Origin of the sequence: Mesorhizobium sp. M0478, assembly GCF_040321305.1 — a bacterium.
Classification (GTDB): domain Bacteria; phylum Pseudomonadota; class Alphaproteobacteria; order Rhizobiales; family Rhizobiaceae; genus Mesorhizobium.
The window spans coordinates 224,968-340,310 of sequence record NZ_JAMYRH010000002.1 but is presented as its reverse complement, the minus strand read 5'-3'; the positions used below and the strand labels follow the sequence as shown (position 1 = coordinate 340,310).

Here is a 115,343-nt window from a genome sequence, read left to right as displayed (position 1 = left end):
TTTTGTTCGACACTATGTGCCCTTTTTTGGCAGGGCTTTGATCGATCGCGCCGTGCAAAAAATCAGGCGGGGACGACGCCCCTTCTATTGGCAGGTTGCCTATCGGGTGATCGACGGACCAGGCATCGCCGAAACCGGGCAACTCGACGGCAAACCGTTCACAGTCCTGCCGGACGATGGCCAACGCTTCTATGCCGACCCGTTCGTCTTCGAGGCCGACCGCCGCCATCATCTGTTTGTCGAGGAATTCCCCTACGCGACGAGTCGCGGCGTGATTTCCGTCGCCGAGCTCGGTGACGATGGCACTTTCGGTGTTCCAAGGGTTGTATTGGAGGAAGCGCACCACCTGTCGTATCCGCAGGTGTTCGCACACGATGGCGAGATTTTCATGATCCCCGAAAGTGGTTCGGCTCGCGAACTTGTGCTCTATCGCGCCGCGCAGTTTCCCGACCGCTGGGTCCGCGACACGGTGCTGATGGCGGACAGGGATTTCAACGACGCGACGCTGCTCGAATCCGACGGTCGCTTCTGGCTGGTTGGAACGGAGCGGTTCGGCTACGGCAGCGCATCGGACACGATGGCGGTCTATTGCGCACCCTCGCTGCGCGGGCCATGGGTCGCCCATCCGCTCAATCCCATTGCCGTCGATCATTCGGCCACCCGGCCGGGCGGCGCCTTTATCCGCCACGACGATGCCCTGGTGCTGCCGGTGCAGAACGGATCGAGGGCCTATGGCGGTGGTCTGGGGCTGATGCGGCTTGAGCGACTCGACGCGTCCGATGTCCGTTTTGCCTCGCCCCGGCCGATCGGCGCGGGTCCGGCATGGGCACGCACGGGCATTCATACGCTTAACCGCGCCGGCAATGTCGAGGTCGTGGACAGCGCGGGCTGACTGAAGCGCTGAAAGCCGTGAGCGTCCCGTTGCGTGGCCTGCTTATTTGTTCTCCGTGGCAATATGAGGAAGCGGTGTGTTTCTCGTCTTCCTTCTGCCGTTCAGGGTCTGAAGAATCGGTTTCTCGATCATCTCGTAAATCACCAGACTGACGAGGCAGGCTGCCACGATGCTGACCACCGACACCAACAATACCGTTGTCGGATGCTCGAATCCGACGGTGCGTCTGGCCAGGTACGCCACAGCGCCGATCACGAAGATATGCGACAGATAAAGCGCGTAGGAAGCGTCGCCCAACTGCTCGAGAAGGCTCCAGTGCTTGAGTTTCGGCTCCAGAATGAGGCTGAGATGAAGCAGGCCCGCCGCCCACATTGCTTGTCCCGCGAAGCTGATCTGACCCAAGAGCGGCGTACCGTCATCGACGAATGAAAGCACCACGCCTGCAGCGGTCATTACGCCGAATATCCAGGCATGGCGTATGTCGGAAGTGAAATCACCGTCCAAATAGCGCCGCCCTATCCACATGCCGATTACGAATGCCACCGGAGAAGGGTTGAGATAGAACTGGATAACAGGGTTGGTGGGAGCCAGCCACAGCCCGGCTATCCACATCGCAATGAAAAAGACCGTCAGCACAAATACGCGCGAGGTCACGGACAGGAATGCGAACACCGCAAAAGCGATATAGAAAAATACCTCGTAATTGAGCGTCCAGCCGAGTGAGAGGATTGGACTGGCGCTATCCCGTCCAGGCGCTTCGTGAACAATGAAGAGGAGCGACTGGAGATAGTGGGGCCATGTAAAGACGGTCTTCTGGAAGAGACTTGGCGCGAGCGCCGCCAGAACCGCGGCGAGGCTGGTGAAAAGCCAGTAAAGGGGGATGATCCGGATTGCTCGGCGTTTCAGGAAGGTGGCAGCGGAAAACGGACCATCTCCCGTAATATGGACCATTATGAAACCGCTGATGACAAAGAACAGAACGACGCCCAGGCGGCCCGCCGTCACAATAATCAGATTGTCCACGCCAATCTGATAGGAAAAGGCGTGTGCGAACAGAACCAGCAAGGCGGCGCAGGCGCGAAGATACTGAATCGAATAGAATTTCTTCACCTTGATCTCCTGCGCTTTGCCGGCGCCTGATGCCATTGTGCCGTCCACAGGCAGCGCGTCGGGCGCCGTGCAAAGCATCGCCATCAATACGACCGGCCAATTAAGTGTGGGTTACCGAGTTCACGAAATAGCGTAAATCCGGCTGCCGATGCATGTCGCGCAAGTGCATTGCGTGCATTCGTTCCCACGCGGCGCACTTTGGTGAGATTTCAATGAGCGGTGTCCGGCTTTTCGGCAAAGCTGACATGTGGCGGCCCATGCCCGGCATCGCCACTGTTAAGATCGGGTTATCCATATTCCTTTACGTTCGTGCAGGAAAATGTACCCGGGGTGCGTTCGTCCCCTGCCATCTCAATCGCAAGCCGCAACGCTGGTCAGATAATCGTGAGTGTCACCCCCACAGAGCAACAGTTCGTGACCGCGCAGGCCAGCCGCCAAGACGCCCTCACACTCCTGTTCTTTCTCCTCGCGGCCTTCGCTTTCCTGCTCCGCTCGACCATCTCTCCGCAGTTGATGAATATGGTGATGTCCTATTCGACGGAGGGGGGGTCGTTTCCCGAAAAGCTGCATATCGGGACCTATGCGATCTTTCTGCTGCTTGTCGTCATCGCCACGACCCGGCCAATTCGGCTCGAAGGCGATGAAGTCAGGCTGTTCAAGGCGACATTGTTATATTCGCTGCTGCTGTTGTGGCTGGTGCCTTATCTCTTCGTGATAGGCCGTGCCGGCTCGGCCGGCTTCATAATCGATTCCTATCTGGTCTCTTGTGCCGCGGCGATGATCATGCTTGCCCTGGGTGACCATGTGCGCAGGGCGCTTGGCAATGTCATCGTCGGCATGATCGTCCTCAGCGCCATCATCGGAACGATCGAGGCCGTCACCCAGCATCGATTCCTGCCCTATCCCCTCGTTGAGCTGGACTTTCGGCCGATCGGACTGTCGGCCCATCCGCTGGCGCTGGGCGCGCTTTGCACCACCGCCATAGGTTTCGTTGCATTGACGCGGTGGCGTATCTGGGTGTGCGCGCTTTGCATCTTCATTCTCTTCATCGGCACGGCCGCTTCGGGCGCGCGCACCGCCCTGCTGCTCGCTTGCGGCGAGATCCTGTTCCTGCTCGTGTTCCTGCCTTGGCCGGACTTGTCACCCAGACATCAACGCCAGGCCAAACTCCTGGTGCTGATGCTGACGCTGGCCGGTGGCGCCATAATGATTGCGATACTCTTTTCGGCGGGGCTGCTGAACCGCTTCAGCAACACGCTCTTTGATCAAAATTACGACGCGCGCGTCAAGATCTACGATGTATTCAAGTTTGTTGAATGGAGGGACATCCTGCTTGGCATGAATCCCAACGAGTTGTTGAAGATCGTCAACGAAAAGCTCAACCTCCCCTTCATCGAAAGCACGCCGGTCGTTCTTACGCTTTTGTTCGGCCTGCCGATCGCCCTGCTCTTCGCCTTTGCTTTCTTCCGGTTCCTTTTCAAGCTCCTGCGCAATACGCCTCGGGCCGCCCATATCGCAGCGGCCGCGTCCATTCTCGCGGCATTGTCAAACAATGCCCTTTCTTCGAAGGCGCCGGATATCATGCTGCTCGTCATCTTGTTGCTCGCTTATCGAAAGCCGGATGGGCGCCAAACCGGCACGCCCCTTCAAGGCCAACCAGCATCAACAGCGACATGACGCCAAGCCCGCTCCTTGCGGGTGCCCTCGCGACGACCTCTTGTATTTCCATTTGAAACGCCTGCACGCTTTGCCAGGCTACGACGGGCGTGGCAGAATACCGACCAAGGGTGGATAGATCGCTGTTCCGGAACGCGCCTGACACGCCTGGAAAATGAAATGTTAACGATGTTTCCGTAAAGCAGGCTGTGCGTATTGAATATTAAAGGGTTAGCATGATGTCCGCCGCTTCCGGTCCTCCTCCAGCCGCGGCCGCCGCCGGCATTAGCCCCTATGAACGGATCGAAAATGCGCGGCGCGCCAGCAGGCCACAGCCGCAACAAACCGCGCCGATCATGGCACATGCGGCGGCACCCGCTGTAACGTCGGCCCCTGTAACGTCGGCCCCTGTGTCGCCTGCACCCGTGGCGCCGCCTGTAGCCGAGACCGTCACGACGGTGACGCTCAACAAGATCGGAACCTTTCTCGAACTCGATTTCGGGCGTCTGTTTGTCTGGCTGCGCGCCGGCCTCGCTCTGGTATGCCTGCTGGCAATAGCCGGCGGGATCATCGGCGGTGCCTACGCTCTGCTGAGCAAGCAGCGCTACACCGTGACCACGGACATCCTCATCAATCCCGCCAATCTTCAGGTTGTTCCGAATGATCTTTACCCGCAATCGGCCCAGGTCGATGGACAGCTGCTCAGCGCGCGCAGCAAAGAGCGCATCTTGACCTCGGGCAGCGTGCTTTCACGTGTTGTAGACGATCTTGACCTGGCCAGTGACCCGGAGTTCTTCGACGCGGACCGAAGCCGCACAGGGACGGACGGCGCCAAACCCGACCCAAAGCTTACCGCCCTGAAGAACCTGGCGGAACGGGTTAGCAGCATCGCGGATGAAAAGTCGTTTGTCACGACCTTGATGGTATCGGCGGAAACCCCCGCTAAGGCGATCCTGATTTCGCAGGATATCGTCAAGACTTTCCAGGAAGAGCTGGCCAGCGCCGAGGCTTCCGGCGCCAGCCGTGCCGCGGCCGCGCTGGACGGGCGGCTGGGCCAGCTCAAGAGCGATGTGCAGGCGGCCGAAGAGAAGGTCGAGGCCTATAGGCGCAGCCACAATCTGGCCACCAGCAATGGGCAGCTTGTTTCCTCGCAAACCATGACCCAGCTCAACGGCCAGATCGTGGAGACGCAATCGCGCGTCATCGCCGCGCAGGCAAGTTACGACGCCCTGCTTGCCGCCGGCGCAAACGGCACCAATTCCGGTCCCGCCACGTCGGAGGCGCTTGTGGCGCTGCGCGCAACGGCCAACGGCCTGCGCCAGCAGATCGATTCGCAGTCGATGACCTTTGGCCCCCGTCATCCGTCGATCGTCAGGCTTAAGACGGAGTACAACACGGTCAGCGCGCAACTCAGCGCCGAATACGCGCGCACCCTGCGCTTGGCGAAGGTCAATCTCGATGCCGCCAAAACCTCGTCGGCCTCCCTCAATGCCAAGATGAATGACTTGAAGGGCAACGTGTTCTCGGATAGCGATTCCGAGGTCGCCTTGCGTGAGCTTGAACGTGACGCCGCGTCGAAGACGGCTATCTATGAGAGCTTCCTGTCGCGGGCACGCCAGATAACCGAGCGCGAACAGATCGACAGCACCAATGTGCAGGTGATTTCCACCGCAGTGCCGCCAAAGGGCCGTTCATGGCCCCCGCGCACCGTCGTGATGATCGGCCTGGGGGCCATTGGCGGCATGATCCTCGGCATGTTGCTCGCCATTACCCTGGGTATCGTGCGCGACATGCGGCTTCCGCCGAACCGCCCGGATGTCATTGCCAGCCGCGCCTGAAATGGCGAAGCGGATTGTCTTTCACATTGCCAGCCTCAGGGGCGGCGGCGCCGAGCGTGTGTTCGTCCTGATAGCGAACGAGCTGGCATCGCGCGGCCACAACGTCACGCTTTTTACCTGGAACGCGCAGGGGCCCAATGCCGCCCTGCTTTCGCCTGCCGTGCATCTGGTCGATTTCGGCCTCCCCATTCGCGGCGAGGGTTATGGCAAGTGGGCGACATTGAAAGGCATCGTGCGAAGCGCGGGCCTGCTTGGCCGCCTTTCTCCCGACGCGATCTACAGCGCCCCGGAATTCGCCAATCTGGTCGTGGCGCTGGCGCTTTCCCTCGCGCGAAGCAGGGCGCGGTTCTTCCCGAGTTTCCACGCCGCCGCCTCATTGCCTTCCGGCAGCCTTGGCGCGAAAATGGCGGTCTGGCTTTCGGCCCTGGTTGCGGCCCGCGCCACCAGGGCCATCGCGGTTTCTGAGGGTGTCGGCGGCGATCTTGTGGCCCGAGGCTTCCCGAAATCCAAGGTCGTGGTCATCAACAACCCGCTGCCGCCGGCTGCGGCATCCCAGCAACGCTCCTACGCCTGGCAGGCAGAGCTCGCGGCGATGGGCGACGGCCCCGTCATCATCACCGCCGGACGCCTGGTGCCGGTTAAGGATCATTGGACGTTGCTGCGGGCCTTCGCTGTGCTGCGCGCCGGCCGCCGGGCCCGGCTTGTCATCTTCGGCGAGGGTCCGCTGGCCGACGAGCTGCGCGCCTATGCCGAAGAATCCGGTATCGGCGCAGACGTTCTGTTTGCGGGCTATGTCAATGATCCGGCGGCCTGCTACGCCGTAGCTGACTTGTTCGTCCTATCATCGACCAGCGAGGGCTTCGGCAATGTTCTGGTCGAGGCCATGGCAGCGGGGATTCCGGTGGTCTCCACGGACGCGCCGCACGGCCCGCGCGAAATACTTGATGACGGCCGCTTCGGCGCCCTGGTGCCGGTCGGCGATGCCGCGGCCCTGGCAGTGGCGATGGCCGGAATGCTCGACCAGCCGACAACCGCCGCGATCCTGAAAAGCAGGGCGGCGGATTTCGAAATTGAAAAGATCGGAGACCGGTACGAGGCGTTGCTCTGAATTAGCGCATGGATCGGCTTGCGGCGGCACAGGAATCCGCCATTGATGGGACAGGACGCCGCCAACATAGGCCGGTTACTCCCAATCCAATCATGATCTTTAACATCAATTTACCCGGAGTTGGTAACAACAGGGAACCCGCGTTTTATCCTCAGGATAGGGATTTTCCTTGCCGCAGCATCACAGCCTTCCTGCCGGCCGTGCAAACGATCGCAATTGGCCGCGATTGCACCGCTTCATGCGGGTTGAGCTGGAACTCGCGCCTGACGTCCTGGTGCCGCGAGCCGAAACGGAACTGCTTGGCCGGACGGCCGCGGCCATTCTTGGCGAACAGGCGCACGAAACGATCCCGATCGACATGTGCTGCGGCAGCGGCAATCTTGCCGTGGGCATCGTCAGCGAATGTCCTCGGGCTCGGGCATGGGCGGCGGACCTGACCGACAGCACGGTTTCGCTTGCCCGCCGCAATGTTGTGCGCCTCGCCCTGCAGGACAGGATCAAGGTCCGGCAAGGCGACCTATTTGCCGCGATCGAGGGTGACGGCCTCCACGGCGCTGCCGACATGGTTTTGTGCAACCCGCCCTATATTTCGTCGTCCCGTCTCGATAGCGAAAGCGCGCATCTGTTGGAGAACGAACCTCGGGAAGCTTTCGACGGCGGCCCTTACGGTATTTCGATCCTCCAAAGGCTGGTCCGGGATGCCGCAGCTTTCCTCAAGCCAGGCGGATGGCTGCTGTTTGAGTTCGGCGAAGGTCAAGATCGGCAGATAGCAACCCTTTTATCGAGAACGAAATCCTACGAAACCCCAACCTTTGCCGTGACGGCCGACGGCCAGCCCCGTGTCGCCATGGCGCGCAAACATGGTGGCCGGGTTCCCGGAACCGGGAGCCCGGCGTGAGCGTCGTCCGCGCCCTCGATCAGGCCGACCTTGCGGCCGTCGCGGGCATGTTTCAACGCATGCTGCGCAAGAAGCGGGGGCCAGCGCCGGCCTCCCTCGTCGATTACATGAGGCGGTTTTATCTGGACGCACCCGACTGGGGCAGCGGGCTCCGTTCGCTTGTCCATGTCAATGACGCCGGCCAGGTTTCCGGGTTCGTCGGCGTTCATGCGCTGCCAATGAAATTCAACGGCCGGCAGCTCTACGCTGCCATCTGCAGCTCGCTGATGGTCGAGGATCACGAGACCGATCCGATGGCCGGTGCCCGCCTGTTGAAGGCCTTCCTCGATGGTCCGCAGGACATCTCCTTCAGCGAAACCGCCAATGATACGTCCGTGAAACTGTGGACGCGGCTTCGCGGCGTTGTGCTGCCGCAATACAGCCTTGACTGGGTTCGCGTGATGCGGCCGGCGACCTTCATGCTCAGCCTTTTTGCCAATCACATGAAGCTTGCCTGGATGTTCAACCCGCTCGCCCGGATCGTCGACCGGCTCTACCTTCGCAAAATGAAGGGCAGTCAACGACGCTGGACCGGCGTCGTCGCCAACGCATCGAGCCGGGGGGCATTTCGGGCCTCCGAGATCGACAGCGGCAGCTTTGCGGGGCTGCTGGAGCCGCTTTGCGCCCAATTTCCGCTACGTCCGCAGTGGGCGGAAGGTCAGCTCAACCATATTCTGGGCGATGCGGCGCAAAAGCCGGATTTCGGAGAGCTTGTCTACGTGTCGGTGGCATCGCCGAACGGCGCCAATGTCGGCGCTTTCGCCTATTACGCGCGACCGGACGGGATCGGCCGCGTGCTGCAGGTCCTCGCTCTTCCCGGCCAGGCCGGGCCGGTGATCGATTGCCTGGTCGAGCATGCCGCCCGGCGCGGTGTCTCCGGCTTGCGCGGCCGCGTCCAGCCCGCGCTTCTGGACGCCATGCTTGTAAGACGCATAGCCTTCATACCGGTCGCCTCGACCGTCGTGCATTCACGCGATCCCGAGCTTCTCGATGCCATGAAGAACGCGCAGGTCTTTCTGAACGGGCTTGCGGGCGAGCAGTGGAGCCAGTTGATCGGCGGCCGCTTCACCTGAAGCGTTCCGCCTACAGCAATTCCAGGAAAGGGTGCGCGGCTTTCCGTCCGGAATTGCGTAAAGACAAGAGCTTAGTATTTCTTTCATGCATGTCGTATCGCAAGACCGGATCACTTTTGCTCGATATGCATAGGTCAGGAGCCGACTTCGTCCACGCCGTCAACGAGCTGCGGGCGCAGGTGCAGATAGCGCGTTGCCTTTCGCTTGGCGGCGATGTCGGCCCAGACGCGTTCGATCTGTGAGGCGGTCAATCCCGCCGCTTGCCCTACCACCTCGGCGGACACGCCGTTGTTGAGGCCGTAGAGACACAGATCCATCCGATCGTAAGGCAGGGAGAAGTAGAATTCTTCCTGCGTCTGCGCCAGCGAGTAGGTGTCGGTGGTCGGCGGCCGGTTGCGGACCTCTTCCGGAATGCCGAGATAGGCGGCTAGCGCATAGACCTGCGTCTTGTAGAGATGCGCGATCGGCTTGACGTCGGCGGCGCCGTCGCCGTTCTTGACGAAGAACCCCTGATCGTATTCCAGCCGGTTCGGTGTGCCGAGCACGGCGAAGTTCAGCCGGTCGGCATGATAATATTCGATCTGCTTGCGGGTGCGCTGCTTCATGTTGGTGGCGGCAACGATGCCGAGATAGACCGTCACCGGCATCCGCAGTTTCGTCTGCTTGCCTTGCGGGTCCTGCACCACCAGCGAGGAGATGTTGTAGCCCTCGCCTTCGAGCACGTTCGCGATCACGATCTTTGAGGCCCAGCCCTTGCCATAGTCCGGGACCATTTCGCGGATGAAGGCGTCGCGGCGTTCATAGCAGCCCATTGCCCGCAGGGTCGGCCCGATATCCTCCACAACGGCCTCGACGCCGAAAGTGTCGGCGACCAGATGGCCGAGTCGCAGGCTTTCGGGGTCGGAATCGCTTTCCGGCATGAGCACGCACAGCACATTCTGGTGGCCGACGGCACGCGCGGCCAATGCAGCCGAAACGCTGGAATCTATACCGCCCGAAAGACCGAGCACGAGGCCGCGCTTGCGAATGCCGCGCAACTGCTCGCGCAGGGCCGCCACGATCCTGTCCGTTTCGGCGGCGGGATCGATGACCAGGGCTTGCGTGAAGGCCGGCGCATCCTGGGTTGAGCCGATGTTCATTGCTCGGCCTCCATCATCTCAGCCGCGAGCCGGCGGCTGACCTTGCCCGACTCCGTCTTCGGTAATTCGCTGCGGAACTCTATGATTTTGGGGACCATGAAATCCTCCAGGTGCCGCGCGCAGTGACGAATGATGTCCTTTCCGCCAAGCGCCGGATCGGACCGCACGACGAGCGCGCCAATCGCATGCCCCAGCACCGGATCCGGCACGCCGACGACCACCGCTTCCGCGATACCTGGATGGGCGTGGAGCACTGCCTCCACTTCCTTGGGGGCGACCTTCTCGCCACGCGTCTTGATGATATCGTCCTTACGCCCGACAAAATAGAGAAAGCCGTCCTCGTCGGTCTGGAACAGGTCGCCCGTATAGAGCACCTTTTCCCAAGGGTTAGGCCCCGGCCGGAGCGCTCGTTCCGTCGCGGCCTGGTTGCGCCAATAGCCCTGCATGACGTGCGGACCGCGGATAACGAGCTCACCTGCCACGCCCGCCGGCACGCGTTGTCCAAGGTCGTCGACGACAAAGGCTTCCGTGTTGGGGATGGCTATGCCGACCGACCCTGGCCGGCGGTCAAGTTCCTCGGGTGGCAAATAGGTGCAGCGCTTGCATTCGGTCAGCCCATACATCGAATAGATCCGGACGCCGGGCAGCAGCGAGCGCAGGCGTTCTATGTGGGCTGGCGGCAAGGCGGCCGCGGTGTTGGAAATATAGCGGAGGCTGGGCAGGAAACCCGGCGCCAGATCACGCATCTGCAGGATCATCGCCGCCATGGTAGGCACCAGCGGAAGGCCGGTGACGCCCTCTTTGCGGATGCGTTCGAAGATCTCGTGCGGGAAGGCGAAGGACTTCTCGAGCACCAGCGTGGCCCCGAGCCTGACTGCCATCAGCAACTGATAGAGGCCATAGTCGAAGGCAAGCGGGAGGACGTTCAGGATGATGTCGTCCGGCGCGTTGCGCAGATAGGTGGCGATCGACCCCGCGGCAGCGTCGCAATTGCGATGCGTCATCATCACACCCTTGGGCCGGCCGGTCGAACCTGACGTGTAGATCAGCATCGCAAGGTCGACGTCGATGCCGCGATGGTTCACCTCCGCGCCATCGAACGTCAGGCAGTCAGTCAGGGACGCGGCCCCTGCCGGGCATTGCCCATCGGCCCCAGGGGTGGAAGCCACGAAGATGCCGGTCTTGCCTTGCGATGCGCAGGCTTCGGTGACCACGGGCACCAGCTTCGCCTGCGTCAGGACCGCCCTGGCGTCGCAATCGGCGATGACGTAACCGAGCTTGTCGGCCTTTGTGGAGGGGTTGATCGGACTGAAGGTCGCACCTGCCTTGAGTGCGGCAAAGATCGATACGGCGGCCTCCCAGCAATTGTCCATGAAGATCAGAACGCGGTCGTCGCGCCTGATCCCATTCATGAAGAGAGCGGTGGCCAGCCGGCTCGAAAGGTCGTCGAGTTCTTCGTAGCTCAGCCTTTTGCCCCTGGTGACCAATGCCGTCTTGGCCGGGTGGGCAGCAGCCTTCGCCACCAGAAAATGCTCGATCCGCACGGGACGTTCCTCGCCGTTGGCGCTTACGCTGCCAGCGTTTGTGCTCTCGCCTCGATGAAGGACGAGATGCGGTCAAGCGAGTCCAGGTTGGTCGGAACGATGTCGGCATCCACCATCGCGATGCCGAAATTGTCCTCGATGAAGGCCACCAGCTCAAGCACCGCAGTCGAGTCGATAATGTCGTTCTCGATCAGCGAGGCTGAATCCGACAGTTTGTAGGAGGTGTCGCCGAACAGGAAGTTGTCGACGATAAAGCTTCTGACCCTGTCCTTGATTGCCGTCATCGTGTCTTTCCTTTTCCTCGCCGTCTCAGGCCGCTCTTGCCGCGCCGACCGCTTGGCCGGCGAAATTCTTCTGCCACAGCTGCGTCGACAGAATGCCGACGAAGGCGGCGTTGTCGCGAAATCCGGTCGCGGTCTCCATGCGGCATTTCTCGTGGAGCTTGGCCACCGCCTTGGCGTTGAACAGGCCGCCGGCGGTAATGCTCGCCTCGCCCAGGCAGTCACGAACATAGTCTAGTTCCTCCGCCCCGACGAAGGAGCGGGCCTCCGGGGCGCGGTAAGGTTGCTTGGTGCGTTTACCGATCGCCGCCGGAAGGTGGTGCCTGGCCACCTTGCGCAATATGTGCTTCTCCATCAAGCCTTTCAGTTTCATCTCCGGCGGAAGTCTTGCCGCGAACTCTACCACGCGATGATCCAGGAAAGGAAACCGCCCTTCGATGCCGTGCGCCATGGCCATCCGATCGCCTTGGCTGGAGAGGATGTAGCCGGGCAGGAGGAAGCGGGTTTCGAGATATTGCGCCTGATGCAGCGGATGCCATAGGGAAAACGCCTCGGGTAGGCGGCTGGTCAGCTCTTCAGCTGCGTCATAACCCTTCAACGTCGCGCGCAGGTCGCCGGAAAAGAAGATTTTCGCCGCCGCCGTGGTCTTGAAGCGTGGCCGATGCGAGAACAGCGGATCGTCGAGGGCAGCGTTGCTGGTGCCGAAGAAGGCAGCCAGATACTCCACCGATTGCTGTTGCAGGCCCGGCAGATACGGGTAAAGCCGGCGGAACAGCTGCGGCCTCATGCGCGATGTGGGCTGCCGCCCGCAGAACCGGCGGACACGCGCCTCCTTGAAGACGTCGTAACCGGCGAAGACCTCGTCGGCGCCTTCACCCGTCAGCACCACCTTCAGGCCGGCCTGGCGAACCAGGGCGGACAATTTGTAGAGTGGCGCTGGCGCCGTGCGGATGATCGGCCGCTCGGTAAAGCGGATGACCTCAGGAAAGACGCTGGCGATATCGCGGGCGCCGCATTCTATGGCGTGGTGGCGCGTGCCGAGCGCCGAGGCCATTTCGGTCTGAAAGGCGCTTTCGTCATGCTCGGCGCTGTCGAAGGTTACGGAAAATGTCTCCAGTCTCCGAGGAGTCATGCCGGCGGCAAGCGCCGAAACAAGCGACGAATCGAGCCCTCCGGAAAGATAGGAACCGACCGGCACGTCGGCCCGCATGCGAAGCCTCACCGCATCGGTCAGAAGGGCTTGCAATTCCTCTGCCGCGTGGTCCTCGTTCGTGATCTTCGACGGCTCATCACGATGCGGATAGTCCAGGTGCCAGTACCGTTTGACCGTGACCTGCCCCTGCGTCGCGATCATCACACTTGCCGGTTCCAACTCGTGGATATTGCGGAACGCCGTGCGCGGAGCGATCGGCGCCCACAGCGTAAAGATCTGATCCAGCGCAACCGGATCAATTTCAGCGGAGACGCCCGGGACCTTCAGCAGGGCTTTGATCTCCGAGGCAAAGTAAAGCACCCCGTCCTTGCTTGTGTAGAACAGCGGCCGGACACCCATGCGGTCTCGTGCAAGCACCATTCGTCGCTGCCGATTGTCCCATATCGCCAAGGCGAAATCACCGTTCAGGAGAGACAAGCAGTCTTCGCCCATCTCCTCATAGAGCTGAAGGATGACCTCTGTGTCGCTCGACGTCCGAAAGTGCCGGCCCTTGGCGATCAGCCCTTCGCGCAGTTCTATGTAGTTGAAAATCTCGCCGTTGAACGCAATCGTCAAATTGCCGGCCTCGTCGGACATCGGTTGCTGGCCATCGCCGATGCCGATCACCGACAGCCGCGCATGCCCGAGCCCGGCATCGGGTGCTACGAATTTCCCTTGCTCATCCGGCCCACGATGGGCAATTGCGGCTACCATGTGCGTGAGCAAAGCTTCCGCATCCCGGATTGACCCGAAATAACCCCCGAATCCACACATCCCTTGAACTCATATTGAACGCTAAGGTACGGAACATAACCTCGATAGTGGCATCTGGGGTTAATCCGATAATTTCACCGAGCATGTGGTTAACAAGAAGTTTGCCACGATGTGGTCTTCGTGGCTAGGACGCGATGGCTCTCCATCACCTCGCGCTTGCGGCCGTAATAGCCGGAACGATAGCCCAGGCGCTCCGACGTGGCGAACCGCCTGGATACAAACGGACCGCGCGCAACGTGCTGGCGATCTTAAGGCAAATTCAACCGCAGGCTGCCGGGCTGACTATTATTGCGGTAGGTTTTTCAACGGTTGCAATGGCTTAGCGTTTTCCGACACGCCCTAGGCGCGAACGGACCAGAGCGTTTCCAAAAAAGTGTGACACGGTTTTCTCTGCAGAAGCGCGCGGCGCTTCTCAAGCAATTTGCCTCGAAATCAAGAGATGACGGGGGTTTCAACGTGTCTGTAGAACGGTTGATCGCTCTAGGCCTTTTGTCCGGGTTGGCATGGCCTGACACGGGCGGCTAAGGCTGGAAATGTGATTGCACGTCTTCGCTGCCGGGGGGCTGGCCGGAGGACGAGGAGGATGGCGCTGAATTTCGAATATATTGCCGGCCATCCGGCGCTGCACCGTCATGTCGAGGCGCAGTCGAAGGCGTTGCTGCATATCTATGAAACGAGCCCACGCCTGGCCGCCGTGTTCGCCACGCAACAGCGCTGGTTGCTGGCTCACACCGGCCTAGCCCTGCATTTCGCCCGCGACCCGCGCGATCCCCGCACGGAACTGACACTGGCCCGCTTCATCGATGCCGTGCTTCACTATTCCGTCGCTAGCCGCAACACGGCCGAAGCCTTCATCAAGGAGATGCTATACTATCACATCATCGAATACCTGCCGCACACCGGTGATGGACGAGCCCATCCCTTTCAGGTGACGGCAGCGACGCTGAAGGAATTCGACGGCTGGGTGGTTGCGCATCTGCGCACGCTCGACGGTCTCGACAGCGGCAGCCGCCTCGCCGCCTTTCTCGAGCAGCACGGCATGATTTCCAGGCTGCAGCCGCTGGTGGCGGAAGGCCTGCTCTCCTCCAACCCAGTGCGTGAGCCCAAGCAGACGTTTTCGCTGTTCATCTGGCTCAACAATGGCGGCATCGTCATGGATTGGCTGATGTCCGGCATCGATCCCGACAATGCCGCCCTCGACCGGATCCCGACCAGCGTGGTTTCGATCGGCGAATTCGCCAGTTGGCTAAAACTCTCGCGCACCCATCTTGCGCGCAAATTGCGCGACGCCGAAAAGCTCGGCAGCGTCGGCTGGCTGGGCCGGCGCGGGCATTCGGTGATGTGGGTGTCCAACAGCTTCTACCAGGAATACATGACCGTGCAGGCCGCCAAGCTTGCCGTCATCGATGCCGCGTTCGAGGCCTGCCGACCGGCGTCGCCGCACGCTGGCTGAACGTTCGGCGCAGACGCTGTTGCGCAGCCGATCGTGCCGACCGCGAGGACCCGTCCGGGCGCATGGCCGAGGTGGCCTTTCCGCCGTCGGGATACGGACATCTGGACAGCGGGGGCGAAGCCTGAAAGCGGAACGATCCGCGCGAGCGGCAGCGATCCGCCCGACGGGTTCGGGTGGATCAACTGGTCAAAAGCCGGGCGCAGCATCTCAATCGATGTCGAATGACACGCCCTGCGCCAGCGGCAGCGCCTTGGAATAGTTCACCGTGTTGGTGGCGCGGCGCATATAGGCCTTCCAGGCATCGGAGCCGCTCTCGCGCCCGCCGCCGGTTTCCTTCTCGCCGCCGAAGGCGCCGCCGATCTCGGCGCCCGACGTGCCGATGTTGACGTTGGCGATGCCGCAATCCGAACCATCGACGCCGAGGAAGCGCTCGGATTCCTGCAGGTCGCGGGTGAAGATCGACGACGACAGTCCGGCGCCGACCGCATTGTGCTCGTCGAGCACGGCATCGAAATCGGAATATTTCATCACGTAGAGGATCGGCGCGAAGGTTTCTTCGGTGACAGGAGCCACCTGCTTCGGCATTTCGACCAGCGCCGGATGCACGTAATAGGCATCGGGATGGCCATTCTCGACCCGCGAACCGCCGGTCAGCTTGCCGCCGTGAGCGGTGGCTTCCTTGAGCGCCTTCTGCATGGCGTCGAAGGCCGCCTTGTCGATCAGCGGCCCGACGAGCGAAGACGTCTCCAGCGGATTGCCGACCGAGACGCTCTCATAGGCCTTCTTCAGCCGCGGCAGCAGCGCGTCATAGACGCTGTCATGCACGAACAGGCGCCGCAGCGTCGTGCAGCGCTGGCCGGCGGTGCCCATGGCGCCAAAGGCGATGGCGCGCAGCGCCATGTCGAGATCGGCGGTCGGGCAGACGATGCCGGCATTGTTGCCGCCGAGTTCGAGCACGGCGCGGGCAAAGCGCTTGGCCAGACGCGGGCCGACATCCCGGCCCATGCGGGTCGAGCCGGTGGCCGAAACCAGCGCCACCTTCGGGTGGTCGACCAGGATCTCGCCGACGGAGCGGTCGCCAATCAGCACCGGTGCCAGGCCCTGCGGCGCATCTGCGCCGAAGCGCTTGACCGCGCCGGCAAAAATCGCCTCGCAGGCGAGCGCCGTCAGCGGCGTCTTTTCCGAGGGCTTCCACACCACGGCGTCGCCGCAGACCAGCGCGAGCGCCGCGTTCCACGACCACACCGCGACCGGGAAGTTGAAGGCCGAAATGACGCCGACGACGCCGAGCGGATGCCAGGTCTCCATCATGCGATGTCCCGGACGCTCGGTGGCGATGGTCAGACCGTAGAGCTGGCGGGAAAGGCCGACGGCGAAATCGCAGATGTCGATCATTTCCTGGACTTCGCCGAGGCCTTCCGACGGGATCTTGCCAACCTCGATCGACACCAGCCGGCCAAGCTCGGTTTTGTGCGCGCGCAACTCCTCGCCGAGCAGCCGCACCAGTTCGCCGCGCCGGGGACCCGGCACCATCCGCCAGGCCTGGAACGCCGTGTGCGCGGCATCGATGGTCTTGGCCGCATCGGCCGGCGAAATCGTCTTCAGCGCCGCGATCTGTTCACCCGTCACCGGACTGCGCACGACGAGGTCGCCGCCGGTCAGCGCGTCCTTGGCCACACCCAGTTTCGCCAGAAGTTCGGCCGTTTCCTTCGCTATCGTCATTTTTGTCCCTTTCAGATCCGCTCGCCATCATAGGGCGGCGGTCGAGCCTTGGCGCCATTATCGCCCGCATGCCGCAAGCGCTGTCATGGCGTGCCATTACTCGTTTCAGGGGAAAATCGCCACCCCGGCATGGTCCAAGCCGAGATTGCACGATTGAGCCAGAGGAGGAACAGGCTTAGTGCGCTGTCTTCGCCGGCGCCTTCACGGCTCCGTCTCGCATCAGCCGGTCGATATGCATGCGGATATGGGCGGCTTCCGCTGCCGTGTTGGCCAACGCAATGGCGCGATCGAAGGCGACACGCGCCTCTTCGCCACGGCCGAGCTGCATCAACAGACCGCCCTTGAGGCCGAAGAAGTGGAAATAGCCGGACAGCCTCTCGCCAAGCGGCTCGATCATGGCAAGGGCAGCTTCCGGCCCGCGCACCTTGGCGACCGCAACCGCGCGGTTCAGCGTCACCACCGGCGAAGGTTGCATCGCCTCCAGCAGGCTGTAGAGCAGGTCGATCTCTGTCCAGTCGGTCTCCTCGGGGGTTGCCGCCCGCGCATGAAGGGCGGCGATCGCCGCCTGCACCTGGTAGGGTCCGGGCTTCTGGTGGCGCAGGGCCTTGTCGACCAGCGCCAGGCCTTCGTCGATCATCTTGCGGCTCCACAGCGAGCGGTCCTGGTCGTCGAGCAGCACGATCTCGCCGTTCTCGTCGAAGCGGGCCGGCGCGCGCGCATGCTGCAGCAAAAGCAATGCCGTCAGACCCATGATCTCCGGCTCGGTCTGGAACAGCCGCAGCAACAGGCGCGCCAGCCGGATCGCTTCCTCGCAAAGCGGCGCACGCGCCGGCGCCTCGCCGCTGTTGGTGGAATAACCTTCGTTGAAGATCAGATAGACCATGGCGGCAACGGCGGCGAGCCGCTCCGAGCGCTCGACCGCGCCGGGCGTCTCGAACGGCACGCCGGCATCGGCAATGCGCGCCTTGGCGCGCGTGATACGCTGTTCCATGGCGCTTTCGCCGACCAGGAACGCACGCGCGATCTGCTTGACGGTGAGACCGGAGACGATGCGCAGCGCCACCGCGATCTGCTGCGTAGGCGGCAGATCCGGATGGCAGCAGATGAACAAGAGCCGCAATATGTCGTCGCGGTAGTGCGCGCCGTCCAGCCGTTCGGCGATATCGCTCTCGGCATCTTCCAAGTCCGAGATCTGGTCCTCTTCCGGCATCGGCGCCTGCTTGGCGCGCTTGCGCACCGCGTCGATGCCGGTGTTGCGGCCGACAAAGATCAGCCAGGCCGCAGGATCGCGCGGCGGCCCGTTCTGCGGCCAGTTCTTGAGTGCCCTCAGGCACGCGTCCTGGAAAGCTTCCTCCGCCGTATCGAGATTGCGGAAATAGCGCAGCAGCGCACCCATAGCCTGCGGGCGGGCAGCGCTGATCGCCGAGCTTATCCAGGCGAGGTCTGTCATGTGGCTACTCTGGTTGGGTTGAAGACGGAAACCGGTCGGATCTCATAGGATCCGCCGCTGGGATTGACCTCGGAAAGCTCGCGCGCGAAGTCGACGGCTTCGTCGAGATCGGCGCATTCCAGCGTGTAGAAGCCGAGGAACTGTTCCTTGGTCTCGGCAAACGGGCCGTCGATGACGACCGATTCGCCCTTGACCTTGCGCAGCGTCGTCGCGGCGGTGGTGGGCAAAAGCCGCGCCACCGGCCCAAGCCGGCCGGCTTGAGCGTATTTTTCCTGCACATGCATGAGCTTTGCCATGACCTCGTCATCCTGTGCCTTGCTCCAGGAGGAGACGACATCTTCGGAGGCATAGCAGAGGATAGCGTAGAGCATGGGACGTCCTTTTCTGTCTCAAAGGACGAAACAGTAGGGCCTATGCCGACATGGCGTCGACAAAAAAGTTACGCCATTTTTGTCAGCCTTCGCTTGCCTTCAACCATCTCAGCACAAGAGCCTCTTCATCATCGAGACCGTCTATCGATCGCTTGCGCTTGTTGGCCTCGGTCATTTCGCTAAGCAGCCGCCCTTCCACCCAGGCTTCGAAAACCTGTGGATGGATGTAGCATTTGCGGCAGACGGCGCGTGTGTTGCCGAGCCGCTCGGCCACCTTGTCGATGACGGCGTTCATTACACGCTTGGTCTGCGCCTGGCTTTCGGGAAGATCCGTCCGCGCAAACAGCGACGCGGCATGGATGGTACCGCCCCAGGTGCGGAAATGCTTGGAGCTGAAATTGGCGCCGATCGCGTCGCGGATATAGCGGTTGACATCGTCGGAACGCACCCCATGCCTCTCGCCGTCCTCGTCGAGATATTGGAACAGTTGCTGCCCCGGAATATCCTGCGCGCCGCGCACGACCCGGGCGATGCGGCGGTCGACCAGCTTCAATTTCCATTCCTTGCCGGACTTGCCCTTGAAGGCAAAGCGCAGGCTAGATCCCTTGATGTCGACGTGGCGGTCGCGCAGCGTCGTCAGCCCAAAGCTCTTGTTGTCACGGGCATAGGCGGCATTGCCGACCCGGATCATCGTGTTGTCGAGCAGCCAGACAATTGCCGCCACGACGCGCTCGGCCGGCAGGCCGCGGCGGCGCAGATCGGCATCGATCCGGCGGCGCAACTCCGGCAGGCTTTCGGCAAAGGCGACAAGGCTGGAGTATTTGGCGCCGTCGCGCTCGGCGGCCCACAGCGGATGGTAGCGGTACTGTTTGCGCCCGCGCTGGTCGCGGCCGGTCGCCTGGATGTGGCCGGCGGGATCGGGCGAGATCCACACATCCGTCCATGCCGGCGGAATGGCCAGCGCCTTGATGCGGGCAATGGCTGCCGCGCCGACGGCCTGTCCTTTCGCGCCCTTGTAGGAAAAGCCTTCGCCCGCCTTCAGGCGCCGGATCCCCGGCTCGCTGTCGCTGATATAGGTGAGCGAGGCCTGTTCGGCAGCGGTCTGCGCGCCGTTCTTCGGCGCCCCATCGTCCCCCTGTCCGGCCGCCGACCGGCCGGATGGCGTCCCAGATTTGTCCAGCATGCCCGCTCCACGAGATTTTTCTCGTAGATAAGCGCCAGGCCGACTGCTGGTTCCACCGCGTTGCTATGGAATGTGGTCGGGTCCACCAATGGTGGCACCAGCCGGCACGGCCATCCAGAGGCCGCCATCGTCGACGTGAGGCGGATGGTAGTCGCGCCCGGGCGGAATCTGTTCGAACACGGCCCCTGCCTCATCGGCAAGGTAGTCATAGCCCACATCCTGCAGGAGCCCCTTTGGATCCAGGTGGTGGTAGAGATTGCGGCGGGCGATCCGCCGCTTCGGCTCCATCATCTTTAAATGATAGAGGTTGAGCCCGCTGTTGCGGGCCTTGAAACCAAGATCGGGAGGATACCAGAGCCCGTGCAGGTCCTCTGGTCGGTACTTCGCCGGATCGTAGGCTCTGAACAGACGATACTGGAACTTTTCGGCCCACAGCCCGTCGACCCGGTACTCGGTCGGCGAATACAATTCGCGGAGCCGGAACCCCCAAGCCATGCGCCTGTAATCCCCCGTCAGCTGTCCGATCCGCTCCGCGGTACCGCGTTCCAGCCGCTCATCGGGATCAATAGCCAGGATCCAGTCGGCGGCAGCTTCATGCGCTGCGTCGAGTAAGATCCGCCGCCGCTGCGGCTCGCTGCTGAACACGCCGGTCGCCCCGCGATCGTCATAGGCAATCCAGCCGTCAACGACCGGATCGATATTGGTGATCAGATCGGCAACCAGATGCGCGTCATAACGATAGCTGAAAACTGCGACCGTTCTCTGGCGCGTCCAGAACAGTCGGCTCCGTCGCCAGCGTCGAGGCTTGATTTGGCTCGTTATCATTTTCTTGTTGCCGCTTTCACGCGATTTCGCACGCCAATATAGACACCCACGGATTTGACCAGCAGGGCAAGCCAGACAATTGGCATCGACATCATCGCGAAAGTTCGATCCCGCTCGGAAAGCCCGATCTTCGCCAGCTTGCGGGCATTCCGCCGATCGCGAAACGTGTCGCGAAAACACCGAAACGGAGTGTTCAGGGCGAACGCTGCGAGGTAATCGCCGCGGCGACAGCCGCGCCTGTACTGATCGGCAAGCAATCTGGACAGCCGGGTTTCGTTGCGATGAACGGTTTGTACCTTAGGCTCCCAGACCGGCTGCAGTTCCTGCGGCAGGCGCCCCAGGAATTCGGTGTCTTCGGCAGCAGGCATGGTTTCATCGAACAAGCCATATTCATCGAACAGCCGCCGATCGAACGACACGCCGTAACGCAGCGCACGATCCGACGGCAGACCGGGAAGCCGTCGCATGAACATGATCAGATGAGCCGCACAGGCGATCAGATTGCGCGGATGGCTATTCACCATCGCGCTCGCCACGGCGCGGTCGCCAGCCAGATGCCGCTGCATCCGTGCCTCGGCCCAGCCCGAACAGGCGAGGCAATCATCGGCAAGAAAGGCAACGAAAGGCGCTTTGGTGGCCGCAATGCCGAGATTGCGGGCTGCGCCTACAAACAGCCTTCGACCGACCTCGATCACTGGCACCTTGACCCCGGCGCCGGTCAGCAGCGCCATGACCTCGCCTCCGCCCGAGTTGACCACCATGATCTCGAGCGGCTCATCCTGATCCAGCAGGGATGTCACCGCCTCGACGATTTGAGCCGGCGCGCGATAGCCGATGACAATGACGGCAAGCTGCGGCGGGGCTGATTCAGGCACGTTGCAACTGGACGCGCGGAGAGGAAAACCAGCGCCGCAGCGCCAGCTTCAGCTGGTAGCGCCTGCAGCGCCAGGTGTTCGACCGCACCTTCGGCGCCGCCGCCGCGATCCTCAGGAACCGCGCCGCCGTCTCCAGATCACCGCGCGCATAGTGAACCCGGGCGATCTTGAGGGCGACCAGCCCCTCCCTGGTCTTTAGCGACGACAGTGGGATGCCACAGTCAGTCAGCTCGCGCAGCGCCAGCCGCCAGTCGAGAAAGCGGCGCACCGGCCTGGTGATGAAGCGATCATCAGAACGCACTGCCGAAACGTGGTAGATCATGACGGGATGCACGATCAGGGCAAGCGACGCCCTGCCCATCAGCCTGGACCAGAACAGCGTGTCCTCGTCATAGGCAAGCCCGGTCGGGAAGCGCGTGTCGCCGACGACCCGCCGGGAAACCAGCGCACTGCCCACGGCGATCGAGCGAATGTGACCTTCCAGATAGGCCGAGGCATTGGCTATACCGTCTTCTATGTAGCCGGCTGGAAGCTTGAGGTTCCGGTTCTCGCCATCGGTGCGCCGACGGTAGGCGCCGATCACCATGTCGGCGGCCGGTTGCTCCCCCGCCCGGACCAGCATCGACCGCAGCCCGCCCTCCAGATGCAAGTCGTCGGCGTCGATCAGGTAGATCCAGGAGCATTGCGCCTGCGCCAGCGCCACATTGCGGGAGCCGCCCGCGTCCCGGCAGCTGCTCTTGAGCACGCGCAACGACAACGAGAATTGCGTGGCGGCATTCAGCGCGGCTTCTGCCGTCCCGTCCGAGGAGGAATCGTCGACCAGCAGCACCTCGCCGATAACCTCGGCTTCGGAACGAAGCGAGGCCAGCGTGGCCGCAATGGTTGCCGCCGCATTGTGCGCCGGGATGATGACACTGATTGCCGTCAATACCGAACTCCGCATCAGCATGCCTGCCGACCGATCCTCCCCGAAGTTTCGACCGAGCATAGCGGGCATGGCCGTTGTTGAGAAGCTGTGCTTCGAGGCTGTCAGGCCTTCTCGAGCGCGACCGGGATGACGTCGACGGCCTGGTCGCCGACCTGGCCGCCGGTGGTTTTCAGCACGCCGACGATCGGAGCCACGTCGGAATAGTCGCGGCCATAGCCAACGGTGATGTGGTCGTTGCTGGCCCGCATGCCATTGGTCGGGTCGAATTCCTGCCAGCCGGCATCGCGCCCACACCACACCTTGACCCAGGCATGCATGGCATCGGCGCCTTCGAGCCGCGGCTTCCCTTTCGGTGGAATGGTGCGCAGGAAGCCGCTGACATAACCCGCAGGAATACCTAGACCGCGCAGGCCGGCGATCATGATGTGGGAGAAGTCCTGGCACACGCCCCGCTTCAAACGGAAGGCATCGCTGGCCCCGGTACGCACCGTGGTCGCTTCCCCGTCATAGGTGAAGTCGCGGTGGATGCGGTTGCACAGATCGATGGCCATGCCGACCGTCGAGCCGCCGGCGCTGTCGCGAGCATAGGCGGTGATCGCCGCATCGATGCCGGCATGATCGCTGGCGGCGAGAAAGTGATGCGGTGCATCCGGCGCCAGTGACCGTACGGCGCCGAGTTCTTCCCGCAGGCGCTGCAGATCGGGCGACACGTCGAGCCCAGGCTCCGGCCGTGACACCGACACGCGCGCGCTCATTCTGATGTCGAGCCCGTCATGGACGTCGCGAAAGGCGATCGCGGTGACATTGTTGCCGAAGAAATCGGCAAAATCCGTGCGCTCCGATGGGGTCGGCACAAACGAAAGCGAGGCCGCGATCACGCGCTGCACGCCGGCAATGGTCGGCGGCAATACACGCACCTGATGCCGGCTGCCGCCGGCCGCGGCGTCATAATCGTAGCTGAGATGAAGCCTGATATCGTACAGCATGTTAACCGAAATACGCTTTAGCCAGGCTGCTGTAGAGGTTGCCGATCTCAGTTGCGAGATCGTCCAGCACCTCCGCCGACATCTCCGATGGCTCCATGACGGCAATTGCCGTGTTGAGCTGCAGGATTTCCTTGGCCGCGACCGACATATGCCCCTCCGGCCCAACCGATGGCAACAGGCCGATCTCCGCCTTCAGCCGTTCGAGCTGGAACAGGATCGAGCGCGGGTTGAGTGGGTCGAGCGCCAAGAGGTCGATCACCGTGCGCCGTCCGGCCCGCACCGGATATTGCCGGCGGTGGGTCATGACGCTGTCACCGATCTCCAGCATCATGTCGAGCGAGCCGTCCGGCGCACCGGACCTTGTCAGTCGGGCTAGCGTACGGGCGATCTGGATGCCGCGCTCGATCCGCCGGCCGATCTCGAGGAAACGCCAGCCGGTGAAACGGTACATATTCTCGTGCAACAGGCCGGAAAAGCCGGCCAACTTGCGCAGCATGACCGTCATCGCCCGTGTCGCGTCGTCACCCGGCGCCACCGTGGTGGCGAACTGATGAATGGTCTTCGACAGGTCCTTCAGCGCCAGCCAGCCATCGGGTGAAAAGCGGTCGCGGATCTGTCCGGCGCTGTAGACGGCGCTGTCCAGCGTGCCGATCAATCCGGGCGGAATGGCCGCTTCGAGATCGATGCCGAAGGGTTCGAGATAGTCCCTTATATCGGCGAGCAGCAGCATGTCAGGATCGGACGTCTCGGCCAGCCGCACATGATAGGCGCGCAGGATACGCACCGTATCTTCCGAACGCTCGATATAGCGGCCGAGCCAGGTCAGGTTTTCCGCCGCGCGGCTGGGCAGGCTGCCCGGCATGGTGCGGACGAAGCTGTCATGCTCCTGCGGCAGCAGCGTCTCGCGCTCGACCGACCGGTCGCTGACCACCCAGACGTCGGCCGCCTGGCCGCCGCGCTGCATGGCGATGGCCGTCGGGTCGAGCGATAGGCCGACACGGGCGAAACCGCCCGGCATTACCGTCCAGCCATCGGGCGTGCGCGCCAGATAAACGCGCAGGCTTGCCGGTCGCGGTTCCAGCCAGCCGCCGACATAGACCGGCGTCGTTGACAGCGTCACCGCTTCCTGGCCGACGAAACCGCTGCCATCGCTCTCGATGCGCGCGATCAGCGCGATGCGTTCCTCCGGCGTCAGTGCCGAACCGAGCCTGGTCTGGCCGTCATCCTCGAAGGCCAGCCGCGTCGACAGCGCCGGACCGATCACCATGCGATCGATATTGGCAAGCACATGGGCCCGTTCGGTTGCTTGCCCGCACCACCAGGTGGCGACGCTTGGCAACAGAAGTTCTTCGCCGCGCAATGCGCGCGAAATCTTCGGCAGGAAAGCGAGCAGCGCCCGGGTTTCCATCAAGCCCGAACCCAGCGCATTGACCGTCGAAACCGTGCCGCGGCGGATCGCCTCGACCAGCCCCGGGGTGCCGATATGCGAGTCTGGCCGCAGTTCCAGCGGATCGGCGAAGGCGGCATCGAGCCGCCGCCACAGCACGCTGATCGGCATCAGCCCCGAAACCGTGCGCACCATCAGCTTGCCGCCGGCGACGGTCAGATCCTCGCCCTCGAGCAGCATGATGCCGAGATAGCGGGCGATATAGGCGTGCTCATAATAGGTCTCGTTGAGCGGCCCCGGCGTCAGAATGGCGACGCGGCCGTCATTCTCCTTCGCCATGCCGATCAGAGCATCGCGAAAGCGACGGAAGAAACCGGCCAGGCGATGCACATGCATCTCGCCATAGATGTCGGACAAAGCCCGCGTCGTGGCGACGCGGTTTTCCAGCGCAAAGCCGGCGCCCGACGGTGCCTGCGTGCGGTCGCCCAGCACCCACCAGCTTCCATCCGGTCCACGGCCGAGCTCGAAGGCGCAAAAATGCAGGAAATGACCGCTGGCCGGCATGGTGCCGACGACGGGGCGCAAATATTCGGGGCTCGCCGCAATCAGGCCTGCCGGCAGGATTCCCTTCTCGATCAGCCGGTTCGGCCCGTAAATATCAGCGACTATCTCCTCGAAAAGCTCGGCGCGCTGGACGAGACCGGCGCTGATCCCGGCCCATTCCTTGTCTTCGATCAGCAGCGGGATATGCGCCAGTGGCCATTCGCGCTCGTTGGCGCCGGCCTTGTCGTAGACGCGATAATAAACGCCGGCGTCGCGCAGATACTGGTCGGCGCGGGCAAAGCGCTGGCCCAGCTTTTCGGGACCCAGCTCCTCCAGCGCCTCGATGAAGGGCGCCCAGGCCGGACGCGGATGGCCCGAAGCATCGACCATCTCGTCGACGACGCCGTCAATCGGCTGGTAGTGCTCCAGCAGACTGTGCCTCAGCGGCTTGCCGCGGACCTTTTTCTGATTCCCCTTTGCCATCGCTGATCAGAGTCTTGCTGGCCGCCTGAGGTCAAGGGTCATGGGGAAGTCTTCAGAGGCTTCTTCATTGCGCAGCACATAGGCCGACGGCGTATGGCCGCGCGGCTCGAAGCGGGCGAGACGCCTCGCCTCGGCCTCATTGCCGTTGACCGGGAACGTGTCGTAGCTGCGCCCACCTGGATGCGCGACATGGTAGACGCAGCCGCCCACCGCCCGCCCCGTCCAACGGTCGTAAATGTCGAAGACCAAAGGCGTGTTGACCGGCAGCGCCGGATGCAGGCCCGACGAAGGCTGCCAGGCCTTGAAGCGCACACCGGCCACCGCGACCTCGCGATTGTCGGTGACCTTCATCGGCACGATTCGGCCATTGCAGACAATGGCATGACGTTCCGGGTTGAGGCCTTCGGTCCTGACCTGCAGCCGTTCGACCGAGGAATCGACGAAGCGCACGGTGCCGCCGATGGCCCCTTGCTCACCCATCACATGCCACGGCTCCAGCGCCTGCCGCAGTTCCAGCTTGATGCCGGCATGCTGGACTTCGCCGCAGAACGGAAAGCGGAACTCCAGCTGGGCATCGAACCATTCCGGCCGGAATTCGAAACCGTTGAGCTTGAGGTCGTCGAGCACGTCGAGGAAATCCGCCCAGACATAATGCGGCAGCATGAAACGGTCATGGAGCGAGGTGCCCCAGCGCACGAAGCGGCCATCAAGCGGGTTCTTCCACGCACGGGCGATGATGGCGCGCACCAGCAATTGCTGCGCTAGCGACATGCGCGCATTGGGCGGCATCTCGAAACCGCGGAACTCGACAAGCCCAAGCCGGCCGGTCGGGCCATCGGGCGAAAACAGCTTGTCGATGCAGATTTCCGAGCGGTGCGTATTGCCGGTGACGTCAGTCAACAGATTTCGGAACAGTCGGTCCACCAGCCAAGGCAGCGGTGCGTTGCCCTGGTCGGGATGCGGCACCTGCGCCATCGCGATCTCGAGTTCGTAAAGCGAGTCATGCCGCGCCTCGTCGAAGCGCGGCGCCTGGCTGGTCGGGCCGATGAACAGGCCGGAGAATAGATAAGACAGCGACGGGCGCCGCTGCCATTGTAGCACCAGGCTCTTCAACAAATCGGGCCGGCGCAGGAACGGGCTGTCATTGGGCGTTGCGCCGCCGACCACAACATGGTTGCCGCCGCCGGTACCGGTGTGGCGGCCATCGATCATGAACTTGTCGGCGCCAAGCCGTGTCTGCCGTGCTTCCTCGTAAATCGCCGTCGTCGTCGCCACGCAGTCCTGCCAGTTGGCAGCCGGATGGATGTTGACCTCGATGACGCCGGGATCGGGTGCCACCCTGATGACGTTGAGGCGCGGATCGTGCGGCGGTCCATAGCCTTCGATATGCACGGGAAGGCGGATCGCCTTGGCCGCGTTTTCTGCGGCTGCGACCAGTTCGAGATAATCTTCCAGCGCCTCGACCGGCGGCATGAACACGCAAAGCCGCCCGTCGCGCGGCTCGACCGAAAGTGCTGTACGCACCGCGCCGCCGATCTCGGTGATCTCCTGCTCCACCCGGTCTTGCTGGCCGGTCGTCGCAGTGAACGATACCGCCTGCTGGCGCCGCGCCATCTCGTCGGCGCCTTCCAGTTCGGCCGGAGCCGGTTCTGGCAGTATGGCTTCCCGCGCCGGCAGCGGTCCACGCGGCAGCGACGGATCGACCGGCACAATATAGGGGAACTGCGCCGGCGGCACATAGGGCAGCGTGCCCAGCGGCAGGCGGTAACCGACTGGGGAATCGCCCGGCACCAGGAACAGCCGCCCGCGCCGTGTCTTCCACTTCTCCGAGCGCCAGCGCGGGTCCGAAGCCTGGCTGTTCCAGCGCTGCACCGGCAGCACGTAGCCCGACGGCTTGGTCAGCCCGCGCTCGAACACTTTCGCCATGCGGCTGCGCTCTTCCGGGTCTTCCAGCTTGGAGTTGGACGGATCGACATTGTCGGGCAGCTTGCCTTCCTTCAGCAGCCATTCGGCCGGGTCCTCATAGGCCTCGCTGACCATCGCCTTGTCGATGCCGAGTTCGCCGGCGATTGCCGTCAGCAAGCTCTCGGCCTGCTGCGGCCCCACCTTTGCATCGCTCTTTTCGCGTGCGATCAGCGACGGATCGCTCCACACCGGCTGGCCGTCGGTGCGCCAATAGAGCGAAAAGGTCCAGCGCGGCAGGCTTTCGCCCGGATACCATTTGCCCTGGCCGTAGTGGAGGAAGCCGCCCGGCGCGAAGCGTTCGCGCAATTTACGGATCAGCGCATCGGCCTTTTCGCGCTTGGTCGGGCCGACGGCGGCGGTGTTCCACTCGGCGGACTCGAAATCGTCGATCGACACAAAGGTCGGCTCGCCGCCCATGGTCAGCCTGACATCACCCGCTTGAAGTGCGGCGTCGACCTTGTTGCCCAGCGCATCCAGCGCCTGCCAGCTTTCGTCCGAGAATGGCTTGGTGATGCGCGGATGTTCGGCAATGCGGTCGACACGCATGTCGAAGCCGAACTCGACATTGGCAAAGCTCGCCATGCCGGAAATGGGCGCGGCGTTGCGGAAATGCGGCGTGGCCGCCAGCGGCACATGGCTTTCGCCGGTGAGCAGGCCGGACGTCGGATCGAAGCCGATCCAGCCGGCGCCCGGCAGATAGACCTCGCACCAGGCGTGCAGGTCGGTGAAGTCGACGGCGGTTCCGGCTGGGCCATCGAGCGCGACCAGATCGGGCTTCAGCTGGATCAGATAGCCTGAGACGAAACGCGCGGCGAGGCCGAGATTCCTGAGAATTTGCACCAGCAGCCAGCTCGAATCCCGGCACGATCCCTTTTTCGCGGCCAGCGTTTCCTCCGGCGAGAACACGCCGGTTTCCATCCGCAGGATATAGGCGATCTCCCGCTGCAGCCGCGCATTGAGGTCGACGACGAAATTGACGGTGTTGGTGGCGCTACGGTCGATGGTTGCGAGGAAAGCCGACAGCAGCGGCCCCGCCGGCTCCGGCGTGCGGTAGATGGCGAGATCGTCCCTGATGTCTTCGGGGTACTCGAACGGGAAGGTCTCGGCCGATGGCTCGACGAAGAAATCAAACGGATTGTAGACCGTCATGTCGGCGACGAGATCGACCTCGATCTTCAATTCCGTCACTGGTTCCGGGAAGACGAAGCGGGCCAGGAAATTGCCGTAGGGGTCCTGCTGCAGATTGACGAAGTGGTTCGCCGGCCCGACCTTCAGCGAATGGCTGAGCACCTTGGTGCGGGAATGCGGTGCCGGCTGCAGCCTGATGACCTGGGGCCCGAGAACCACCGGCCGGTCATATTTGTAATGGGTCAGGTGGTAGACGGCTGCCAGTATTGCCATGGGGCCCCGGAGATCGGCGTTTCTTCAGCCGAACCCTGACACATCTATTGGCCATTCTCCAAGCAGAGATGTTGCGCTGCACCTAAATTAAGCAGCCGAAGCCGGCTACGCTGTGTCGAGATTCAGGTCAGGCCGAATCGAAAATGGCTGATACCGAGAACCGGAGCAGAGCGTACTTTTGGCACGCGAGCACCGGAAGCGCAGGTATCGGCCATTTGCAGGCCGGCCTCACTTGAATTCGGCACAGCTTAGAAAAACGCCTGTATCCCCGTCTGCGCCCGTCCCAAAATCAGCGCATGCACGTCATGCGTGCCTTCATAGGTGTTGACCGTCTCCAAATTCTGCGCATGGCGCATGACGTGGTAGCCGATCTGGATGCCGTTGCCGCCATGCATGTCGCGGGCCTGGCGCGCGATGTCGAGCGCCTTGCCGCAATTGTTGCGCTTGACGATCGAGATCATTTCCGGGGCCATCTTGCCTTCATCCATCAGCCGCCCGACGCGCAGCGAGCCCTGCAGGCCCAGCGCGATCTCGGTCTGCATGTCGGCGAGCTTTTTCTGGAACAGCTGCGTGCCGGCGAGCGGCTTGCCGAACTGCTTGCGGTCGAGTCCATACTGCCGGGCCCGGTGCCAGCAATCCTCGGCGGCGCCCATCGCGCCCCAGGAAATGCCGTAGCGGGCCCGGTTGAGGCAGCCGAATGGGCCGCCGAGGCCCCTGGCGTTGGGCAGCAGCGCGTCTTCGCCAAGCTCGACGCCTTCCATCACCACCTCGCCGGTGATCGAGGCCCTAAGGCTGAGCTTGCCGCCGATCTTCGGCGCCGACAGCCCCTTCATGCCCTTCTCCAGCACGAAACCGCGGATTTCGTCCTTGCCGTTGTCGCCCTTCAGCTTCGCCCAGACCACGAACACGTCGGCGATCGGCGCGTTGGATATCCACATTTTCGAGCCGGAAATCTTGTAGCCGTTCGCAGTCTTCTCGGCCCGCGTCTTCATGCCGCCCGGATCGGAACCGGCATCCGGCTCGGTCAGGCCAAAACAGCCGATCCATTCGCCCGAAGCCAGCTTCGGCAGGTATCTCTTGCGCTGCTCTTCCGTGCCATAGGCATGGATGGGGTACATCACCAGCGACGATTGCACCGACATCATCGAGCGGTAGCCGGAATCGACCCGCTCGACCTCGCGCGCCACCAACCCGTAGGTGACGTAATTGGCGCCGAGCCCGCCATATTCCTCAGGGATGGTGATGCCGAGCAGGCCGGCCTCGCCCATCTCGCGAAAGATGCCGGCATCGGTCTTTTCCTCGAGATAGGCCTCCTCGATGCGCGGCGCGAGCTTGTCGGCGGCAAAGGCGGCCGCGCCATCGCGCACCATGCGCTCATCCTCGGAAAGCTGGTTCTCGATCAGGAAGGGGTCTTCCCAAACGAACGCGTTCTTGTCGGCGGCCATGGCTTCGCTCTCTCCCAAAATCTTGAAGTGCTCGGGCTTATCCGCCTTCGCTTCGGAAAAATCAAACAAAATTGCATCACCGATCAATGAGGTTTAGTAATGGATCATGAACGTCCAACGCCGGCTTTTGCCCAGCACCAGCGCCCTTGCCGCCTTCGAGGCCGTGGCCCGCCTTGGCTCCTTCACCGCTGCCGCCCAGGAACTCGATTTGACCCAAGGGGCCGTCAGCCGCCAGATAGCCCTTCTGGAGGAACAGTTCGGCCGCCGGCTGTTCGAGCGCGACAGCCGCAATGTTCGGCTGTCCACGGCGGGCGAAATCTATGCCGAAGCCGTGCGGGCGGCACTCGGGCAATTGCGCGACGCCGCGCTCGGATTGATGAGCAATCGGCATAGCGGCATGCTGAACCTCGCCATACTGCCGACCTTCGGCACGCGCTGGCTGATGCCGCTGATCCCGGATTTCGTCGCAGAAAACCCTGACATCACCATCAACTTTGTCACCCGCATCGGCCGCTTCGACTTCGCCCGCGAGCGGCTCGACGCCGCCATCCATCATGGCCAGCCCGACTGGCCGGACGCCGATTCCACATTGTTGATGCGCGAAACCGTGATGCCGGTGGTTTCGCCCGACTTCCTTGCCAGCCGCGATATCACCACGGCGGCCGACATCAGCCGCCTGCCGCTGCTGCACATGGCGACGCGCCCTGGCGCCTGGGGCGAATGGTTCGAGGAACAGGGCTTGAGCGCACCGATCGGACCCGGCATGCAGTTCGAGCAATTCGGCACCGTTGCCCAAGCCTGCATGGCGGGGCTTGGCGTCGCGCTCCTGCCGCAAGTTCTTATCGCCGGCGAATTGCAGCGCGGTCAGCTCGTGCAGGCGCCGGGACAGCCGATGCAAAGCCGCAGCGCCTACTACCTCGTCGTCCCGAACGACAAGCGCGGCCACCCGCCCGTCGTCAGCTTTCGCGACTGGCTGCTGGGCCAGGTTGAGAAGGAACCGGCCGTTCTGGCCTGGTAGCTACTGCCGCTTCATCGACTCGGTTTCCGGCTGGAAGCGCAGCGTTTTTGCGACTTGCGTTCGGCAACTTTCGCATCGAGCTTGCTTTTGATCCGGGCGAAAGCCTGGTCTCCATCGACCGAACTGCCACTCGCCATGCCCTCGTCCCAAAGACGCCCCAACTCTTGGACACTCACTTTCTCGAAACTTGCCATATCGCGCGTATCTCCACACAAGGATGGGATTGCAAGGAACCATTCGAGGCTACTTCCGCTTCAAGGCATCGGCCAGTGCTGCGCCAAACGCGCCTTGCTGTGCCGGTCCTTCCGGCTGACGCTGCGGCATCGGCGAAGGTTGCGCCGGCTTGCCGCCGCCATTGTCGCGCGGCCCCTTCGGCGTCCCGCCCTCGCCGCCGTCCTTGCGCATGGACAGCGCGATGCGCTTGCGCTTGATGTCGACATCGACGACCCGCACCTTCACCACATCGCCCGCCTTCACCACCTCATGCGCGTCCTTGATGAAACGATCGGCCAGTTGCGAGACATGCACCAGCCCGTCCTGGTGCACGCCGATATCGACGAAGGCGCCGAAGGCCGCGACATTGGTGACGGTGCCTTCGAGAAGCATGCCGGGCTTCAGATCCTTGATATCGTCGACGCCCTCGGCAAAGGTCGCCGTCTTGAAGCCGGGGCGCGGGTCGCGGCCGGGCTTTTCCAGCTCCGCAATGATGTCGCGCACCGTCGGCAGGCCGAACCGTTCGTCGACGAAGACGCGCGGATCGAGCGCCTTGAGCGCGGCACTGTCTCCCATCAGCGAGCGCACATCGCGACCGCAGACGGCTACGATCTTCTTGGCCACGCCGTAGGCTTCCGGATGGACCGACGAGGCGTCGAGCGGCTCGCTGCCATTGGCAATGCGCAGGAAGCCTGCGGACTGTTCGAACGCGCGCGGTCCGAGCCGCGCTACCTTGAGCAGCTCCTTGCGGCTGGCGAACGGCCCGGTCGCATCGCGATGCGCGACAATGGCATCGGCAAGCGACGCGCCCAGGCCTGACACGCGGGCCAAAAGCGGCGCCGAGGCAGTGTTGAGATCGACGCCGACGGCATTGACCGCGTCCTCCACCACCGCCTCCAGCGAGCGGCCAAGCCGGTACTGGTCGACATCATGCTGGTACTGGCCAACGCCGATCGATTTTGGCTCGATCTTGACCAGTTCGGCGAGCGGGTCCTGCAGGCGCCTGGCGATCGACACCGCACCGCGCAGCGACACGTCGAGCCCGGGGAACTCAGCCGCCGCTGTCGCCGAGGCCGAATAGACCGAGGCGCCGGCTTCGCTGACGATCACCTTGAGCGGCTTCGGCCCGCCATCCGAAGGCATATCGGACAGCATGTCGGCGACCAGCTTTTCAGTCTCGCGGCTGCCGGTGCCGTTGCCGATCGAGATCAGCTCGACCTTGTGCAGGCGGATGAGCTTGGCGAGCTCCGCCTGTGTGCCGCGCACATCGTTCCGCGGCGGAAATGGATAGACCGTCGTCGTCGCCAGCACCTTGCCGGTGCCATCTACCACCGCGACCTTGACGCCGGTGCGGATGCCGGGATCGAGCCCCATGGTCGGCCGCGATCCGGCGGGCGCTGCCAGCAGCAAATCCTTGAGGTTGCGTGCAAAGACATGGATCGCCTCTTCCTCCGCCCGCTCGCGCAGGTCGCGCATCAAATCGAGCGTCAGGTGCAGCGAAAGCTTGATCCGCCAGGTCCAGCCGGCGACTTCCATCAGCCAGCGGTCGCCCGGCAGGCTGCCGCCGATGGCGTAGGCGTTGGCGATCATCCGCTCGACCGGCTTCACCGGCGAGGCATCGTCGGCATCGACCTCGATGTCGAGCGACAACACCTCTTCGTTGCGGCCGCGCAGCATGGCCAGCGCACGGTGGCTCGGAACATTGGCCCAGCGCTCGACATGCTCGAAATAGTCGGAGAATTTCGCCCCGGCCTCCTGCTTACCGTCGACGACACGGGCACGCATGAAAGCGCGCTCCTTCATGTAGGTTCGCAATTTGCCGACCAGATCGGCATTTTCCGCAAACTGTTCCGACAGGATGTCGCGTGCGCCTTCCAGTGCGGCCTTGGCGTCGGCCACATCCTCGGTCACATAAGCCAGCGCCGCCTCGGCGGGCACCAACGACCGGTTGGCCAAAATAGCCTCCGCCAATGGCCCCAGCCCGCGCTCCCGGGCGATCTCGGCCTTGGTGCGGCGCTTGGGCTTGTAGGGCAGGTAGATGTCTTCCAGTTCAGCCTTGGTGGCGGCAGCCACAATTTTGGCCTCAAGTTCGTCGGTCAGCTTGCCCTGCTCGCGAATCGAACCAAGGATCGTATCGCGCCGCGCATCGAGCTCGCGCAGATAGGCCAGCCGCTCGGCAAGGTCGCGCAATTGCGTGTCGTCGAGCCCGCCGGTGACCTCCTTGCGGTAGCGCGCCACGAACGGCACCGTCGCGCCCTCATCGAGCAGCCCTATAGCTGCCGATGCCTGCTCCGACCGCGCCCCGATCTCTGCCGCGATGATGGATGCGATGCGTTTGCTGTCTGCTGCCATGCTGGTCCCTGTCGCAAAGAGCGGCGACCATAGGCGCTGATGTCCGTCACGCCAACCGCAGTGTTCTCAAGCGTCAAAGAGGTCCACAGGAAAGCGCCTTGCTTTGGCTCGTCCTCAGACCATCCCGCTCAGCGCCTCGAAAAAGGCAACGATCTCGCGTTCGAGCGGATAATCTTCAGGCACCGGCTGCGACCCCATTTTTGCAATCACCACTTCCATCTTCGGATCGACGTAGAGCCATTGGCCGTGGATGCCGATGCCGCAGAAAGCACCGTTTGCCGCACCCGTTTGGTACCACTTGTTGCGATAGCGGCCCTTCGGGAACAGATGCACCATCGTGCCGCGCTGCCAGGCCTCCGCGCTGCCGCCGGCAACGGTCGTATCGCGCACCCAGCCTTCCGGCACGATGCGCCGGCCATTGGCCGTGCCGCCCTGCCGCATCATCTCGCCGATACGCGCCAGGTCGCGCGGCGTCACCGAAATGCCGCCGGCGGTGCGCGCCGTACCTTCCATGTCGACGCCGATCGAAGCCTCGCTGACAGCACCCAGCGGTAGCCACAGTTTCTCGCGCATCAGGTCCGGGAAGCGCTGGCCGGAAGCTCGTTCGAGCAGCAGGCCGAGCAGATCGGAATTGGGCGAACGGTAGCGGAAGGTTTTGCCGTGCGGTTCTTCGAGCCGCTGCAAGGTCAGAATGAATTCGCGCAAGCTTTCAGTGCCGCCGCCCGGGTTCCACAGGGTGGCGCGACGGTAACGGGCAAAGGCGCTTTCGGGATCGAGATAGGCCTCCTCGAAGTCGAGGCTGACGCTCATGTCGAGCACATGCCGGCAGCTTGCATCGGCATAGGCCGAACCGACGGCTTCCGGAATGTACTGGGTCACCGGCGCTTCCGGGTCGAACACGCCCTCGCCTTCCAGTATTCCGGCGATGATCGCGGTGACCGATTTGCTGATCGAAAAGATGATGTGACGGGCGCCGAAATCCATATTGGGCGCGAACCAGTCGCCGATGACCTTGCCAGCCTTCATCACCGTCAGCGCGTCGCTGCTCGAACGTGTGAGGAATTCGGCCACCGTTTCCGGGGCGCTGGCGATCGAAACCTTTTCGCCGAGCAGGCCGCTCAGGTCCCGCACCGGCGCTTCGACGCTTCCCGGCGTCGCCGCCACGGGAGCGGTCGGCACCAGTTCGCCAAGGTTCTGGAACGACCAGCGGTTGAAGGGGTTTTCGCGCCACTTGGAGAGCAGCACCTCATTGCGGGCAAAGCCGTAGCGGGTCTCGAACGCAGTCTTGCCAGTCATGAACGTTTCCTCGGAGGGATGATTTGTTGTGGGTCAACCAAGCGCCTTGGCGATGGCGTGCACCGCCTTCAGCGTTGCCACCGAATAGGCGACATTGCTGAAATCCGGATAGCTTGAAAGCTTGACCACGACCATGCCGGTGTCCCAGTCGATATGGATCATCTGCCCGAACACGCCCCGGCACATCAGCGCGCGTGAGCGCGGGTTTTCGATCCAGAACTGGTTGCGGTAGCTGCCCTCCGGCAGGCTCGGATTGAAATCCGGCGCATGCCTGCCGTTGCGCGTCGCCTCGACCCAGTCGGCCGGCACGATGCCGCGGCCATTGTCGAGGATCAACTGGCCGAAGCGGGCGTAGTCTCGCAGCGTCGCGTTGAAGCCGCCATCGGCCAGCGCATAGCCGGCGCTGTCGACCGTGAAGCAGGCGCTCTCGTCGGCGCCGAGCTTTTGCCACAGCTCCTCGGACACCAACTGCGCCAGCCGTTTACCGGTGACCCGCTCCATGATGAAGGCAAGCACGTCGGTCTCGATCGAGCGGTACTCGAACGCGGCGCCATGCGGCCGCACCTTGTCCTTCAGCTGCAGGATCAACTCGAACAGATGCGGCGGCCATTGGAAATCCGGATCGCTGTCCGGCGGCACCGGCTTCCAGCCCGTGGCGACATCAACCTGGCCGATGTCGGAGTAACGGTCGGTGTATTCCTCGGAAAACCGCACGCCGGTGGTCATATCCAGCACATGCTGCACGCTGGCGCCGTCCCAGCCGGTCGCGCCGAGCTCCGGCAGATAGGCGGTCACCGGTTTGGCCGGGTCGATCAAGCCGCGCCCAACCAGAATACCGAACACGGTGCCTGTTACCGACTTCGCCATCGACTGCGACAGATGCAGCGTGCGCTCGGCCATGCCGTTGAAATAGCGCTCATAGGCGACCTTGCCGTCTTTGAGCACCAGGAAGCCGTCCGTGTAGGTCTCGTCGAGCAGGCCAACGAGCGTCGTCGGACGGCCCTTGCTGTCTTCCACCGGCAGCGCGTCGAGATCGGTCTCTGCGCGCTCAAGACGATGGCGATGGCCATTACCGCGCCAGACCTCGATGGTCGGCAGGAATTCGCGGATGTGTTGGAAGGCCCAGCGATTCCATGGCGGCCGGTCCCAGTCGAGCTTCGGCAGCACCATTTGAGGCGGCGAGCCCTGCATGATCGACGGCCGCGGATCGCTGTTGCGATAGGAGTCCATGAAAGCCATTCCGGAAAAGAAAAGACCCGGCGGCGCATGCCGCCGGGTCTGTCAGACTGCGGTTATTTCTGCAGTTCGGTCCAGATCTTGGTGTAGATGTCCTGGATCTCAGGCGCGCACATCTTCTGGAATTCGCCTTGTGCCTTCGCAGCCTCCGGAATGACGACTTCCGGGGCATCCTTCATATCGGCCGGCATGTACTTGTCCGAGCCGGTAATGGCGTTTGCGTAGCGATGGAAGGCCGAGAGGCCGGCCGCGTTTTCCGGATCCATGATGAAGTTCTGGAACAGCTTGGCGTTCTCGACATTTTTGGCTTCCTTGAGAACGACGACGTTATCGCTCCACAGGCCGTAGCCTTCCTTCGGATAATTGTAATGGATGGCCGGATTGGCCAGCCGCTGACGCAGCGCCGAACCGTTCCAGTCGCTGGTCGCCTTGAAGTCGCCGGCGCCCATCTTTTCGATGGTGTTGTATTCCATGGCGATCCAGTTCGGCTTGGCCGCGACAAGCGTGTCGCGCACCTTCTTCAGCACCGTCTTGTCGTCGGTGCACTGCTGGCCGCCGACATATTTGATCGCCGCGAAGATAACGTCATTCATCTCGGGAACGACATTGGTCTTGCCCTTCAGCTCGTCCGGCGTGTTGAAGATGATGCCCCAGCTGTCGGCTGGTCCCTTGTAGGCATCGGTGTTGACGACGACGCCGACGGTGCCCAGCGCCCACGGCACGGAATATTTGCGGCCGGGGTCGAAGTCTGGATTGGCCCATTCCGGCGCCACGTTCTTGAAGTTTTCCATCTTGCCCGGATCGGTCTCCTGCACGAGGCCCTCCTTGATCCAGATCGGCACGTAGGTTTGCGACGGAACGGCGATGTCGAAGCCGGTGCCGCCCTGGCGTACCTTGGCGAGCGCCGTATCGTTGGAATCGTAATCGGTGATGGTCACCTTGACGTTGTATTTGGCTTCGAACTTTTTGATCACATCGGGGCTGGTATAGTTGCCCCAATTGTAAATGTTCAGCTCGCCATCGGCGCGGGCCAGGCTCGTCGTTGCGAGCAGCGCCAACCCGATGGCGGCTGTCGTTGTTTTCCAGTTCATGGTTTTAGCTCCCATTTGTCGGTTCAGTCTCTTTTCCTGCTGACGAAGAAAAACAACGTGACGATCGCGACCGAAAGCAGCAGGAAGGCGGTCGATATCGCGTTGATCTCAGGCGTGATGCCGCGGCGGATCTGGCCGAGCATGTAGGTGGGCAGCGTATCCTGGCCGCCCGATTTGACAAACTCGGTGATGACGACGTCATCGAGCGAGATCACGAAGGCCAGCATCAGTCCGGCCAGTATGCCGGGCCACAAAAGCGGCAGCGTGATGCGGCGGAAGGTCTTCCACGGCGTCGCGTACAGATCGGCGGCGGCGCGCTCCAGCGTCAGGTCCATGTTTTCCAGCCGCGCCCGGATCGGCAGATAGGCAAACGGGATGCAGAACGCCGCGTGCGCGGCGATCAGATAGCCGATGCCGGAATAGCCGGTGAAGATCTTGATGCGCGAGAAGAAGATCAGCAGCGCCACGCCGGTGACGATCTCGGGCACCATCAGCGGCTGGTTGATCGCCGCATATTTGAAGGTGAGGCCCGGATAGGACGCGGTGCGCGTGGTGGCGAGCGCGGCCATGGTGGCAAAGATTGTCGACAGCACCGCAGCGACGGCGCCGATCTGGAACGAGCGTAGCGTTGCGTCGATAACTTGCACGTTCTGCCAAGCCGACTGGAACCAGCGCATCGAAAAGCCGCCCCATTCGGACGTCGAGTTCGCCGCGTTGAAGGCATAGGCGACCAGCACGATGATCGGCAGATAGAGCACGATAAAACAGGTCGCAGCGATCACCGTGAAGCCGGTCTGGTGCTTGATGGAAAAGTTCTTAGCCATGCCGCGCCCCCGACTTGCCGGCATTGCGCACATAGGCAAGCAGCGCCACCATGACGATGATCATCACCGTGATCGACAGCGCCGAGCCGAGCGGCCAGTTGCGGCCTTGGCCGAACTGCAATTCGATCAGGTTGGACAGCATCATATTCTTGCCGCCGCCAAGCACGCTCGGCGTCACATAGGCGCCAAGGGCTGGAATGAAGACCAGGATGGAGCCGGCAATGACGCCGGGTTTGACCAGCGGGAAAATGATCTTCCGCAATACCTTGAAACGGGTCGCGTAGAGGTCGTAGCCCGCCTCGACGAGGCGAAAATCAAGCTTCTCCATGCTGGCATAGATCGGCAGCACCATCAGCGGCAGATAGACATATGCCATGCCGATCAGAATCGCCGTGTCGGTGAAGAGGATCTGCACCGGCGCTGAGACGATACCAAGCTTGAGCAGGATGGTGTTGATGATGCCTTCGTTGCGGATGATCTGCAGCACGGCGAAGGTGCGGATCAGCAGGTTGGTCCAGAACGGAATGGTGATCAGGAACAGCCAGAGATCCCTGGTCTTCTCGCTGCGCGTCGCCATGAAATAGGCGGTTGGAAACCCTAATGCCAAAGTTGCGATCGTCGTTATCACCGCCAACTTGATCGAGCGCCAGAATATGGTGACGTGCGCTGCCGCAAGCGAAAGCGTATCGTCGAAAATGTCGCGTTCCATGAACACCGACAGCCAGGCATCGGGCGAGAACTGCCACTTCACATCGCCATAGGGGCCAGGCGTCAGGAACGAGTAGATCAGCACGATCAGCAAGGGGCCGGTCGCGGCGAGGAAGATCACCAGCAAGGCTGGCGCTGACAGCAGCCAGCGGTCGCGCACATCGCGTCGCTGCGCTGCCTTGGCGACTTGTTCCGCGGTCGCCATGATCAGTCCTTCAGCACTTGCGCGGCGTCGTTGCCGATCATGATGCCGATCTGGCCGCCCTGCACGAAGCCGTCACCGGCGCCGCGGCTGTTCTGACGCCGCACGATGAACGGCTCGCCACCGGCAAGGCGCAGATGGAAGTGCGTGTCGGTGCCGAGATAGACGATGTTTTCGACGGTGCCGGACAGCGAAGCGCTCGGGCTGGCCGTGCCCAACTGCGCATGCTCTGGACGCACGACGATGGTGACCTTGCCGCTGGGGCTGAAGCCTTCCGGCAGCGAGGCTGGGATTTCCACACCAGACGGCAGCTTCACCGTCGCCCGGCCACCAGTCGCGCTAACCACATCCGCCTTGAGGAAGTTCGACTCGCCGATGAAGTCGGCGACGAAACGCTCGGCCGGCCGGTCGTAGATGTCGCGCGGCGAGCCGACCTGCAGGATCTTGCCCGACGACATCACCGCGATGCGATCCGACATGGTCAGCGCTTCCTCCTGGTCGTGGGTGACGAAGATGAAGGTAATGCCGGTCTCGTGCTGCAGCCGCTTCAATTCGATCTGCATTTCCTTGCGCAGCTTGTAGTCGAGCGCCGAGAGCGGTTCGTCGAGCAGGAGCACCTTGGGCTGCGGCGCCAGCGCCCTGGCGAGCGCCACGCGCTGCTGCTGGCCGCCGGAGATCTGGCTGGTTCGGCGACCCGCCAGCGCCTCCATCTTCACCAGTTTCAGCATCTCGGCGACGCGCGCCTTGATCTCGGCCTTCGGCTTGCCCAGCATTTCCAGGCCAAAGCCGATATTGTCGGCGACCGTCATATGCGGGAACAGCGCGTAGGATTGGAAGACGGTGTTGACCGGCCGCTTGAAGGGCGGCAACGGCGCGATGTCCTGACCGTAGAGGAGGATTTCGCCGGCGGTTGGAAAGTCGAAGCCGGCAATCAGCCGCAGCAACGTGGTCTTGCCGCAGCCGGATGGTCCCAGCAGGGTGAAGAACTCATTCTCGCGGATGGATACCGAGACCGTATCGAGGGCAGCAACCTGCCCCTCACCCGATCCGAAAATTTTACTGACGTTTACGACTTCAATTGCATTCCGATCCGGTTTTTCCGGCACGATACGCCTCACTGTTGACCCCGCTCTTGCTGGCGGAGTTTTTCCCCTGTTCGATGTGACCACACGGCCGGTTGGTTGGCAAGTCCGGCATTGAACCATAGTTCAGTCGGTCATTTCGTCTTGCAAGCGGCAAGCTGTGCAAGCCGCATGCCATTGTCAGGCCTGGTAGGTTACCTTGCCACCGCAGACCGTCGTCACCGGTCGCAGCTTGTGCAGATCGGCCGGCGCCGTCTTCTCGATATCGGCCGACAAAACCACCAGATCCGCCATGTAGCCGGGTTTCAGAACGCCTTTGCGATGCTCGGCGAATTCGGCATAGGCGCCCTCGACCGTGTAGGCGGCAATCGCTTCCTGCAGCGAGAAACTCTGGTCAGGATCGCCTTCTGCCCATGGTTTGCGCTGCACTGCCGCCTGAATGCTCAGGATCGGGTCGATCGCTGCCACCGGCCAGTCCGAGGCGAACACGACATGGGCGCCGGCGCTTTTCAGGGTGCGCCAGGCATAGCTCAGCGGCCAGCGGGCCGGCCCGATGCGTGACACCGTCGGCTCCAGCGGAAAATCCATGGCGCCGGGCGGATGCGACGGCTGCATCGAGGCGATGACGCCGAGTTCGGCAAAACGCGGCACGTCGGCTGCTGTGGTGACCTCGATGTGCTCAACCCTGTGCCGGCTGTCGCGCTTGCCATTGACCTTCTGCGCCGCCTCGTAACCGTCGAGCACTGCGCGCACGGCGCCGTCACCGATCGAGTGCACGGCGATCTGCAGCCCGCGTTTGTCGATAGCCACGGCGAGATCGATAAATTGCTGCGGCGTGAACAGCGGCTCGCCGACCCAGTCGGGACGATCCGCATAGGGTTCGACCATAACCGCGGTCCAGGAATCGAGCACGCCGTCATAGAACACCTTGACCATGCCCGATGACAGCCACTCGCTGTCGTAGCGCTCGGCCATGACGGACGCCTTCTCGAGCATGTCGAGCGTCATGAAATTCTTGTAGTGGAACGGGATCTTGACGCGGCAGGGCAGGCCTTCCTCGGCCTCGATCTCGGAAAGCAATTCGAGTTGGTAGAGATTGCCGTCCATGTTCTGGATCGAGGTGATGCCGTGGCGCGCGCACCAGGCAAGTCCGCGCCGCATGATGTCACGGTCAGCGGCCCGCTCGGCGGCCGACGGCATTGGGTCCGGCTCGCCGCCGGTCGACAGCCCCAACCGCACCCGGCTTTCGCCGGCAAGGTCGAGCACCGGACCGAAGGCCTCGCCCTCGCGCAATTCGCCCGCGGCCAGGCCGTCGTCACCCATCACGATCTCGTTGCCCGGACCGAGCGTGCGTCCCTTCAGGATGCCGGCCATCTCCAACGCCTTGGTGTTGGCCCACATCGTATGGTGGTCGGGTGCCGCCATGCAGAAGGGGCGGTCGGGCAGGATGGCGTCGAGATGATGGCGTGTCACCCGCTCGTCGCCGAGCACGGTGTAGTCGACGCCCTGTCCCACAAGCATCTTCGCCTCGGGCCACGTCGTGGCGTAGTCGCGGATGGCGCTTTGAAGCGCCTCGAAGCCATGGATACCGCCGAGTTGAAGATGCGCGAGCTCAGCCCCTCCCGAGAACAGATGCATGTGGGCTTCGATGAAACCGGGCAGGACCGAACCGCCCTTGGCGTCGATCACGTCTGTGGTCGTTCCCTTGAGTTTTTCGATGGCGGCGTGGTTGCCGATGGCGATGATGGCGCCGTCCTTGACGGCAATCGCCTCGGCGGCGGGATTGTCATCGTCCATGGTCCGCACGCGACCATTGATGACGATCAGATCAGCATTTTGACCCGCACCCGTGACAGACATCGCGACTCCGCGCTTTTGACGACTGGCTGAGACCGACAACCCTCTTGTCCGACAAGCTGCCACTCCGCAGGAGCGGCGTTATCGGACGAAAACTGATGCCAGTGCGCTGTTTCGAAATTCCCCTTGTGATCTCTCAAAACAGCGTGGATAAAAGAATGCGACTAATTATTCGCGTTTGTCAACGTGCCGAATTTCGAATGTATTGTGGACAACACACCACGCCAATGTTGAGACCGGGACCTGTGTTGAAACCGGCAGGGAACGAAGGCATCAATCCGTGAAGCGCAGTCTCAGCCGCGAAACCAGGATGGCGCTCGAACCGCGCAAGCAGCCGCGGCAGGAACGGTCGAGCAAGGTGGTCGACCGGATACTCGACGCGGCTTTGATCCTGACGCGGGAGCAGGGAACCAAGACGCCGACGACGCTCGCCATTGCCCGGCGCGCGGGCCTGTCGGTCGGTTCGGTCTACCAGTACTTTCCCAACAAGGAAGCCATTCTCCTCGACCTCGCCCGGCGCTGGCTGTCGTCGTTTCCCGAGGTGATCGCCAGGCGCATCGAGGTCACCCCACCCACCAACCGCGACGAGTTTCGGCAGGAGGTGCGCAAGCTCTTCATCGATACCTCCAGAATATATCTCGAAAACGCCACCCTGATGCCGGTGATCGAGGCGATATCCGGCAATGCCGACCTCAGGCCGATCCAGGACGAATATGACGAGCAGATCATCGCGCTTTACGCCGCCTGGCTGCAGCATGTGAACCCGGCCCTTGAAGACAAGATCGCCAGCCGACTCGGCGTGCTGATGATGGATGTCGGGCACGCCTGCCGGCTTGTGGGGTTGAAGCGGGATCGCAAGACATACGACCTCATCGAGGACGATGTGGAAAGAATGTGGCTCGCTCTGGTCACCCCCTATCTCAACCTTGACTGATTTCGCTATTTCGAGAGGAAATTCATGAAGACTGTCTATTCGCCACTTCATGCCGGCCATGCCGGCCAGATGGAACTGGTCACGTCGGCAATCGTGCCGGGTTTCGAAAAGCCATCGCGGGCCGAGTTCATCAAGGCGCGGGTCGAGAGCGAGAAGCTGGGGCCGATCATCGGACCGGTCGAGCACGATCTCACAGCCGCCAAGCGCATCCACAAGGCCGACTATATCGACTTCCTGCCAACCGTCTGGCCAGCGTGGAAGGCCGCCGGCCTCGATGGCACGGCGATGCCCTTCACCTGGCCGACGCGCGGCCTGCGCGGCGACGTGCCACCCAAGCGCGTCGACGCCTTGCTCGGCTATTACTCCTTCGACGCCGGCGCCACCTTCGTCGAAGGCACATGGACCGCCATCAAATCGTCCTATGACGTGGCGCTGACGGCGGCGGCCTTGGTCAAGGGTGGCGAGCGGTCGGCCTTCGCGCTTTGCCGCCCGCCCGGCCATCACGCCGGTGCCGGGTTCATGGGCGGCTACTGCTACATCAACAATGCTGCGGTCGCCGCGCAGTGGTTCCTCGACCAGGGCGCCGAACGCGTCTCGATCCTCGACGTCGACTACCACCACGGCAATGGCACGCAGGAGATCTTCTATGAACGCGCCGACGTGCAGGTTCTCAACCTGCATGGCGATCCCATGGTCGAGTATCCGTTCTTCCTCGGCCATGCCGATGAACGCGGCGCCGGCGCCGGCGAAGGTTTCAACGTCAACTATCCCATGCCCTTCGGCACCAATTGGGACGCCTGGAACGCCTCGCTGGAGGATGCCTGCGTCAAGCTCGCCGCCTACGCCCCCGATATCGTCATCGTCTCCCTTGGCGTCGACACCTTCGAGAAGGACCCGATCAGCCAGTTCAAGCTGAAAAGCCCGGACTATCCGAAGATCGGCCGGCGCATCGCCAAGCTCGGCCTGCCGACGCTGTTCGTGATGGAAGGCGGCTACGCCGTCGAGGAGATCGGCATCAACGCCGTCGGCGTGCTCACCGGCTTCGAGGACAAATAGGAAAGCAATTCCAGGATAAGTGTGAGGCGGTTTTCCGGCCGGATTGCGCCAAAGAGATATGGGGCGGCTCCGGCCGCCCCGACCATCTAGGCGGCCGCAGCCGGGTTAGGTGCAACCACCGGAACGGCTGGCCTTCGCGACCGGCCGATGCGGTAGACAATCACCGCCGCAATCACGCCTGCCGCCAGGATGGCGAGCGCCAGCAACGGCCGGTACCAGAACCAGGCAATCGCGATCGTCACCGTGCCGACCAGGATCGCCAGAACGAAGGCGATGATGCCGGTGCCCATCCGCGCCATGCTGCCGAGGAAGGGTATGACGTCGAGGATCACCCCGATCGGGTTGAGGAACAGCGCAAAGCCTATGGTCAGCAACAGCAAGCCGGCGCCGCGCAGCAGCCAGGTGATCAGCGTGTTGGCGCTGACGGCGTCGGCGAACATCTTTTCGGCCGGGACGTTGCCGGTGTCGACCATCAGCAGCGCATCGCCGGCTTGCGTCTGGTAGGGCTCGAAGCGGCTGCCGGCCTGGCGCGCGATGATACTGATCACGCCCAGCGGCGCCAGTTCGTAGCCGATGCGATAGTCGCCCAAAGCGGGCGTCGTGTTGTCATTGCCGAGAAAAATCTTGCCATCGACGATGCTGAGCGGTTTCGTTCCGGTATAGGCAGCCTTTATCGCCGCCGACTGGTCGGCTGAGAGCGAATAGTCCTTGTCACCCTCGATACGGTCCAGCACTGGCGTATCGAGATCGAAGGCGACAAGCTTGCCCTCGGGAATCTGGAAGGTCCGGCCGTGGATTTCCATCGGCGGATTCTGGTGGCCGTCCGGCTTCTTGAAGTCCGACGAGTCGATCTGGCTGTCGTCCCACACCTTGGAATAGCTGTAGGTGGTCACCGTCTCTTCGCCACCGCCGAGCTTCTTGGTCGTCTCCGACTTGGACTCTTCCTTCCACTGATACATCTCGACACTGCGCGACAGCCGCAGCCCTTGCGTGGCGATGCCGAAATCCGGATCCGCCAGGCCGCTGTCCGCCGTCACCAGTCCGCTGACATGAACCAGCTTGCCGTCATTGGCGGTATCGACGCTGTCGGCGCCGACCGAAACCACCGCTCCAGAACCTTCGGCCAGCGAGCGCGCCGTCTGCACGGCGCGGCCTTCGTTCCAGAACAGCCCGATCACCATCAGCACGATCAGGATAAGGCCGAAGATGACCCCGCCGACCGCGCGCTTGATCCGCCCGAACCACGAGACGGATGTGACTTCCCGAAATGAATCGCTCATCGTTTCCCCCGAAACAAAGTTACCCCAAAATTACAACGCGGCCGGCGGCTGCGCGTTTAGCCCGTCAATCGGCGTGGATCTGCGCGCCGCAATCCCTTTCGCCGGCGCAGGCGTGCACCGCGCGCGTCGTGCCGCCATCGCCAACCCGCCACGGTGAAGCGGACAGTGGCGCTTGCCTCTTATTGCCCAGAAGATCAAGCGCCCGCATAGCGGTCTGCTCCTCCGCCTCGTCACGCTTGACGATCTCGACGTCCTTGAGGCCGATCGCGGCAAGCTGCGGCATCACCACATCAGGGTCGCCCGCCACCACGATCAGCGACGGATCGAGCGACGCCAGGGCCAGCGCCTGTTTCTGAACCGCATCGAGCGTCAGCTTTGTGCGCGCCGCCATGCGGGTTTGCTGGTCCTCCAGCGTCGATCCGCTGCCGACCGCGCCAATCAGCGAGGAGAACAGACCAGCCGACGTCTCGGCCGATCCAGCCAGCGCCCGGCGATAGACAGTCACCGTGCGGTCGACTTCGTCCTGCGCCACCGGCAAGGTGGTCAGGCCGGCAAATCCTTTCAGGATTTCGGTAATCGCCGGCCCGGTGTTGGCGCGCTCGACGGTGGTTGCCACGACCAATCCCGAGCCGGCCTTCATCGGGCTCATCAGATAGCTCGACACGCCATAGGAGTAGCCCTTCTCCTCGCGGATCACCGAATTCAGCCGGCTGGAGAAATCGGCGCCAAGCAGGTTGGAGACCGCGGTCGATTCAGCGCGCTCGCTCTCGTCGGTGCCGGGCGCCGGCCGCGCCACGAACAGCGCCGACTGGCTGGCGCCGGGTTCGGGCACCAGCAGCACTTTCTGTCCCCCGTTGAAATGCGCCGCCGGCGACGGCTCGACGGCATAGCCGGCGGTGTCGCTTGTCCACGCGCCGAATGCTTTTTCAAGGCTGGCGGCGACGGTCGCGACCGGCATCGGGCCGACGCTGTAGAAGGTCACCGCCTTCGGCGTGAACTCCGCCTTGAATGCGTCCCTCGCCTCGTCGAGCGAGATCGAGGCCAGCGCCTTTGCCGACCAGTCCACCGCTGCCTTGCCCGGCACCTGCGGGATCAGCGTCGCCTTTGCCATGCGGCCGGCAACGCCGGGCAGATCCGCCTCGCGGCCGTTTAGCCAGTCAACTGTCTGCGCCATCAGCACCGTCCATTCGGTCTTGTCGAAACGAGGCTTCAGCACCGCGTCGGCGAGCAGGCCAATACCCTGGTCGAGCTTTTCCGGCGGCACGCCAAGCGTCATCATCGTGGTCAGCGTTCCGGCCTGGTGGCCGACGCCGGCGCCGATGTCGCTGGCCGCCTTGGCGAAATCAGCCGAGCCGCGATCGGCGGCCCCGCGTGTCGCCATGCTTGCTGCAAGCTCCAGCAATCCCTCCTTGCCTTCCGGCACGCTGTTCCAGCCGCCGGCGGCACTGGCCGCGACATAGACCATCGGCGCTTCCGGCATTGTGTAGTGGACGAGTTTGATGCCATTCGAGAGCGTCGCCGTTTCCATGGCGGGCAGTGTTGCCGAAGGCGCTTGCCCGGCCGCATGCTTCGGAATGTCGATCGCCGCTCGCTCCGGCGCGGTGAACGGCTGCGGTGTGCCGGACGACCCGATCAGTGCATCGGGATAGCCGCCGCGCGGGCCGGGCTTCAGCACCAGTATGCTGGCGTCTTCCGGTTTCAACAGCCGCTTCATCGTTGCCTCGACGCCCGCCACGCTGGCGTCCTTCACCCGCGGGTCGTCCACCAGCGCGCTCTGCGCATCGCCGAGCACGTCGGCATTGTAGGAGACGACGCCGGCGCGATCCTTCAGTGCTTCGCTGCCGAGCCGCGCTGCCTGCAAGATGCCGGTGCGCGCACGCTCGACATCGACCGGATCGAGCGGGGTCTTCAGGAAATCCGCAAACGCCGTTTTCATCGCGCTTTCCAGCGCTTCCGGCGCCACATCTTCGGCGGCACCCGCCTCGAAGGTAAAGCGGCCACCGAGCAGACCGCCGGTCCAGCTCGCGCTGGCATAGGTGGCAATGCCCAACTGCGAAACCAGCCGGTTGCGCAAAAAACCATATTCGCCGTTGCCGAGCAGTTCGGCGGCAATGCTGAGCGCACCATTGTCGGGCGACTGCGCCACCGGGCCACTGAAGCCGACCACAACGATGGGGCTTGGCACGCGATCCTCGAGCACCAGCTTGAGCCGGGCCTGCGTCGGTTCCGGCACGGCGGGCCGCGCCACATCGGCGCCGCGCGCCACGCGGCCGAACGTGTCGGCAATCAGCGCCTTGGTGTCGTCGATCTCCAAGTCGCCGACCAGCACCAGCACCGCATTGTTGGGCAGATAGTAGCTGTTGAAGAAACCCCTGACATCGTCGAGCGTCGCCGCATCGAGATCGGCGACCGAGCCGATGACCATGCGGCTATAGGGATGCGGCTTCGGGAACAGCCCGGACCAGAAAGCTTCCCAGCCGGATGCGCCGGCCTTGTCGAGCACGTTCTGGCGCATCTCGTTCTTGACCACCGAGCGCTGCAGATCGAGCTTGGCCTGAGTCACCGAGCGGCCGAGATTGGCCATGCGGTCTGCCTCAAGCGACAAGATCATCGGCAGTGACGACGACAGCCCGTCGACATAATAAACCGTGCCGTCCTCGGTGGTCCAGGCATTGATCTCGTTGCCGAGCGCGGCGTGCGCGCCGAACACGTTCGGCCAGGCCGGCGTGCCGGAAAACATCAGATGTTCGAACAGATGCGCAAAGCCCGAGCGTCCCGCGGGTTCATTCATCGACCCGACGCGGTAGCGCAGGTTCATCACCACCTTCGGCACGCGATGGTCGGGCACCAGCACCACCTGCAGCCCGTTGTCGAGCGCATAGGTAACGGTCGGCTCAGCCTTGGCGGGCGCTGCCATGCCGGCAAGAACCGCAAGCACCACCGTGAACGCCAGGAAAACCTGCTTCATCATGACCCCCGATGCTGATGGCCGCGAGCAAGCGCCGCCAAATCCGCCGTATGACCGAAGGGATGCCCACCCCTGCCGGCTGCCGAGACCGTATCGGAATCGATCGGCCCTCGATACGGCAGTATCGCAACACCCTCTGGCTTTTTCGTGTCGGCGTTTCAGGCCTTTTGCGGCGGAAAAGGCCGCGGAAGCCGCCCCTGAGTCGCTTGAGTCCAATAATATTGATTTTGTCAAATCGCGTTTGATGTCGGATTCATCTGCGGGTAGATTAGACCCGAATCAGCCGGTCCTTGGGGGGCGCGGCGACCACCCAAAGTCTTAAGTTCCGGCCAATGACCGGCACCAGACGCGGACGGCTTCGCGTTCCCTGAATGGATTCGGCGATCAGCGCGACCGCCGCGCCGTGTGAGTGCTTCGTAAACGTGATGCGTCTTCAAGTTCGGCCGCTGCTAACCCCAGCGTCCGGGCTCAAGAAAAGACTCCGGCCATGACATACAACCAAAGCATCCAATGAGCAGTTCCGCCGCGCTTCTCCAATCCGATACGTTAGGCTCGCGCCTTGAATCGCGCGGCGATCTCACCTCCTTTTTCATGCAGCTTGCCGCCGAGATCGGCGCCGACAGCTACATGCTCGTCGCCATCGTCCACGACCAGGATCGCAACGACGCCCGCATCGTCTCATCCAACTGGATCTTCGACGCCATTGAACTGATCGGCAAGCGGCTGATCGCCGGCCTTGCCCAGGGACCGCTGACCGTTGCACCTGGCATCCGCCCGAGGCCACTGGTCGCCGCCGCGGCGCCCGACGCCGGCGGACTGCTCACCGGCGAAGAGGCGCGCCTGCTCGACGTGCTTGGCCATGCCGAAGTCTATTCACTGCGGCTCAATGTCGGCCGCCAGCGGCTGTTTGCGCTTTTCTCGGCGGCCGAGGCCGGCAGTATCGACCAGCCGGCGCTGATGAAGGCTCAGTTGAAGTGCTGTTACGCGCTGTCCGCCATCCCGCAATTGATCGCCGCCGTCGCCATGCAGGACCCGCTGTCCGACCGCGAGCGCGAATGCCTGTTCTGGGTGTCTGAAGGCAAAACCACCGATGAGGTCGCAGTGATCCTCGGGGTCTCGTCCAACACCGTCAACAGCTACATCACCCACGCCATCCAGAAATTCGCGGCGTCGAACCGCGCGATGGCCATCGCCACGGCGATCAGGAGCGGCATCATTTGAAACATGCTGACATCAAGGCGGCGGCCGAAGCCCTTTTCAACGAGCAGCGCAATCCGTTCGGCGCCTTCTCCATCGGTTCCGAGACGCACCATGCCGTTACCATCCCGGACGCGGTGCGCCGCTGCCGCTGGATCGCCGTCGACATCAACGCGTCGGCGTTTGGCCTCTACTTCGTCAGCCCCTCGCCGGAACGGGCGCGCCTGGTGCCGAGCTTCGATTCCGACTATCCCGCCACCGCGGTGACAACCAAGTTCATTGCCGGCGCCAACGGTGAGGAGATGGTTCGCCACAGCGGCGCCTCGACAGCGCCGCGCTGGTGGGCCGATGACGGCATCGCCGGCTCGGACGCCGTCTTCAAGAACCTCGCCTGGGCGGAGCGGACGGAGCCGCTGGCGCCGGGCACCAACGGCATTGGCTTTCCCGTCCATGCCGATCGCGGCCATTGCGGGCTGGTGGTGTTCCTCGGCTCGACGATCGCTTTGCCGGAGGACACGCTCTACGAAATCCACGCCCGCTGTTTTTCGCTGTTCGCCGCCGTCGCCCGCATTCGTCCGAACGATGCCGGCCGGATGCGGTCGATCTCCAAGCGTGAACTGGAGTGCCTGAAGCTGACCGCCAACGGCAACACCAGCGAAGAGATCGCCAGGCTGTTGAAGCTGTCGGTCCACACCGCCAACCAGTATCTCACCCAGTCGACGCAGAAGCTCAACGCGGTCAACCGCAACCAGGCGGTGGCCAAGGCGCTGCGGCTGGGGCTGATCGAGTGATCGCGTCTGGCAGTTGGAGTAAGACAAAAGATCAGCGATAGGCGAGCGGCTCGGTCCTGCGGATTCGCGCCTCTTCGATCACCGTCTCCAGCAAAGCGGTGTTGTGCTCGGGGTCTTCCCCGGGCTTTTCGAACGACACATAGTTGACCGCGACCGAAGACCTCTCCTCGCTCAGCGTCAGCTGGAAATAGACGGTGACGCCCGGCGGCCGAAGCTCGAGATCGAGCACGATGCGCGGGCTGCCGCTCCAGTCGACATGTGCCTCTCCGCCATGGCCGAGCCTGAGCGTGCCTGGGAGGAAAAAAAGCTCCACAGCCGAATCCACCAGATCCGACAGGCAAGCGAAATGCTCGAGCCGGATGAAGGCGATGTAGTCGGCGACGTCGATCAGCCGCAACTCGTCGACCACCTGCTCGATGGCCTTGGCGACGATGAGTTCGCGGGATTTTGCGTGCGGTTGGCGGTTCATGAAATTTGTCTCCGCTCAGCCTTTTTGGAGTAGACGATCCGCACCAGTTCGGCGACGGCCTGGTAGAATTGCGACGGGATCACGCTATCAACCGAAACTTGCTTGTACATGGAGCGGGCGAGCGCCACGTCCTCGAAGATCGGGATGTTGTGCTCCTTGGCAATCTCGCGAATCTTGAGCGCCACAAGGTCCTGGCCCTTGGCCAGCACCATGGGTGCTGAATCCTCGTCGCGGACATATCTGAGCGCGATGGAAAAGTGCGTCGGATTGGCGATGATCAGCGTCGCGCGCGGCACCGCCGTCATCATCCGCTTGCGCGCCCGGTCGCGCGCCAGCGAGCGCAGCCGCGACTTGATGATCGGGTCGCCCTCGGACTGCTTGAACTCGTCCTTGACCTCCTGCTTGGTCATCCGCAGATCCTGCTTCCAGTGGAAGCGCGACCAGACGACGTCGACCGCCGCGATCAGCCCCATGACGAAGACGATCGCCACCAATATGTCGACGGTGATGCTTTTGATGACGAGGCCGAAAGCGACGGGGTTGGTGATCATGCCGGCCAGGAGCTGGCGGCAGTCCTGCGATAGCGTGAAGTAGAGCACGATGCTGGCGAAGCCGAGCTTGCCCAGCGATTTCAGGAACTCGACCCAGCCCTGAATGCCGAACATCCTGGTCCAGCCTTTGGCTATCGAGATGCGCGACAGTTGCGGCCGGATCCGCTCGCCGACGACTTGCGGCATGTTCTGCAGCACCGAGGCGCCGATGCCGGCCACCACCAGCAGCACCAGCAGGCTGACGACGGCGTTGCCTATTTCCATCATCACGGTCTTGTAGAGCGCGATGACGTCGGTCTCGGTGTCCATCGGCCACGCCTCGGGCTTTTCCAGGAACATCGACAGGAACATGCCGAGATCAACGACCGCGTCCTTGGCGTAGAAGACGGTGAACACCAGTATGGCGATGAAGGACGCCAGAAGTGCGGCCTCTCGCGAATGGGGCAGCTTGCCCTGTTCGACGGTGTCGCGGATCTTCTTTTCGGTCGCGTCTTCGGTTTTGGAGTCTTTGTCCGCCGCTTCAGCCATTCAGCGCTCGGCGTTAAGCCGCTTCGCTCTGCTGCGATGAGGGCAGTTCGAAAGCCCCCTCGCGCGAAAGCCGGATTGTCGCCACCGCGATGTTCTTGCGCGCCGTCATGATGTCGGCAAGCTGAATGCCTTCCGAGCCCTGGCCGAGCTCGGACTCGATCATGCGCCGCGACCGTGCGCCGATCGCCGACAGCACCGATTCCGTCAATGCGGGCGCCGCACCGCGCAGCGCCAGCGTGATCAGTTCGGTCGACAGCCCGTCGAAAAGGAGTACCCTCGCCTTCTGCGTCAAAAGCGGCAGATCGTCGAAGGCAAACAACCTGGAGCGAACACCGCCGAGGTCCGGCGTGCCGGCCTCTTCCAGATCCTGCATGACCTCTTCCAACTGAGGCTTGTCCATCTCGTTGAGCATACTGGCGACGCGCGCCTGTCCCGCCGAGATATCCTTGGTCGCGGTCTGCGCCAGCACGCTGGCGCGCAGCTGGTTCTCGATGATCCTGGTGGCCGCGTCCGGAATGGTCGCCATCGTCACCATGCGCTTGATGATCTCGCTGCGCATCGGCTTTTCCATGGTCAGCAAAATGTTGGCGGCGGCTTGCGGCGCAAGCTTCGACAGCACCATGGCCGCGGTCTGGGGATGCTCGGCGGCAAGGAATGTGCCCAGACGCGTCGGTTCGAGCTTTTCCAGCTCCGGCCAGATCGGCGGTGGCCCTTCCGGCGCAACCTCGAAGCGCTTGTCGCCCATGATGGCGCTCATCTCTTCGGGCGACAGCGATTCATTGAGGATCGTGTCCATCCGGTCGGCGGAATCGAGCAGGCCCGCACCTTCGGTGAACTCGGCCTCGAATTCGGCAACGATGCGTTCGAGGTCGCTTTGCGGAATGGTGCGCAGCAGCCGCGCCCCTTCGATCAGTGCCTTCAGTTCTTCTTGCTTGAAGAATTTCAGCAGCCGGCTGGCCGAAGGTTTGCCCATCGCCACCAGGATGGCGGCGGCCTTTTGCGGGCGCGTGAGCGTCACCGGCGTCGTCATGGCATCCGCTCCTGCTGAGACCGCATGTCATTCATTGCTCAAGCGCCCTTGGTCGCCGCGATAATTTCGGTCAGCCTGATGCCAAAGCGCGACGGATCGCTTTCCAGCACGGTGATCTCGCCGCGCGCGATCTTGCGGCCGTTGACCACGACATCGACCGGTTCGCCGATGCGCCGGTTGAGCGCCACCGTCGAGCCCTTCTGCAGCGCCATCAGGTCCGACACCGGCATTTCCGTACTGCCGAGGATGATCTGCACATCGACCGGGATGCTCATGATGATGTTGGAATTGGCGCCGGACGTGGCAGCCCGCAAGGCGGCGTCGGGGCGCTTTTCCTCCTCCTGGAGGACGCCGCGCAATTCCTCGATGGCGCGGTCGAGCTGTTCGTCCGGCTGGTCGATATTGGCTTCCACCTTGGTCTTGGCCATCAGTCGTCTCCAAATGCTTGGGCTTGCCCGGCGTCAGCCCGGCATGAGCCCATCGATAAAATCCTGACCGGCATCGTAAGGATGCCTGATCCGGACGGTGTAGTTCTGCCCGAGTTTACCGAACTCGCAGACAAACAGCGTCTTGTCGCGCGCGCTCAGCTTGGCCTGCGACTGCGCGGTTTCCTCGAACTCGATGACCTGGCCTGGCTCGAAACCGGCGAGATCGCCGAGCGTCAGGCGGGCCAGCGGCATGGTCGCTTCGAGCGTCACCGTCGAGCGCATCACTTCTTCGGAAAAACGTGCCCGCCAGTCGGAGGTCGTGCCTTCGCTGTCGTGGACATCGGCGATACCGCGTGTGGCAAGCAGAATGCGCTGCGGGATCATCACCGTGACCGTTCCGCTGTCGGTCGGCGTCGAGATGCCGAAGACGATGCGCACCGCCGCGCCATCGCGCAGCACGCGACGCTTGGCTTCGCTGCCCGAAAGCGCCCGCGGCACCGGCAGCCGCAGCTCGAGCGAGCGCCGGCCCGATCCGTTCAACGCCTGCGCAACTTCCTGGAAGACCGTGGTCGCGACATCGGTCTCGATCTGCGACAGAGCGCGCTCGATCGGCGAAACCGGCTGATCCGGATCGCCGCCGAACAGCGCGCACACCATCACGGCGATGGCCGGCGCATCAGCCACCAGCGTCATCGCATCCGAAGACGTCGGCGATGCTATGATGGCCATGGCAAAGGCATCGCCGGCATTCGTGCGGGCATCGGGAACACGGCTGATCTCGACCGCGCGCAGGTCGACGGTGACCGGTGCGCCGAGTTCGCCGGCCAGGCTCTTCTGCAGCAGCGGCAGGGCGCGCTCGCCCATCGAGCGCCCGGTGCCGATGACATGAGCGGCCTCACCGCTGTCACCGACCAGACGCTCAATGATCAGCGAGCGGGCTTGCGAGGGGCTGCCAGGACTTGTCATGACGGCGTGCGGTCCTGTCTGTCGTCATGCATGGCTCAAGCCGCTTTCTTCTCGGCGGAAGCTGTGTTCATCGTGCTTTGCTCGACGGCATCGATCGTCGGCCGCTCATAGGACGAGATGGTCTTGCGACCGAACTCGATCGCCACCTGCGGCAGGGCGCCGTTCATGTAGGCAAGCAGCGTCTGCTTGACGATGATATAGAGGCGGTTCTTCTTCTCGCGCACCGTCTTGATCTTGGTGGCGACCGGCCCGACCACCGCATAGGACAGGAAGATGCCGAGGAAGGTTCCGACAAGGGCAGCGCCGATCAGGCCGCCGAGGATTTCGGGCGACTGGTCGAGCGCGCCCATCGCCTTGACCACGCCGAGCACGGCGGCGACGATGCCGAGCGCCGGCAGACCATCGCCCACCGCCACCAGCGCATGGTAAGCCTTCATCTTGTCGGACTTGATGGTCTGGATTTCCTCGTCCATCAGCGCCTCGATCTCATGCGAGCGGGCATTGCCGATGATGATGATGCGGCAGTAGTCGCAGATGAAATTCGTCAGGTCGTGGTTCTTGAGCACGGTCGGGAACGCCTGGAAGATTGCCGACTCCTCCGGATTGTCGATATGCGCCTCGACCTCGCTGCGCGACTTCGAGCGCAGTTCGCGCATCAGGCTGTGCAGCACGCCCAGCGTCTCCAGATAGTCGCGCTCTTTCGGCACCGCCTGCTTGAACGCTTCGAGGATACCCCTGCCGGTGTCCTTGACCGTCTTCATCGGGTTGGCGACGAGAAAGGTTCCAAGTGCGGCGCCACAGATGACCACCGCTTCCCAAGGCTGCATCAGCACATGCAGATGGCCGCCCATCGCCATGAAGCCGCCGAGAACACAGCCGAGCGTCACCACAAGTCCGATCAGAATGCCCACGCCAGATCCTTCCGCATCACGTCAGGCCTAACCGATAGCCCCCGTGCCTTGTGTGAGGCTTGAATCATGCAAGGTGAGGCGATTCAGCCTCGCGCAAGCAAGTCCGCATAGTCTTGCTTTTGAAGCTGCGACCGGAGGCATGTCGTGTTGAGCACTTTTACCAGCTACCAGCTCATCGCCAGGGACATCCCCAAGGCGATCGACCGCATCGAGGCGGAGCCGATCACCAAGCGCGACACCGACTACTATCTCGCGAACATCGGCAGCGTGAAATCGATCGACGATTTCGTCAAGAACGACCGGCTGTTCAAATATGCCATGAAAGCCTTCGGTCTCGGCGACATGGCTTACGCCAAGGCCTTCATGGTCAAAGCCCTGAAGGAAGGGGTGTCGGATTCCGACAGCTTCGCCAACAAACTGAGCGACAAGCGTTATGCCGAGTTCGTGTCGGCCTTCAATTTCGCCGCACTTGGCGCTAATGCCACGAGCTACAATTCGGCACAGCAGGGCGTGACCAACAATTATGGTCTCCAGGTCTCGGTCGGCCCTTCGCAGAACGGCTTCACCTACTACAAGGGCGAAACCTCGTACTACCTGAGCAACATTTCCAACGTAAAATCGATCGACGACCTGATGGGCAACGATCGCCTGCTCACCTATGCGATGGCCGCGTTCGGCCTGGACGCCGACGCCGAGCCGGCTGCGACCGTGCGGGCCATGCTGGAAGGCGGCGTCACCGACCCGAACAGCCCCGCAAACACGTCGACAAACAAGGGCTATGCGGCTTTCGTCGCGGCTTTCGACTTTGCCCAATATGGCGACCAGGCTACGGCGCGCGACGCCGTCCAGCAGGCGGTGCCGAAGGCTGTGATCGGCGGAACCGGACTGTTGCTCGTCAAGCCGACCGCGCAATACATCAAGGGCGAGGCCGACTACTACGCAGCCAACATCTCCAAGGTGAAGTCCATCGAAGACCTGCTGAAGGACAAGCGCCTGCTGACCTTCGCCATGGCTGCCTATGGGCTTGATGCATCGACCCAGACGACGAAGCAGATCCGCACCATGGTCAATGGCGGCGTCACCGATCCGTTGAGTCCCGCCAACCTGTTGACCGACAAGAGCTACGCCAACTTCGTCAGCGCCTTTGATTTTGCCCAGTATGGCGATCAGACGATCACGCGCGACGCGGTGCTGAAGACCACGCCGAAGCTCTACACGACCGAGTCCAGTCTTGGCCTCATCAAGCCGAATGCGGACGCCGTCCAGGCCGAGACCAGCTACTACCTCGCCAACATCACCAAGGTGAAATCGGTCGACGACCTGATGGCCGACAGCCGCCTTTATAACTATGCTCTGTCCGCAAGCGGGCTCGATCCGGCGACCACCAACAAGGATCTCGTCCGTGATGTCCTTGAGGGCGGTGTCCGCGATCCCGCCAGTGTCGCCAACAAGCTCTCCAACAAGGCCTATGCCAGGCTCGCCACCTCGTTGAATTTCGAGGCCTACGGCGAAGCGGCAACGACCCGCAGCCCGTCGCAGCAGCCGGTGGTCGACAAATACATGCGCCAGACCCTGGAAGAAGACGCCGGCAAGACCAATGAGGGCGTGCGGTTGGCGCTCTATTTCGAGCGCAAGGCCTCGACCATCACCAACTGGTACGACGTGCTGGCCGACACGGCCCTGGCCAGCGTGGTACGCACCGCCATCGGCCTGCCCGATTCCTTCGCTGCCGCAGATATCGACAAGCAGGCGCAGGCCTTCGACGCAAAGCTCGACCTCACCGATTTCACCGACCCGGCCAAGCTCGAGAAATTCCTCACCCGCTTCACCAGCCTTTGGGAAATCAATCATCCGACCTCGACCGCCCAGACATCGATCGGTGTGCTGTTTGCGCAGCCGACCACCGTCGGCATCTCGACCGATCTGATGATGGCCATGCAGAAACTGAGATTCTGAGAACACCATGCAGGACAGCCTTTACGTCGCCCTTTCCTCGCAGATCGCGCTTGAGCGCCGTCTCGACACCATCGCCGATAATGTCGCCAACGCCTCGACCATCGGCTTTCGCGCCACCGGCGTGAAGTTCGAGGATGTCGTCTCCGGCAGCGGCCCCAAATCGGTGTCCTTCGCCTCCTCCGGCAAGACCTATTTGTCCGGCGCGCATGGCGCGATGACGCAGACCGGCAACCCGTTCGACTTCGCCGTCCAGGGCGATGCCTGGTTCGGCATCGACACCCCGGCCGGCACCGTGATGACGCGCGACGGACGCTTTTCGATGAACGAGAACGGCGAGTTGATGTCGCTCGAAGGCCATCCGGTGCTCGACGCCGGCGGTGCGCCGATCCAGCTCGACCCGCGCGACGGCCCACCCAAGGCGGGCGCCGACGGCTCGCTGCGCCAGGGCGACAAGCTCGTCGGCGCCATCGGCCTGTTCAATTTCGATCCCGGCCCGAATTTCGTCCGCTACGGCAATTCTGGCATCGTGCCCGCGCGTGCGCCGGAGCCGGTCACCGACCGTTCCGATCTCGGCGTCGCGCAGGGCTATGTCGAGGAATCCAACGTCAATCCGGTGCTGGAGATGACGCGCCTGATCATGGTCCAGCGCGCCTTCGAGAACACGGCGGCGCTGATGCGCCAGACCGATGCCTCGACCGACGACGCCATCAAGACGCTCGGCTCCAAGTCGTAGCAGCATGTCGAGCAGCAAATCATCGATACGCGCGCTTGAACGGCAACCGGAGACAGCACCGGAAAACCGGCTGGCTGCGCTGGAGCGGATCTGGCGCCGCTTCGATGACACCGAGACGTTGCTGCGGCGCGGCGGCCGTGTTTCGGAGGTTTCGCCAACGCATTACAAGGTGCGCGGCCTGTCTGAAGTCGCCAGGCTTGGCGACCTCGTCGAACAGCGCGGCAATGCCGGCACGCGCCGCGGCGAGATCGTCAGGATCGGCCGCGACGAAGTCGTCATCGCCCCTTTCGAACGCAGCGCCGACGCCGGCATCGGCGACGCCGTGTTTCGCCGCGGCCCGCTGACGGTAACGCCGCATGCTTCGTGGCGTGGGCGCGCCATCGACGCGCTGACCCGCGTCATCGACGGCGGCCCGCCGCTGATCAGGATCGGCGAGGCTGCGAGCGGCGACGGCACAACGCCCGGCGCCATGGCGCGGCAGCGCGTCGGCACCGCCTTCACGACCGGGGTCAAGGTCATCGACATCTTCACGCCGCTCTGCCTCGGCCAGCGCCTCGGCGTCTTTGCCGGTTCCGGCGTCGGCAAGTCGACGCTGCTCGCCATGCTGGCCGGCGCCGACGCCTTCGACACCGTGGTCGTGGCGCTGATCGGCGAGCGCGGCCGCGAGGTACGCGAATTCCTCGAAGACACGATCGGCGCAGAGAGCATGGCCAAGACGGTCGCCGTCGTCGCTACCAGCGACGAGAGCGCCATGATGCGCCGGCGCGCGCCGGATACCGCCATGCGCGTTGCCGAACATTTTCGCGACCAGGGCCATCGCGTGCTGCTGGTGCTGGATTCGATTACCCGCTTTGCCCATGCGCTGCGCGAGGTAGCGACCGGCACCGGCGAGCCGCCGGTCGCCCGCGGCTATCCCGCTTCGGTTTTCACCGACCTGCCCAAGCTGCTCGAACGCGCTGGCCCGGGCGCTGAAGGCCCCGGTATCAAAGGACAGGGATCAATCACTGCCATCATCTCGGTGCTGGTCGACGGCGACGACCACAACGACCCGGTCGCCGATTCGGTACGCGGCATTCTCGACGGCCATGTCGTGCTCGACCGCGCCATTGCCGAACAGGGCCGCTACCCCCCGGTCAATCCGCTGTCGTCGATCTCGCGCCTCGCCGACAAGGCATGGAGCCCCGAGCAACGCATGCTGGTGACCAGGCTGAAGTCGATGATCTCGCGCTTCGAGGACACGCGCGACATCCGCCTGCTCGGCGCCTATCAGGGCGGCGCCGATGCCGAGCTCGATATTGCCGTGCGCCAGGTGCCGCTGATCTACGAGGCGCTGACGCAGTCGCCCAGGGATCGCGCCTCGAGCGACGCATTCTCCGACCTCGCCCGTCATCTGAAAGGCAAGCAAAGTGTCGATGCAGGAGACTGAGCTTCAGTACACCGAGCGGCTTTTGCGCGAGATGATCGCAGAGGCCAGTGCCGCCGAGGAAGCCCGGGCCAACGAAGCGAGAGCTGTCAGGGCAAAGGCCGATCTCGACAAGGCCGCCAAGGCTGAGGCCATTCTGGCCAGGGCCGCCAGGCCATTCTTGCCCAGGGTAGCCAGCGTAGTCGAGTCCACTGTGCCTCGCTTGGCCGAGCCTGCCTTGCCCAGCGTCGTCAAGCCTGAATTGCCAAGGACCCCTCGCGCCGGCCCCAAAGAAGCGATCGAGACCAGTCGTGACTCGCTTCTCGACGGGCTGTTCCCGGTCACCGAATGGCCGCAGCCGCCAAGGCCGCAATATCCCAGGCTCGACAAGAAATCCGACCGCCGCAGCGATATCGTCTTTGCCGCGCTCGGCATCACGCTTGGCCTGATCTGCGCGCTGTTTCCCTGGTATATCTTCTTCAATCAGGACCAGTTCGGCGTGCAGGCGATCAAGTTCGGCGGCAGCGGCACCAATGCAGGGCGGGTCAGCGGCGGCTCGCAGATGGAGAACAGCGGTCAGCCGCTGACGGCAAACGATGTTCCCGATGTCGACCTGTTCGCCACCGGCACGCTGCAGGACCCCGAGGACAAGACCCAGCCTCCCGGCGTCGACGAGCAGCCCTTCCCGGCGGACGCCAAATTTCGCATGGTTCATGTCGCCAATGGCCGCGCCATGATCGAGGACGATGCCGGCCTGTGGATCGTCCAGCGCGGCTCGAAGCTGCCCGATACCAGCGTCGTCTCGTCGATCGAGCAACGGGGCGGCAAGTGGGTCATGGTCACCAGCACCGACCAGGTGATCGAACTCTCCAAATAGCGGCACACCGGATTTACCCCCGAGCCGCGCAAGGTCCGCGCAAGACTGGCAGCCTAGTCTTGTACGTACCAGCCCGGAGATCCCCATGGAGCCCGTCAATCTTTTCGATCTCGCCGCCAAGCAGTCGCAATGGCTGTCGGTGCGCCAGTCGGCCATTGCCGGCAACATCGCCAACGTCAACACGCCGGGCTACACCGCCGGCGATGTCGAGCCGTTTGAGAAGGTGCTCGACCGCACGGCAGTGTCGCTGACCGCCACCCAGGCAGGCCACCTCGGCACTGCCGCCACTAATGCCGGCTTCACGGTCAAGCCAGAAGAGACGACCGGCGCCATCATGCCCTCGAAGAACACGGTCGTGGTCGAGAACGAACTGATAAAGGCCGGCGAGGTCCGCCGCTCGTTTGAACTCAACACCGCGATCGTCAAGGCCTTCCATTCGATGATGATGATGGCGGTGAAGAGCTGACCATGGACGCCTTGACCTCAGCCCTCAAGATCGCCGCGTCCGGCCTCAGCGCCCAGTCGGACCGCTTGCGCGTCGTCTCGGAAAATCTCGCCAACGCGCAGTCGACCGGCAACACCCCGGGCGCTGACCCCTATCGCCGCAAGACCATCAGTTTCGTCTCGGAACTCGACCGTGCCTCCGGTGGCACGACAGTTGAGGTCAACTCCATCGACCGCGACCCCAGCGACTTTCCCGTCGAATTCCAGCCCGGCAACGAGGCCGCCGACGACAAGGGCTACGTCAAGATGCCCAATGTCAACGTGCTGGTCGAGATGGCCGACATGAGCGAAGCCAACCGCTCCTACGAAGCCAACCTTCAGGTCATCAAGCAGGCGCGTGATCTGATCTCCATGACCATCGACCTGATGAGGAACCAGTAATGATCAGCGGCATTGGCGGTATCGGATCGCTTCCCCTCAAGCCGGAGATCGGCGGCGCCGATACCACGACCGACCTGTTCCAGGGCACCAGGGCGCCGATGGCCGGCAGCGAAATCGGCACCACCTTCGCCGAAGCGCTGAGCCAGGCTGCTTCAAAGACCGTCAACACCTTGCAGAATGCCGAGCAGGTGTCGATCCAGGCGCTGAGGGGCGACGCCGACACCCGCCAGGTCGTCGACGCCGTCATGAGCGCCCAGCAGGCCCTGCAGACCACGATCGCCATCCGCGACAAGGTCGTCTCCGCCTATCTCGAAATCAGCCGTATGGGCATCTGAGGAGACTTGCCGTGAAAGCACTCGCCATCGCAGCGACCGGCATGAATGCCCAGCAGACCAATCTGGAAGTCATCGCCAACAACATCGCCAACATCAACACCACCGGCTACAAGCGCGCGCGCGCCGAATTCTCCGACCTGCTCTACCAGGTCGACCGCACGCAGGGCGTGCCCAACCGCTCCAATTCATCGCTGGTGCCGGAAGGCGTGTCGATTGGCCTTGGCGTCAAGACGACGGCGGTGCGCAACGTCCATACCCAGGGCGAACTGACCTCGACCGGCAACAGTTTCGACATGGCGCTGACCGGCCGAGGCTGGTTCCAGATCGAGGGCGCCGACGGCGGCACACTCTACAGCCGCGCCGGCGCCTTCAACACCAACGCCACCGGCCAGCTGGTGACCGTCGACGGCGCCAATGTCATCCCGGCCATCACCGTGCCGACCGATGCCATCGAAGTCGTGGTCAACAAGACCGGCCAGGTCTTTGCCCGCATCGACGGCCAGACCGACCTCCAGCTGCTCGGCCAGCTGCAACTCGCCAACTTCGCCAATGAAGCCGGCCTGGCGCCGCTCGGCGATAATCTGTTCCAGGAAACGCCGGCCTCGGGCCCGGCCAATGTCGGCGTGCCCGGCGATCCCGGCTTCGCCTCGGTCGAGCAGGGTTATCTCGAGGCCTCCAACGTCGATCCTGTCAAGGAAATCACCGAGCTGATCTCGGCGCAGCGCGCCTATGAGATGAACTCCAAGGTGATCCAGGCCGCCGACGACATGGCCTCCGTCGTGTCCAAGAACATCAGGTAAGGTTTGATGCTCTCTCCGGCCTCCCGCTCCGCGCTTTGCCGCACCGCGCTGATGCTCGCGCTGGTAGCCGGCGGTGTGCCGGCGTTTGCCCAGGAGAGCGCAGACCAGCAGACCAGCACCCACGTCGCGAGCAGTCAGGCAACCGGCGAGATCGTTCTGATCCCCAACCGGGTCATTTATCCCGGCGAGATGATCGACACCGGCGTGCTGAAACCGGTGACGCTGCTCCCCGGAAAGCACAGGCCGGATGCGGTCGCCACGCAGGCCATGGAACTCCAGGGCAAGGTCGCCAAGCGCACGCTGCTGCCCGGCCGCTACATCCCGGCCGCCGCCATCCGCGACGCCTGGCTGGTCGAACAGGGCGCCGCCGTGCAGGTCTATTTCATCGCCGACGACCTCACCATTTCGGCTACGGCGGTGTCGCTGCAGCCGGGTGCCGCCGGCGATTTGATCAAGGTCCGCAACACAGACAGCGGCAAGATCTTTTCCGGCACGGTGATGGCGGACGGCACCGTCCGGGTCAGCGCGTCATGAGACGCGGAGCTGCCCTTCTGCTCGCGACCGTTGTCGGCCTGCAGCCGGCGCTGGCCGACGGTCTTACGCCGAAGCAAAAGCGCGATCTTGCCGGCCAGAATGGCGGCGCCTTTGTCGATCCCGAATATGATCCGGCCACCACCAACCGCATGTTCAGGGTCTCCAACGGCCCAAGCTCTCTGCCACCCGGCCAGGTCGCATCGCGCATCAAGGACATTGCGCAGCTGCAGGCTTCGCGCGACAACCAGCTCGTCGGCTACGGCCTCGTCATCGGCCTCGCCGGATCGGGCGACAGCCTGCGCAATTCGCCCTTCACCGAACAGTCGATCCGCGCCATGCTCGAAAATCTCGGCATCGCCACCGAAGGCGGCAGCGCGCGGGCCAAGAACGTCGCCGCCGTCATCGTCACCGCCAACATGCCGCCTTACGTGCAGTCGGGCGCCCGCATCGACATCGACGTCTCCTCGATGGGCGACGCCACATCGCTTGCCGGCGGCACGCTGATAATGACGCCACTGAAGGCGGCCGATGGCGAAATCTATGCTGTCGGGCAAGGCTCGGTCATCGTTTCCGGCTTCACTGCCCAGGGCGATGCCGAAAAGCTGACGCAGGGCGTGCCGACGGCCGGCCGCGTGCCCAACGGCGCCATCGTCGAGCGCACTGTGCGCGCCGAATTCGAGGACCAGGCGCTGCTCACCTTGCAATTGCGCAACCCCGATTTCTCCACTGCCGTTCGCATCGCCGACGCCATCAACGGCTACACCTCGCAACGCTTCGGCATGCGCGTGGCGGCGGAGCGCGATGCACGTACCGTGCAGATCAGGCGGCCGAAGAATGTTTCGGCGGCGCGCTTCTACGCCGAGATCGAGAATTTGGTGGTCGAGACCGACACGCCGGCACGCGTCGTCATCGACGAACGCACCGGCACCATCGTCATCGGCAACGAGGTCAAGATCTCGCGGGTGGCGATCAGCCACGGCACGCTCACCGTGCGCATCACCGAACAGCCGAAGATCGTCCAGCCGGAACCGTTCTCCAAGGGCGTGACAGCGGAGGAACCCTTCACCACCATCGACGCCACGCGGCCTGACGCCCGCGTCAATGTGCTCGACGGACCGAACCTCGAAACGCTGGTGTCGGGCCTCAACCGTCTCGGCGTCAAGCCGGACGGCATCATTGCCATTTTGCAAGGCATCAAGTCGGCCGGCGCTTTGCAGGCCGATCTGGTTCTCCAATAGGCCATGCCGATGATCGATTTCTTTTCCCAAAAGCAGCACCGCCGCAGCGCAGCCTTGGCAGCTTGCGTCATCGCCGCCACCGTCCTTGCCGGCGGCACTGTCCGCGCGGAAGAAGCGGTGCGGCAGGTTCTGCCTGGCGGGCAACAGCCGGCGGCAGTGCAGCAGCTGGTCCGCGAGAAGGTGCCCGATGAAAGCGAGATCCAGCGCTTCTGCTCCAACATCGCCGACGCCGCCCGCGACCGCCGTTACGCGCTGCAGGCCGAAGAGCTGAAGCAGCTGCAGGCCGGCATCGACCTGCGCATGAAGGCGCTGGACGACAAGCGCGCCGAATACGAGCAATGGCTGAAACGGCGTGAAGTCTTCCTGGCCCGCGCCGAGGATGGCGTCGTCAAGATCTATGCCGGCATGAAACCGGATGCCGCGGCCGAGCGCCTGGCCATGGTCAACGCCGATCTCGCCGCCGCCATCCTGATGAAACTCGATTCGCGCAAGGCCGGCGTCATTCTCAACGAGATGGACCAGAAGGCAGCGGCCACACTCACCGGCATCATGGCCAGCGCGGCCCGAAGGGTAGATCCGTCATGAAGTCGCATATTCTCGCCCTGGTCGCCACGGCTTCACTTGCCGGCTGCGCCTCCGACCCCAGGGAGATCGGCAGGGAGCCGGCGCTGTCGCCGGTCGGCACCGGCATTACCGGCAGCGTCAATGCGCCCTACTCCTATCCCGAAACGCCAGCCGCGCCGGTGAAGAAATTCTCGCTGTGGGACGACCGCCAGAGCCGGCTGTTCACCGACCCGCGCGCGCTGCGCGACGGCGACATCCTGACCGTCAGGATCAAGCTCAACGACAAGGCCAACTTCAAGAACCAGAACGATCGCAGCCGCACCGCCGGGCGCAAGCTCGGCTATGACGTCAACCTCGGATGGGAAGGTGCCACCACCAGCGGCAAGGGCGACGCGGGGCTGAGCTCCACCACCGAAACCAATGCGGACGGCGAAATCAAGCGCTCGGAGAACCTCGAGCTCAACGTCGCCGCCGTCGTCACCGAAGTCCTGCCCAACGGCAATCTGATGATCCGGGGCTCACAGGAGGTGCGCGTCAATTACGAGCTCAGAGTGCTGACCATCGCCGGCATGGTGCGTCCATCCGATATCGGCGCTGAAAACACCATCTCTTATGAACGCATCGCCGAGGCGCGCATCTCCTATGGCGGCCGCGGCCGCGTCAGCGAAATCCAGCAGCCCGCTTACGGTCAGCAGATCCTCGACCAAGTCCTCCCCTTTTAGGACTGGAGAACGGCACCGTGGCAAATGTCGAACAGGTTCAGCAAAAAAAGGGCCCGTCGCTTGTCATCCAGCTTGCGATGCTGCTGGCGGTGACGGGCGCCGCGATCGGCATGGGCTGGATGTCCGGCGGCTATCTGAAGGGCGTCGGGGGACCGGTGCCTGTGCCCGCCGCACCGGAGAACCAGTCCAATGCCGAGCAACCGAGCAAGGCGGCCGAACATGCTCCCGGCACCGGGCCGACGCTTGTCCAGCTGGCGCCGATCACCACCAATCTGGCTTCGCCTGCTGACACCTGGATAAGGCTGGAAGCGTCGGTGGTCTACGATGCGCCGCAGCCGCCGGAACTTACCGAAAGCATTCACCAGGACCTGCTTGCCATGGTCCGCACCCTGAAGATGCATCAGATCGAAGGCGCCAGCGGCTACCAGCATTTGAAAGCCGACCTCGAGGAGCGCGCCGCAATCCGCAGCGGTGGCCATGCCAAACAGGTTCTGATCAGGACATTGCTGCTCGAATGAGAAAACTCGTCCTCGCCGCCGCGATCGTCGTCGCCGCCACCTCTGTCGCCGCCGCCCAGCAGCTCGATCTCGGCGGCATCGGCAAGGCCGACGGCGCCACCGTCGGCTATATCATCCAGATGTTCGGTCTGATCACCGTGCTGTCGGTGGCGCCGGGCCTGTTGATCATGGTGACGAGCTTCACCCGCTTCGTCATCGCCTTCTCGATCCTGCGCGCCGGCATCGGCCTGCAGTCGACGCCGGCCAATCTGATCCTGATCTCGCTGTCGCTGTTCATGACCTTCTACGTCATGGCGCCGACCTTCGACCAGGCCTGGAACACCGGCGTCAAGCCGCTGATGGACAACCAGATCAGCCAGACCGAGGCGTTCGAAAAGATTTCGGACCCGTTCCGCACCTTCATGCTGCACAATGTCCGCGACAAGGACTTCGACCTGTTCGCCGATCTCGCCCGCGAACGCGGCCAGGTCGTTGCCAGGGACACCGTCGACCTGCGCATCCTGGTGCCGGCCTTCATGATCTCCGAAATCCGCCGCGGCTTCGAGATCGGCTTCCTGATCGTGCTGCCGTTCCTCGTCATCGACCTGATCGTCGCCACCATCACCATGGCCATGGGCATGATGATGCTGCCGCCGACCGTCGTTTCGCTGCCCTTCAAGATCCTGTTCTTCGTCCTCATCGACGGCTGGAACCTGCTTGTCGGCAGCCTGGTGCGCTCCTTCACCTGACCGTCCGCGCGCCCTTGGCGCCTTGCTAAAATTTTATGCAATATATTTCCGGTTAACCGTCCCGTTTAGCCCTTTGGTAGGGACTTGCCCGCATATTGCTCGCAGATGGCGGGTGATCGGGTCTCACGATCATTGGCATGATGCCGCTCCGTCATACCGGAAAAGCCGGTATGTCAAAAACACCCTGTAAAAATCAAGGTACGAGTAGCCATGTCCAGTATCATGACGAACGCCTCGGCGCTGACCGCGCTGCAGAGCCTGAACAACACCAACAAATCCCTCGAGCAGACGCAGGCCCGCATCTCGACCGGCTACCGCGTTGCCACCGCTTCCGACAACGCCGCTTACTGGTCGATCGCGACCTCGATGAAGTCCGACAACAAGGCCAACTCGGCCGTGCAGGACGCCCTCGGCCTCGGCGCCGGCAAGGTTGACACCGCCTACACCGCCATCAACGACGTCAAGGACCAGGTCGACCTGATCAAGACCAAGCTGGTCACTGCCCGCAGCGCCTCGAAGGAAGACCAGCAGAAGATCGCGACCGAAATCAACGCCATCCAGGCGCAGATCAAGTCCTCGGTCGCCAACGCCAACTTCGCCGGCTCGAACCTGCTGCAGAACGACGCTGCCGCTGCGTCCGACCTGAAGATCGTTGCGGCTTACAACCGTACCGGCGCGACCGTCACCATCGACACCATCGACGTCAAGGCTGCCGATACGCAGGTTCTCGATGTCGCCGGCACGGGCGGCATCGTCGGCGGCCTGCTCGCCGCTGCCTTCTTCGACCCGAGCACCACGGCGGTTACCCCCGCCGCCATCGACACCGCGCTCGGCACTGTTGAAACCGCGCTTGCCAAGCTGTCCACCGGCGCTGCCTCGCTCGGCGCTGCCAAGTCGCGCATTGACACCCAGAAGAGCTTCCTGTCGAACCTGTCGGACTCGATCGACAAGGGCGTCGGCGCTCTGGTCGACGCCGACATGAACAAGGAATCGACCCGTCTGCAGGCCCTCCAGGTCCAGCAGCAGCTCGGCATCCAGGCGCTGTCGATCGCCAACGGCAACTCGCAGTCGATCCTGTCGCTCTTCCGCGGCTGATCTCTCGACATTACGACTGACACCATCCGTCGGGCCGCGCCAACAGCGCGGCCCGATTTCTTTTTGCGGCTGTTGATTTTCTTGCTAAATGGCTGCCGATTTTTGCTCTTGGCCAGCGCCCTGAATGGTTTGGTTTAACAGGCCGTTAACCATATCCCGGTAGTCATGGTTAACCATTCCATGGCGGGCAGACCATACGGTCGATGGGCTTATGCCTACCCCCTTGATGAAGTTGATCCGGCGTGTTCCGGGACACGCCAGTGTTTGAAAAGGGGTAAATATCTTGGCTAGCATCATGACGAACGCTTCGGCTCTGACCGCGCTGCAGAGCCTGAGCAACACCAACAAGCAGCTTGAAACCACCCAGTCACGCATTTCGACCGGCTACCGCGTCGCCACCGCCAGCGACAACGCCGCCTACTGGTCGATCGCCACCACGATGAAGTCCGACAACAAGGCGCTTTCGGCCGTTCAGGACGCGCTTGGCCTCGGCGCCGGCAAGGTCGACACCGCCTACACCGCCATCACCGACATCAAGGACCAGGTCGACCTGATCAAGGCCAAGCTGGTCACTGCACGCAGCGCCAGCAAGGACGACCAGCAGAAGATCGCCACTGAGATCAAGGCTATCCAGGACCAGATCAAGTCGTCGGTCACCAACGCCTCCTATGCCGGCTCGAACCTGCTGCAGAACGACGCTGCTGCGACCTCCGACCTGAAGATCGTCGCGTCCTATAACCGCACCGGCACGACCGTCGCCATCGACACCATCGACGTCAAGGCGGCCGACACGCAGGTCCTCGATCTTCCCGGCACCGGCGGCATCGTCGGCGCTCTGCTGGCGACGACCTTCTTCGATCCCAGCACAACCCAGGTCCTTCCGGCAGCCATCGACACCGCACTTGGCGCCGTTGAAACGGCGCTTGCCAAGCTGTCCACGGGCGCTGCCTATCTCGGCGCCGCCAAGTCGCGCATCGATACCCAGAAGAGCTTCCTGTCGAACCTGTCGGACTCGATCGACAAGGGCGTCGGCGCGCTGGTCGACGCCGACATGAACAAGGAATCGACGCGGCTGCAGGCCCTACAGGTCCAGCAGCAGCTCGGCATCCAGTCGCTGTCGATCGCCAACGGCAACTCGCAGTCGATCCTGGCGCTGTTCAAGCAGTAAGCCTGACCCGGCTTTCTCCTTCTTGAATTGAAGGGCCGCGCCGACAGCGCGGCCCTTTCGCTTTGTGGCTGTGTTTTGACGCATGTCGTTGACCCGGAACCGCTGCACTTCCGGGCGACATGCTCTATCATCTTCGCACAAGCTTCGCGGTCTAGTGTTCCCACGGAATATCATGCTGGGAGCGCTTGAATCGTGCCGCAACAGATCCAGAGCATCATCTCGAATCTCAGGGCATTTGGCGTCAGGCGCCTTGCCATGCTGGCCGGCATTGCCGCATTGGTGATGGCCGTCATCGGCATCGGCTCGGTCTATCTCAACCGCCCTGCCTATGAGACGCTCTATGTCGGGCTCGATCGCTCCGACGTGAACCAGATCGGCCTGGTGCTCGGCGAGGCCGGCATCGGCTTCGACGTCGGCTCCGACGGCACCTCCGTGCTGGTGCCGGCCGGCACCACCGCGCAGGCGCGCATGCTGCTCGCCGAAAAGGGCCTGCCGACCAGCGCCAATGCCGGCTACGAACTGTTCGACAATGTCGGCTCGCTCGGGCTGACCTCCTTCATGCAGCAGATCACCCGCGTGCGCGCGCTGGAAGGCGAGATCGCCCGCACCATCCAGTCGATATCCGGCATCAAGGCCGCCCGCGTTCACATCGTCATGTCCGAGCGCGCCAATTTCCGCCGCGACGAACAGCAACCCTCCGCCTCGGTGGTCATCCGCTATTCCGGCATCGACGCCGAAAAGAGCGCCATGTCGATCCGCCATCTCGTCGCCGCCGCCGTGCCGGGCCTGTCGGCCGACAAGGTTACCGTGCTCGATTCCAACGGCAACCTTCTCGCCGCCGGCGACGATCCCTCCAACACAAGTGCTGCCCGCACGCTCGGCGTCGAGCAGACCGTCGAGGCGCAGATCGGCGACAACATCCGCCGCGCGCTGACGCCTTATCTCGGCCCCGACAATTTCCGCGCCAGCGTCAAGGCCGACGTCAACACCGACACCCGCCAGACCGAAGAGACGATCTTCGATCCGGAGTCGCGCGTGGAGCGTTCCGTGCAGTCGGTGCGCGCCAACGAAAACAGCAATCAGAGGCAGGCCTCGACCCCGGCCACCGTCGAGCAGAACCTGCCCGAGACCCAGGCGACCAGCACCGATGGTCCGCAGACGTCATCGGCGAACGACCGCAAGGAGGAGATCACCAATTACGAGATCAACTCCAAGAAGATCGCCACAGTCTCGAACGGCTATTCCGTTACCAAGATGTCGATCGCCGTCGTCGTCAATCAGCAGCGGCTGATGACCATCCTCGGCAAGGACGCCACACCCGAACAGATCGCCAAGCGCGTCGCCGACATCCAGAAAATGGTCGCCTCGGCCACCGGCTTCGACGACAAGCGCGGCGACATCATCGATGTGTCGGCGGTCGAGTTCATCGACGGGCTGGACGGCGAAGCGGTCGAACAGCCGGGCATAATGGCATCGATCGGAACCCATGTAGGTACGATGATCAATGCCGGCGCCTTCATCGTCGTGGTGTTCCTGGTCGCCTTCTTCGGCCTGAGGCCAATGGCCACCGCGCTGAGCGCGCGGCCGACGCCGGCACTTGCCGGTCCGAGCTTCGACGACGTCCAGCGTTCACTGCCGACACCCGAAGCCGCCGGCGCCGAACAGGCGCCGGCTGCCTTGCCCGGCAGCCGCCCCGGCCCGACTCCACTCGATGATCTTCGCCAGAAGATCAGGCCGGCGCCACAGGAGCGGCTTGCCCGCATGGTCGACATCAATGAGGAGCGCACCGCGCAGATCCTGCGCAAATGGGCGGCCCAGGAAGCAGCGGTATAGACCATGGCCTCGGCAGCGCTTTTCGACCTTTTGCCGGATTTCGGCGCACACAGCCAGCGTGCCGGCCAGCCCTCGCTCGCGGCCATGGCCGAGCCAAGGCCGGAGACGTCGGCGCCGCAGGCCGACATCGGCGCGCTGATCGCCGAAGCGGTCATCGATGCCGAAGCCGCCCTTGAAGCCCGCCTTGCCATCGCCCACCAGGCAGCGCTCGAGGCGCAGAGACAGGCCAATGCCGATGAAGCAAAGGCCTTTCTGGAAAGTTTCGGCGGCGATCTCGGCGCGGTCGTCACTGCCCGTATCGAGATCATGGAGGCCAAGGTAAGCGACCTCGTCGGCGCCACCATTGCGCGCATCATTGGCGGCCTTGTCAGCGACGATCTGCAGAAGCGTTCGCTGGAAGCCCTTGCCGGCACGATCCGCGAAGCCGTCGGCGACAGCGAGGCGGTGCGCATCGCCGTGGGCGGACCGCTGTCATTGTTCGAGACGCTGAAGGCTTCGCTCGGCCCACGCGCGGCCAATCTCGATTTCGTCGAGGCGCCCGGCTTCGACCTTACCGTCGCCATTGACGAGGCGGTGTTCGAAACCCGCATTGCCGAATGGTCGGCCGCCTTGTCGGAGGCCCTGTCATGAGCGAGGGCCCTCTTACGAACGAGTGGACGTCATGAGCGTTGTCGAGGCCGCAGACGCCAGGCATGAGATCATCATCGTGCGGCGCAACCACGACGACCACGACGACGCCCACCATGGCGGCGTCTGGAAGATCGCCTTTGCCGATTTCATGACTGCCATGATGTGCTTCTTCCTCGTCATGTGGCTGATCAACGCCGCCAACGAGCAGACCAAGGCAGCCGTCGCCAGCTACTTCAATCCGGTCAAGCTGGTCGATCGCAACGCCAGCCGCAAGGGCCTCGAAGACCTCGGCGATGGCCCGAGCAAGGTCGGGCTGACGGCGGACGACCCGCGGGACAAGACCAGCAAGGCCGGACAGGACGGCGTCGGCGGCGCCGGTACTTCCGACAAGAAGCAATCGAAGGAATCGGCGCCAAAGACGGATCTTTCCGACGAGCATCTGTTTGCCGATCCCTATGCGGTGCTGTCGGAAATCGCCACCGACACCGGCGTCATGCAAAATGTCAGCGAGAAGGGCGATGGCGGCGCGCAGGCGTCCGGCCCGGCTACCGGCGCATCCGGCGGCCAATCCTACCGCGACCCGTTCGCGCCGGATTTCTGGTCGCAGCAGGTGGCTGCACCAGGCGCCGAAGCCACCGCCGAACGCACCAAGATCGAAGGCGATCCCCTGAAGCCGGGTGACAAGGCGGCACAGACGCAAGTGGCGGAGGTGAAGGCCGTGCCGGCCGCGCCGCCAGTGGCCGCGGCGCCGCTCGAGCCGCTGGCGAAATCCGTTTCCGATAAGCCGCTGACCAAGGCTGAAGCCAAAGCAGAGGCCAAGGCTGAAGCAGCGAAGGCCGAAATTGCAAAGGCCGAAGCCGCCGAAGCACAACCCGCACCCAAACCCGAAGCCGCGGAAAAAGCGCCGACGGCCGCCACTGTTAGAGCCGCGGCGCAGGTCAAGCAGGAACTGGCCGAGGCCTTCAAGCCAGGCGACAAATTGCATAATGGCGTCTCCGTCGAAGCCACCGACAAGGGTGTCGTCATTTCGATCACGGACCAGTTCGATTTCGGCATGTTCGAGATCGGATCGGCGGTGCCTAGGCGTGAACTGGTGCTGGCGATGGAAAAGATCGGCCGCATCGTCAACGAGCAGAAAGGCACGATCAGCATCAACGGCCACACCGACGCGCGGCCGTTCCGCAGCGACACTTACGACAATTGGCGGCTGTCCACGGCGCGCGCCCATTCCGCCTATTACATGCTGGTGCGCGGCGGCGTCGACGAGCGCCGCATCACCGAGGTCGCCGGCTTCGCCGATCGCGAGCCGAAAATTGCAGCCGACCCGATGGCGGCCGCGAACCGCCGCATCGAAATCCTGATGGCGACCGACGGATGAGGCGCGCCGCCATCATCGGCCGCGCCGTCGGGCTGCTGCTGCTGAGCGCTGTCCATCCGCCATCGGCCTTCGCCGAGGACGGCTTGCAGCCCTATCAGCTGGTGCGCTCGCTGCAGCTTGTGCAGGACCGCATCGCCGCCGGCGATCACGCCGCGCTGCCGATGCAGGCCAAGCTGCTCGAAATGGCCGACACAAGGCTGCGCGCGGCGGACGCAGATGATTTCAGCGACCCGAAGAATTTTCGCGCCTTGCTGGTCTATGGCATGAGTGGCGGCAACCCCGTCACCGTCGAGGCGGCGGTGTCGCGCGCCAAGACCGACCCGCAAAGCCTGACCATCGCCAAGGGCATTGTCGATTATCTGAACGGCCGGCAGGCGGCTGCGATCGAGGCGCTGAAGCCGATCGATCCGATGACCCTGCCCCCCGATGTCGGTGCCTTTCTGGCGCTGGTCAAGGGCTCGCTTCTCGCCACCGAGCAACCGGTCAGCGCGCTTGCGCTGCTCGACGATGCTCGCCTGCTCAGCCCCGGCACGCTGGTCGAGGAAGCAGCACTGCGCCGCTCGGTCGGCATCGCCGCCGCGCAAGGCGACGGTGCGCGTTTCGCGCTTGCCTCAACCCAATACGTCGAAGACTACCTCTATTCGCCCTATGCCAGCCAGTTCGCCGACGCCTTCGTCTCCGGCGTCATCACGCTGCACATGGCGATCAGCCAGGACAAGCTCGCCGACATCACCGCAATGATGGATCCAGAACGCGAGAAGGTGATCTATCTGCGCATCGCCCGCCGCGCCGCGATCGACGGCTTTGCCGATCTCTCCGCCTTTGCCTCGGCCAGGGCTGAACGGGGCCGCGACGGCATCCACAATCAGGACGATCCGCGCGCCCAGCTCTATTCCAGCCTGTCCACGGTAACGTCCGGCACCATCGGCGAGGTCCGCGCCAAGCTGGATAAGATCGATCGCAACCAGCTTTCGCAAAGCGACCGCGACCTGCTCGATGCCGCGCAGGCCGTGGCGGGTGAAGTCATCGCCCCGCCGGCGCCGCTGCCTGCCGAAAAGCCCGCACCTGCCGCGGCCAGGCAGGAGCCGGTCAAGACCGCGGCCGTGGAAAGACCCGACGAGCCAGAGCTGCCGCCGGTCGAAGGCGCGATGCCGGAACAGCCAGCCGCCACAACGTCGAGTGAACAGCCCGCAACCGACCGACTGAAGGCGGCAAGTGAACCGGCCGCGCAGGCACCAAGCACGCCAGAGGCAAAGGCGGCGGAAACGCCTGCAGTCGCCCCGGCCAGCGATGCGGCTCCGGTCGTGCCGGCATCGGTGCCGGCCCCCGCCGCAGTAGAGCCTACCGATCCCACCGACGCCGCCATGGCGAGGACGCGTCGCCAGCTCGATTTGATCGACCAGATGCTTGGAGCAGCCCCGAAATGACCACCAATGTTGGCCAGGCCCTGCCGGCTCCCGCGCACGCCGGATCGAAGCAGTCGGCCTCAAACGCCAAGGGCGGCGACAAAAGCTTCGGCGACATGGTGCGCGGCGACGACGATGCGCCGACACCGATAGGCCAGGGAGCAATTGAGGCCGCGTCGCACGAGCTGCGTTGGGCCAAACGCAGCCCTGCCGGTCCCGGCAAAAGCGAAATCCCACACACCCAGTCTGGCAAAACGGGCACGAAATCCGCTGCCGGCAAGGCCGCAAAAGAACATGCCGATAGTGGCCCGGACAAACCATCCAAGGACGCTGAGGTGGCCGGACGAGACGCGGATGCAGGATCGCTGCAGGATCATTTGCCACTGGTGCTGGCGCTGCACGATATCAGGCATTTCTCAACGGTCCGGACAAGCGGGAACGGCATCGCGACGAATGGACAGACTGGGCAACCGGCGCCCGCTGGCGAGGCCATTTCTGCACAGACGTCGCCTCTGAAGAGACACCGCGCAGCGTCCGGCATTGACAACAGACTCGACACGACGACGCGATCGGAACGGGCCAAGCCCGGTACCAGCGTTTCCGCACAGGATCAGGGGCAAAAGCTGCCCGCGATCGGGCTCCAGTCCGGCAAACTGCCGCACCAGGATGGTCCGACGCCTCCTCTACCGGCGGACCAGACGGCAAGCGACGTTTCGGCACCCGAGGCAAAACGGTCCGCGCCGTCGGCGAAGTCCGTCGATGGAGCCCATTCCGCGGCATCGGCCACACAGGGAAAACAGCCGCCATTCGCTGCGCGCGTCGACATTGTTGCCGAACAGAGCTTCCCGGCCCCGGCGCAAAGCCCGATGAACCAGACGACTTCGGCGCTTATCGACGTGCTGGCTTCGGACAACGGACTGCGGCAAGCGGTTTCGACGCCGTCGACGAGCGCCCAGACGGCCGGTTCTGTTGCCGTTCCGACACATATATTGAAGATCGAGCTTCACCCGGCAGAGCTCGGCATGGTCACCGCCAGTCTCAGGCTTTCCGGAGAACAACTTTCGATAGAATTGAAGCCCGAAACCCATGAGGCTTACCGCCGTCTCGCCACCGATAGCGACGCCATCGTGAAGTCGTTGCGCGGGCTCGGCTTCGATGTCGACAAGGTCACCATCCTGCAACCCTCGATAGCGATCCACGCAGCGGCCCGCAGCGATGCAGCGAACTCGCATCCAATGCCGCAAGGCCGCGACCAGTCCGCTTTTCAGCCCGGAAACTCGAGCGGCAACAATACGGGTTCGGACGGCCAGCAGTCGGGAAGAAACCGCAATGACGATGCCCAGGAATTCGGCCGCGCTGGCGCGCCTGCTCGCGAGCGCGCTGGCGACGATATGTTTATCTAGCCTCGCCACCAAGCCGGCCACCGCCGCCACCAACCCTTGCGAGCCCGAGATTTTGCGTGCCGCCGACCGCTATGGCGTGCCCGCCGGCATCCTCTATGCGGTCGGGCTGACCGAGACCGGCAAGAAGGGTAGCTTGCAACCTAACGCGTTGAATATAGAGGGGAAAGCGGTATTTCCAAGGAACCGAACCGAGGCCCTGGCCACCTTCGAAGCAGCCCGGCGCGAGGGCAAGACACTCATCGATCTCGGCTGCATGCAGATCAACCATCACTATCACGCCGCGCATTTCCGCAGCGTCGACGACATGCTCGACCCGCGCCAGAATGTCGACTATGCCGCACGCTTCCTGGCCAGCCTGCATGCGCATCATGTCAGCTGGTCGATGGCCGTCGCCCGCTACCACGCCGGCCCCGACAATGATCCCGCGCAGAAATTCTATGTCTGCCGCGTCATCGCCAATATGGTCGCCACCGGCTTCGGCAAATGGACCCCGAATGCCCGCAACTTTTGCAATCCTTAGGTGAATCAGCTCTTGCGAACGGCTGCAAATCCACGCCCGGCGGGTGACGTGCTACGTCACCCGTTCGGCAACCAACGATACAACCTCCTGATTGCGGTTATTTCGAAACTCGAAATAACTCCCAAGAAAATAGCTACAAGAAATGATGGTTGTTCAGGATTCCCGGCACCGGTTACGGCTCTTCCCACGGGGCAGATGATCTGATTCGGAGGCGGGACCGATGATTGTAATCGTTGACGAGCGTGAGCTCGTAACTGAAGGCTATAATTCACTTTTCGATCGTGAGGGCGTCGCCTGTGCAGGCTTCGCGTCCGGTGAATTCGGCGAGTGGGTGACATCGGCCGCCGACACGGATTTGCGATCGGTCCGAGCCTTCCTCATCGGCGACTGCCGCGAAGGCGCCATCTCGCCACGCCAGATCCGCGACCGCACCGGCGCTCCGGTCATTGCGCTGAGCGAACAGCACTCGCTCGAGAATACGCTGCGGCTGTTCGAGAGCGGTGTCGACGACGTCATCCGCAAGCCGGTCCACATCCGGGAGATCCTGGCCCGCATCACCGCCATCCGCCGCCGCGCCCATGAGGACGTCAGCTACACCGAGATCGGCGCCATGCGCATCTTCATGGATGGCCGCGATCCCGAGATCGATGGCCAGCCGCTGCCTCTGCCGCGCCGCGAACGCCGCATCCTCGAATATCTGGCGAGCAACCGCGGACGCCGCGTCACCAAGACCCAGGTCTTCAACGCCATCTACGGCATCTTCGACGAAGAGGTCGAGGAGAACGTCGTCGAGAGCCACATCTCCAAATTGCGCAAGAAACTGCGCGAAAAGCTTGGTCAGGACCCGATAGATTCCAAGCGCTTCCTCGGCTACCGGCTGGTGTTCTGATGCCGGTCTGCGCCAGCCTCGCGCAAGACAAAAATTATATCCTCGCGACCACAGACATAGGCCCAACGATCTTGGGCATTGAGGAGACGTTTCGATGAGCCTTTACGGAATGATGCGGACCGGCGTTTCCGGCATGAACGCCCAGGCCAACCGCCTGTCGGCGACAGCCGACAACATCGCCAATTCCGACACCACCGGCTACAAGCGATCCTCGGCCGAGTTTTCGACGCTGATCATGCCGCAGGTCGGCGGCGCCTATAATTCCGGCGGCGTCAACACCACCATCCGCTCGGCCATCAGCGCCCAGGGCGTGCTGCAGTACACGACCTCGGTTTCCGACCTTGCGGTCAACGGCAACGGTTTCTTCGTCGTCCAGGACCCCAGCGGAACGCCTTTCCTCACCCGCGCCGGCGCATTCGTTCCCGACGCTCAGGGCAGGCTGGTCAACGCCGCCGGCTACCAGCTGATGGCATACAGCTACGCCAACGGCACGCCGGCAGCCACCGCCAACGGCTTCGAAGGGCTGGTTCCGGTCCAGATCTCCGACCAGGAAATGACGGCGACGCCCAGCACCACAGGCAATTTCAACGCCAATCTGCCGGCTGGCGCCACGCCGCCCGCCGGTCCGCTGCCTTCCACCAACAGCCCGACCGCCGAATACACGTCGAAGTCCTCGATGGTCACCTACGACAATCTCGGCAACAAGAAGCTGCTCGACGTCTATTTCACCAACACCGGCACCGGCGCCTGGTCGGTCTCTGTGTTCGACCAGTCCCAGGCGACGCCGGGCACATCCTTCCCCTATACGGGCGGCGCGCTGGCCACGGCCAACCTGACCTTCGACACCACCACCGGCAAGCTAACCGGCGCGGTCGACAGCATAACGATCCCCGTACCGGGCGGTGCGTCGCTCGACCTCGATTTGTCCAAGCTGACTCAGCTCGGCACCGGCTTCACGGTCTCCGAAGCCAAGGTCAACGGCAACGCGCCCAGCACGATCGAAAAGATCCAGATCGGCGAGGACGGAGTCATTTACGCCCAGTATCAGGACGGCTCGACCAAGCCGCTGTTCAAGATCCCACTGGCCGACGTCCAGAGCGCCGACAACCTCACCGCACTGCCTGGCAATGTCTATGCGCAGTCCACCGACTCCGGCACCGTGCGCATCGGCTTCGCCAATGAAGGCAAGCTCGGCAGCATCATCTCCGGCGCGTTGGAAAATTCCAACGTCGATATCGCCGAGGAATTGACCAACATGATCGCGGCGCAGCGCAGCTACACCGCTAACTCGAAAGTGTTCCAGACCGGTTCCGACCTCATGGATGTCCTTGTCAACCTGAAGAGATAAACGACGGGCGCCAGGGGAATGAACCCAAACCAGAGCAGCGCGGTGCGCGGATTTCGAATTCCAGACCACACCGGCAAACCGGCCGGGGTGGTCTGGAATTGCAGGTTTCCGAACGCCGACGCCGCCGACAGGGCAGAGACGTCATCCCCTCCCCACTGGCCTCGTGAAAGACCCGCATGTCGCTGACTTCCGCATTGACCATAGCCCAACAGTCGCTTCAGACCACATCGAAGCAGACCAGCGTCCTTTCCCGCAATATTGCCGACGCCAGCAACCCCGACTATGCCCGCCGCACGGCGGTCGTCGTCAGCAGCGCGCCCGGCGCCCGCTCGGTCGAGATCCAGCGCGCCACCAACGCCCTGCTGTTTCGCCAGAACCTTAGCGCGCAATCGGCATGGAGCGGCCAGAGCACGCTTTACAGCGGAATTGACCGCCTCGCCGTTGCCGTCAACGGCGTCGACAACGCCTCCTCTGCCTCGACCGCGATCGGCAAGCTGCAGAACGCGCTGCAGCTTTACGCCGCTACGCCATCCAACCAGAACCTCGGCTCCAGCGTCATCGACGCGGCCCAGCAGGTGGTGCGCGCTCTGAACGACGGCACCAACGCGATCCAGGATTTCCGCACCCAGGCCGATGGCGAGATATCAACGGCGGTTAACGATCTCAACTCGCTGCTTAGTCAGTTCCAGGACGCCAACAAGGCGGTCATCTCCGCAACCCGTTCGGGTACCGACGCATCCGACGCGCTCGACCAGCGCGACGCTTTGCTGAAGAAGATCGCGGACTATGTGCCGGTGTCAACCTTCACGCGGGGCGACAACGACATGGTCATCACCACCAAGGATGGCACGACACTGTTCGAGACCATTCCGCGCTCGGTAAGTTTCACCCCGTCGGCGGGCTACACGGCCGGCACACCAGGCAACACCATCTACATCGACAATGTGCCGGTCAGCGCCGGGGCTGGCGGCAACACCAGCGCCGACGGCAAGCTCGCCGGGCTCATTACCTTGCGCGACGGCGTCGCGGCGACGATGCAGAGCCAGCTCGACGAAGTGGCGCGCGGCCTCATCACCGCCTTTGCCGAAACAGCACCTTCGCAGCCCGACCGAACCGGCCTGTTCACCTGGTCGGGTGCGCCCGCCATTCCGGCCGCCGGCACGCTGATCGACGGGCTTGCCGGCTCGATCAAGGTCAACGCCGCAATGGACCCGAGCGTCGGCGGCAATCCGGTGCTGCTGCGCGACGGCGGCGCCAATGGTGCGGCGTATATCGCCAACACCGCCGGCAACGCCTCCTATTCGCAGCTCTTGATCGGCTATGGCGACAAGCTCGACAAGCCGATGCCTTTCGACGCTGCGGCCGGCATCACCGTGACGTCCAGCGTCTCCGACTACGCCGCCAATGCCATTGGCTGGTTCGAAGGCCAGCGCCAGCAGGCCTCGAGCAATGCAGACGCCAAGGAAGCGCTGGCATCGCGCACCGCCGAGGCGCTGTCCAACGACACCGGCGTCAATGTCGACCAGGAGATGTCGCTGCTGCTCGACCTCGAACACACCTATCAGGCCTCGGCGCGCATGATGAAAACCGTCGACGACATGCTGTCGGCCCTGCTCGATGCCGTGGGATAAGCCATGAAAGCCACATCCGTCTCCTCAGCCGCTCTCTCCAACGCCGCGCGCTATCAGCAGATGCGCATGCAGGGCGAACTGGTCAAAGCCACTAAGGAATCGACGACCGGCACCGTCGCCGATGTCGGTCTGGCGCTCGGCGCGCGCACCTCGCAGGCGGTCACCTTCTCGCGCGACCTCGACCGGTTGAACGTCATCATCGATTCCAATTCGCTGGTCACCGCTCGGCTGTCCTCGACGCAGGCTGCGCTTGGCCAGCTTTCCGACACTGCGCAGAATTTGCTGACCGCACTGACCGCCGCCGGCAATTCCTCGAGCACCATCACGCAGCAAGCCGGCAAGGCCGCCGTGCAGCAGATGACCTCTATCCTCAATGCCAGCGTCAACGGCGAATATCTGTTTGCCGGCACCAACACCGACGTCAAGCCGATCGACGATTTCACCGCCGCCGGCTCGCCGGCCAAGGCGGCGTTCGACGCTTCCTTCTCGTCGTATTTCGGCTTCACGCAGACCGATCCGCTCGCCGCCAACATCACCGCCGCCCAGATGGACGGCTTCATCACCAGCAATGTCGTGCCGCAGTTCATGGGCGCCGGCTGGCAGGCCAACTGGTCGAACGCCACCGACCAGCAGATCGTCAGCCGCATTTCGCTGGGCGAAACCACCCAGACCTCGGCCAGCGCCAATGAAGACAGCATCCGCAAGCTCGCCATGGCTTCCGCCCTGGTCACCGGCCTGCTCTCCGGCAACATCAGCCAGGCGGCGAAGACCACCGTCGTCGGTCGCGCCCAGGCGATGGTCGGCGAGGCGCTGGGCGGACTCGGCCAGTTGCAGGCCGAGACCGGCCTTGCCGAGAAGCGTGTTTCCGACGCGAGCGACCGCATGAAGACGCAGGTCGACCTGTTCGAGCGCCATATCCTCGATCTGGAGGGCGTCGATCCGGCCGAGGCCGCCACCCGCGTCGCGGATCTGACGCAGCATATCGAGACGTCCTTCGCGCTGACCGCGCGCCTGCAGCAGATGAGCCTGCTGAACTACCTGACCTGACAATCTCAACCGCAACGGTAGAGCCAAACGATGTACCAATTCTCCTACGCCGACATCCAGACCGACTCCGTTGCCGATGCGAAAGATCGCGAGCGGCAGCTTTTGACCCGCTCGATCGAAATGCTGGCGGCGGCGGCGGCGGTCGGCCACACCTCGATGGAGGCAGTCGAAGCGCTGCACTTCACCAACCGGGTCTGGACCACCTTCGTCGAGGATCTCGGTTCCAGCGACAATGTCCTGCCCAAGGAACTGCGCGCCAACCTCATCTCCATCGGCCTGTGGCTGCTGCGCGAGGCCGAGGACATCCGCCAGGGCCGCACCGACAATTTCGAAGGGCTGATCGAAGTGTCCCAGATCATCCGGGACGGCATTCAATGACCAACACGCTGAAGATATCGCTGAAGCCGAACGAGAAGATCTACATCAACGGCGCCGTCATCCGCGTCGACCGCAAGGTCACCGTCGAGCTGATGAACGACGTACAGTTCCTGCTCGAGAACCATGTCATCCAGGCCGACGATGCCTCGACGCCGCTCAAGCAGCTCTATTTCATCCTGCAGGTGATGCTGATGAACCCGGCCGGCGCCATCGAGGCGCGCGCCATGTTCCGCCGCTCGCTGCCCTTGCTTTTGGCAAGCTTCGAGGATGAGCAGATCAGTGGTGCGCTGAAGCAGATCGACCGCATGGTCGGCGAAGACCATATCTATGAAGCGCTGAAGGCTATCCGCGCGCTTTATCCGCTCGAACGCCGCGCACTTGGCGGCAATGACGATGTTCAGGGTGCGAAGCGCCCGCTGGCCGTGGGAGCACAATACTGATGAATGTGGACATGACGACGACGATCCCCACGGGCGCCAACCAGGGTACCCAGCAGACGTCGAAGACAGCGGTCGACTACCAGTCGTTCCTGAAGCTGTTGATCGCCGAGATGAAGAACCAGGATCCGACGAAACCGATGGATTCGACGCAGTACGTCGCCCAACTCGCCACCTTCTCGCAGGTCGAGCAATCGGTGCAGACCAACACCAAGCTCGACCAGATCATGCAGTCGTCGGCGCTGTCGCAGGCCGATGCCCTGATCGGCCGTTCGATCACCTCGGCCGACGGCAAGACGACCGGCGTCGTGGCCTCGGTCAGGCTTGCAAGCAACGGCGTGATCGCCGTGCTGCAGAACGGCACCGAAGTGCCGGTCGGCGCGGGCGTTTCGATAAAGCCGGCCAGCTAGACAGTTCCATAGAGGCGCGCTCACATGAACGAGGCCGACGCCCTAGACATCGTCCAGTATGCGGTGTGGACGGTGCTCGTCGCGTCCGCGCCGGTGGTGCTGGTTGCCATGGTGGTCGGCATCGGCATCGCGCTGATCCAGGCCCTGACCCAGATCCAGGAAATCACCCTGACCTTCGTACCCAAGATCGTAGCCATCATGCTGGTCGTGGCGCTGACCGGTCCGTTCATCGGCAGCCAGATATCGGCCTTCACCAACGTCATCTTCGAACGCATCGAAAACGGGTTCTAGGCAGCGCTTGCAGGCGGCTGTGTTCCGGCTAGATTGCAGGCCATGACTCAGGCAGAACTCACCGGCAGGCCATGTGCGGAATAGCCGGCGTCTGGCGCAAACGAAACCCGATCGACGCCAACGACCTGTCGGATGTCGCCAGCATGATGCAGGCGCTGGTACATCGCGGCCCCGACGATCATGACAGCTGGCACAACAATCGGCTGGCGCTCGGTCACCGCCGGCTTACCATCATCGATCCCTCGCCCGCCGCCCGTGAGCCGATGCTGACTTCTTCCGGCGATGGCGTTCTCGTCTACAATGGCGAGGTCTACAATTACCGCTCGCTGCGCGAAACGCTGCAGGCGCAAGGCGTCGTCTTTCGAACCATCTGCGATGCCGAAGTGGTTCTCGAAGCCTTGCATCACTGGGGTCCCGAAAAAGCCGTGCCGCTGTTCGACGGGATGTTTTCCTTCGCCTATTTCGACGCTCGCAGCAGTGCGCTGTGGCTTGCGCGTGACCGTCTTGGAATCAAGCCGATGTCGGTGGCCGACACGCCGGAGCGAATCCTGTTCGCCTCGGAGGACAAGGCGATCCTCGCCTGCGACGGTTTTCCGCGCGACATCGACAGCCGCGAGATCACCTTGCGGCTTGCCTGGCAGAGCCGCGATTCCAGCTACAGCCTGTTCGACCGCATCGAGCGCCTGCCGCCCGCCGGCCTGTGGAAGATCACCGATGGCGTTATCGAGAAGCGCCGCTTCTGGCATGTGCTGGACGTGCTGGAGACCGCGCGCATTACCGGCGATGCATCCGCTGATGCTGAACACATGGCGACGCTCGAGGCGTTGCTCAAGGACAGCGTCGGACTTCACTGCATCGCCGATACCAGCGTTGCCACCGCCTGCAGCAGCGGTGTCGATTCCGGCCTGATAACGGCGCTGGCAAAGCGGTTCAGGCCGGAAGTCCACGGTTATGTCGTCGACCCGCAGCTCGGCAACAGCGAGGCCGAAGACGCCGAACGCACCGGCCGCCATGTCGGCGTGCCCTTGCGCCGGGTGCCGGTCGACAGGAACCGGTTTTTCGAACTTTGGCCAAGGGTAATCTGGCATCTTGAAAGCGATGGCTGGCACGCCAGCCATGTCGCACTGCTGGCGCTTGCCGAACGATGCCGGGCCGATGGCGTCAAGGTGCTGCTCACCGGCGAAGGCGCAGACGAATTGTTTGGCGGCTACCCCTTGCAGGCCTTGAGCATGAAGAAGTGGCGTTCCTGGTCGTGGCCCCGGCGCCTGGTCCATTCGAAGCGCTCGCTCGACCGGAGATTCGAGCAACAGCGTCATGCCCCCTACAAGGTCTCGGCTGGAAGCCACTCACAAATGGATCGCAGCATGGTCCTGCGTGCTTTGTCGCCGGAGCTGAATTTTCTGCAAACCGAGATCTTCGACCGCCTGGAGCCGGTTATGCCGCCCGCGGATCGCGCCTTTCTCGGTAGTTGCCTCTACGACCTCTATTCGCATCTGCAGGACATCCTGCACCGGCACGACCGGCTGAGCATGGCGGCGTCCGTGGAACTGCGGGTCCCGTTCCTGGAAAACCGCCTGATCGACTTCGCCATCCATTTGCCGAGGCGGCAGAAATACCGCGACAAAACAGGAAAATGGCTTTTGCGAAAGGTCGCTGAAAAGCATATTCCGCGCCAGAACGTCCAGGCGCGCAAGATCGGCTTCGAGATGTCGTCGCAATTTTCGGCCGGCACGGAGACTTTGCTACGCGGCGGTTTCCTGCGCGATGCCTTGAAATGGCCCGCCGCGAATTTGGAGGACATGGTCCAGTTGGCGCGGCGCGAGCAACCGTCCAGGCTGCGGCTTGTCGGCATGGAGCTTTTCCTGCGCCTTCACGCCGGCGGCGAGACGACAGGCACGCTGACCGAAGCCTTGCATACCGCTGCCCGGGACAGAAGCTGACTTCGCGCGCGGCCGACAGCCCCGCGCAGTGGACCAATGAGAACATCGCTCTGGGTAGCGGACCATTCCCGGCTGACGTATTTTCGCCTTGCTATCCTGTTGTTGGACCATGATCTTTTTCGAAGACGCGTTCGCCCTTTTGGATGTCGTGCTCTATTTCAAACGGATGCCATGATTGTCGTCCCCGCGGACGAAACCAGCACGTTAAGGTGGGACAGGTCTGATGATCGATGACGAGCCGGACAGCGAACGCGTTTCGGCGCTGGCGCCGTTCCGGCACGGCATCTTCCGCGCCGTCTGGTCGGCCAGCCTGGTGTCGAATTTCGGTGGCCTGATCCAGGGCGTCGGCGCCGCCTGGATGATGACCACCATCGCCACGTCGCCCTATCAGGTGGCGCTGGTCCAGGCCTCGGCCACTCTGCCGATCATGCTGTTTGCACTCGTCGCCGGCGCCATCGCCGACAGCTTCAACCGGCGCAAGGTGATGCTGATCGCCCAAATCTTCATGCTGGTCGTCTCTGCACTTCTAACGCTGTTCACCTGGAACGGCTGGATGACGCCGTGGACGCTGCTTGCCTTCACCTTCCTAATCGACAGCGGCACGGCGCTCAACAACCCGTCCTGGCAGGCATCGGTCGGCGACATGGTGCCGCGCAACAAGCTGCCGGCCGCGGTTGCACTCAATTCACTGGGCTTCAACCTGACACGCAGCGTCGGCCCGGCGATCGGCGGCATCATCGTTGCCGCCGCTGGTGCGGCTGCTGCGTTCGCCGCCAATGCGCTGAGCTATATAGGTCTCATCATCGTGCTCTTCCGCTGGAAGCCGGAGCTGCCGGTCTCGACGCTGCCGCGCGAGACGCTGGGCGCCGCCATGGGCGCCGGCCTGCGCTATGTCGCCATGTCGCCCAACATCGGCAAGGTGCTGGTCAGGGGCTCCGCCTTCGGCTTCAGCGCCGGCGCGGTTTTGGCGCTGCTGCCGCTGGTGGCGCGCGACGTCGTCAAGGGCGATGCCTTGACCTACGGCATCATGCTCGGCGCCTTCGGCATCGGCGCCGTCGGCGGCGCGCTGATAAGCGTGCGTCTCAGACAATTGCTGTCCAGCGAGACGATGGTGCGGATGGCCTTCGCCGGCTTTGCCGTCTGCGCCTTCAATGCCGCCATCAGCCTCAATGCCTGGCAGACTGCGGCGGGTTTGCTCATCGGCGGCGCCTGCTGGGTGATCGCGCTGTCGCATTTCAACGTCACGGTGCAGATGTCGACGCCGCGCTGGGTCGTCGGCCGGGTGCTGTCGGTCTACCAGACGGCGACCTTCGGCGGCATTGCGCTGGGCAGCTGGATCTGGGGCGTCGTTGCCGATGCGCATGGCGCCGAAACCGCGCTGATTGCGGCGGCCATCGCGATGCTTGTTGGCGGCGCCATCGGCCTGTTCCTGCCGCTGCCGCAGCAGACGACTCTCAACCTCGACCCGCTCAACCGCTTCAAGGAGCCGCATCTCGGCCTCGACCTGAAGCCGCGCAGCGGCCCCATCGCCATCATGATAGAGTACATTATCCGCGACGAAGATGTACCCGAATTCCTCGCCACCATGGCCGAGCGCGGGCGCATCCGCCGCCGCGACGGCGCCCGCAACTGGACGCTGGCTCGGGACCTAGAAAATCCCGCAGTCTGGATCGAACACTACCACACGCCGACCTGGCTGGAATACATCCGCCACAACCGGCGCGCCACCCATGCCGACGCCGTCGTCGGCGAGCGGGTGCGGGCGCTGCACAGCGGCGACGAACCGCCGCGCGTGCGCCGCCTGATCGAGCGCCCGACGACCGCCGGCACCGCGCTGGTCTCGCCGAAGGGGCCGATCGATCACTGAGCTCGCCATAGCCGTAGCGCCGGTCAGCCGGCGCTCTGGATCATGTAGAGCTTGCGCGTGGTCTCGCGTATCAGCCACTCGCCCTTCCAGCCCTGCGGCAGGACGAGGAGATCGCCCGGACCGAGTTCCCGCACCTCGCCATCGATGCGGCTCAGTTCCACGCGCCCCGAAATGATGTGGCAGATCTCCGACGAGTCCGAACGATCGGCGGTGAAGCGGCCGGGCGTGCATTCCCAGATGCCGACATCGACAGTCCCGTCAGGCGATTGAAAGAACGAGCGCACGGCCTCGACCTGATCGCCTTCAATCGAGCTTGGCTTAGGAGAGAACGCGCCGATCTCGGCCTTGGCGAGATCGTGGAAGGTCGAAAGATCGATCAAGTCTAGCTCCATGGATAAGAGCAATTCCAGGAAAGGGGTCTGCCCCGGAATTGCGTGAGAACAAATGGCTTTAGTTGCCGGTGATGCTGTCGGCCAACGCGGCCAGCTTCGAGGTGCGCGCAAGCCCTGCCGCCTCGCGGCCATCGGCAATGCGATAAAGCTGGTACATCGAATGCACGCCCAGCCAGCGGAAGGGCTCCGGTTCCCATGGCCTGACCTTGCGGTTGACCCAGGGCAGCTTCGTCAGCTCGGTGTTTGCCCCGAGAACAAGGTCAGCCAGCGTGCGCCCCGAAAGGTTGGAGCTGGACACGCCGAGGCCGACATAGCCGCCGGCCCAGCCGATGCGGGTCGCGGGATCGAGGCCGACCGTGGTGCACCAGTCGCGCGGCACGCCGAGCACGCCGCACCAGGCGTGATCGATGCGGCATCCCTTGGTCTGCGGCAAGAGCGTCGTCAGGATCGTGTGCAGCTGGTCGATCGTGGCCTGCTGCGTCTGGCCGTTGACGTCGGTGCGCGAGCCGTAGCGATAAGGCACGCCGCGTCCGCCCATCGTGATGCGTCCCTCACGCGTGCGCTGGGCATAGCAATAGGCATGCGCCGCATTGCCGAGCAGTTCGTGCCCTTCCCAACCGATGTCGCGCCACAGGTCGGCAGGCAGCGGCTCAGTCACGATCTGCGCGCTGTTGAGCGCCAGCCAGGTCCGCTCCTCGCCGGGGATGCCTGATGTAAAACCCTCGGTCGCGCGGATGATCGTCTCCGCCTGCACCGTACCGCGGTCTGTCGTCACGCTGCCCTTGGCGATGCTTGTCACCGTCGTCTTCTCATAGATCGGCACGCCCAGCCGCTCGACGGCATCGGCAAGCCCGCGCACCAGCTTGGCCGGCTGCACCCGCGCCTGGCCATGGACGACGAAGCCGCCCATGACGTTACGGATGTTGATGCGCGTGCGCGTTGAGGCGGCGTCCAGCATCTCGACGCGGTTCGGGTCGACATCCCAGGAACGGATCGTCTCGCATTCTTCGCGCACGCGCTCCAACTGCGCTGCGTTGATGGCCACCGTCAGATTGTCGACGCGGCGAATGTCGGCGTCGATGCCTTCCTCGGTCGCGACCCGGATCACTTCATCAACGCAGCCTGCCATCGCCGCCTGCATCGCCATCACGCCTTGGCGGCTCGATGTCTTGAGATATTTTTCGCGCGACCAGCTGAAGCCGCCCGACAGCCAGCCGCCATTGCGCCCCGAAGCGCCGAAGCCGGCAAATTCGCGCTCGACGATCACGACGCGCAGCGATGGCTTCGCCTTTTTCAGATAGTAGGCGGTCCACAGGCCGGTATAGCCGGCGCCGACAATGGCGACATCGGCCTCGATGTTTCCAGGCAAGGACGGGCGCGGAACGGGAACCGCCCCCAGATCCGCATACCAGAACGATATGTCGCCGTTGCGCTTGGCTTGCATGGAATGACTTTCAGATGAGATCAGGCCAGATGGGATCAGGCCAGATGGAATCAGGTGAGTGTGGTGTCGGCGCTTGCGTCGTCCGCCAGCAGCTTGGCGTCGCTGCCGTCGAAGCAGAGCTCGACCTTGTCGCCGAGGCCAAAACTCTCGCCGGTCAGCGGTGAGCGCACGATCGCGGCCGAGCCGTCGGCGAGCTTAACTTCGTATTTCGATTCCGAGCCGAGATAGATGGCTTCCGCGATCGTCCCCGACAGGCGGTTGGCGCCATTGGCAGCACTTTGGCCGGCTCTTCGGATCGCGAGCTTTTCGGGACGCAGCAGCATCACCGGGCTGGCTTCTCCCGACAGCTTACGCGGTACCGTCACCGTCTCGCCGGCGATGCTCAGCGCGGTGCTGTTGCCATCGCTGCGCGCCTCGCCGCGCAGCACGGTGGAATCGCCGATGAAGCGGCCGACGAACAGCGTTGCCGGCTCGTCATAGAGCTGGCGGCCGGTGCCGACCTGCTCGATGTGCCCGCGGTTAAACACGGCGACGCGGTCGGACAGCACCAGCGCCTCTTCCTGGTCGTGCGTGACATAGACGAAGGTGGTGCCGAGCTCGCGGTGGATGCGCTTGATCTCGAGCTGCAGCCATTCGCGCAGCTTCTTGTCGAGCGCGCCGAGCGGCTCGTCCATCAGGAGCAGCGGCGGGTCGAAGACGATGGCGCGCGCCAGCGCCACGCGCTGCTGCTGGCCGCCCGACAATTCGCTGGGATAGCGATGCGCGAAATCGCCCATCTTGACCATGTCGAGCGCCCTTGCCACGCGTGTCTGCCGCGTCGCCTGGTCGACGCCGCGCAGCGTCAGCGGATAGGCGACGTTGCGGCCGACGCTCATATGCGGGAACAGCGCGTAATGCTGGAAGACGACGCCGATGTTGCGCTTGTGCGCCGGCACGCCGACGACGCTTTTTTCCCCGACCAGAAGCTTGCCGCTGGTGACATCGGTGAAACCGGCAATCACGTTGAGCGTCGTCGTCTTGCCCGAGCCGCTGGGGCCGAGCAGCGTCATGAACTCGCCGGGCTCGATGCGCAGCGACACGCCGTCCAGCGCCTTGAAGCCGCCATAGGCCTTGCTGATCGCTTCGAGATCGATCGCCGCGCCCTTGCTTGTCGGCTTCGGATTCATTGGCGTCCTTTCCGCTCGCGGCCAAGAAGGAGCATGCCGCCGCCGATCAGGATCGTGGTCGCGAAAAGCAGGATCGTGCCGACAGCCGCCACCGTCGGATCTGCGTCGCGCGTGATCGAGGCAAAAATCTGCACCGGCAATGTCTTGAGATAGGGGTTGGTGATGAACAGCGACACGACAATCTCGTCGAACGAGGTGGCGAAAGCGAACAGCAGGCCGGAGAGCACGCCCGGCGCGATCAGCGGCAGCGTCACGGTGCGAAACGTGGTCAGTGCGCCGGCGCCCAGGCTGGCTGCGGCTGTCTCCAGCCGGCGGTCGAACACTTCGAGACTGGCCGAGACCGCGATCAGCACGAAGGGCAGCGCAAGGATGGTGTGGGCCAGCACGAAGCCGAGCAGCGTCCCGACGAGCTGCGTGTCGAGATAGACGGCATAGATGCCGATCGCCAGCACCACGCCCGGCACCACCATCGGCGTCAGCATCAGCATACGCAAAAGGTTCGCCGGCCGCGCCTTCATGCGGTCGAGGCCGAAGGCGGCAAGCGTGCCGAGCACCGTTGCCACGACGGCAACGATGGAGGCGACTTTCAGCGAGTTCAGGAAGCTGTTCGACCAGTCCGGATTGGTGGCGAAATTCTGGTACCACTGCCAGGAAAAGCCTTGCGGCGGAAACGCCAGCGATTTGTTTTCGTTGAACGACATCGGCACCACGACCAGCGTCGGCGCCACCAGCCATATCGCCACCAGCAGGCAGACGAGCCCGAGAAGAACGCGGGTGAGCGGCTTCATCTCCATTAGCGCCGCCCCGCTTCCCGATGCCTGGACCGCATCACGGGTGCTGCCAGCGCCAGCAGCACGAAGGTGGTGACCAGCAGAACGACGCCCATGGCGCCGCCCCTGCCCCATTGCAGCAGGCTCAGCACCTGCGTCTGCACCAGCGTCGACAGCATGGTCGAGCGCGGGCCGCCGAGCAAAGCAGGCGTGATGTAGAAGCCGAGCGACAGGATGAAGACGATGATCGCGCCGGCATAGACGCCGGGCAGCGACAGCGGCAGATAGACGGTGAAGAACGCGCGCGACGGCCGCGCACCGAGGCTTTGCGCCGCACGCATCAGCCTGAGGTCGATGCCTTGCATCACGGAATAGAGCGGCAGGATCATGAACGGCAACAGCACCTGCGCCATGCCGATGACAACGCCGGTCTGGGTGCGGATCAGCTTGACGCCGCCGAACCCGACCGAGCGCAGCAACGAATTGATGACGCCCGAATCCTGCAGCAGGATCACCCATGACAGCGTTCGCACCACACCACTCACCCAGAACGGGATCAGCACGCAAAGCACAAGCACCAGCCGGACGCGCGGCCCGACCGCGGTCATCAGATAGGCATAGGGATAGGCCGCGATGACGCAGACCAGCGTCACCCAGGCCGAAATGACGAAAGTCCGCTGCAGCACTGTCAGGTTGACCGGCGCGCCGAAGAACCAGGCATAGTTCCGCAGCCCCCACTCAGGTTCCGACAGGCTGCGCAGTACGATGGTGAGCAGCGGGTAGCCGATCACCGCGACAAGCAGGATGAGCGCCGGCGCCGTGAGCGCGAACGGCCATGCCCGACCCGGCCGCGCATGGGCGGCGGGTTGGGCGATGGGTTCGGACGCGCTCACGGCCTGGCTCTCACTTGGCTGTTCAGTTGCCTGCCATCAGCGCCGACCACTTCTCCTGCGCCACCGGGAAGTTCTCGACCCAGAACTTGATGTTCTGCTTGTAACCCTGCTTCTGGCGCTCGGGCGTGTTGGTCAGGAAGGCGGCGACCGACGCATCGACCTTGGGCTGCGCGTCATTGTTGATCGGCGTATAGGAGGTCTGCTGCGCCAGGATCTCCTGCGCCCCCTTGCCGAGATAGGCATTGAGCAGCGCATAAGCCGCATCCGTATCCTTGACGCCGACCGGAATGGTCATCTGGTCCATCACCACCAGCCAGTCCTGCCAGGCCGGCGCATATTTGGCGCCGTTCTTCACCGCCGTCATGGCACGTCCGGTCCACATCATCAGCATGTCGGCTTCGCCAGATTCGGCAAGCTGCTGCGATTCAGCGCCGGTCTTCCAATAGATCGTGTCGGGACCGAGCTTGCGGATGACATCGATGGCCTTGTCGATGTCGGCCACCGTCATCGCCTTCGGGTCGCCGCCAGACGCCTTCAACGCCTGCTCCAGCAGGCCGCCCGTCGGGTCGCCCGAACCGTCGAGCGCGCGCGTGCCGGGGAATTTTGCCGTGTCGAAGAAATCGGCCCAGTTCTTGGGCGGGTTATCCCCATACTTCTCCTTGTTGTACATCAGCACGACGCCGTAGTTCATGGCCGGCACCGAGCATTCGCCGACCTGGCCCTCGGGCACCTTGGAGACGTCGAGCTTGCCGAAATCAAGCTTCTGGAACAGCTTGCCGCAATAGACGTAAGGCGGCAGGTCGGCGGTGTCGACGACGTCCCAGGTGACGTTGCCGGATTCGACCTGCGCCTGCAGCTTGGCGATCTCTGTCGGCCCGTCATTGAGCAGCGTGGCGCCGGACTTTTCGACGAACTCCTTGAGCGCGGCGGCCTGGCCGTCCTGGTAGATGCCGCCATAGGAGACGAGCGTCAGCGTCTTGCCCTTGAGCGAGCCTTCCTTGACCTCACCCGCGACAGGCTTTTCCTGCGCGAACGCTGCGGTTGCCAGAACGCCGAGCGCCAGCACGGCGCCAAGGCCAAGATGTCTTGTTTTCAGCATGATTATTGTTCTCCCATTTGACCCGCATGGATTGAACCTACCTGGCTGCGAGCGGTTTCCAGGCCCTGTATTGATCGAGTTCGGCGCGCACCGAAGTCGGTGGCGCAATGATCCACATCACCTCGGCTCGGCCACTGCCGATGTTCTCTGAGCGATGTGCTGTCGATGTCGCGTATTCGATGCTGTCGCCCTCTTCCAGCACATGCCTGACATCGCCGAGCGAAACCTCGACGATGCCGCGCAGCACGACGAGCATCTCGTGCGCGTCGCCATGGGTGTAGAGCGCTGGGCCGGTCGAGCCGCCGATTTCGAACTCGCCGACATAGACTTCCATGTCGCTTAAAGGGGGACGCGAGAGCAGCATCTTGCGGCAGCCGTCGCTGGGCGGCAGGCTCGGCCGCTCGCTGCGCAGCAAGACCCCGCGCTGCCCGGCGGCACTATCCTCGAACAGCATCGCCACGCTCACCCCAAGCGCCGAGGCCATCTGGTTGAGCGAGGCGGTGCTGGCGCCGGTCAGGCCGCGCTCGAGCTGGCTGATGAAGCTGGCGCTGGTCCCGGTCAGCTCGGCGAGTTCGCGCAGCGAAAGCCGCCGGCCGAGACGCAGGCTCTTCAGCCGCTGGCCCAGCATCTGATGGGCATGCGTCGCCGTCGAGGCGACGCCATTCTTGACCGGAGCCTGGTCGGTGCTCATCCCGTCTTTTTCTCCCACTGAACAATTTGTACAGTGACACTGTACACGTGGCAAGCGCCGAGTAGGGACATTTAAGATGCCGGCCGAGGCCTAGTCTTCGCCCGACAGGTCGCGCCGCGCCTTGTCGAGTTCCTCGGCGTAGCGCCGTATCAGATGGCCCTCGGTCAAAAGCCCGACAACGGCCCGGTTGTCGAAATTCTCGACCACCGCCAGTTCCTCCGCGACGGCGCGCTGGATGGTTTCGGCGGTGGACTGGACGTTCATGGTCGGCACCAGCACCGCATGCCGGAATTTGGCCGGCGCCAGCACCGGCGTCTCACCATCGGACGGATCGCTGTGCAGTTCGGCGACGATCAGCACGCCGACATAATGCCGGCTGCTTGCGGCGCCATTCTGGCGCTGAGGAGCAGTCAGGCTTGCCGCCCCGCTTCAATTCCCCGCGAGCGTGTCGAGGTATATGAGCGATCGCTTACGCAATCGACGCAGCTGTGTTATTTTTGCCCGTCTCTATTTCCCTCAAGGAGGAGAACATGAGTGCGCGGGGATTTTTTTCATTAGCTGTTGGCATGATTTTTTTGAGCTCGTCTGCGGTGAGCAATTCAAGCATGGATATGCCGGTTAGGTCTGTTGTGTCACACCCGATGTCTCTTTTTTTGGCGGGAGGCAATCCGGAAAACCAAAGCCGGCCGGCAAAGGAATTTATCCAGACTGCACAACAAGATGTTTGCTGTCCTGGCGGCTACCCTTGGTATCGCAATTCGACGAACACCTGCTACGGCAGCTATGAAGACTGCCACGATACCGATGGCAGCGGATGGTCCTGCAGACAGGTCAACGCCTGCTAGACTTTCTTGGGCCCACGCCTTCTTGACTGTGCCCGGTCCTCAGATCGGCTTCGGCTGGCCGGCCTCATAGAGCATGAGGTTGCGCTCGCCTATGCCGAGCGATGCCCAGCTCGCCCGCCAATCGGCGATGTGAGGCGAGCGGAAATGCGCGTCGAGCGCGGCCCTGTCGCTCCACACCTCGGTTACATGGATGAGCCCGACGTCGAGCACGTCCTGCGCGTAGGAGTATTCGATGCAGCCGGGCTCCGCACGGCTGCCCAGTATCATGCGCCGCATGGCCGGCCTTGCCTCGTCGAGCCGTTGCGCCGGCAGGCGAATGGTGCCGATGATCACCAGCATGATCTCTCTCCTCAAGGCCTCTGTCGTCCTGGCAAGTAACCAGTCCTCCCACCCTCGCGCAAGCTTGACCGGTTAGGCTCGAAGGGCTGTCGCGTGCTCGGCAGGCTTGTGATTGGGGACGACATGGCAGTCAGCGAAAGCTTAGCGACAGGAACAGTGGCCAAGAACGGCCGCGATGTCTTCTTCGCCATCGGCATCGTCATCATCCTGGCCGTGCTGTTCCTCCCGATCCCGGCCTTCCTCATCGACATCGGCCTCGCCTTCTCGATCGCATTGTCGGTGCTGATCCTGATGGTGGCGCTGTGGATCCAGCGGCCGCTCGATTTCTCGTCCTTCCCGACCGTGCTGCTCATCGCCACCATGTTGCGGCTGTCGCTCAACATCGCCACCACGCGCATGATCCTGTCGCATGGCAATGAGGGCACGCACGCCGCCGGCTATGTCATCGCTGGCTTCTCCAAACTGGTGATGGCCAGCGATTTCGTCATCGGCCTGATCGTCTTCATGATCCTGATCGTGGTTAACTTCATCGTCATCACCAAGGGCGCCACCCGTATTGCCGAAGTCGGCGCCCGCTTCACCCTCGACGCCATCCCCGGCAAGCAGATGTCGATCGACGCCGACCTGTCCGCCGGCATGATCGACGACAAGACAGCGCAACTGCGCCGCCGCGAGCTCGAAGAGGAATCCTCCTTCTTCGGCTCGATGGACGGCGCCTCGAAATTCGTCCGCGGCGACGCCATTGCCGGCCTCATCATCACCGCCATCAACATCGTCGGCGGCATCGCCATCGGTTACATCAGGCACGGCATGGGCATGGGCGAAGCCGCCGATGTCTTCATCAAACTGTCGGTCGGCGACGGCCTGGTCACCCAGATCCCGGCGCTGATCGTTTCGCTCGCCGCCGGCCTGCTTGTGTCCAAGGGCGGCACACGCGGCTCGACCAACCAGGCGGTGTTCGGCCAGCTCGGCGCGCATCCGCGCGCGCTCTATGTCGCGGCCTCGCTGCTCGTCCTGCTCGGCCTGATGCCCGGCCTGCCGTTCTTCCCGTTCTTCACGCTAGCCGCCGGCATGGCCGGCCTTGGCTACGTCATCCCGATGCGCGCCAACCGCGAGGCTGCCGCCGCCGAAGCGATCAAGGATCTGGAGAAGGCGAACAAGGTCGAGGAAGAGAAGAACTCGGTCAAGGCTTCGCTGACCACCGCCGAGATCGAGCTTCTGATCGGCAAGCAGCTGTCGACGCGGCTGCTGGTGTCGCATCAGGAACTGGTGTTCCGCATGGCCAAGATGCGCAAGAAGTTTGCCACGCAATACGGCTTCGTTGTGCCGGAAGTGCGCGTCGCCGACGATTTCGGCATTCCGCCGAAGAGTTATCAGATCAAGGTCCACGGCACCGTAGTCGCCGAATACCAGATGCGCGTCGGCGAGATCATGGTGCTGCTCGGCAACCGGGATTTGCCCGACGTTCCCGGCGAGGAAATCCGCGAGCCGGCCTTCGGCATGCGCGCCTTCTCGGTGCTGGAAACCTTCGCCGAGGATCTGAAGCGCGAGAACTATACCTTTGCCGACAACATGTCGGTGCTGCTCACCCATTTGTCCGAGGTGATCCGCAACAACCTGCCGCAGCTTCTGTCCTACAAGGACATGAAGGCGCTGCTCGAGCGCCAGGATCCGGAATACCGCAAGCTCGCCGACGAGATCTGCACCTCGCACATCTCCTATCCCGGCCTGCAGGCGGTGCTGAAATTGCTGCTGGCCGAACGCGTATCGATCCGCAACCTGCATTTGATCATCGAGGCTATCGCCGAGATCGCGCCGCATGTGCGCCGCACCGAGCAGATCGTCGAGCATGTCCGCATCCGCATGGCCCAGCAGATCTGCGGCGATCTCTCCGAGGGCGGCATGCTCAAGGTGCTGCGCCTCGGCAACCGCTGGGACCTCGCCTTCCACCAGAGCCTCAAGCGCGACGCCAAGGGCGAGGTGCGCGAATTCGACATCGACCCGCGCCAGCTGGAGGAATTCGGCCAGGACGCGACCAAGGCGATCCGCAAGCATCTCGAGGCCGGCGAGCGTTTTGTCCTCGTCACCGCGCCCGATGCTCGCCCCTATGTGCGCATGATCATCGAGCGCCTGTTCACGACGCTTCCCGTTCTCTCCCATGTCGAAATCGCCAAGGGCGTCGAGATCAAGGTGCTCGGGACGATCTCGTGAACATACTGTCGCAAGGCGTCGTCATCGCCGCCTTCCTCGCCTTCTGTCGCATCGGCGCCTGCTTCATGCTGATGCCGGGCCTGTCCAGCGCCCGCGTGCCGGTCCAGGTCCGGCTGTTCGTGTCGATCGCCGCCACCGGTGGCCTGCTCGCCTTCCTGTGGGACAAGATCTTTCCCTTCGTCGATGCGCGTCCGCAGGTGCTGGCGCCGATGATCATCTCCGAACTTTTGGTCGGCGGGCTGATCGGCGCGGTGACGAGGCTCTACATGGAGGCGCTGCGCTTCATGGGTTCGGCCATCGCCATGCTGATCGGCTATGGCGGCACCGGCGGCCCCGCCATCGAGGAGCCGGAGCCGCAGGCGGCCCTCGCCGCCATCATCTCGTTTTCAGCGTTGCTGCTGCTCTTCGTCTTCGATTTCGACCACGAGATCATCCGCGCTCTGGTCGCCTCCTACACGGTGGCGCCGGTCAACGTCTTCTTCAACCCGCAGGCCGCACTGGTCGATCTCACCGACACGGTGTCGGACGCCTTTTTCCTGGTCATCCGGCTCGGCAGCCCGTTCATCGCCTATGCCATCCTCGTCAATTTGACCATCGGCTTCGTCAACAAGCTGACGCCGCAGATTCCGGTCTACTTCATCTCGCTGCCTTTCGTCATCGCCGGCGGCATGATCATCTTCTACTTCGCCATCGGCACCATGCTGTCGCTGTTCGTCGACGGCTTTGTCGATCTGACGCTGGCGAGGTGAGATGAGCACGCGCAAGGAACGGCTGAAGAAACTGGTCAAGGTGCAGGAGCAGCTGAAGGCCCTGCACGAGACGCGCCATGCGGCCTTCCTGGCGGCGGCCGCAACCGCCGAGACCGAAGCCAGGGAACTTGTCCAGCATTTCGACGCCGATCAGTCGCTGGCGGTGCTGTTCCCTGACCTCTACCATCGCCGCATCGCCAATGCGCTGGTCCGGCAGGAAGCGAGCTTGGAAAGCGCCAGGCAGGAGGTCACGCTCATCGCCACTGCGACGGCGCGCACCAACATGGTCGAGCGCGCCTACAAGGACGTGCGCCGACAGGACGAACGCGAACGCTCCGACCGCGACCGGCTCGATCTGATCGCGCAGAGGCGAGGCGGCGAGTAGCTGCGTTCCAGTAAATGCAAGCTTTTCCGGCAGCCTGTCGACAGGCTGGCTTGCGCGCATTGCACGTTCCGCGGTTTGCCGCGATCCTAAACGCGTTTCAGCTTCGAGCGAGATGACCTCTGCAGCTGCGCAGCTCGATGTCCTACGAATAGGCTTTGGTTAGTGGCCGCTTTTTGAAGAACCGCCGAAGATTGGACAGCGTCCTTACAGCTGGTCTCTCCTCAAGCAGCAGATCAATAATCCCGTTGGCTGCGGCATCCGATCGAAAACGCTCTGCCCATTCTTCTGTCAGGCCATCGCGCTGGATCTGAATCGAAGAAGCCGGTCTCTCGGCTGGAGCTGCAACACCCATATGCTCAGCGACCGCTTCCAAAAAAGGTGTCGGATCCTCAAACATCTCCTCATAGACGACATGCTTGTGGGGCAGCCCAAGCATGTCGAGATATTTCGACCAGAACGAGTACCCATCTTCAAGAGAAATGCAGGCTCGGGAGATCTCCGCGAAATCGTAGGCGGCTTTCGCTCCCGTTCCCCTTGCTCTGTTGGTCCATTGCCTGGAAACACTGGCGCGATAGTACGAAATGGCCTGCCGGAGCCGGTCTCGCCGTTCAAGGAAAATCAACCCGATTTCGTGCTTCTTCAGCGCTTCAAACAGAAAGTCTTTCTCAAACTTTTCTCGCGTTTCACGCAGATGGCCAGGGAACAGCTTGATGGCGAAACGCCCGTTTTCTGACAATCCGGCCTTGAGGACGGCGCTTTCCAGCTCGTCATAAGAGCGGGCCACGAATTTGAGATGGTCTGGATCCAGCCATTCCCCGAAACACCCCATGGAACCTGTGGCATTCGCAAGGCTTCCAAGCCATTCGGAGCCGCTTCTCGGTACGGTTAAAAGCGCAACGCCCTTCAAAGAGTATCTCCTCCAACAGCAATGGGTTTATAACGGCCTTCCTCGCAGAACAAATCTCAATTTGCCGCTAGGCAAAGCCGAACGCCCGAAAAACAGTCGCCGGCCGGCGAGCAAGCGACCCGGCGCGCTCCTGTTCACCGGAAAGTTGCCGCAAGAAGGCGCCCGCGCCAAACTGCGGCTTGACCCGAACCTGCAAATCGCAACTGCTGATGTCGGGTGGGGGCATACGGATGAAAGACATTTCAGTGATCATCCCTGCACACAATGCAGGGCGTTCGATCGCTTCGACGATCCGGTCGCTGGCTTCGGAAGCCGACCTCATCGAGGAAATCCTGATCGTCGACGACGGATCGACGGACGGCACCGCTGAAATCGCCGAGCAGACCGGCCGGCAAAGCGGGCTTCCGGTGTTGGTCAAACGGGTGGCCCGATTTCAGGCGGGCGCCGCCCGCAATGTCGGCATAAAGACAGCCGTCTCGCCATGGCTCTACTTCATCGACGCCGACGACATCCATATGAAGGATGGGCTGCGCAACTTGCTGCGCAAGGGGACCGAGCATGGGAGCACCGGAATAGTGGTCGGCTCCTATATCAGGCGCACAGATGGCGTTGACCGGCTCATCGACGCGCCAGCCGGATATGGTCCATCAAAGCTCGAAAACGCAGGCAATTATCTCATCGACAAATGTGAGACGATCAATGTCGGCGCTGCCCTGATCAGAAGCCTGGCGATCGGCACAGTCCGCTTTCCCGAAGGCGTCGCCTACGAGGAGGACACACTGTTCTGGGCAAGGCTGTTGACCCAGGCCGGCGTCGACAAGGTGCCCAACCCGGTGCTGACTTACCAAATATCGACTGCACGGGCCGACAATCGGCTTTTGGTCCAGCCCGCTACGCAGTTTTTCATTTGGCGCAAGGCATTGCGCGAGCTTGGCACTGTTCGGATCGACGAGGATACATTGCGCAGGCGGGAAGCTCTTCTGGCCATCAAGATTGCCCGCGTCCATTACCTCCACGGCAGTTTCCGCACAGCCGAACGATTTCTCATGATCGCCAGGCCTTTGCCGAAGACCGCAAGGACGCAATGGCGGTTCTGGCGGTATCGGCTCAAGCTATGGCTCAATCGGTCGACGAGAACGCCTGAAGGGCCAGGTCGGTCGCACGAAGCGTCGCCGGATCTTCGAATGTAATCGGGCCGGCTTTCTTCAGGAGCGTGATGAACAGGTCGAAATTCTCGGCGGTTGTGGGCAGGCTATCGTGGGTGAGGATAACGCAATCCCGCTTCGCTCGAACTTCGCGAAGCGCGCTCCTGATCCACCCCTTCGGCTGGCGGTGAGGATCCCAATCGTTTGGATCCACATCCCACAGAAGGGTGCGATGCCCGAGTTCATCCGCAATCTCTGAAACGACCCTGCTCAAAGCCCCGAAGGGCGGACGAAAAATCTTCCCTCCCGGCGTGAATGCGGAAATCAGGCTACCGGTGCTCTCGATCTCCTGGCGAACTTCCGCTGGTTTAAGCTCGGTCAGACGGCGATGCGAAAACGTATGGTTTCCGATCCGGTGTCCCGCATCGAAGACGCGCTGGACGATGGCCGGATGAGCGGCCACCTTTTCTCCAATCACGAAGAACGTAGCCTTGATCCGATGAAGGTCGAGCACCTTCAAAATCTGCTCGGTATGACCGGGCTCCGGACCATCGTCGAGCGTAAGCCAGACGCGCTTCGGCAATTTCTCGGCGTCACGCTTCCGGGCGTCAAACGGTGATGAGAAGCGTGGGATTTTCATCTTGCCGGCCATGCACCCCGAAATAGTCAGGTTTCTGCTCCAATGCCCAGCCCCCCTGAAAGCAACAGCCTCGGCTCGGCGCATGTGGCCGTGTCTACCAAAGCTCTCCGACAAACAGGCGCGCCGCTTCCTCGTGCCCATCGGATAAGGAGGGATCGCCGCCGAAAGCTTTGGCATGTGACGACCATGCTGCTTGCTGGCCCGGTGCTCGTGCCATGGCGATGGCTTCGACGAGCGCCCGAAAAGAGTACGCGCCGGCGATGACGACGCCGGCATCGGCCTTTTCGACCAAGGGAGCAAACCCGCACGTATCGGTGGTGATCACCGGAAGTCCATTGGCAAGGGCTTCGACGATGACCGTTCCCGTGGTTTCGATTCGGGCAGGATGAATGAGGAGATCCGCCGCCGCCATAACAGCCGGTATGTCGTCTCGGACTCCAATGATCTTTGTTCGGCCCCGGGCGTGTATTGTCACCTTCTGGATCAGGCGGCTGCCCATGCCGCTGACAGGCACGACGCCCACCACCACCCAGACCGAGTCGGGAAATGCCTCCAGCGCGGCCGCCACCCTGTCGAAGCCCTTTACCCAAGCCGAGGAGCCGATCGACAGCCATACCTTGCTGTTTGCCGCAATGCCCAATTCAGCCCGGATGCGTTCACGCGTTCCGTCAGTGCGTAGATGCGGCATTCGCCTCGCCGGATCGAGATTGGGCGAAATGCGTCGAAACCGACTCTCCGGCGTTTTCCAGACGCTCTGATACTCATTTTGCTGGCGCTCGGTCAGCATGATGAGGCTGGTGCGCGAACTTGGCGAAAAGCAAAGCTGCTCCAGCCGCATCTGGGTTCGGTGGCGTGGTGAAAAAGGGCGCCACGCGCCTGTCTTGATCTTCGCGTAAGAGCGATCGCCGGAATAATAGATGTCGAGCATCGGAAGCTTGTTGAAACCGATGATCCGGTCAAACCCCTGGCGATGCGCCTTCAGCGCGGCGCCAAGCGCGATATCCCTTCCGGGATTGGTGCGATTGTTGGCTTCTACAATCTGGATCGAACAGCCGGGGTCTGCGATCGACCCGCGTATTTCCGTGGTCAGGATCGTAACCTCATGCCCCGCCGCCACGATATTCCTGGCGATAGAGAGGCAATCCCGTTGCAGCCCGCCGAAAGTCGACAGGTTGCTGATCGCTATCCCGAAGCGCATTCACCAGCCCTCGGAACGGAAGTAATCCCGGCAAAACACTATATTTGGCCCCCACAGTCGAAACGCTTTGAAAACAAAGGAATGCGACAAAAACAAGAATGTAGCGTTCACGCTTTGGTGAAAAAACCTCGGAGTTTTCGAGGCTTGTGAGGGGCTCCGGTATGCAATGGTGGATCGCGACCAACTGCGTGAAACACGTTGGCTTATAGGTACGCTATCGGCGTGTTCACTGTTGCATCGGCGTCCAGTTCGGATTTCGATGTCTGCGCAGTGTCCGGATCGACCATCGACCTTGCCAACGCTGCCAGATTGGAACGCACCTGTTCCGCGCCGTAAAGTTGGCGTGCCCGTTCCTCCGCTGCAGCGCCGATGCTGGCCGACCTTTCATCGCTGCTCATCAACTCGACCATCGCTTCGGCAAAGGCCCCTTCCTCATTGGCAAGGACCACTTCCTTGCCATCGATGAAACCGAGCCCTTCCGCTCCGATGGAAGTTGAAACGACCGGTCGGCCGTACAGCGCAGCCTCAATGATCTTGATCCGTGTGCCGCCGCCACGCTTGACCGGACAGACAACAACCCTTGCCCTCGCATAGGCAGATGAAAGATCCGTAACGAATCCTAGCGTCTCTACCCCTGCGCCGGCGTCATCTATTCCAAGTTCGCGGCCGCCATCACCGGCGATGAGGAGCCGCGCTCGCGGCAGCCGTGCCCGGACCAGCGGAAAAACCTTTCCAACAAGCCAGAGGATAGCCTCGGCATTCGGTGGATATCGGGTGTAGCCGACAAAAAGAGCCGTTGGCTCGGAAGGCATCGGGGAACGGCCGGTCATCACGGCAGCATTGGGTGCGACTTCGATGCGGGCGCCCGGCGAAAGCTCTTCGACGATTTTGCGATCATGCTCGGAACACACGAGGCCCACCGTCGCAAACCCCGCGACGAGTCTTTCTGTTCGGCGTGCGACCGCGGACACCAGGCTCAGTTTAAGGCGTTTCGCGGGAGAGCGCTCCATCTGGCGAGACCTGCCAAGGGCGACATGTTCGAGGTCATCGAAGTCGACGAGCACCGGAGGCAAATCCATCACCGTGCGGATCAGAGCCGCTGTCGACGCCAATCGATGCGCCAGGATGAGGTCGGGCTTCAACTCGCTGATCGCCTGCTCAAGCCGGGAAACTTCCGCCATACGGCTGGAACGCATCGTGACCCGGCCCTCCGTGAAACTGACTGCGCCGCGCGTCGCGGCGATCACGTCGCGGATGCCAAGATCGCGCGGCCAGCGCCGGAACCAAGACGGCAGAGCGGGCGGTGAAATCAGTATGATCCGCCCGGCAACAGACCATGACCGCCGAAAATCCTCGACGGATTGACGTTGCCGGTCTTCGTTTTCGGACCAGTGCAACGGCCACATGAAAACGAAATCGACGGAACCGATACTACCCAGCGCGTCGGCGTGACGCCGGAGCCTCTGGAAGACGCCATGGACCATCTGGTCAGGCAGGTGGGGAAAATACTCCGACACGATCAGGGTTTTGATTGATTGCGTCACTTCGAATTTGCCCGGTTGCGGAACTGAGGTTTACGGGCTCTTTGCCGAGTAAAGGCGACGCTTGTCCCTGCCGTCCAGCCACCCTGTGAAGCGCCACCATGAAAGGCGATTGTCTCGTAAAGATGGCGCTGGGAGCGATCCCCCGTTTCCGCCGCCGTTGCAACGTGGTTTCGCAGCAGGCGGAAGAAGCGCTGCGGTCCGTAGGCAGGCGCTGCGGCTTGCAAAGCGGCGCGAGGAGTGACAAGCCTGCCGGTGAACCTGCTGTCCAGGGCCTGCAAGGCGCAACAGCTGCGCGTCGTGGCACCGGCTTTCAACGCAAGAGCCCTTATGTCAGAGCGAGCCTGTACGGTCATCATTCCAACCTACAATCGCCTGCCTTATCTGCGGAAGGCGGTCGCCTCGGTTACGGCTCAGACGTTCGGCGACTGGGAGTTGCTCATTGTCGACGACGGAAGCACGGACGACACCTTGGCCGCTATCACTGCGCTCTCTCTGGCCGAGCCACGTCTGCGCATTCTGCGAAACCCCGGCACGAGCGGACCGGCCGGCGCGCGCAACGCCGCGATTCGCGAGGCGCGCGGACGGTATATCGCGTTTCTGGACAGCGATGATCGGTGGGACGACGACAAGCTGGCGCAATTCATTGCGGCGGCCAACACCCGGCCCGACGCGATCCTGATTGGCAGCGACTATCGCATGGTCGACGAGCTTGCCGACACGTCCTTGACCGCCTGCGACATGATCTTCGGTACCATGATGCCGTGGTGGGAAACCTATGATCGGACCGCATCTCTTCTGCCATGCCGGGAACTCAAGGCGGACCGTTCCCTGCTGGCCCGCTCTGATGTCGTGCTGACCACGACCATCGCCGGATACCTTTGGATTCACACCTCCTCGACGATGGTTCGGCGCGACGCGATACTGGCGGCGGGAGGGTTCGATGAAAGCCTCGCCCGCACCGAGGACATCGACCTTTGGCTGCGGCTCAACACGCGCGGACCCTTCGTCTATATCGACCGGCAATTGGCGACCTATGACGTCACTGGGCGCGATACGGCAGAAGGCGAACGCTACCAGACGCATTCAGAATCACGACATCACGACGAGTACACGGAGTGGAAGCACCATCTCGCGCTCATGCTGCGCATTCGAAAACAATACCGGCTTTCTCCAGCGCTTAACGCTCTGATGGAAGACCGGCTCGACTATTTTGACAAAAATTGTGCCAGGGCCGCCTGGCGGACAGGCCGGAAAACCCTCTGGCTCAAGCACTGGATTTCGAGCCTGCGGCGGGCGATCGGGCTTGTGCGTTCCGATAGGTGAGAACGCGCGGAAATGGCTGCGGCAGGCCTGAGCCATCGAGCGGGATGTCAAGTGCCCTAAGGACCGCGGGCAAGCGTGCGCTGCGTGAGAAGCTGGTCGCCACGGTCTGCGCGGCAGCCTGACCAAGACGGCTCACCGTCGCTGCTTCAGCGTCCAGAAATTCCTTCAGCTTTTCGCCCAACAAGCTCGCCGTCGATATGTCGGACACAAAGCCGTTACTGCCGTCTTTGATCAGCTCCAGCGCGCTCGCCATGGGATGGGCGACACAGGGTAGGCCTGTGGCCATCGCCTCGAGCAGGCTGAGGGAAAAACCCTCGACTGAGCTGGCCAGGACGAAGAGGTCAAGCGCATGGTAGATCGCACACGGATCGTTTTGCCAGCCGAGCAATTTGATCCGGTCAGCAGCTCCGGACGAGCGCACTTTGTTTTCCACTTCGGAGCGAAACCAGCCATCCCCGGCGATGATCAGAGCGACGTTGGCGGCGGGCCGACTCGCGCGAAGAGCCGAGAAAGCATCAATCAGCACGTCGATATTTTTTTCCGGCCCGAACCGGCCGACATAGCCGATCGTCCGCACATCGTTTGACAGTCCAAGCCGTTCGCGCGCTTGGCGCCTTTCATTGGCAGTCGGAGGTGCGAAGTTGGGGTCTACCCAATTAGCACAGACACGGACCTTATGGGGAGCCATGTCAAACTCTTTCGTCGCGATCTCTGACAATTCGCTCGACACGCCGATGGCGCGTTGGACGCAGGCATTCATGACCGCGCCATATCTGCGCTTTGAAAACATGGATCGCCACGCGGCCTCGCGCGGCCTGTGTTCGATGGTGTAAATTCGCCGGCCCGCGGCCTTGGCCATGAGCAACTCGACGACAGGCGTTTCTGCGAAAGCCCCCCGGCAGAAAATGATATCATGGCCGGGATGCCTGACCAGCACAGACCCCCAAAGGATGTATCTTGACACCGGGAACCGTCTCGGTTTGACGATGAGCCTTTGATAAGAAAGGCCCTCGACAAGCTCTACATCGATTGTCTCAGGGGGAAGAAGGTCGGAAAAATAGTCGGTGTTGACGGAAATGATCTTGACGGGAAACCCAAGCGAAGCGGCGGTGTGGGCCACGTCGGCGGTATGGATATGAAGACCGCCAGGATCCCCGCTCCCGCCGACAAACAAGAGGCGTCTTCTTTTCACTTTGGGATCTCACTGAATCCGCCACTCTGGCGGTGATAAACCGCACAACGGGTGCGGTAAAGGATTGGGCCGGGATTACAAGTGGGATAGCCGCCTCGTCGAACAGGCTTCGGTAAGCAGGCCTTCACCGTCGGGGTCATTGAAGACCACCCGTGTGGACGGCCGCTATTGGCGCGTAGCAGACGAGCTGACAGCATTCCGCCTCCCCTCTCCTTCGCAAGCCTGCCACAAGCTTGTTGCGGCATGGTCGCTCAGGAAACCCGGCAAAGAGGCGGACTTTCTTGGCGATTTCTCCACCCAGTGACATCGTTCTCGATGTTGCCCGAGCCGTCGACCCGGCGGATATCGAGGCTGCCCGTGCCGCGCTGGCCAAGCGGGCCAACGGCGTTGGCGGTAATTTTTCTGTCGACATGGCTGCTTCGGTCGATGCCGGCTCGATCCTGTCGCGCGCTACCGCCGACACGGCCGCCGCAAATGCCGATCCCGCCAGCAAGTTCAAGAAGTTCGAGGCGATGGTCTTGCAGACCTTCATCCAAAACATGCTGCCCAAGGACACCGAGGGCGTCTACGGCAAGGGGCTGGCCGGCGACATGTGGAAATCGCAGCTTGCCGAGCGTGTCGCCGACGTCATGGCCGAGCGCGGCGGGATCGGCATCGCCAAATCGCTGCTCGCCGACCACTACAAGGACGGCAAGCGCACCGTGCCGATCGGCCCGGTGTCAACCGGGCCGCACAAGACCGAGATCGACCAGCAGACCCGGCTGTCCACCTCGCTGGTCGAGGAATTGCAGCGCAAGGCCGCACGGTCGATGACCGGCGACGAGACGACCATCAAAACCGAAATCAAGATCTAGACCAGGATTTTCAATGGCCGATTTTTCAAAATACTCTTCCAACCTGCCGGCGCGTACGTCCGAAGCGCCGATCCCGTTTGCACGGCCGGGCAACCTTGCCGCCATCATCGGCCGCATCGAGGAAGCGGTCGAGGAAGAGACGGCCGGTTTGAAGAACGACACCAGCTATGACCTCAAGGCCTCCAACGCCCGCAAGAGCCGCTACCTCTATGAGCTGACCCGCGCCATGAAGGGCGCCAACGAGATCGAATTCCTGGAACAGCATCGCGACAGTCTGGCGCGGCTGCGCCAGAAGCTCGCGAAAAACGAGGCTGCAATCCTCGCCCACCTCAACGCGGTCAACGAAGTCGCCACGCTGTTGAAGAACGCCATTCAGCGCGCCGAAGCCGACGGCACCTATTCGGCCGGCGAATTCGGTTGGGCGAGCTGATGATCTCGGCACCAGGCGGGAACAACCGGTGATCAAATTCATCGCCGCCGCGATCTGGATCTGCGCCGCCACGCTGGGCGCCGTGTTCTATTCGTTCCAGGCGGCCGGTGAGCGCGGCGTCGGCGAGACGCCGAAACCGATGCTGGGTGGCCTCGACTACGTCAAGACCGACATCATCTCGGTGCCGCTGATCCGCGATTCCAAGATCGACGGCTATTTCCTCACCAAGCTCGTCTACACGGTCGAGCCGGCCGAGATAAAGAAGATGTCGATTCCGGCCGAAGCCCTGATGACCGATCAGGTCTATTCCTATCTCTACTCCAATCCTCAGATCGACTTCACCAAGAAGGAAACCATCGATCTCGATGCCTTCCGCAAGGCCATACGCGACACCGTCAACGCGCGCGTCGGCGCCGACCTGGTGCATGAAGTGCTGATCGACCAGGTCAACTTCCTGACCAAGGACGAAATCCGCGACAACGCCATGCGCCGCCGCAAGGATCCGGCCACGCCGACCGAACCGGCCCCGGCGGAATCGGCCCAGGCCGAGGCGGCGAAGTCCGCTGCTGAACACTAACCTTCATCGCAGGGTGAATGTCTCTGCCGCATTCCTTCCGACTGAAACGAGATGACGCATCGCGCGTTGACGTTTACGTCAACTCGAAGCTATATGCGCCAAGCGACCAGGATCGCGGTACGCGCGAGACAGCGACTTCGGCGGAGGCCAGTCACTGAAGCGCGGCAAAACGCAACGAGACCAGGAGAACAGTCATGAGCGTTCAGGACATTGCCGAGAAGATGAGGTCGCGCGTGGCGAGCGCCGGGTTCGAACATTCCGTGAAGTTCGACACCGGCACCGACGGCGTCATCGTCATCGATGGCGCGACCGTCTCAAACACCGATGCGCCGACCGACTGCACCATCAAGCTGTCGCTCGACGATCTGGATTCGCTGATCGCCGGCGACCTCAATCCGACCATGGCGTTCATGTCCGGCAAGATAAAGGTCGAAGGCGATATGTCGGTCGCCATGGCGCTCAGCCAGCTGATCGGCTGAGCCCTTCGCAAAAACAAAACGCCGCCCTCGCTGAAATGCAAAGGACCGGCGGCGTTTGTTTGTGACCAATCAGGCGGCCAGCGAGAGCCTCTGTGTCTTGAGCTTGCGACCTGCAGCCTTCAGCGTGCCATGCGCGCCGTCGAGCGCACCATCGATCAGTTCCAGCGCGAGCAGGCGGTGCCGCTCGTACGGACCAGGCATGGCTAGCGCGCCGGTCTTCTCCGCCGAAAAGCCGAAGCGACCGTAATAAGGCGCATCGCCGACCAGCAGCACCGCGGCATGGCCGAGACGCGCGGCCTCGGCCAAAGCATGGCGCATCAGCGCCGAGCCGATGCCGGCGTTCTTCAGCGCCGGATCGACGGCGAGCGGTCCGAGCAGAAGTGCTCCCGGGCCGCCCTCGCCCAGACGTACGTCCCACAGCCGCACCGTGCCGGCAACCGCGCCGGCGGCATCCCGCACGACAAAAGCGAGACCTTCGGAAGGCCGGCGGCCACGCCGCAGCTTCTCCGACGATTTCTTGCGCCGCATCGGCCCCATGGCGCGATCGAGCAACGCTTCACGCGATCCAATGTCTGCCGCAGTTTCGGCGACGATGGGAATGGCGCCGGCCATCTCCCCCTCGGGGGGGGAGAATCCAATGCCGTCAATGTAATTTACAATGTCCATTTCCGCGATCCTTCACGAGCGGAGCTTGTTCCACAGGCGAACCCGGGCGGACGCAAACGTCCGCCTGGGGTGATCTGAAGGCCGAAGCCGTCAGATCACGTAGGATCGGAGAGGCTCGAAGCCGTTGAAGGCGACCGCCGAGTAGGTGGTCGTGTAGGCGCCGGTGCCTTCGATCAGCACATCGTCGCCGATGGTCAGCGACAGAGGCAGCGGATACGGCGTCTTCTCGTACATCACGTCGGCCGAATCGCAGGTCGGGCCGGCGAGCACGCAAGGTGCGGTCTCCGAACCGTCATGGCGGGTGACGATCGGATAGCGGATCGCCTCGTCCATCGTCTCGGCCAGACCGCCGAACTTGCCGATGTCGAGGAACACCCAGCGCACATTGTCGTTTTCGGCCTTCTTCGAGATCAGCACGACTTCCGACTTGATGACGCCGGCATTGCCGACCATGCCGCGACCCGGCTCGATGATGGTCTCAGGGATCGCATTGCCGAAATGCTTGCGCAGCGCCGAGAAGATGGCCTGGCCATAGGCCTGGGCCGCCGGCACGTCACGCAGATAGCGCGTCGGGAAACCGCCGCCCATATTGACCATCTTGAGGACGATGCCTTCATCGGCGAGCGTGGCGAACACCTTCTTGGCGTCGGCCAGCGCACGGTCCCACGCCGTCAGGTCGGTCTGCTGCGAGCCGACATGGAACGACACGCCATAGGCGTCGAGGCCGAGCGTCCTGGCATGGCGCAGCACGTCGACGGCCATCGCCGGCACGCAGCCGAACTTGCGCGACAGCGGCCACTCGGCGCCTTCGCCGTCGGTCAGCACGCGGCAGAACACGCGGGCGCCGGGAGCGACGCGGGCGATCTTGTCGACTTCCTCGACGCAATCGACGGCAAACAGCCGAATGCCGAGCTGGTAGGCGCGTGCAATGTCACGCTCCTTCTTGATGGTGTTGCCGAAGGAGATACGGTCCGCCGGCGCACCGGCGTCCATCGCCATCTCGACCTCGGCAACGGAAGCGGTGTCGAAGGATGAGCCCATCGCAGCAAGCAGGCGCAGGATTTCCGGCGCCGGATTTGCTTTCACCGCATAGTAGATCCGGGAATCGGGCAGCGCCTTTTCGAAGGCGCGAAAATTGTCGCGCACGACATCGAGGTCGACGACGAGGCAGGGGCCGGACGGACGTCGGGTGGCGAGGAAGTCGAGGATGCGCTGAGTGGCCATCGGGGTCTCTCCATTAACGCCTTGCGGCGCGCAATAAGGCTGCGGACGCGGGCTCTCGGCCTCGCGACGCGCGGTCAAACAAAGGCGGGACGGAAATTCATGGAACCAGCCGGTGGAGACCCCGGAACCATGAAACGCCGTCTCGCGGCGGTGAACCTTGGCCTTGCCCGGCCTCGGTTCGCTTTGTCTGCCTTGGCTTGGATGGGAGACCCGTCCGCACTGCCGGCAATGAAGGTGTGCCTCTTCAGTAACCCCGGTCTTTGGACGACCGGCAGAACACCAGAAAGGCCCGCACCGTCGTTGCTTCAAGGTGTCCTCGGGCTGGCGGTTGGCCGCTAGACCGACTGGAGGGGTTAGCTCCAGTTACCTTACCGATTTCCCTCACCATTCGAGGATCGGCGGACACCCACAGGCACGTGCGACTTTGGGCAAGCGCGATATAAGATCGAAAGATTTCACAATCAATAAAAATCGTATCCCAGGTTGTAAAATTTCCGGCATCGAACAATGCTGGGCCTACTGTATACGGATATCGAACGATGCCAGGCACGCATGGCCCGCTCAACGCCTTTCTTGACCTGCGCCGCATGCCGGTCGCCAATGCGGAACTGGGGCCGCTGGCCGGGCTCAGGCTGGCGGTAAAGGACATTTACGACGTCGCCGGCTACCGCACCGGTTGCGGCAATCCGGTGAAGTTCGACGAGGCGCATGCCGCGTCCAGCACGGCACCGGCCGTGCAGATGATTCTCGACGCCGGCGCGCGCTTCATCGGCAAGACGCAGACCGACGAGTTCGCTTTCTCGCTGATGGGCCAGAACGCGCATTTTCCGTTTCCGGTGAACCCGGCCGCTCCCGATCGCGTCACCGGCGGTTCCTCGTCAGGCTCGGCGGCGGCGGTGGCCGGCAAGCTTGCCGATATCGCTACCGGCTCGGACACCGGCGGCTCGATCCGCGCCCCGGCGAGCTTTTGCGGATTGATCGGGCTGCGCACCACGCATGGCCGCATTTCGCTCGAAGGCACGATGAAGCTGGCGCCGAGCTTCGACACATTCGGCTGGTTCGCCGACGACATCGAGACCTATGAGACGATCGGCAAATTGCTGCTCGGCCGCGACCCGCATCCGTATCCGCTCACCCGGCCGCTTTCGATCCGCTGGCTGGACGCTTTCGTGGCCGGCCCCGCTGAGGCAGCCGAATATGCCAGGATGAGAGCGCTGGCCGCCAGTCTTATCGGTGAGCCGGCGCCGGTAGAGTACAGCTTCGCCTCCTTCCCCGACGAGCTCTACTGGTGCTTTCGCCGCCTCCAGGCCGCCGAGGCATGGCAGCAGCATGGCGCCTGGATCATTTCTGGCGAGCGCGATCTCGGGCCGGGCGTCGAGGAGCGCTTTGGTTTTGGCCGCACGATCGACGAAAAGACCGCGCGGGCCGAGGCGGTGCGCCGCCTGACGTTCCGCTCCGAGCTAGCCGCGCTGCTCGGCCAGGACGGGTTTCTTGTCCTGCCCACCGTTCCAGGCCCCGCACCTCTGGTCAAAAGCGAGCCGCAGCAGCTCCAGGCCTACCGCGAAAGGGCCTTGCATCTTTTGTGCCTTTCGGGTCTTTCAGGCTTTCCGCAAATCACCCTGCCGCTGGGCTCGGTTGACGGTGCCCCTTTCGGCCTCTCGCTGCTCGGCCCTCCCGGCAGCGACATTGCCCTGATACGGCTCGGCCGGCGAATTCTCGATGCGGCACGAAAGGCCTGATGATGGATACACTGACCCGCATGCGCGCCTTCATCGACGTCGTCGAGGCCGAAGGCTTTTCGGCGGCCGCGCGCAAGATCGGTCGCTCCAAGGCGCTGCTGTCGAAATATGTGCGCGAACTCGAGGACGAACTCGGCGCGCTGCTGCTCAACCGCACCACGCGGCAGTTCTCGTTGACCGAGGCCGGCCATACCTATTACAGCCGCGCTTCGGAAATCGTGCGCGAGGTCGACAGCCTGGCCGACGCCGTGCGCGAATCCTCCGGCGACGTGCGCGGCAGGATCAAGCTGTCGGCGGCGCGCACCTTCGCCGATGCGCCGATTGGCCAGTCGCTCATCGACTTCGCCAAGCAGCATCCCGACATCGTCCTCGACATCCATCTCGACGACCGCTTTGTCGATCTGGTCGAGGAAGGTTTCGATCTTGCCGTGCGCATCTCGCGGCTGGAGAACTCATCGCTGATCGCCCGCCGCCTGGGGCCGTTTTCGATCAAGCTTTGCGCCTCGCCGGAGCTGATCGCCAAGCACGGCAAGCCGACGCGCCCGCAGGATCTCGCCAACTTGCCCTGCATCGTCGACACCAATGGCCGCTCGCTCGCCAACTGGCGCTTCAGGGGCGATGGCGAGGAGTCAGTCAGCGTCAACGTATCGGGTCCCATCGAGGTCAACAGCCCGATGGCAGCGCGAGCCGCCGCCGTGTCCGGCCTGGGCTTCACCATCCTGCCCGATTTCATCGCCGCCCCCGACCTCGCATCCGGGCTGCTGGTGTCGTTGCTCGACGACCGCATCCAGTCGGGCAGCGGGATTTTCGCCGTCTACCCGCACCGTCGCTATCTGCCGGCCAAGGTCCGTGTCTTCGTCGATTTCCTGGTGCAATGGTTCAAGAACCGCGAGAGCGCTTGAGCCGGTCCTGCCGTGCCGCGGTCCCAATTTCGCCCCGTTTCTGGTAACCTCTCGAAATCTCTCCGAGGCCGATGGAACAGCGACCGAGAATGCATCTGAAACGGCACGCAATCATGCTGGCTTCGGCCCTGGCGACGACTTTTGCCTCCGTCGGAGCGGCTGGCGCGCATCCTCATGTCTTCGCCGAGGCCCGCCTCGACGTGATCCTCTCGCCGGATCACCAAAGTGTGAAAGCGCTGCGTCACCTCTGGCGTTTCGATGATCTGTTTTCGAGTACGGTGATGATGGAGTTCGATAAGAACTCCGACCTGAAGCTTGACGACAAGGAGCTGAAGGATGTCGCCGACACAGTTCATGCCTCGCTGGCCGAATTCAACTATTTCCAGCTCGTCACCGTCGACGGCAAGGACGTGCCTATGACGCCGCCACCGCATCTGATGGCCAATTTTGACAACGACCAGTTGATCATCCTGTTCGAATCCGAACCCAAGGTGCCGATCAAGCTCGCCGGCAAGATCGATTTCGGCGTCTACGATCCAACCTTCTACACAGCGATCGACTTCACCGAGGATAGCAACATCACGGTGGAAGGCCTGCCCTCGAACTGCACCAAGAGCGTCATCCGGCCTGATCCAGACGAGGCGATCAAGGAAAACCAGAAGACCCTGACGGACGCGTTCTTCAACGACCCGACAGGCACCGACATGAGCAAGATCTTCGCCACCAAGCTCGAACTGAATTGCCCGCCAGAAGGATAGATCCGGTGATGAAACCGTCCCTGCGTTTGGCATTCGGCCTTGTGGCCGCTGCCCTGCTGATGACGCACTTTCTCGGGCAGGCCCATGCCCAGAGCTCACTCGGCATCGGTGTCAATGACGGCATGGCGCCCACCACCGGCCCGTTCGCCCACATCCTGATGTGGATCAATCTGCGCCAGCAGGAATTCTACCGCGCATTGGCCACGGCGATGAAAGCAATGCGCGAGGACGGCAGCAAGATGTGGCTGCTGATCGGCCTGTCCTTCGCCTACGGCATTTTCCACGCCGCCGGCCCCGGCCACGGCAAGGCGGTGATCTCGTCCTACATGGTGGCCAATGAAGTGGCGCTCAGGCGCGGTATCCTGCTGTCCTTCGTCTCGGCGCTGCTGCAGGGCCTGACCGCGATCCTGGTGATGCTGCTTGCCTATTTCGTCCTGCGCGGCACCGCCATCTCGATGACCGACGCAGCCTGGTTCATGGAGATCATGAGCTATGTCTTCGTCACTTTGTTCGGCGCCTGGCTGCTGTGGCGCAAGCTCGGGCCTACGGTCCTGCGCTGGTTCGGCAAGGCGCCCGCCTACAGCCTGTCGGCAGCCCACGCCGGTCATTCCCATGGCGGCCATTCGCATGCCGCTCACAGCCACGCGGCGCATGCGCATTCGCATGCCTTGCATGTGCATCACGACCATTCGCATGATCATCACGATCACGCTGCGCACGACCACGACACACACGATCATTCCCATCACGACCACGCCCATCACGATCACGCCGCTCACCATCACCCAGCCGGCGAGGTCTGCGACACATGCGGCCATTCGCATGCGCCCGATCCGGCGCTGCTGTCGGGCGATCGCTTCGACTGGCGCACGGCCTGGTCGGCAGTAGCCGCCGTCGGCATCCGTCCCTGCTCCGGCGCGCTGATTGTGCTCAGCTTCGCGCTGCTCAACGGCCTGTGGCTCGGCGGCCTGCTCTCGGTGCTGGCGATGTCGATCGGCACCGCCATCACAGTCTCGGCGCTGGCGACGATCGCGGTGACAGCCAAGAACTGGGCGGTCTATTTCGCCGGCGATGGCCGCATGGGCAACCGCATCCACACAGTCGTCGAAATCGGCGGCGCCGCCTTCGTCTTCCTGTTCGGGCTGTTGCTGTTGTCGGCGAGCCTGTCCGGAGCTGTGTGACCTCGGCGGGTCAGGCCTGACCCGCGATATCTCCGCCCAACTCATCCTCGATATGAGCGCGGATGATTTCATCGAAACTGTTTTCGGCGCTGAAGCCGAGGTCCCTTGCACGGCGCGCCTCGAAGCGCGTCGGCCAGCCCTTGACGATCGCCCAGATCGTTTCGTCGGGCTCCTCACGGATCAGGCTCGCCACCTCGGCGCCTGCAGTGCGCTCCAGCGCCTCGATCTGCTCGCCGACGGTGACGGCAACGCCGGGCATGGTGAGGTTGCGGCGCGGCCCGACAGCGGCACCGTCGAGCCCAGCGGCATGGATCAGGAAGTTCACCGCCGAACGCGGGCTGGCATGGGTATGCAGCACCGAACGCGGCACCGGCAGGATCGCCTCCTGCCCGGCGAGCGGCTCGCGGATGATGCCGGAGAAAAAGCCCGAAGCCGCCTTGTTCGGCTTGCCCGGCCGCACACAGATGGTCGGCAGCCTTATGCCGATGCCGTCGAAGAAGCCGCGCCTGGAATAGTCGGCCAGCAGCGCTTCGCTCATCTGCTTCTGCGTGCCGTAGGAGGTCAGCGGCGTCGGGTGGAAATCGTCCGGGATCACATCCGGGAATGGCGCGCCGAACACCGCGATCGACGAGGTGAAGACCAGACGCGGCGAAAAGCCCGCCAGCCGCACGGCGTCGAACAGCGCCCGTGTGCCGTCGAGATTGACGCGGTAGCCGAGATCGAAATTGGCTTCCGCCTCACCCGACACGATGCCGGCGAGATGGAACATGACGTCGGGGCGTGAGGCGACCAGGCTCTCGGCAGCACCGGCGTCGGCAAGGTCGCCGGTATGCGTGGCGATGCTGACGCCGTCCATCGCCGGCGCCTGCGGCGGCACGATGTCGTGCAGGTCGAGCCCGGTGATCTTGCGGCCGTTGAGCGTGCCGTCCTTGGCCAGCCGGTCGACAAGTTTGCGGCCGACCATGCCGGCGGCGCCAGTAATCAGGATGCGCATTTCAAAGCCTCTTATTTGCCCTTGTTCTGGCTGCGGCCCCGCAACCAGAACACCAGAAAGAATGCCAGCACGAAGGCGATGCCGACGATGCCGG

109 protein-coding genes (2 of these 109 only partly in view) are annotated in these 115,343 nt (G+C 63.1%); 58 read left to right on the top strand and 51 right to left on the bottom strand.

Annotation, left to right across the window (positions count from 1 at the left end):
- Positions 1 to 892 carry the 3' portion of a glucosamine inositolphosphorylceramide transferase family protein gene (locus NKI64_RS06000; RefSeq protein ID WP_245261280.1) on the top strand. The gene continues 23 nt to the left of window position 1, outside the view, so 892 of the gene's 915 nt are visible here — the last part of the coding sequence; its start codon lies beyond the left edge, outside the window; it ends in the stop codon at positions 890 to 892.
- A gap of 42 nt (positions 893 to 934) precedes the next feature.
- On the opposite strand, the gene NKI64_RS05995 is transcribed toward NKI64_RS06000, so the two are convergent.
- Complete coding sequence (locus tag NKI64_RS05995; protein ID WP_196815211.1) at positions 935 to 2,038, bottom strand: acyltransferase family protein; 1,104 nt, start codon at positions 2,036 to 2,038, stop codon at positions 935 to 937.
- 378 nt (positions 2,039 to 2,416) lie between these two features.
- On the opposite strand from NKI64_RS05995, the gene NKI64_RS05990 reads away from it, so the two are divergent.
- From NKI64_RS05990 to NKI64_RS05970, 5 genes are all read left to right on the top strand, one after another.
- Complete coding sequence (locus NKI64_RS05990) at positions 2,417 to 3,679, top strand: VpsF family polysaccharide biosynthesis protein (protein WP_023754981.1); 1,263 nt, start codon at positions 2,417 to 2,419, stop codon at positions 3,677 to 3,679.
- Positions 3,680 to 3,897: 218 nt separating this feature from the next.
- Complete coding sequence (locus NKI64_RS05985; protein ID WP_352666992.1) at positions 3,898 to 5,496, top strand: GumC family protein; 1,599 nt, start codon at positions 3,898 to 3,900, stop codon at positions 5,494 to 5,496.
- On the top strand, positions 5,474 to 6,604 hold the full coding sequence (locus NKI64_RS05980) for a glycosyltransferase (RefSeq protein ID WP_352666989.1): 1,131 nt from the start codon (positions 5,474 to 5,476) through the stop codon (positions 6,602 to 6,604). The genes NKI64_RS05985 and NKI64_RS05980 overlap by 23 nt, the downstream gene beginning before the upstream one ends.
- A 169-nt stretch (positions 6,605 to 6,773) precedes the next feature.
- Entirely contained in the window at positions 6,774 to 7,502 is a 729-nt protein-coding gene (locus NKI64_RS05975; protein ID WP_502901366.1) for a N5-glutamine methyltransferase family protein, read from the top strand.
- The gene (locus NKI64_RS05970; protein ID WP_023671790.1) at positions 7,499 to 8,614 is read left to right on the top strand and encodes a hypothetical protein; all 1,116 of its coding nucleotides are present in this window, start codon (positions 7,499 to 7,501) and stop codon (positions 8,612 to 8,614) included. Before NKI64_RS05975 ends, NKI64_RS05970 begins: the two co-directional genes overlap by 4 nt.
- Before the next feature lie 134 nt (positions 8,615 to 8,748).
- Here NKI64_RS05970 and nadE read toward each other — a convergent pair whose 3' ends face one another.
- The 4 genes from nadE to asnB (NKI64_RS05950) are packed head-to-tail and all read right to left on the bottom strand — an operon-like array spanning position 8,749 to position 13,544.
- Positions 8,749 to 9,753 (bottom strand): NAD(+) synthase, encoded by a 1,005-nt coding sequence (gene nadE, locus NKI64_RS05965; RefSeq protein WP_023696871.1) that lies wholly within the window; start codon positions 9,751 to 9,753, stop codon positions 8,749 to 8,751.
- Complete coding sequence (locus NKI64_RS05960; protein ID WP_023686310.1) at positions 9,750 to 11,297, bottom strand: class I adenylate-forming enzyme family protein; 1,548 nt, start codon at positions 11,295 to 11,297, stop codon at positions 9,750 to 9,752. The genes nadE and NKI64_RS05960 overlap by 4 nt, the downstream gene beginning before the upstream one ends.
- A gap of 23 nt (positions 11,298 to 11,320) precedes the next feature.
- Positions 11,321 to 11,581, bottom strand: a complete 261-nt coding sequence (locus tag NKI64_RS05955) for an acyl carrier protein (protein WP_023686311.1) — start codon at positions 11,579 to 11,581, stop codon at positions 11,321 to 11,323.
- 25 nt (positions 11,582 to 11,606) lie between these two features.
- Positions 11,607 to 13,544, bottom strand: a complete 1,938-nt coding sequence (asnB, locus tag NKI64_RS05950; RefSeq protein WP_352499094.1) for an asparagine synthase (glutamine-hydrolyzing) — start codon at positions 13,542 to 13,544, stop codon at positions 11,607 to 11,609.
- Positions 13,545 to 14,127: 583 nt separating this feature from the next.
- On the opposite strand from asnB (NKI64_RS05950), the gene NKI64_RS05945 reads away from it, so the two are divergent.
- The gene (locus NKI64_RS05945; RefSeq protein WP_023828185.1) at positions 14,128 to 14,997 is read left to right on the top strand and encodes a hypothetical protein; all 870 of its coding nucleotides are present in this window, start codon (positions 14,128 to 14,130) and stop codon (positions 14,995 to 14,997) included.
- A gap of 207 nt (positions 14,998 to 15,204) precedes the next feature.
- On the opposite strand, the gene amaB is transcribed toward NKI64_RS05945, so the two are convergent.
- From amaB to NKI64_RS05890, 11 genes are all read right to left on the bottom strand, one after another.
- Positions 15,205 to 16,719: an L-piperidine-6-carboxylate dehydrogenase gene (gene amaB / locus NKI64_RS05940; RefSeq protein ID WP_023671784.1), complete on the bottom strand. Its 1,515-nt coding sequence runs from the start codon at positions 16,717 to 16,719 to the stop codon at positions 15,205 to 15,207.
- Positions 16,720 to 16,894: 175 nt separating this feature from the next.
- The gene (locus NKI64_RS05935; RefSeq protein WP_023707663.1) at positions 16,895 to 18,169 is read right to left on the bottom strand and encodes an RNA polymerase sigma factor; all 1,275 of its coding nucleotides are present in this window, start codon (positions 18,167 to 18,169) and stop codon (positions 16,895 to 16,897) included.
- The gene (locus tag NKI64_RS05930; RefSeq protein ID WP_023671781.1) at positions 18,166 to 18,540 is read right to left on the bottom strand and encodes a YciI family protein; all 375 of its coding nucleotides are present in this window, start codon (positions 18,538 to 18,540) and stop codon (positions 18,166 to 18,168) included. Before NKI64_RS05930 ends, NKI64_RS05935 begins: the two co-directional genes overlap by 4 nt.
- 82 nt (positions 18,541 to 18,622) lie before the next feature.
- A complete protein-coding gene (locus NKI64_RS05925; RefSeq protein WP_023699740.1) occupies positions 18,623 to 19,723 on the bottom strand; it encodes a DNA topoisomerase IB in 1,101 nt (366 codons plus the stop codon).
- A gap of 63 nt (positions 19,724 to 19,786) precedes the next feature.
- Positions 19,787 to 20,548 carry a hypothetical protein gene (locus NKI64_RS05920; protein WP_023686315.1) on the bottom strand — a complete coding sequence of 254 codons (762 nt, stop codon included), beginning with the start codon at positions 20,546 to 20,548 and terminating at the stop codon, positions 19,787 to 19,789.
- Positions 20,545 to 21,423, bottom strand: coding sequence for a glycosyltransferase family 2 protein (locus NKI64_RS05915; protein ID WP_023707661.1), 879 nt, complete (start codon positions 21,421 to 21,423; stop codon positions 20,545 to 20,547). Before NKI64_RS05915 ends, NKI64_RS05920 begins: the two co-directional genes overlap by 4 nt.
- A complete protein-coding gene (locus tag NKI64_RS05910; protein WP_352666978.1) occupies positions 21,416 to 22,351 on the bottom strand; it encodes a glycosyltransferase family 2 protein in 936 nt (311 codons plus the stop codon). The genes NKI64_RS05915 and NKI64_RS05910 overlap by 8 nt, the downstream gene beginning before the upstream one ends.
- 101 nt (positions 22,352 to 22,452) lie before the next feature.
- Positions 22,453 to 23,337, bottom strand: coding sequence for a transglutaminase family protein (locus tag NKI64_RS05905; protein ID WP_023683456.1), 885 nt, complete (start codon positions 23,335 to 23,337; stop codon positions 22,453 to 22,455).
- A gap of 1 nt (position 23,338) precedes the next feature.
- Positions 23,339 to 25,750 (bottom strand): circularly permuted type 2 ATP-grasp protein, encoded by a 2,412-nt coding sequence (locus tag NKI64_RS05900; RefSeq protein ID WP_023696879.1) that lies wholly within the window; start codon positions 25,748 to 25,750, stop codon positions 23,339 to 23,341.
- Positions 25,751 to 25,756: 6 nt separating this feature from the next.
- On the bottom strand, positions 25,757 to 29,116 hold the full coding sequence (locus NKI64_RS05895; RefSeq protein ID WP_352666976.1) for a transglutaminase family protein: 3,360 nt from the start codon (positions 29,114 to 29,116) through the stop codon (positions 25,757 to 25,759).
- Positions 29,117 to 29,364: 248 nt separating this feature from the next.
- Positions 29,365 to 30,561, bottom strand: a complete 1,197-nt coding sequence (locus tag NKI64_RS05890; RefSeq protein WP_352666973.1) for an acyl-CoA dehydrogenase — start codon at positions 30,559 to 30,561, stop codon at positions 29,365 to 29,367.
- Between the two features lie 106 nt (positions 30,562 to 30,667).
- Between NKI64_RS05890 and NKI64_RS05885 the strand changes: the two genes are divergently transcribed.
- Positions 30,668 to 31,579: a LysR family transcriptional regulator gene (locus NKI64_RS05885; RefSeq protein ID WP_286439811.1), complete on the top strand. Its 912-nt coding sequence runs from the start codon at positions 30,668 to 30,670 to the stop codon at positions 31,577 to 31,579.
- A gap of 11 nt (positions 31,580 to 31,590) precedes the next feature.
- Here NKI64_RS05885 and NKI64_RS05880 read toward each other — a convergent pair whose 3' ends face one another.
- The 9 genes from NKI64_RS05880 to NKI64_RS05840 all read right to left on the bottom strand — a co-directional run bounded on the left by NKI64_RS05880 (position 31,591) and on the right by NKI64_RS05840 (position 42,443).
- Entirely contained in the window at positions 31,591 to 31,773 is a 183-nt protein-coding gene (locus tag NKI64_RS05880) for a hypothetical protein (protein ID WP_023671771.1), read from the bottom strand.
- Between the two features lie 49 nt (positions 31,774 to 31,822).
- Positions 31,823 to 34,144 (bottom strand): Tex family protein, encoded by a 2,322-nt coding sequence (locus NKI64_RS05875; RefSeq protein ID WP_023683462.1) that lies wholly within the window; start codon positions 34,142 to 34,144, stop codon positions 31,823 to 31,825.
- Positions 34,145 to 34,258: 114 nt separating this feature from the next.
- Positions 34,259 to 35,440: a serine hydrolase domain-containing protein gene (locus NKI64_RS05870; protein WP_352666970.1), complete on the bottom strand. Its 1,182-nt coding sequence runs from the start codon at positions 35,438 to 35,440 to the stop codon at positions 34,259 to 34,261.
- Positions 35,441 to 35,473: 33 nt separating this feature from the next.
- Positions 35,474 to 36,670, bottom strand: a complete 1,197-nt coding sequence (locus NKI64_RS05865; protein ID WP_352666967.1) for a serine hydrolase domain-containing protein — start codon at positions 36,668 to 36,670, stop codon at positions 35,474 to 35,476.
- 62 nt (positions 36,671 to 36,732) lie between these two features.
- Entirely contained in the window at positions 36,733 to 37,767 is a 1,035-nt protein-coding gene (locus NKI64_RS05860) for an ABC transporter substrate-binding protein (RefSeq protein ID WP_023671767.1), read from the bottom strand.
- A gap of 23 nt (positions 37,768 to 37,790) precedes the next feature.
- On the bottom strand, positions 37,791 to 38,591 hold the full coding sequence (locus NKI64_RS05855) for an ABC transporter permease (RefSeq protein WP_023828189.1): 801 nt from the start codon (positions 38,589 to 38,591) through the stop codon (positions 37,791 to 37,793).
- Positions 38,584 to 39,504 (bottom strand): ABC transporter permease, encoded by a 921-nt coding sequence (locus NKI64_RS05850; protein ID WP_352510422.1) that lies wholly within the window; start codon positions 39,502 to 39,504, stop codon positions 38,584 to 38,586. Before NKI64_RS05850 ends, NKI64_RS05855 begins: the two co-directional genes overlap by 8 nt.
- Before the next feature lie 2 nt (positions 39,505 to 39,506).
- A complete protein-coding gene (locus tag NKI64_RS05845) occupies positions 39,507 to 40,607 on the bottom strand; it encodes an ABC transporter ATP-binding protein (protein ID WP_023691713.1) in 1,101 nt (366 codons plus the stop codon).
- A 156-nt stretch (positions 40,608 to 40,763) separates the two neighbouring features.
- Positions 40,764 to 42,443 carry an amidohydrolase gene (locus tag NKI64_RS05840; protein ID WP_023696889.1) on the bottom strand — a complete coding sequence of 560 codons (1,680 nt, stop codon included), beginning with the start codon at positions 42,441 to 42,443 and terminating at the stop codon, positions 40,764 to 40,766.
- Between the two features lie 277 nt (positions 42,444 to 42,720).
- Between NKI64_RS05840 and NKI64_RS05835 the strand changes: the two genes are divergently transcribed.
- Entirely contained in the window at positions 42,721 to 43,374 is a 654-nt protein-coding gene (locus NKI64_RS05835; protein ID WP_023686329.1) for a TetR/AcrR family transcriptional regulator, read from the top strand.
- Positions 43,375 to 43,398: 24 nt separating this feature from the next.
- Entirely contained in the window at positions 43,399 to 44,430 is a 1,032-nt protein-coding gene (locus NKI64_RS05830) for a histone deacetylase family protein (RefSeq protein WP_023683469.1), read from the top strand.
- Between the two features lie 86 nt (positions 44,431 to 44,516).
- On the opposite strand, the gene NKI64_RS05825 is transcribed toward NKI64_RS05830, so the two are convergent.
- Positions 44,517 to 45,710 carry a TMEM43 family protein gene (locus NKI64_RS05825; RefSeq protein WP_023683470.1) on the bottom strand — a complete coding sequence of 398 codons (1,194 nt, stop codon included), beginning with the start codon at positions 45,708 to 45,710 and terminating at the stop codon, positions 44,517 to 44,519.
- A gap of 64 nt (positions 45,711 to 45,774) precedes the next feature.
- Entirely contained in the window at positions 45,775 to 48,681 is a 2,907-nt protein-coding gene (locus NKI64_RS05820) for a M16 family metallopeptidase (RefSeq protein ID WP_352666961.1), read from the bottom strand.
- Positions 48,682 to 49,188: 507 nt separating this feature from the next.
- On the opposite strand from NKI64_RS05820, the gene NKI64_RS05815 reads away from it, so the two are divergent.
- Positions 49,189 to 49,899: a helix-turn-helix transcriptional regulator gene (locus NKI64_RS05815; RefSeq protein WP_023683473.1), complete on the top strand. Its 711-nt coding sequence runs from the start codon at positions 49,189 to 49,191 to the stop codon at positions 49,897 to 49,899.
- A complete protein-coding gene (locus NKI64_RS05810; protein WP_023683474.1) occupies positions 49,896 to 50,666 on the top strand; it encodes a helix-turn-helix transcriptional regulator in 771 nt (256 codons plus the stop codon). The genes NKI64_RS05815 and NKI64_RS05810 overlap by 4 nt, the downstream gene beginning before the upstream one ends.
- A gap of 31 nt (positions 50,667 to 50,697) precedes the next feature.
- On the opposite strand, the gene NKI64_RS05805 is transcribed toward NKI64_RS05810, so the two are convergent.
- Genes NKI64_RS05805 through motA form a run of 6 tightly spaced genes read right to left on the bottom strand, consistent with a single transcriptional unit; the run spans position 50,698 to position 55,549 of the window.
- Positions 50,698 to 51,135 carry a BspJ family T4SS effector nucleomodulin gene (locus NKI64_RS05805; RefSeq protein ID WP_023671756.1) on the bottom strand — a complete coding sequence of 146 codons (438 nt, stop codon included), beginning with the start codon at positions 51,133 to 51,135 and terminating at the stop codon, positions 50,698 to 50,700.
- A complete protein-coding gene (gene flhB / locus NKI64_RS05800; protein ID WP_352666959.1) occupies positions 51,132 to 52,214 on the bottom strand; it encodes a flagellar biosynthesis protein FlhB in 1,083 nt (360 codons plus the stop codon). The genes NKI64_RS05805 and flhB overlap by 4 nt, the downstream gene beginning before the upstream one ends.
- A 13-nt stretch (positions 52,215 to 52,227) precedes the next feature.
- Complete coding sequence (locus NKI64_RS05795) at positions 52,228 to 53,244, bottom strand: flagellar motor switch protein FliG (RefSeq protein ID WP_023683476.1); 1,017 nt, start codon at positions 53,242 to 53,244, stop codon at positions 52,228 to 52,230.
- 38 nt (positions 53,245 to 53,282) lie between these two features.
- On the bottom strand, positions 53,283 to 53,672 hold the full coding sequence (fliN, locus tag NKI64_RS05790; RefSeq protein WP_023683477.1) for a flagellar motor switch protein FliN: 390 nt from the start codon (positions 53,670 to 53,672) through the stop codon (positions 53,283 to 53,285).
- Positions 53,673 to 53,705: 33 nt separating this feature from the next.
- Positions 53,706 to 54,638, bottom strand: coding sequence for a FliM/FliN family flagellar motor switch protein (locus tag NKI64_RS05785; RefSeq protein WP_023683478.1), 933 nt, complete (start codon positions 54,636 to 54,638; stop codon positions 53,706 to 53,708).
- Positions 54,639 to 54,673: 35 nt separating this feature from the next.
- On the bottom strand, positions 54,674 to 55,549 hold the full coding sequence (gene motA / locus NKI64_RS05780) for a flagellar motor stator protein MotA (RefSeq protein ID WP_023671751.1): 876 nt from the start codon (positions 55,547 to 55,549) through the stop codon (positions 54,674 to 54,676).
- Between the two features lie 144 nt (positions 55,550 to 55,693).
- On the opposite strand from motA, the gene NKI64_RS05775 reads away from it, so the two are divergent.
- The 32 genes from NKI64_RS05775 (at position 55,694) to NKI64_RS05620 (ending at position 86,512) form a co-directional block, all read left to right on the top strand.
- A complete protein-coding gene (locus NKI64_RS05775) occupies positions 55,694 to 57,505 on the top strand; it encodes a DUF1217 domain-containing protein (RefSeq protein WP_023686338.1) in 1,812 nt (603 codons plus the stop codon).
- Between the two features lie 7 nt (positions 57,506 to 57,512).
- Positions 57,513 to 58,238, top strand: a complete 726-nt coding sequence (gene flgF / locus NKI64_RS05770) for a flagellar basal-body rod protein FlgF (RefSeq protein WP_023671749.1) — start codon at positions 57,513 to 57,515, stop codon at positions 58,236 to 58,238.
- A gap of 4 nt (positions 58,239 to 58,242) precedes the next feature.
- Entirely contained in the window at positions 58,243 to 59,664 is a 1,422-nt protein-coding gene (gene fliI, locus NKI64_RS05765) for a flagellar protein export ATPase FliI (RefSeq protein ID WP_023710976.1), read from the top strand.
- A complete protein-coding gene (locus NKI64_RS05760; RefSeq protein WP_023673646.1) occupies positions 59,651 to 60,517 on the top strand; it encodes a hypothetical protein in 867 nt (288 codons plus the stop codon). Before fliI ends, NKI64_RS05760 begins: the two co-directional genes overlap by 14 nt.
- Positions 60,518 to 60,602: 85 nt before the next feature.
- Entirely contained in the window at positions 60,603 to 60,983 is a 381-nt protein-coding gene (gene flgB / locus NKI64_RS05755; RefSeq protein ID WP_352666954.1) for a flagellar basal body rod protein FlgB, read from the top strand.
- 2 nt (positions 60,984 to 60,985) lie between these two features.
- Positions 60,986 to 61,402: a flagellar basal body rod protein FlgC gene (flgC, locus tag NKI64_RS05750; protein WP_023686341.1), complete on the top strand. Its 417-nt coding sequence runs from the start codon at positions 60,986 to 60,988 to the stop codon at positions 61,400 to 61,402.
- The gene (gene fliE / locus NKI64_RS05745; RefSeq protein WP_023673649.1) at positions 61,402 to 61,737 is read left to right on the top strand and encodes a flagellar hook-basal body complex protein FliE; all 336 of its coding nucleotides are present in this window, start codon (positions 61,402 to 61,404) and stop codon (positions 61,735 to 61,737) included. Before flgC ends, fliE begins: the two co-directional genes overlap by 1 nt.
- 11 nt (positions 61,738 to 61,748) lie before the next feature.
- Positions 61,749 to 62,537 carry a flagellar basal-body rod protein FlgG gene (flgG, locus tag NKI64_RS05740; RefSeq protein WP_023686343.1) on the top strand — a complete coding sequence of 263 codons (789 nt, stop codon included), beginning with the start codon at positions 61,749 to 61,751 and terminating at the stop codon, positions 62,535 to 62,537.
- Between the two features lie 6 nt (positions 62,538 to 62,543).
- Complete coding sequence (gene flgA, locus NKI64_RS05735) at positions 62,544 to 63,071, top strand: flagellar basal body P-ring formation chaperone FlgA (RefSeq protein WP_352666950.1); 528 nt, start codon at positions 62,544 to 62,546, stop codon at positions 63,069 to 63,071.
- Positions 63,068 to 64,309 (top strand): flagellar basal body P-ring protein FlgI, encoded by a 1,242-nt coding sequence (locus tag NKI64_RS05730; RefSeq protein WP_023683306.1) that lies wholly within the window; start codon positions 63,068 to 63,070, stop codon positions 64,307 to 64,309. Before flgA ends, NKI64_RS05730 begins: the two co-directional genes overlap by 4 nt.
- 3 nt (positions 64,310 to 64,312) lie before the next feature.
- Entirely contained in the window at positions 64,313 to 64,894 is a 582-nt protein-coding gene (locus NKI64_RS05725; protein WP_027049841.1) for a MotE family protein, read from the top strand.
- Complete coding sequence (gene flgH, locus NKI64_RS05720) at positions 64,891 to 65,595, top strand: flagellar basal body L-ring protein FlgH (protein WP_023691727.1); 705 nt, start codon at positions 64,891 to 64,893, stop codon at positions 65,593 to 65,595. The genes NKI64_RS05725 and flgH overlap by 4 nt, the downstream gene beginning before the upstream one ends.
- A gap of 17 nt (positions 65,596 to 65,612) precedes the next feature.
- Complete coding sequence (locus NKI64_RS05715) at positions 65,613 to 66,113, top strand: flagellar basal body-associated FliL family protein (protein WP_023673655.1); 501 nt, start codon at positions 65,613 to 65,615, stop codon at positions 66,111 to 66,113.
- A complete protein-coding gene (gene fliP, locus NKI64_RS05710) occupies positions 66,110 to 66,841 on the top strand; it encodes a flagellar type III secretion system pore protein FliP (RefSeq protein WP_023686348.1) in 732 nt (243 codons plus the stop codon). Before NKI64_RS05715 ends, fliP begins: the two co-directional genes overlap by 4 nt.
- 210 nt (positions 66,842 to 67,051) lie before the next feature.
- Positions 67,052 to 67,936 (top strand): flagellin N-terminal helical domain-containing protein, encoded by an 885-nt coding sequence (locus tag NKI64_RS05705; protein WP_023683303.1) that lies wholly within the window; start codon positions 67,052 to 67,054, stop codon positions 67,934 to 67,936.
- Positions 67,937 to 68,219: 283 nt separating this feature from the next.
- Positions 68,220 to 69,104 carry a flagellin N-terminal helical domain-containing protein gene (locus NKI64_RS05700; protein WP_352666947.1) on the top strand — a complete coding sequence of 295 codons (885 nt, stop codon included), beginning with the start codon at positions 68,220 to 68,222 and terminating at the stop codon, positions 69,102 to 69,104.
- 192 nt (positions 69,105 to 69,296) lie between these two features.
- Complete coding sequence (fliF, locus tag NKI64_RS05695; protein ID WP_352666944.1) at positions 69,297 to 70,937, top strand: flagellar basal-body MS-ring/collar protein FliF; 1,641 nt, start codon at positions 69,297 to 69,299, stop codon at positions 70,935 to 70,937.
- 3 nt (positions 70,938 to 70,940) lie between these two features.
- A complete protein-coding gene (locus NKI64_RS05690; RefSeq protein WP_352666941.1) occupies positions 70,941 to 71,567 on the top strand; it encodes a hypothetical protein in 627 nt (208 codons plus the stop codon).
- A gap of 31 nt (positions 71,568 to 71,598) precedes the next feature.
- A complete protein-coding gene (locus NKI64_RS05685; protein ID WP_023686352.1) occupies positions 71,599 to 72,945 on the top strand; it encodes a MotB family protein in 1,347 nt (448 codons plus the stop codon).
- Complete coding sequence (locus NKI64_RS05680) at positions 72,942 to 74,372, top strand: MotC family chemotaxis protein (protein ID WP_023703976.1); 1,431 nt, start codon at positions 72,942 to 72,944, stop codon at positions 74,370 to 74,372. Before NKI64_RS05685 ends, NKI64_RS05680 begins: the two co-directional genes overlap by 4 nt.
- Complete coding sequence (gene fliK, locus NKI64_RS05675; RefSeq protein WP_352666936.1) at positions 74,369 to 75,754, top strand: flagellar hook-length control protein FliK; 1,386 nt, start codon at positions 74,369 to 74,371, stop codon at positions 75,752 to 75,754. Before NKI64_RS05680 ends, fliK begins: the two co-directional genes overlap by 4 nt.
- Complete coding sequence (locus tag NKI64_RS05670) at positions 75,687 to 76,274, top strand: transglycosylase SLT domain-containing protein (RefSeq protein WP_023747162.1); 588 nt, start codon at positions 75,687 to 75,689, stop codon at positions 76,272 to 76,274. Before fliK ends, NKI64_RS05670 begins: the two co-directional genes overlap by 68 nt.
- 220 nt (positions 76,275 to 76,494) lie before the next feature.
- Positions 76,495 to 77,163 carry a response regulator transcription factor gene (locus tag NKI64_RS05665; RefSeq protein WP_023683295.1) on the top strand — a complete coding sequence of 223 codons (669 nt, stop codon included), beginning with the start codon at positions 76,495 to 76,497 and terminating at the stop codon, positions 77,161 to 77,163.
- A gap of 94 nt (positions 77,164 to 77,257) precedes the next feature.
- On the top strand, positions 77,258 to 78,511 hold the full coding sequence (locus NKI64_RS05660) for a flagellar hook protein FlgE (RefSeq protein WP_023671890.1): 1,254 nt from the start codon (positions 77,258 to 77,260) through the stop codon (positions 78,509 to 78,511).
- Positions 78,512 to 78,687: 176 nt separating this feature from the next.
- Positions 78,688 to 80,142 carry a flagellar hook-associated protein FlgK gene (gene flgK, locus NKI64_RS05655; protein WP_023701067.1) on the top strand — a complete coding sequence of 485 codons (1,455 nt, stop codon included), beginning with the start codon at positions 78,688 to 78,690 and terminating at the stop codon, positions 80,140 to 80,142.
- Positions 80,143 to 80,145: 3 nt separating this feature from the next.
- Positions 80,146 to 81,189 (top strand): flagellar hook-associated family protein, encoded by a 1,044-nt coding sequence (locus NKI64_RS05650; RefSeq protein ID WP_023683291.1) that lies wholly within the window; start codon positions 80,146 to 80,148, stop codon positions 81,187 to 81,189.
- Positions 81,190 to 81,219: 30 nt separating this feature from the next.
- Positions 81,220 to 81,567, top strand: coding sequence for a flagellar biosynthesis regulator FlaF (flaF, locus tag NKI64_RS05645; RefSeq protein ID WP_023671893.1), 348 nt, complete (start codon positions 81,220 to 81,222; stop codon positions 81,565 to 81,567).
- Positions 81,564 to 82,007 carry a flagellar biosynthesis repressor FlbT gene (flbT, locus tag NKI64_RS05640; RefSeq protein WP_023683290.1) on the top strand — a complete coding sequence of 148 codons (444 nt, stop codon included), beginning with the start codon at positions 81,564 to 81,566 and terminating at the stop codon, positions 82,005 to 82,007. Before flaF ends, flbT begins: the two co-directional genes overlap by 4 nt.
- Complete coding sequence (gene flgD, locus NKI64_RS05635) at positions 82,007 to 82,414, top strand: flagellar hook assembly protein FlgD (RefSeq protein ID WP_023683289.1); 408 nt, start codon at positions 82,007 to 82,009, stop codon at positions 82,412 to 82,414. Before flbT ends, flgD begins: the two co-directional genes overlap by 1 nt.
- A 24-nt stretch (positions 82,415 to 82,438) precedes the next feature.
- On the top strand, positions 82,439 to 82,705 hold the full coding sequence (gene fliQ, locus NKI64_RS05630; RefSeq protein ID WP_023671896.1) for a flagellar biosynthesis protein FliQ: 267 nt from the start codon (positions 82,439 to 82,441) through the stop codon (positions 82,703 to 82,705).
- A gap of 71 nt (positions 82,706 to 82,776) precedes the next feature.
- The gene (asnB, locus tag NKI64_RS05625; protein ID WP_023691732.1) at positions 82,777 to 84,645 is read left to right on the top strand and encodes an asparagine synthase (glutamine-hydrolyzing); all 1,869 of its coding nucleotides are present in this window, start codon (positions 82,777 to 82,779) and stop codon (positions 84,643 to 84,645) included.
- A gap of 223 nt (positions 84,646 to 84,868) precedes the next feature.
- Positions 84,869 to 86,512 carry an MFS transporter gene (locus NKI64_RS05620; protein ID WP_023671898.1) on the top strand — a complete coding sequence of 548 codons (1,644 nt, stop codon included), beginning with the start codon at positions 84,869 to 84,871 and terminating at the stop codon, positions 86,510 to 86,512.
- Between the two features lie 23 nt (positions 86,513 to 86,535).
- On the opposite strand, the gene NKI64_RS05615 is transcribed toward NKI64_RS05620, so the two are convergent.
- The 8 genes from NKI64_RS05615 to NKI64_RS05580 form a co-directional block, all read right to left on the bottom strand.
- Positions 86,536 to 86,904 carry a cupin domain-containing protein gene (locus NKI64_RS05615; protein WP_081725355.1) on the bottom strand — a complete coding sequence of 123 codons (369 nt, stop codon included), beginning with the start codon at positions 86,902 to 86,904 and terminating at the stop codon, positions 86,536 to 86,538.
- A gap of 58 nt (positions 86,905 to 86,962) precedes the next feature.
- Positions 86,963 to 88,348 carry an NAD(P)/FAD-dependent oxidoreductase gene (locus NKI64_RS05610; protein WP_352666929.1) on the bottom strand — a complete coding sequence of 462 codons (1,386 nt, stop codon included), beginning with the start codon at positions 88,346 to 88,348 and terminating at the stop codon, positions 86,963 to 86,965.
- 50 nt (positions 88,349 to 88,398) lie between these two features.
- Positions 88,399 to 89,514 carry an ABC transporter ATP-binding protein gene (locus NKI64_RS05605; protein ID WP_023683285.1) on the bottom strand — a complete coding sequence of 372 codons (1,116 nt, stop codon included), beginning with the start codon at positions 89,512 to 89,514 and terminating at the stop codon, positions 88,399 to 88,401.
- Positions 89,511 to 90,308 carry an ABC transporter permease gene (locus tag NKI64_RS05600; RefSeq protein ID WP_023683284.1) on the bottom strand — a complete coding sequence of 266 codons (798 nt, stop codon included), beginning with the start codon at positions 90,306 to 90,308 and terminating at the stop codon, positions 89,511 to 89,513. Before NKI64_RS05600 ends, NKI64_RS05605 begins: the two co-directional genes overlap by 4 nt.
- Positions 90,308 to 91,177, bottom strand: coding sequence for an ABC transporter permease (locus NKI64_RS05595; protein ID WP_352666925.1), 870 nt, complete (start codon positions 91,175 to 91,177; stop codon positions 90,308 to 90,310). The genes NKI64_RS05600 and NKI64_RS05595 overlap by 1 nt, the downstream gene beginning before the upstream one ends.
- A gap of 22 nt (positions 91,178 to 91,199) precedes the next feature.
- Positions 91,200 to 92,276, bottom strand: coding sequence for an extracellular solute-binding protein (locus tag NKI64_RS05590; RefSeq protein ID WP_352666922.1), 1,077 nt, complete (start codon positions 92,274 to 92,276; stop codon positions 91,200 to 91,202).
- 37 nt (positions 92,277 to 92,313) lie between these two features.
- A complete protein-coding gene (locus tag NKI64_RS05585) occupies positions 92,314 to 92,967 on the bottom strand; it encodes a helix-turn-helix domain-containing protein (protein WP_027049833.1) in 654 nt (217 codons plus the stop codon).
- Positions 92,968 to 93,057: 90 nt separating this feature from the next.
- Positions 93,058 to 93,327: a hypothetical protein gene (locus NKI64_RS05580; protein ID WP_023683280.1), complete on the bottom strand. Its 270-nt coding sequence runs from the start codon at positions 93,325 to 93,327 to the stop codon at positions 93,058 to 93,060.
- A 170-nt stretch (positions 93,328 to 93,497) separates the two neighbouring features.
- On the opposite strand from NKI64_RS05580, the gene NKI64_RS05575 reads away from it, so the two are divergent.
- Entirely contained in the window at positions 93,498 to 93,812 is a 315-nt protein-coding gene (locus NKI64_RS05575; RefSeq protein ID WP_352666919.1) for a hypothetical protein, read from the top strand.
- A 39-nt stretch (positions 93,813 to 93,851) separates the two neighbouring features.
- On the opposite strand, the gene NKI64_RS05570 is transcribed toward NKI64_RS05575, so the two are convergent.
- Complete coding sequence (locus NKI64_RS05570; RefSeq protein WP_352666916.1) at positions 93,852 to 94,151, bottom strand: putative quinol monooxygenase; 300 nt, start codon at positions 94,149 to 94,151, stop codon at positions 93,852 to 93,854.
- Positions 94,152 to 94,274: 123 nt separating this feature from the next.
- Here NKI64_RS05570 and flhA point away from each other — a divergent pair, with 123 nt between their 5' ends.
- From flhA to NKI64_RS05555, 3 genes are read left to right on the top strand one after another with little or no spacing between them, the layout of a single operon-like run.
- Positions 94,275 to 96,362, top strand: coding sequence for a flagellar biosynthesis protein FlhA (gene flhA / locus NKI64_RS05565; protein ID WP_023671908.1), 2,088 nt, complete (start codon positions 94,275 to 94,277; stop codon positions 96,360 to 96,362).
- Positions 96,359 to 97,111 carry a flagellar biosynthetic protein FliR gene (fliR, locus tag NKI64_RS05560; RefSeq protein WP_352666913.1) on the top strand — a complete coding sequence of 251 codons (753 nt, stop codon included), beginning with the start codon at positions 96,359 to 96,361 and terminating at the stop codon, positions 97,109 to 97,111. The genes flhA and fliR overlap by 4 nt, the downstream gene beginning before the upstream one ends.
- 1 nt (position 97,112) lies before the next feature.
- Positions 97,113 to 97,496 (top strand): hypothetical protein, encoded by a 384-nt coding sequence (locus NKI64_RS05555; protein WP_352666910.1) that lies wholly within the window; start codon positions 97,113 to 97,115, stop codon positions 97,494 to 97,496.
- 142 nt (positions 97,497 to 97,638) lie between these two features.
- Here the strand turns inward: NKI64_RS05555 and NKI64_RS05550 are convergent, their stop codons facing one another.
- Positions 97,639 to 98,403, bottom strand: a complete 765-nt coding sequence (locus tag NKI64_RS05550; protein ID WP_352666907.1) for a Stf0 family sulfotransferase — start codon at positions 98,401 to 98,403, stop codon at positions 97,639 to 97,641.
- A gap of 230 nt (positions 98,404 to 98,633) precedes the next feature.
- Here NKI64_RS05550 and NKI64_RS05545 point away from each other — a divergent pair, with 230 nt between their 5' ends.
- On the top strand, positions 98,634 to 99,593 hold the full coding sequence (locus NKI64_RS05545; RefSeq protein WP_352666904.1) for a glycosyltransferase family 2 protein: 960 nt from the start codon (positions 98,634 to 98,636) through the stop codon (positions 99,591 to 99,593).
- On the opposite strand, the gene NKI64_RS05540 is transcribed toward NKI64_RS05545, so the two are convergent.
- From NKI64_RS05540 to NKI64_RS05530, 3 genes are all read right to left on the bottom strand, one after another.
- The gene (locus NKI64_RS05540; protein ID WP_023823310.1) at positions 99,523 to 100,200 is read right to left on the bottom strand and encodes a polysaccharide deacetylase family protein; all 678 of its coding nucleotides are present in this window, start codon (positions 100,198 to 100,200) and stop codon (positions 99,523 to 99,525) included. The genes NKI64_RS05545 and NKI64_RS05540 overlap by 71 nt on opposite strands.
- An 82-nt stretch (positions 100,201 to 100,282) precedes the next feature.
- On the bottom strand, positions 100,283 to 101,386 hold the full coding sequence (locus tag NKI64_RS05535; RefSeq protein WP_023823309.1) for a glycosyltransferase family 4 protein: 1,104 nt from the start codon (positions 101,384 to 101,386) through the stop codon (positions 100,283 to 100,285).
- 203 nt (positions 101,387 to 101,589) lie between these two features.
- Complete coding sequence (locus tag NKI64_RS05530) at positions 101,590 to 102,930, bottom strand: glycosyltransferase (RefSeq protein WP_352666899.1); 1,341 nt, start codon at positions 102,928 to 102,930, stop codon at positions 101,590 to 101,592.
- 252 nt (positions 102,931 to 103,182) lie between these two features.
- Here NKI64_RS05530 and NKI64_RS05525 point away from each other — a divergent pair, with 252 nt between their 5' ends.
- Positions 103,183 to 104,253: a glycosyltransferase gene (locus NKI64_RS05525; protein WP_352666896.1), complete on the top strand. Its 1,071-nt coding sequence runs from the start codon at positions 103,183 to 103,185 to the stop codon at positions 104,251 to 104,253.
- Here NKI64_RS05525 and NKI64_RS05520 read toward each other — a convergent pair.
- Positions 104,195 to 105,445 (bottom strand): glycosyltransferase family 4 protein, encoded by a 1,251-nt coding sequence (locus NKI64_RS05520; protein WP_352666893.1) that lies wholly within the window; start codon positions 105,443 to 105,445, stop codon positions 104,195 to 104,197. The genes NKI64_RS05525 and NKI64_RS05520 overlap by 59 nt on opposite strands.
- Positions 105,446 to 105,726: 281 nt before the next feature.
- Between NKI64_RS05520 and NKI64_RS05515 the strand changes: the two genes are divergently transcribed.
- The 4 genes from NKI64_RS05515 to NKI64_RS05500 all read left to right on the top strand — a co-directional run bounded on the left by NKI64_RS05515 (position 105,727) and on the right by NKI64_RS05500 (position 107,785).
- Positions 105,727 to 106,299, top strand: coding sequence for a rod-binding protein (locus tag NKI64_RS05515; RefSeq protein WP_023703994.1), 573 nt, complete (start codon positions 105,727 to 105,729; stop codon positions 106,297 to 106,299).
- Positions 106,300 to 106,312: 13 nt separating this feature from the next.
- Positions 106,313 to 106,729, top strand: coding sequence for a hypothetical protein (locus NKI64_RS05510; RefSeq protein ID WP_023671919.1), 417 nt, complete (start codon positions 106,313 to 106,315; stop codon positions 106,727 to 106,729).
- A 28-nt stretch (positions 106,730 to 106,757) separates the two neighbouring features.
- The gene (locus NKI64_RS05505; RefSeq protein WP_023714023.1) at positions 106,758 to 107,306 is read left to right on the top strand and encodes a hypothetical protein; all 549 of its coding nucleotides are present in this window, start codon (positions 106,758 to 106,760) and stop codon (positions 107,304 to 107,306) included.
- A gap of 194 nt (positions 107,307 to 107,500) precedes the next feature.
- Positions 107,501 to 107,785: an SCP2 sterol-binding domain-containing protein gene (locus NKI64_RS05500; RefSeq protein WP_023714024.1), complete on the top strand. Its 285-nt coding sequence runs from the start codon at positions 107,501 to 107,503 to the stop codon at positions 107,783 to 107,785.
- Between the two features lie 69 nt (positions 107,786 to 107,854).
- Here the strand turns inward: NKI64_RS05500 and NKI64_RS05495 are convergent, their stop codons facing one another.
- Positions 107,855 to 108,397 (bottom strand): GNAT family N-acetyltransferase, encoded by a 543-nt coding sequence (locus NKI64_RS05495; protein WP_023814605.1) that lies wholly within the window; start codon positions 108,395 to 108,397, stop codon positions 107,855 to 107,857.
- 144 nt (positions 108,398 to 108,541) lie between these two features.
- Positions 108,542 to 109,675, bottom strand: a complete 1,134-nt coding sequence (gene odc2 / locus NKI64_RS05490; protein WP_023671923.1) for an ornithine/lysine decarboxylase — start codon at positions 109,673 to 109,675, stop codon at positions 108,542 to 108,544.
- A 539-nt stretch (positions 109,676 to 110,214) separates the two neighbouring features.
- On the opposite strand from odc2, the gene NKI64_RS05485 reads away from it, so the two are divergent.
- The 4 genes from NKI64_RS05485 to NKI64_RS05470 all read left to right on the top strand — a co-directional run bounded on the left by NKI64_RS05485 (position 110,215) and on the right by NKI64_RS05470 (position 114,255).
- Positions 110,215 to 111,414 carry an amidase gene (locus NKI64_RS05485; RefSeq protein WP_023737662.1) on the top strand — a complete coding sequence of 400 codons (1,200 nt, stop codon included), beginning with the start codon at positions 110,215 to 110,217 and terminating at the stop codon, positions 111,412 to 111,414.
- A 2-nt stretch (positions 111,415 to 111,416) separates the two neighbouring features.
- Positions 111,417 to 112,316 carry a LysR family transcriptional regulator gene (locus tag NKI64_RS05480; RefSeq protein WP_023671925.1) on the top strand — a complete coding sequence of 300 codons (900 nt, stop codon included), beginning with the start codon at positions 111,417 to 111,419 and terminating at the stop codon, positions 112,314 to 112,316.
- A gap of 89 nt (positions 112,317 to 112,405) precedes the next feature.
- A complete protein-coding gene (locus NKI64_RS05475; protein WP_023671926.1) occupies positions 112,406 to 113,074 on the top strand; it encodes a DUF1007 family protein in 669 nt (222 codons plus the stop codon).
- Between the two features lie 8 nt (positions 113,075 to 113,082).
- Complete coding sequence (locus NKI64_RS05470; protein ID WP_502901370.1) at positions 113,083 to 114,255, top strand: nickel/cobalt transporter; 1,173 nt, start codon at positions 113,083 to 113,085, stop codon at positions 114,253 to 114,255.
- A gap of 10 nt (positions 114,256 to 114,265) precedes the next feature.
- Here the strand turns inward: NKI64_RS05470 and denD are convergent, their stop codons facing one another.
- Both denD and NKI64_RS05460 read right to left on the bottom strand, forming a co-directional pair.
- Positions 114,266 to 115,249, bottom strand: coding sequence for a D-erythronate dehydrogenase (denD, locus tag NKI64_RS05465; protein ID WP_352666888.1), 984 nt, complete (start codon positions 115,247 to 115,249; stop codon positions 114,266 to 114,268).
- 11 nt (positions 115,250 to 115,260) lie between these two features.
- Positions 115,261 to 115,343, bottom strand: partial view of a hypothetical protein gene (locus NKI64_RS05460; protein ID WP_023686390.1) — the end only. The gene runs 124 nt beyond the window's last position; the window shows 83 of its 207 coding nt (coding positions 125-207); the start codon falls outside the window, past its right edge; its stop codon occupies positions 115,261 to 115,263.

Coding starts and splice junctions, on each gene's coding strand:
- NKI64_RS05670 (WP_023747162.1), top strand. CDS start 75,687: ATGCCCAGGAATTCGGCCGCGCTGGCGCGCCTGCTCGCGAGCGCGCTG.
- NKI64_RS05545 (WP_352666904.1), top strand. CDS start 98,634: ATGAAAGACATTTCAGTGATCATCCCTGCACACAATGCAGGGCGTTCG.
- NKI64_RS05895 (WP_352666976.1), bottom strand. CDS start 29,116: ATGGCAATACTGGCAGCCGTCTACCACCTGACCCATTACAAATATGAC.
- flhA (WP_023671908.1), top strand. CDS start 94,275: ATGGCAGTCAGCGAAAGCTTAGCGACAGGAACAGTGGCCAAGAACGGC.
- NKI64_RS05865 (WP_352666967.1), bottom strand. CDS start 36,670: ATGGACTCCTATCGCAACAGCGATCCGCGGCCGTCGATCATGCAGGGC.
- NKI64_RS05555 (WP_352666910.1), top strand. CDS start 97,113: ATGAGCACGCGCAAGGAACGGCTGAAGAAACTGGTCAAGGTGCAGGAG.
- fliQ (WP_023671896.1), top strand. CDS start 82,439: ATGAACGAGGCCGACGCCCTAGACATCGTCCAGTATGCGGTGTGGACG.
- NKI64_RS05875 (WP_023683462.1), bottom strand. CDS start 34,144: ATGGCAGCAGACAGCAAACGCATCGCATCCATCATCGCGGCAGAGATC.
- fliP (WP_023686348.1), top strand. CDS start 66,110: ATGAGAAAACTCGTCCTCGCCGCCGCGATCGTCGTCGCCGCCACCTCT.
- NKI64_RS05890 (WP_352666973.1), bottom strand. CDS start 30,561: ATGGCCGCCGACAAGAACGCGTTCGTTTGGGAAGACCCCTTCCTGATC.
- NKI64_RS05665 (WP_023683295.1), top strand. CDS start 76,495: ATGATTGTAATCGTTGACGAGCGTGAGCTCGTAACTGAAGGCTATAAT.
- NKI64_RS05905 (WP_023683456.1), bottom strand. CDS start 23,337: ATGCTGTACGATATCAGGCTTCATCTCAGCTACGATTATGACGCCGCG.
- NKI64_RS05730 (WP_023683306.1), top strand. CDS start 63,068: ATGAGACGCGGAGCTGCCCTTCTGCTCGCGACCGTTGTCGGCCTGCAG.
- NKI64_RS05600 (WP_023683284.1), bottom strand. CDS start 90,308: ATGGAGATGAAGCCGCTCACCCGCGTTCTTCTCGGGCTCGTCTGCCTG.
- NKI64_RS05885 (WP_286439811.1), top strand. CDS start 30,668: ATGAACGTCCAACGCCGGCTTTTGCCCAGCACCAGCGCCCTTGCCGCC.
- flgH (WP_023691727.1), top strand. CDS start 64,891: ATGAAGTCGCATATTCTCGCCCTGGTCGCCACGGCTTCACTTGCCGGC.
- NKI64_RS05945 (WP_023828185.1), top strand. CDS start 14,128: ATGGCGCTGAATTTCGAATATATTGCCGGCCATCCGGCGCTGCACCGT.
- NKI64_RS05785 (WP_023683478.1), bottom strand. CDS start 54,638: ATGACAAGTCCTGGCAGCCCCTCGCAAGCCCGCTCGCTGATCATTGAG.
- NKI64_RS05570 (WP_352666916.1), bottom strand. CDS start 94,151: ATGCTGGTGATCATCGGCACCATTCGCCTGCCGGCGCAACGGCTCGAC.
- amaB (WP_023671784.1), bottom strand. CDS start 16,719: ATGACGATAGCGAAGGAAACGGCCGAACTTCTGGCGAAACTGGGTGTG.
- flgA (WP_352666950.1), top strand. CDS start 62,544: ATGCTCTCTCCGGCCTCCCGCTCCGCGCTTTGCCGCACCGCGCTGATG.
- NKI64_RS05995 (WP_196815211.1), bottom strand. CDS start 2,038: ATGGCATCAGGCGCCGGCAAAGCGCAGGAGATCAAGGTGAAGAAATTC.
- NKI64_RS05590 (WP_352666922.1), bottom strand. CDS start 92,276: ATGCTGAAAACAAGACATCTTGGCCTTGGCGCCGTGCTGGCGCTCGGC.
- flbT (WP_023683290.1), top strand. CDS start 81,564: ATGACCAACACGCTGAAGATATCGCTGAAGCCGAACGAGAAGATCTAC.
- fliN (WP_023683477.1), bottom strand. CDS start 53,672: ATGGCCAAGACCAAGGTGGAAGCCAATATCGACCAGCCGGACGAACAG.
- NKI64_RS05575 (WP_352666919.1), top strand. CDS start 93,498: ATGAGTGCGCGGGGATTTTTTTCATTAGCTGTTGGCATGATTTTTTTG.
- fliI (WP_023710976.1), top strand. CDS start 58,243: ATGTCGAGCAGCAAATCATCGATACGCGCGCTTGAACGGCAACCGGAG.
- NKI64_RS05855 (WP_023828189.1), bottom strand. CDS start 38,591: ATGGCTAAGAACTTTTCCATCAAGCACCAGACCGGCTTCACGGTGATC.
- NKI64_RS05725 (WP_027049841.1), top strand. CDS start 64,313: ATGCCGATGATCGATTTCTTTTCCCAAAAGCAGCACCGCCGCAGCGCA.
- NKI64_RS05795 (WP_023683476.1), bottom strand. CDS start 53,244: ATGACGACGCCGGTGACGCTCACGCGCCCGCAAAAGGCCGCCGCCATC.
- flgC (WP_023686341.1), top strand. CDS start 60,986: ATGGACGCCTTGACCTCAGCCCTCAAGATCGCCGCGTCCGGCCTCAGC.
- flgB (WP_352666954.1), top strand. CDS start 60,603: ATGGAGCCCGTCAATCTTTTCGATCTCGCCGCCAAGCAGTCGCAATGG.
- NKI64_RS05955 (WP_023686311.1), bottom strand. CDS start 11,581: ATGACGGCAATCAAGGACAGGGTCAGAAGCTTTATCGTCGACAACTTC.
- NKI64_RS05475 (WP_023671926.1), top strand. CDS start 112,406: ATGCATCTGAAACGGCACGCAATCATGCTGGCTTCGGCCCTGGCGACG.
- asnB (WP_352499094.1), bottom strand. CDS start 13,544: ATGTGTGGATTCGGGGGTTATTTCGGGTCAATCCGGGATGCGGAAGCT.
- flgD (WP_023683289.1), top strand. CDS start 82,007: ATGAATGTGGACATGACGACGACGATCCCCACGGGCGCCAACCAGGGT.
- NKI64_RS05510 (WP_023671919.1), top strand. CDS start 106,313: ATGGCCGATTTTTCAAAATACTCTTCCAACCTGCCGGCGCGTACGTCC.
- NKI64_RS05920 (WP_023686315.1), bottom strand. CDS start 20,548: ATGATAACGAGCCAAATCAAGCCTCGACGCTGGCGACGGAGCCGACTG.
- NKI64_RS05680 (WP_023703976.1), top strand. CDS start 72,942: ATGAGGCGCGCCGCCATCATCGGCCGCGCCGTCGGGCTGCTGCTGCTG.
- NKI64_RS05495 (WP_023814605.1), bottom strand. CDS start 108,397: ATGGCCGGCGCCATTCCCATCGTCGCCGAAACTGCGGCAGACATTGGA.
- NKI64_RS05650 (WP_023683291.1), top strand. CDS start 80,146: ATGAAAGCCACATCCGTCTCCTCAGCCGCTCTCTCCAACGCCGCGCGC.
- NKI64_RS05705 (WP_023683303.1), top strand. CDS start 67,052: ATGTCCAGTATCATGACGAACGCCTCGGCGCTGACCGCGCTGCAGAGC.
- NKI64_RS05685 (WP_023686352.1), top strand. CDS start 71,599: ATGAGCGTTGTCGAGGCCGCAGACGCCAGGCATGAGATCATCATCGTG.
- flgK (WP_023701067.1), top strand. CDS start 78,688: ATGTCGCTGACTTCCGCATTGACCATAGCCCAACAGTCGCTTCAGACC.
- NKI64_RS05935 (WP_023707663.1), bottom strand. CDS start 18,169: ATGACAGACCTCGCCTGGATAAGCTCGGCGATCAGCGCTGCCCGCCCG.
- NKI64_RS05660 (WP_023671890.1), top strand. CDS start 77,258: ATGAGCCTTTACGGAATGATGCGGACCGGCGTTTCCGGCATGAACGCC.
- odc2 (WP_023671923.1), bottom strand. CDS start 109,675: ATGGCCACTCAGCGCATCCTCGACTTCCTCGCCACCCGACGTCCGTCC.
- NKI64_RS05815 (WP_023683473.1), top strand. CDS start 49,189: ATGAGCAGTTCCGCCGCGCTTCTCCAATCCGATACGTTAGGCTCGCGC.
- NKI64_RS05820 (WP_352666961.1), bottom strand. CDS start 48,681: ATGATGAAGCAGGTTTTCCTGGCGTTCACGGTGGTGCTTGCGGTTCTT.
- NKI64_RS05585 (WP_027049833.1), bottom strand. CDS start 92,967: ATGAGCACCGACCAGGCTCCGGTCAAGAATGGCGTCGCCTCGACGGCG.
- NKI64_RS05605 (WP_023683285.1), bottom strand. CDS start 89,514: ATGAATCCGAAGCCGACAAGCAAGGGCGCGGCGATCGATCTCGAAGCG.
- NKI64_RS05980 (WP_352666989.1), top strand. CDS start 5,474: ATGTCATTGCCAGCCGCGCCTGAAATGGCGAAGCGGATTGTCTTTCAC.
- NKI64_RS05925 (WP_023699740.1), bottom strand. CDS start 19,723: ATGCTGGACAAATCTGGGACGCCATCCGGCCGGTCGGCGGCCGGACAG.
- NKI64_RS05540 (WP_023823310.1), bottom strand. CDS start 100,200: ATGGCCGGCAAGATGAAAATCCCACGCTTCTCATCACCGTTTGACGCC.
- denD (WP_352666888.1), bottom strand. CDS start 115,249: ATGCGCATCCTGATTACTGGCGCCGCCGGCATGGTCGGCCGCAAACTT.
- NKI64_RS05805 (WP_023671756.1), bottom strand. CDS start 51,135: ATGAACCGCCAACCGCACGCAAAATCCCGCGAACTCATCGTCGCCAAG.
- NKI64_RS05870 (WP_352666970.1), bottom strand. CDS start 35,440: ATGACTGGCAAGACTGCGTTCGAGACCCGCTACGGCTTTGCCCGCAAT.
- NKI64_RS05825 (WP_023683470.1), bottom strand. CDS start 45,710: ATGAGCGATTCATTTCGGGAAGTCACATCCGTCTCGTGGTTCGGGCGG.
- NKI64_RS05860 (WP_023671767.1), bottom strand. CDS start 37,767: ATGAACTGGAAAACAACGACAGCCGCCATCGGGTTGGCGCTGCTCGCA.
- NKI64_RS05615 (WP_081725355.1), bottom strand. CDS start 86,904: ATGGAGCTAGACTTGATCGATCTTTCGACCTTCCACGATCTCGCCAAG.
- asnB (WP_023691732.1), top strand. CDS start 82,777: ATGTGCGGAATAGCCGGCGTCTGGCGCAAACGAAACCCGATCGACGCC.
- NKI64_RS05470 (WP_502901370.1), top strand. CDS start 113,083: ATGAAACCGTCCCTGCGTTTGGCATTCGGCCTTGTGGCCGCTGCCCTG.
- NKI64_RS05480 (WP_023671925.1), top strand. CDS start 111,417: ATGGATACACTGACCCGCATGCGCGCCTTCATCGACGTCGTCGAGGCC.
- NKI64_RS05500 (WP_023714024.1), top strand. CDS start 107,501: ATGAGCGTTCAGGACATTGCCGAGAAGATGAGGTCGCGCGTGGCGAGC.
- NKI64_RS05485 (WP_023737662.1), top strand. CDS start 110,215: ATGCCAGGCACGCATGGCCCGCTCAACGCCTTTCTTGACCTGCGCCGC.
- NKI64_RS05760 (WP_023673646.1), top strand. CDS start 59,651: ATGCAGGAGACTGAGCTTCAGTACACCGAGCGGCTTTTGCGCGAGATG.
- NKI64_RS05690 (WP_352666941.1), top strand. CDS start 70,941: ATGGCCTCGGCAGCGCTTTTCGACCTTTTGCCGGATTTCGGCGCACAC.
- NKI64_RS05880 (WP_023671771.1), bottom strand. CDS start 31,773: ATGGCAAGTTTCGAGAAAGTGAGTGTCCAAGAGTTGGGGCGTCTTTGG.
- NKI64_RS05930 (WP_023671781.1), bottom strand. CDS start 18,540: ATGCTCTACGCTATCCTCTGCTATGCCTCCGAAGATGTCGTCTCCTCC.
- NKI64_RS05840 (WP_023696889.1), bottom strand. CDS start 42,443: ATGTCTGTCACGGGTGCGGGTCAAAATGCTGATCTGATCGTCATCAAT.
- NKI64_RS05850 (WP_352510422.1), bottom strand. CDS start 39,504: ATGGCGACCGCGGAACAAGTCGCCAAGGCAGCGCAGCGACGCGATGTG.
- fliK (WP_352666936.1), top strand. CDS start 74,369: ATGACCACCAATGTTGGCCAGGCCCTGCCGGCTCCCGCGCACGCCGGA.
- flaF (WP_023671893.1), top strand. CDS start 81,220: ATGTACCAATTCTCCTACGCCGACATCCAGACCGACTCCGTTGCCGAT.
- flhB (WP_352666959.1), bottom strand. CDS start 52,214: ATGGCTGAAGCGGCGGACAAAGACTCCAAAACCGAAGACGCGACCGAA.
- NKI64_RS05830 (WP_023683469.1), top strand. CDS start 43,399: ATGAAGACTGTCTATTCGCCACTTCATGCCGGCCATGCCGGCCAGATG.
- nadE (WP_023696871.1), bottom strand. CDS start 9,753: ATGAACATCGGCTCAACCCAGGATGCGCCGGCCTTCACGCAAGCCCTG.
- NKI64_RS05985 (WP_352666992.1), top strand. CDS start 3,898: ATGTCCGCCGCTTCCGGTCCTCCTCCAGCCGCGGCCGCCGCCGGCATT.
- NKI64_RS05610 (WP_352666929.1), bottom strand. CDS start 88,348: ATGCAAGCCAAGCGCAACGGCGACATATCGTTCTGGTATGCGGATCTG.
- fliE (WP_023673649.1), top strand. CDS start 61,402: ATGATCAGCGGCATTGGCGGTATCGGATCGCTTCCCCTCAAGCCGGAG.
- NKI64_RS05620 (WP_023671898.1), top strand. CDS start 84,869: ATGATCGATGACGAGCCGGACAGCGAACGCGTTTCGGCGCTGGCGCCG.
- NKI64_RS05900 (WP_023696879.1), bottom strand. CDS start 25,750: ATGGCAAAGGGGAATCAGAAAAAGGTCCGCGGCAAGCCGCTGAGGCAC.
- flgF (WP_023671749.1), top strand. CDS start 57,513: ATGCAGGACAGCCTTTACGTCGCCCTTTCCTCGCAGATCGCGCTTGAG.
- NKI64_RS05535 (WP_023823309.1), bottom strand. CDS start 101,386: ATGCGCTTCGGGATAGCGATCAGCAACCTGTCGACTTTCGGCGGGCTG.